Source organism: Paenibacillus sp. JT22N7 (genome assembly GCF_059383875.1).
In genome coordinates this window covers 57,672-173,014 of sequence record NZ_JBXENY010000011.1, presented here as the reverse complement: position 1 = coordinate 173,014, position 115,343 = coordinate 57,672, and the positions used below count along the sequence as shown (strand labels likewise).

The 115,343-nt window shown below is 49.1% G+C and carries 111 protein-coding genes and 1 pseudogene (2 of these 112 cut by a window edge); 14 read left to right on the top strand and 98 right to left on the bottom strand.

Annotated elements, in window-relative coordinates:
- The 11 genes from AC50Y5_RS26545 to AC50Y5_RS26495 all read right to left on the bottom strand — a co-directional run.
- A protein-coding gene (locus AC50Y5_RS26545; RefSeq protein ID WP_494864225.1) for a baseplate J/gp47 family protein crosses the window boundary here: on the bottom strand, positions 1 to 106 show its 5' end (the start). It extends 974 nt beyond the left edge of the window; only the first 106 of its 1,080 coding nucleotides appear in the window; it begins with the start codon at positions 104 to 106; the stop codon falls past the left edge of the window.
- Complete coding sequence (locus tag AC50Y5_RS26540) at positions 99 to 500, bottom strand: DUF2634 domain-containing protein (protein WP_494864224.1); 402 nt, start codon at positions 498 to 500, stop codon at positions 99 to 101. Before AC50Y5_RS26540 ends, AC50Y5_RS26545 begins: the two co-directional genes overlap by 8 nt.
- Positions 497 to 772: a DUF2577 domain-containing protein gene (locus tag AC50Y5_RS26535; RefSeq protein WP_494864223.1), complete on the bottom strand. Its 276-nt coding sequence runs from the start codon at positions 770 to 772 to the stop codon at positions 497 to 499. Before AC50Y5_RS26535 ends, AC50Y5_RS26540 begins: the two co-directional genes overlap by 4 nt.
- Positions 769 to 1,737: an XkdQ/YqbQ family protein gene (locus AC50Y5_RS26530; protein WP_494864222.1), complete on the bottom strand. Its 969-nt coding sequence runs from the start codon at positions 1,735 to 1,737 to the stop codon at positions 769 to 771. The genes AC50Y5_RS26535 and AC50Y5_RS26530 overlap by 4 nt, the downstream gene beginning before the upstream one ends.
- A 4-nt stretch (positions 1,738 to 1,741) precedes the next feature.
- Entirely contained in the window at positions 1,742 to 2,425 is a 684-nt protein-coding gene (locus AC50Y5_RS26525; protein ID WP_494864221.1) for a LysM peptidoglycan-binding domain-containing protein, read from the bottom strand.
- The gene (locus AC50Y5_RS26520; protein ID WP_494864220.1) at positions 2,425 to 4,614 is read right to left on the bottom strand and encodes a phage tail family protein; all 2,190 of its coding nucleotides are present in this window, start codon (positions 4,612 to 4,614) and stop codon (positions 2,425 to 2,427) included. Before AC50Y5_RS26520 ends, AC50Y5_RS26525 begins: the two co-directional genes overlap by 1 nt.
- Before the next feature lie 237 nt (positions 4,615 to 4,851).
- On the bottom strand, positions 4,852 to 5,274 hold the full coding sequence (locus tag AC50Y5_RS26515; protein ID WP_056043746.1) for a phage tail assembly chaperone: 423 nt from the start codon (positions 5,272 to 5,274) through the stop codon (positions 4,852 to 4,854).
- A gap of 40 nt (positions 5,275 to 5,314) precedes the next feature.
- Positions 5,315 to 5,779 (bottom strand): phage tail tube protein, encoded by a 465-nt coding sequence (locus AC50Y5_RS26510; protein ID WP_046229141.1) that lies wholly within the window; start codon positions 5,777 to 5,779, stop codon positions 5,315 to 5,317.
- Position 5,780: 1 nt separating this feature from the next.
- Positions 5,781 to 7,097: a phage tail sheath family protein gene (locus AC50Y5_RS26505; protein WP_494864219.1), complete on the bottom strand. Its 1,317-nt coding sequence runs from the start codon at positions 7,095 to 7,097 to the stop codon at positions 5,781 to 5,783.
- A 3-nt stretch (positions 7,098 to 7,100) separates the two neighbouring features.
- A complete protein-coding gene (locus AC50Y5_RS26500; protein WP_494864218.1) occupies positions 7,101 to 7,289 on the bottom strand; it encodes a hypothetical protein in 189 nt (62 codons plus the stop codon).
- Positions 7,290 to 7,559: 270 nt separating this feature from the next.
- Positions 7,560 to 8,174, bottom strand: a complete 615-nt coding sequence (locus tag AC50Y5_RS26495) for an RNA polymerase subunit sigma-24 (RefSeq protein ID WP_494864217.1) — start codon at positions 8,172 to 8,174, stop codon at positions 7,560 to 7,562.
- Positions 8,175 to 8,477: 303 nt separating this feature from the next.
- On the opposite strand from AC50Y5_RS26495, the gene AC50Y5_RS26490 reads away from it, so the two are divergent.
- Together AC50Y5_RS26490 and AC50Y5_RS26485 are read left to right on the top strand one after the other, a co-directional pair.
- Entirely contained in the window at positions 8,478 to 8,906 is a 429-nt protein-coding gene (locus AC50Y5_RS26490; RefSeq protein ID WP_056043733.1) for a helix-turn-helix domain-containing protein, read from the top strand.
- An 8-nt stretch (positions 8,907 to 8,914) separates the two neighbouring features.
- The gene (locus AC50Y5_RS26485; RefSeq protein WP_056043730.1) at positions 8,915 to 9,325 is read left to right on the top strand and encodes an ImmA/IrrE family metallo-endopeptidase; all 411 of its coding nucleotides are present in this window, start codon (positions 8,915 to 8,917) and stop codon (positions 9,323 to 9,325) included.
- Positions 9,326 to 9,408: 83 nt separating this feature from the next.
- Here AC50Y5_RS26485 and AC50Y5_RS26480 read toward each other — a convergent pair whose 3' ends face one another.
- The 4 genes from AC50Y5_RS26480 to AC50Y5_RS26465 all read right to left on the bottom strand — a co-directional run bounded on the left by AC50Y5_RS26480 (position 9,409) and on the right by AC50Y5_RS26465 (position 14,072).
- Entirely contained in the window at positions 9,409 to 9,888 is a 480-nt protein-coding gene (locus tag AC50Y5_RS26480) for a GAF domain-containing protein (RefSeq protein ID WP_494864216.1), read from the bottom strand.
- 3 nt (positions 9,889 to 9,891) lie between these two features.
- Positions 9,892 to 11,187 carry a homocysteine synthase gene (locus AC50Y5_RS26475; protein WP_494864215.1) on the bottom strand — a complete coding sequence of 432 codons (1,296 nt, stop codon included), beginning with the start codon at positions 11,185 to 11,187 and terminating at the stop codon, positions 9,892 to 9,894.
- A 214-nt stretch (positions 11,188 to 11,401) separates the two neighbouring features.
- On the bottom strand, positions 11,402 to 12,520 hold the full coding sequence (locus AC50Y5_RS26470) for a PdaC/SigV domain-containing protein (RefSeq protein ID WP_056043720.1): 1,119 nt from the start codon (positions 12,518 to 12,520) through the stop codon (positions 11,402 to 11,404).
- A gap of 124 nt (positions 12,521 to 12,644) precedes the next feature.
- Positions 12,645 to 14,072, bottom strand: coding sequence for an aldehyde dehydrogenase family protein (locus AC50Y5_RS26465; protein WP_494864214.1), 1,428 nt, complete (start codon positions 14,070 to 14,072; stop codon positions 12,645 to 12,647).
- Between the two features lie 241 nt (positions 14,073 to 14,313).
- Here AC50Y5_RS26465 and AC50Y5_RS26460 point away from each other — a divergent pair, with 241 nt between their 5' ends.
- Entirely contained in the window at positions 14,314 to 15,552 is a 1,239-nt protein-coding gene (locus AC50Y5_RS26460; RefSeq protein WP_494864213.1) for an MFS transporter, read from the top strand.
- Between the two features lie 84 nt (positions 15,553 to 15,636).
- On the opposite strand, the gene AC50Y5_RS26455 is transcribed toward AC50Y5_RS26460, so the two are convergent.
- From AC50Y5_RS26455 to AC50Y5_RS26430, 6 genes are all read right to left on the bottom strand, one after another.
- Positions 15,637 to 16,650, bottom strand: coding sequence for an endo-1,4-beta-xylanase (locus AC50Y5_RS26455; protein WP_056043712.1), 1,014 nt, complete (start codon positions 16,648 to 16,650; stop codon positions 15,637 to 15,639).
- A 16-nt stretch (positions 16,651 to 16,666) separates the two neighbouring features.
- Positions 16,667 to 17,590, bottom strand: a complete 924-nt coding sequence (locus tag AC50Y5_RS26450; RefSeq protein WP_056043709.1) for a carbohydrate ABC transporter permease — start codon at positions 17,588 to 17,590, stop codon at positions 16,667 to 16,669.
- A 20-nt stretch (positions 17,591 to 17,610) separates the two neighbouring features.
- Entirely contained in the window at positions 17,611 to 18,558 is a 948-nt protein-coding gene (locus tag AC50Y5_RS26445) for an ABC transporter permease (RefSeq protein WP_235533361.1), read from the bottom strand.
- A 50-nt stretch (positions 18,559 to 18,608) separates the two neighbouring features.
- Entirely contained in the window at positions 18,609 to 20,303 is a 1,695-nt protein-coding gene (locus AC50Y5_RS26440; protein ID WP_494864212.1) for an ABC transporter substrate-binding protein, read from the bottom strand.
- A gap of 323 nt (positions 20,304 to 20,626) precedes the next feature.
- On the bottom strand, positions 20,627 to 22,354 hold the full coding sequence (locus tag AC50Y5_RS26435) for a sensor histidine kinase (protein WP_494864211.1): 1,728 nt from the start codon (positions 22,352 to 22,354) through the stop codon (positions 20,627 to 20,629).
- Positions 22,355 to 22,375: 21 nt separating this feature from the next.
- On the bottom strand, positions 22,376 to 24,058 hold the full coding sequence (locus AC50Y5_RS26430; protein ID WP_494864210.1) for a response regulator transcription factor: 1,683 nt from the start codon (positions 24,056 to 24,058) through the stop codon (positions 22,376 to 22,378).
- A gap of 341 nt (positions 24,059 to 24,399) precedes the next feature.
- Here AC50Y5_RS26430 and AC50Y5_RS26425 point away from each other — a divergent pair, with 341 nt between their 5' ends.
- A complete protein-coding gene (locus AC50Y5_RS26425; RefSeq protein WP_056043695.1) occupies positions 24,400 to 24,717 on the top strand; it encodes a hypothetical protein in 318 nt (105 codons plus the stop codon).
- An 88-nt stretch (positions 24,718 to 24,805) separates the two neighbouring features.
- Here the strand turns inward: AC50Y5_RS26425 and AC50Y5_RS26420 are convergent, their stop codons facing one another.
- Entirely contained in the window at positions 24,806 to 25,033 is a 228-nt protein-coding gene (locus AC50Y5_RS26420) for a hypothetical protein (protein WP_200931695.1), read from the bottom strand.
- A gap of 138 nt (positions 25,034 to 25,171) precedes the next feature.
- Here AC50Y5_RS26420 and AC50Y5_RS26415 point away from each other — a divergent pair, with 138 nt between their 5' ends.
- A complete protein-coding gene (locus tag AC50Y5_RS26415) occupies positions 25,172 to 26,224 on the top strand; it encodes a Gfo/Idh/MocA family protein (RefSeq protein ID WP_056043692.1) in 1,053 nt (350 codons plus the stop codon).
- Positions 26,225 to 26,246: 22 nt separating this feature from the next.
- Here AC50Y5_RS26415 and AC50Y5_RS26410 read toward each other — a convergent pair whose 3' ends face one another.
- The 12 genes from AC50Y5_RS26410 to AC50Y5_RS26355 form a co-directional block, all read right to left on the bottom strand.
- Positions 26,247 to 27,050 (bottom strand): histidinol-phosphatase HisJ family protein, encoded by an 804-nt coding sequence (locus AC50Y5_RS26410; RefSeq protein WP_056043689.1) that lies wholly within the window; start codon positions 27,048 to 27,050, stop codon positions 26,247 to 26,249.
- 18 nt (positions 27,051 to 27,068) lie between these two features.
- The gene (locus tag AC50Y5_RS26405; protein WP_494864209.1) at positions 27,069 to 28,184 is read right to left on the bottom strand and encodes an ABC transporter ATP-binding protein; all 1,116 of its coding nucleotides are present in this window, start codon (positions 28,182 to 28,184) and stop codon (positions 27,069 to 27,071) included.
- Positions 28,181 to 29,011 (bottom strand): carbohydrate ABC transporter permease, encoded by an 831-nt coding sequence (locus AC50Y5_RS26400; RefSeq protein WP_056043681.1) that lies wholly within the window; start codon positions 29,009 to 29,011, stop codon positions 28,181 to 28,183. The genes AC50Y5_RS26405 and AC50Y5_RS26400 overlap by 4 nt, the downstream gene beginning before the upstream one ends.
- 9 nt (positions 29,012 to 29,020) lie before the next feature.
- Positions 29,021 to 29,959: a carbohydrate ABC transporter permease gene (locus AC50Y5_RS26395; RefSeq protein ID WP_494864208.1), complete on the bottom strand. Its 939-nt coding sequence runs from the start codon at positions 29,957 to 29,959 to the stop codon at positions 29,021 to 29,023.
- Between the two features lie 82 nt (positions 29,960 to 30,041).
- Complete coding sequence (locus AC50Y5_RS26390; protein ID WP_494864207.1) at positions 30,042 to 31,421, bottom strand: extracellular solute-binding protein; 1,380 nt, start codon at positions 31,419 to 31,421, stop codon at positions 30,042 to 30,044.
- 148 nt (positions 31,422 to 31,569) lie between these two features.
- Positions 31,570 to 32,928: an aspartate aminotransferase family protein gene (locus AC50Y5_RS26385; RefSeq protein ID WP_494864206.1), complete on the bottom strand. Its 1,359-nt coding sequence runs from the start codon at positions 32,926 to 32,928 to the stop codon at positions 31,570 to 31,572.
- Positions 32,909 to 33,730, bottom strand: a complete 822-nt coding sequence (gene phnX, locus AC50Y5_RS26380) for a phosphonoacetaldehyde hydrolase (protein ID WP_494864205.1) — start codon at positions 33,728 to 33,730, stop codon at positions 32,909 to 32,911. Before phnX ends, AC50Y5_RS26385 begins: the two co-directional genes overlap by 20 nt.
- A complete protein-coding gene (gene phnW / locus AC50Y5_RS26375) occupies positions 33,720 to 34,829 on the bottom strand; it encodes a 2-aminoethylphosphonate--pyruvate transaminase (protein ID WP_494864204.1) in 1,110 nt (369 codons plus the stop codon). Before phnW ends, phnX begins: the two co-directional genes overlap by 11 nt.
- Before the next feature lie 8 nt (positions 34,830 to 34,837).
- Positions 34,838 to 35,800 carry a CehA/McbA family metallohydrolase gene (locus AC50Y5_RS26370; protein ID WP_494864203.1) on the bottom strand — a complete coding sequence of 321 codons (963 nt, stop codon included), beginning with the start codon at positions 35,798 to 35,800 and terminating at the stop codon, positions 34,838 to 34,840.
- A gap of 2 nt (positions 35,801 to 35,802) precedes the next feature.
- Positions 35,803 to 36,777, bottom strand: coding sequence for a CehA/McbA family metallohydrolase (locus tag AC50Y5_RS26365; RefSeq protein WP_494864202.1), 975 nt, complete (start codon positions 36,775 to 36,777; stop codon positions 35,803 to 35,805).
- A 328-nt stretch (positions 36,778 to 37,105) separates the two neighbouring features.
- Positions 37,106 to 37,891: a DeoR/GlpR family DNA-binding transcription regulator gene (locus AC50Y5_RS26360; protein WP_494864201.1), complete on the bottom strand. Its 786-nt coding sequence runs from the start codon at positions 37,889 to 37,891 to the stop codon at positions 37,106 to 37,108.
- Positions 37,892 to 37,939: 48 nt separating this feature from the next.
- Positions 37,940 to 39,331 (bottom strand): MATE family efflux transporter, encoded by a 1,392-nt coding sequence (locus AC50Y5_RS26355; RefSeq protein WP_494864200.1) that lies wholly within the window; start codon positions 39,329 to 39,331, stop codon positions 37,940 to 37,942.
- An 831-nt stretch (positions 39,332 to 40,162) separates the two neighbouring features.
- Here AC50Y5_RS26355 and AC50Y5_RS26350 point away from each other — a divergent pair.
- Positions 40,163 to 41,140, top strand: coding sequence for a tRNA dihydrouridine synthase (locus AC50Y5_RS26350; RefSeq protein WP_494864199.1), 978 nt, complete (start codon positions 40,163 to 40,165; stop codon positions 41,138 to 41,140).
- Positions 41,141 to 41,393: 253 nt separating this feature from the next.
- Here the strand turns inward: AC50Y5_RS26350 and AC50Y5_RS26345 are convergent.
- The 9 genes and pseudogenes from AC50Y5_RS26345 to AC50Y5_RS26305 all read right to left on the bottom strand — a co-directional run.
- Positions 41,394 to 41,523: pseudogene (locus AC50Y5_RS26345) on the bottom strand (hypothetical protein); the annotation flags it as partial.
- 143 nt (positions 41,524 to 41,666) lie between these two features.
- Positions 41,667 to 42,542 (bottom strand): hypothetical protein, encoded by an 876-nt coding sequence (locus tag AC50Y5_RS26340; protein ID WP_494864198.1) that lies wholly within the window; start codon positions 42,540 to 42,542, stop codon positions 41,667 to 41,669.
- 328 nt (positions 42,543 to 42,870) lie between these two features.
- Positions 42,871 to 44,505 (bottom strand): chaperonin GroEL, encoded by a 1,635-nt coding sequence (groL, locus tag AC50Y5_RS26335; RefSeq protein WP_056043601.1) that lies wholly within the window; start codon positions 44,503 to 44,505, stop codon positions 42,871 to 42,873.
- 91 nt (positions 44,506 to 44,596) lie between these two features.
- The gene (groES, locus tag AC50Y5_RS26330) at positions 44,597 to 44,878 is read right to left on the bottom strand and encodes a co-chaperone GroES (protein ID WP_046229112.1); all 282 of its coding nucleotides are present in this window, start codon (positions 44,876 to 44,878) and stop codon (positions 44,597 to 44,599) included.
- Between the two features lie 436 nt (positions 44,879 to 45,314).
- Positions 45,315 to 46,505, bottom strand: a complete 1,191-nt coding sequence (locus AC50Y5_RS26325) for a DUF2264 domain-containing protein (protein ID WP_494864197.1) — start codon at positions 46,503 to 46,505, stop codon at positions 45,315 to 45,317.
- Between the two features lie 71 nt (positions 46,506 to 46,576).
- Complete coding sequence (locus AC50Y5_RS26320; RefSeq protein ID WP_494864196.1) at positions 46,577 to 47,731, bottom strand: glycoside hydrolase family 88 protein; 1,155 nt, start codon at positions 47,729 to 47,731, stop codon at positions 46,577 to 46,579.
- Between the two features lie 55 nt (positions 47,732 to 47,786).
- On the bottom strand, positions 47,787 to 49,850 hold the full coding sequence (locus AC50Y5_RS26315; protein ID WP_494864195.1) for a heparinase II/III family protein: 2,064 nt from the start codon (positions 49,848 to 49,850) through the stop codon (positions 47,787 to 47,789).
- A gap of 268 nt (positions 49,851 to 50,118) precedes the next feature.
- Positions 50,119 to 51,765: a response regulator transcription factor gene (locus AC50Y5_RS26310; protein WP_494864194.1), complete on the bottom strand. Its 1,647-nt coding sequence runs from the start codon at positions 51,763 to 51,765 to the stop codon at positions 50,119 to 50,121.
- Positions 51,758 to 53,611: a cache domain-containing sensor histidine kinase gene (locus AC50Y5_RS26305; protein WP_494864193.1), complete on the bottom strand. Its 1,854-nt coding sequence runs from the start codon at positions 53,609 to 53,611 to the stop codon at positions 51,758 to 51,760. The genes AC50Y5_RS26310 and AC50Y5_RS26305 overlap by 8 nt, the downstream gene beginning before the upstream one ends.
- 479 nt (positions 53,612 to 54,090) lie before the next feature.
- On the opposite strand from AC50Y5_RS26305, the gene AC50Y5_RS26300 reads away from it, so the two are divergent.
- Positions 54,091 to 54,240: a hypothetical protein gene (locus AC50Y5_RS26300; RefSeq protein ID WP_155973654.1), complete on the top strand. Its 150-nt coding sequence runs from the start codon at positions 54,091 to 54,093 to the stop codon at positions 54,238 to 54,240.
- 109 nt (positions 54,241 to 54,349) lie between these two features.
- Here AC50Y5_RS26300 and AC50Y5_RS26295 read toward each other — a convergent pair whose 3' ends face one another.
- The 4 genes from AC50Y5_RS26295 to AC50Y5_RS26280 all read right to left on the bottom strand — a co-directional run bounded on the left by AC50Y5_RS26295 (position 54,350) and on the right by AC50Y5_RS26280 (position 59,208).
- Positions 54,350 to 55,759: an ABC transporter substrate-binding protein gene (locus AC50Y5_RS26295; protein WP_494864192.1), complete on the bottom strand. Its 1,410-nt coding sequence runs from the start codon at positions 55,757 to 55,759 to the stop codon at positions 54,350 to 54,352.
- Positions 55,760 to 55,959: 200 nt separating this feature from the next.
- Positions 55,960 to 56,799: a carbohydrate ABC transporter permease gene (locus tag AC50Y5_RS26290; RefSeq protein WP_056043582.1), complete on the bottom strand. Its 840-nt coding sequence runs from the start codon at positions 56,797 to 56,799 to the stop codon at positions 55,960 to 55,962.
- Between the two features lie 30 nt (positions 56,800 to 56,829).
- Complete coding sequence (locus AC50Y5_RS26285; protein ID WP_056043578.1) at positions 56,830 to 57,786, bottom strand: carbohydrate ABC transporter permease; 957 nt, start codon at positions 57,784 to 57,786, stop codon at positions 56,830 to 56,832.
- A 183-nt stretch (positions 57,787 to 57,969) separates the two neighbouring features.
- The gene (locus AC50Y5_RS26280) at positions 57,970 to 59,208 is read right to left on the bottom strand and encodes an MFS transporter (protein ID WP_494864191.1); all 1,239 of its coding nucleotides are present in this window, start codon (positions 59,206 to 59,208) and stop codon (positions 57,970 to 57,972) included.
- A 228-nt stretch (positions 59,209 to 59,436) separates the two neighbouring features.
- On the opposite strand from AC50Y5_RS26280, the gene AC50Y5_RS26275 reads away from it, so the two are divergent.
- On the top strand, positions 59,437 to 60,081 hold the full coding sequence (locus AC50Y5_RS26275) for a GntR family transcriptional regulator (RefSeq protein ID WP_056043572.1): 645 nt from the start codon (positions 59,437 to 59,439) through the stop codon (positions 60,079 to 60,081).
- 111 nt (positions 60,082 to 60,192) lie between these two features.
- On the opposite strand, the gene AC50Y5_RS26270 is transcribed toward AC50Y5_RS26275, so the two are convergent.
- From AC50Y5_RS26270 to AC50Y5_RS26235, 8 genes are all read right to left on the bottom strand, one after another.
- Positions 60,193 to 60,780 carry a TetR family transcriptional regulator gene (locus tag AC50Y5_RS26270; RefSeq protein ID WP_056043569.1) on the bottom strand — a complete coding sequence of 196 codons (588 nt, stop codon included), beginning with the start codon at positions 60,778 to 60,780 and terminating at the stop codon, positions 60,193 to 60,195.
- A gap of 71 nt (positions 60,781 to 60,851) precedes the next feature.
- A complete protein-coding gene (locus AC50Y5_RS26265) occupies positions 60,852 to 62,009 on the bottom strand; it encodes a YhgE/Pip domain-containing protein (protein WP_056043566.1) in 1,158 nt (385 codons plus the stop codon).
- Between the two features lie 234 nt (positions 62,010 to 62,243).
- A complete protein-coding gene (tatC, locus tag AC50Y5_RS26260) occupies positions 62,244 to 63,059 on the bottom strand; it encodes a twin-arginine translocase subunit TatC (RefSeq protein WP_081419174.1) in 816 nt (271 codons plus the stop codon).
- A gap of 37 nt (positions 63,060 to 63,096) precedes the next feature.
- Positions 63,097 to 63,327: a twin-arginine translocase TatA/TatE family subunit gene (gene tatA, locus AC50Y5_RS26255; protein WP_056043563.1), complete on the bottom strand. Its 231-nt coding sequence runs from the start codon at positions 63,325 to 63,327 to the stop codon at positions 63,097 to 63,099.
- A 41-nt stretch (positions 63,328 to 63,368) separates the two neighbouring features.
- Complete coding sequence (locus tag AC50Y5_RS26250; protein WP_494864305.1) at positions 63,369 to 64,385, bottom strand: molybdopterin-binding protein; 1,017 nt, start codon at positions 64,383 to 64,385, stop codon at positions 63,369 to 63,371.
- 68 nt (positions 64,386 to 64,453) lie between these two features.
- A complete protein-coding gene (locus AC50Y5_RS26245) occupies positions 64,454 to 64,948 on the bottom strand; it encodes a MogA/MoaB family molybdenum cofactor biosynthesis protein (RefSeq protein ID WP_046229101.1) in 495 nt (164 codons plus the stop codon).
- A 65-nt stretch (positions 64,949 to 65,013) separates the two neighbouring features.
- The gene (gene moaC, locus AC50Y5_RS26240) at positions 65,014 to 65,508 is read right to left on the bottom strand and encodes a cyclic pyranopterin monophosphate synthase MoaC (protein WP_056043561.1); all 495 of its coding nucleotides are present in this window, start codon (positions 65,506 to 65,508) and stop codon (positions 65,014 to 65,016) included.
- Positions 65,509 to 65,532: 24 nt separating this feature from the next.
- Positions 65,533 to 66,144, bottom strand: coding sequence for a 5-formyltetrahydrofolate cyclo-ligase (locus tag AC50Y5_RS26235; RefSeq protein WP_494864190.1), 612 nt, complete (start codon positions 66,142 to 66,144; stop codon positions 65,533 to 65,535).
- Positions 66,145 to 66,299: 155 nt separating this feature from the next.
- On the opposite strand from AC50Y5_RS26235, the gene AC50Y5_RS26230 reads away from it, so the two are divergent.
- Positions 66,300 to 68,234: an ABC-F family ATP-binding cassette domain-containing protein gene (locus AC50Y5_RS26230; RefSeq protein WP_494864189.1), complete on the top strand. Its 1,935-nt coding sequence runs from the start codon at positions 66,300 to 66,302 to the stop codon at positions 68,232 to 68,234.
- Between the two features lie 288 nt (positions 68,235 to 68,522).
- Here the strand turns inward: AC50Y5_RS26230 and AC50Y5_RS26225 are convergent, their stop codons facing one another.
- The 33 genes from AC50Y5_RS26225 to yyaC form a co-directional block, all read right to left on the bottom strand.
- Entirely contained in the window at positions 68,523 to 69,179 is a 657-nt protein-coding gene (locus AC50Y5_RS26225; protein WP_046229099.1) for a response regulator transcription factor, read from the bottom strand.
- On the bottom strand, positions 69,157 to 71,553 hold the full coding sequence (locus AC50Y5_RS26220) for a sensor histidine kinase (RefSeq protein ID WP_056043556.1): 2,397 nt from the start codon (positions 71,551 to 71,553) through the stop codon (positions 69,157 to 69,159). Before AC50Y5_RS26220 ends, AC50Y5_RS26225 begins: the two co-directional genes overlap by 23 nt.
- A 32-nt stretch (positions 71,554 to 71,585) precedes the next feature.
- Positions 71,586 to 71,759, bottom strand: a complete 174-nt coding sequence (comX, locus tag AC50Y5_RS26215; RefSeq protein WP_155973652.1) for a competence pheromone ComX — start codon at positions 71,757 to 71,759, stop codon at positions 71,586 to 71,588.
- A gap of 123 nt (positions 71,760 to 71,882) precedes the next feature.
- Positions 71,883 to 72,806: a polyprenyl synthetase family protein gene (locus AC50Y5_RS26210; RefSeq protein ID WP_056043552.1), complete on the bottom strand. Its 924-nt coding sequence runs from the start codon at positions 72,804 to 72,806 to the stop codon at positions 71,883 to 71,885.
- A 29-nt stretch (positions 72,807 to 72,835) separates the two neighbouring features.
- Positions 72,836 to 73,039 (bottom strand): hypothetical protein, encoded by a 204-nt coding sequence (locus tag AC50Y5_RS26205; protein ID WP_046229097.1) that lies wholly within the window; start codon positions 73,037 to 73,039, stop codon positions 72,836 to 72,838.
- 31 nt (positions 73,040 to 73,070) lie between these two features.
- A complete protein-coding gene (locus tag AC50Y5_RS26200) occupies positions 73,071 to 73,787 on the bottom strand; it encodes an ABC transporter ATP-binding protein (protein ID WP_056043548.1) in 717 nt (238 codons plus the stop codon).
- Positions 73,788 to 73,943: 156 nt separating this feature from the next.
- Positions 73,944 to 74,327 carry a hypothetical protein gene (locus AC50Y5_RS26195; protein ID WP_056043546.1) on the bottom strand — a complete coding sequence of 128 codons (384 nt, stop codon included), beginning with the start codon at positions 74,325 to 74,327 and terminating at the stop codon, positions 73,944 to 73,946.
- Positions 74,324 to 74,845 (bottom strand): MerR family transcriptional regulator, encoded by a 522-nt coding sequence (locus AC50Y5_RS26190; RefSeq protein WP_056043543.1) that lies wholly within the window; start codon positions 74,843 to 74,845, stop codon positions 74,324 to 74,326. The genes AC50Y5_RS26195 and AC50Y5_RS26190 overlap by 4 nt, the downstream gene beginning before the upstream one ends.
- Before the next feature lie 21 nt (positions 74,846 to 74,866).
- Positions 74,867 to 75,280: an Imm1 family immunity protein gene (locus AC50Y5_RS26185; RefSeq protein ID WP_056043539.1), complete on the bottom strand. Its 414-nt coding sequence runs from the start codon at positions 75,278 to 75,280 to the stop codon at positions 74,867 to 74,869.
- A gap of 341 nt (positions 75,281 to 75,621) precedes the next feature.
- Positions 75,622 to 76,098, bottom strand: coding sequence for a hypothetical protein (locus AC50Y5_RS26180; RefSeq protein WP_056043537.1), 477 nt, complete (start codon positions 76,096 to 76,098; stop codon positions 75,622 to 75,624).
- 5 nt (positions 76,099 to 76,103) lie between these two features.
- Complete coding sequence (locus AC50Y5_RS26175) at positions 76,104 to 76,484, bottom strand: hypothetical protein (protein ID WP_494864188.1); 381 nt, start codon at positions 76,482 to 76,484, stop codon at positions 76,104 to 76,106.
- Entirely contained in the window at positions 76,445 to 76,936 is a 492-nt protein-coding gene (locus tag AC50Y5_RS26170; protein ID WP_494864187.1) for an RHS repeat domain-containing protein, read from the bottom strand. The genes AC50Y5_RS26175 and AC50Y5_RS26170 overlap by 40 nt, the downstream gene beginning before the upstream one ends.
- 167 nt (positions 76,937 to 77,103) lie before the next feature.
- Positions 77,104 to 77,451: a hypothetical protein gene (locus AC50Y5_RS26165; protein WP_056043527.1), complete on the bottom strand. Its 348-nt coding sequence runs from the start codon at positions 77,449 to 77,451 to the stop codon at positions 77,104 to 77,106.
- Positions 77,452 to 77,483: 32 nt separating this feature from the next.
- Complete coding sequence (locus AC50Y5_RS26160) at positions 77,484 to 83,762, bottom strand: RHS repeat-associated core domain-containing protein (RefSeq protein ID WP_494864186.1); 6,279 nt, start codon at positions 83,760 to 83,762, stop codon at positions 77,484 to 77,486.
- A gap of 33 nt (positions 83,763 to 83,795) precedes the next feature.
- Positions 83,796 to 84,203 (bottom strand): DUF4280 domain-containing protein, encoded by a 408-nt coding sequence (locus tag AC50Y5_RS26155; RefSeq protein ID WP_494864185.1) that lies wholly within the window; start codon positions 84,201 to 84,203, stop codon positions 83,796 to 83,798.
- Positions 84,200 to 84,769: a hypothetical protein gene (locus tag AC50Y5_RS26150; RefSeq protein WP_494864184.1), complete on the bottom strand. Its 570-nt coding sequence runs from the start codon at positions 84,767 to 84,769 to the stop codon at positions 84,200 to 84,202. Before AC50Y5_RS26150 ends, AC50Y5_RS26155 begins: the two co-directional genes overlap by 4 nt.
- Positions 84,766 to 85,914: a pentapeptide repeat-containing protein gene (locus tag AC50Y5_RS26145; RefSeq protein WP_494864183.1), complete on the bottom strand. Its 1,149-nt coding sequence runs from the start codon at positions 85,912 to 85,914 to the stop codon at positions 84,766 to 84,768. The genes AC50Y5_RS26150 and AC50Y5_RS26145 overlap by 4 nt, the downstream gene beginning before the upstream one ends.
- Positions 85,915 to 86,033: 119 nt before the next feature.
- Positions 86,034 to 87,461, bottom strand: coding sequence for a phage baseplate assembly protein V (locus tag AC50Y5_RS26140; RefSeq protein ID WP_056043506.1), 1,428 nt, complete (start codon positions 87,459 to 87,461; stop codon positions 86,034 to 86,036).
- Positions 87,461 to 88,090 (bottom strand): hypothetical protein, encoded by a 630-nt coding sequence (locus AC50Y5_RS26135; RefSeq protein ID WP_494864182.1) that lies wholly within the window; start codon positions 88,088 to 88,090, stop codon positions 87,461 to 87,463. The genes AC50Y5_RS26140 and AC50Y5_RS26135 overlap by 1 nt, the downstream gene beginning before the upstream one ends.
- 481 nt (positions 88,091 to 88,571) lie before the next feature.
- Positions 88,572 to 90,143 carry a 2-isopropylmalate synthase gene (locus AC50Y5_RS26130; protein WP_235533351.1) on the bottom strand — a complete coding sequence of 524 codons (1,572 nt, stop codon included), beginning with the start codon at positions 90,141 to 90,143 and terminating at the stop codon, positions 88,572 to 88,574.
- A 166-nt stretch (positions 90,144 to 90,309) separates the two neighbouring features.
- A complete protein-coding gene (locus tag AC50Y5_RS26125; protein WP_162241956.1) occupies positions 90,310 to 90,459 on the bottom strand; it encodes a hypothetical protein in 150 nt (49 codons plus the stop codon).
- Positions 90,460 to 91,152: 693 nt separating this feature from the next.
- On the bottom strand, positions 91,153 to 92,229 hold the full coding sequence (tsaD, locus tag AC50Y5_RS26120; RefSeq protein WP_494864181.1) for a tRNA (adenosine(37)-N6)-threonylcarbamoyltransferase complex transferase subunit TsaD: 1,077 nt from the start codon (positions 92,227 to 92,229) through the stop codon (positions 91,153 to 91,155).
- 2 nt (positions 92,230 to 92,231) lie between these two features.
- On the bottom strand, positions 92,232 to 92,738 hold the full coding sequence (gene rimI / locus AC50Y5_RS26115; protein WP_099518703.1) for a ribosomal protein S18-alanine N-acetyltransferase: 507 nt from the start codon (positions 92,736 to 92,738) through the stop codon (positions 92,232 to 92,234).
- Positions 92,735 to 93,730 carry a tRNA (adenosine(37)-N6)-threonylcarbamoyltransferase complex dimerization subunit type 1 TsaB gene (tsaB, locus tag AC50Y5_RS26110; protein WP_494864180.1) on the bottom strand — a complete coding sequence of 332 codons (996 nt, stop codon included), beginning with the start codon at positions 93,728 to 93,730 and terminating at the stop codon, positions 92,735 to 92,737. Before tsaB ends, rimI begins: the two co-directional genes overlap by 4 nt.
- Complete coding sequence (tsaE, locus tag AC50Y5_RS26105; protein WP_056043493.1) at positions 93,723 to 94,220, bottom strand: tRNA (adenosine(37)-N6)-threonylcarbamoyltransferase complex ATPase subunit type 1 TsaE; 498 nt, start codon at positions 94,218 to 94,220, stop codon at positions 93,723 to 93,725. The genes tsaB and tsaE overlap by 8 nt, the downstream gene beginning before the upstream one ends.
- A 15-nt stretch (positions 94,221 to 94,235) precedes the next feature.
- Positions 94,236 to 95,435 carry a thiamine-phosphate kinase gene (locus tag AC50Y5_RS26100; RefSeq protein WP_494864179.1) on the bottom strand — a complete coding sequence of 400 codons (1,200 nt, stop codon included), beginning with the start codon at positions 95,433 to 95,435 and terminating at the stop codon, positions 94,236 to 94,238.
- Positions 95,436 to 95,451: 16 nt separating this feature from the next.
- Positions 95,452 to 96,318, bottom strand: a complete 867-nt coding sequence (locus AC50Y5_RS26095) for a YitT family protein (protein ID WP_056043488.1) — start codon at positions 96,316 to 96,318, stop codon at positions 95,452 to 95,454.
- 128 nt (positions 96,319 to 96,446) lie between these two features.
- Entirely contained in the window at positions 96,447 to 96,803 is a 357-nt protein-coding gene (locus AC50Y5_RS26090) for a hypothetical protein (RefSeq protein ID WP_056043484.1), read from the bottom strand.
- Positions 96,804 to 96,969: 166 nt separating this feature from the next.
- Positions 96,970 to 98,049, bottom strand: coding sequence for an HD-GYP domain-containing protein (locus tag AC50Y5_RS26085; RefSeq protein WP_056043480.1), 1,080 nt, complete (start codon positions 98,047 to 98,049; stop codon positions 96,970 to 96,972).
- Positions 98,050 to 98,157: 108 nt separating this feature from the next.
- Positions 98,158 to 99,333, bottom strand: a complete 1,176-nt coding sequence (locus AC50Y5_RS26080) for a class I SAM-dependent methyltransferase (RefSeq protein WP_494864178.1) — start codon at positions 99,331 to 99,333, stop codon at positions 98,158 to 98,160.
- Between the two features lie 2 nt (positions 99,334 to 99,335).
- The gene (locus AC50Y5_RS26075) at positions 99,336 to 99,983 is read right to left on the bottom strand and encodes a DUF6483 family protein (RefSeq protein ID WP_056043475.1); all 648 of its coding nucleotides are present in this window, start codon (positions 99,981 to 99,983) and stop codon (positions 99,336 to 99,338) included.
- An 88-nt stretch (positions 99,984 to 100,071) separates the two neighbouring features.
- A complete protein-coding gene (locus AC50Y5_RS26070) occupies positions 100,072 to 100,938 on the bottom strand; it encodes an alpha/beta fold hydrolase (protein WP_056043472.1) in 867 nt (288 codons plus the stop codon).
- Complete coding sequence (gene yyaC / locus AC50Y5_RS26065; RefSeq protein WP_494864177.1) at positions 100,931 to 101,479, bottom strand: spore protease YyaC; 549 nt, start codon at positions 101,477 to 101,479, stop codon at positions 100,931 to 100,933. Before yyaC ends, AC50Y5_RS26070 begins: the two co-directional genes overlap by 8 nt.
- A 216-nt stretch (positions 101,480 to 101,695) precedes the next feature.
- On the opposite strand from yyaC, the gene AC50Y5_RS26060 reads away from it, so the two are divergent.
- Positions 101,696 to 101,923 carry a DUF1128 domain-containing protein gene (locus AC50Y5_RS26060; RefSeq protein ID WP_056043466.1) on the top strand — a complete coding sequence of 76 codons (228 nt, stop codon included), beginning with the start codon at positions 101,696 to 101,698 and terminating at the stop codon, positions 101,921 to 101,923.
- A 100-nt stretch (positions 101,924 to 102,023) separates the two neighbouring features.
- Here AC50Y5_RS26060 and AC50Y5_RS26055 read toward each other — a convergent pair whose 3' ends face one another.
- From AC50Y5_RS26055 to AC50Y5_RS26040, 4 genes are all read right to left on the bottom strand, one after another.
- On the bottom strand, positions 102,024 to 102,497 hold the full coding sequence (locus AC50Y5_RS26055) for a hypothetical protein (protein ID WP_046229069.1): 474 nt from the start codon (positions 102,495 to 102,497) through the stop codon (positions 102,024 to 102,026).
- A gap of 185 nt (positions 102,498 to 102,682) precedes the next feature.
- Positions 102,683 to 104,272 (bottom strand): UDP-glucose--hexose-1-phosphate uridylyltransferase, encoded by a 1,590-nt coding sequence (locus AC50Y5_RS26050; RefSeq protein WP_494864176.1) that lies wholly within the window; start codon positions 104,270 to 104,272, stop codon positions 102,683 to 102,685.
- Positions 104,273 to 104,298: 26 nt separating this feature from the next.
- Entirely contained in the window at positions 104,299 to 105,297 is a 999-nt protein-coding gene (gene galE / locus AC50Y5_RS26045; protein WP_430159024.1) for a UDP-glucose 4-epimerase GalE, read from the bottom strand.
- 96 nt (positions 105,298 to 105,393) lie between these two features.
- Positions 105,394 to 106,566, bottom strand: a complete 1,173-nt coding sequence (locus AC50Y5_RS26040; protein WP_056044055.1) for a galactokinase — start codon at positions 106,564 to 106,566, stop codon at positions 105,394 to 105,396.
- Between the two features lie 213 nt (positions 106,567 to 106,779).
- On the opposite strand from AC50Y5_RS26040, the gene AC50Y5_RS26035 reads away from it, so the two are divergent.
- Positions 106,780 to 107,646: an AraC family ligand binding domain-containing protein gene (locus AC50Y5_RS26035; protein ID WP_494864175.1), complete on the top strand. Its 867-nt coding sequence runs from the start codon at positions 106,780 to 106,782 to the stop codon at positions 107,644 to 107,646.
- A 131-nt stretch (positions 107,647 to 107,777) separates the two neighbouring features.
- Complete coding sequence (locus AC50Y5_RS26030) at positions 107,778 to 109,016, top strand: NAD(P)/FAD-dependent oxidoreductase (protein WP_494864174.1); 1,239 nt, start codon at positions 107,778 to 107,780, stop codon at positions 109,014 to 109,016.
- Between the two features lie 120 nt (positions 109,017 to 109,136).
- Here the strand turns inward: AC50Y5_RS26030 and AC50Y5_RS26025 are convergent, their stop codons facing one another.
- Positions 109,137 to 109,676 carry a general stress protein gene (locus AC50Y5_RS26025; RefSeq protein ID WP_056037122.1) on the bottom strand — a complete coding sequence of 180 codons (540 nt, stop codon included), beginning with the start codon at positions 109,674 to 109,676 and terminating at the stop codon, positions 109,137 to 109,139.
- A gap of 204 nt (positions 109,677 to 109,880) precedes the next feature.
- On the opposite strand from AC50Y5_RS26025, the gene AC50Y5_RS26020 reads away from it, so the two are divergent.
- A complete protein-coding gene (locus tag AC50Y5_RS26020) occupies positions 109,881 to 111,110 on the top strand; it encodes a magnesium transporter CorA family protein (RefSeq protein WP_056037123.1) in 1,230 nt (409 codons plus the stop codon).
- A gap of 110 nt (positions 111,111 to 111,220) precedes the next feature.
- Here AC50Y5_RS26020 and AC50Y5_RS26015 read toward each other — a convergent pair whose 3' ends face one another.
- Positions 111,221 to 112,201 carry a Gfo/Idh/MocA family protein gene (locus tag AC50Y5_RS26015; protein ID WP_056037126.1) on the bottom strand — a complete coding sequence of 327 codons (981 nt, stop codon included), beginning with the start codon at positions 112,199 to 112,201 and terminating at the stop codon, positions 111,221 to 111,223.
- Positions 112,202 to 112,419: 218 nt separating this feature from the next.
- Here AC50Y5_RS26015 and AC50Y5_RS26010 point away from each other — a divergent pair, with 218 nt between their 5' ends.
- Positions 112,420 to 113,238 carry a lipase family protein gene (locus AC50Y5_RS26010; protein WP_056037129.1) on the top strand — a complete coding sequence of 273 codons (819 nt, stop codon included), beginning with the start codon at positions 112,420 to 112,422 and terminating at the stop codon, positions 113,236 to 113,238.
- Positions 113,239 to 113,309: 71 nt separating this feature from the next.
- Here AC50Y5_RS26010 and trhA read toward each other — a convergent pair whose 3' ends face one another.
- From trhA to AC50Y5_RS25990, 4 genes are all read right to left on the bottom strand, one after another.
- Positions 113,310 to 113,954, bottom strand: coding sequence for a PAQR family membrane homeostasis protein TrhA (gene trhA / locus AC50Y5_RS26005; RefSeq protein ID WP_056037132.1), 645 nt, complete (start codon positions 113,952 to 113,954; stop codon positions 113,310 to 113,312).
- Positions 113,955 to 114,017: 63 nt separating this feature from the next.
- A complete protein-coding gene (locus AC50Y5_RS26000) occupies positions 114,018 to 114,719 on the bottom strand; it encodes a hypothetical protein (RefSeq protein ID WP_494864173.1) in 702 nt (233 codons plus the stop codon).
- A gap of 279 nt (positions 114,720 to 114,998) precedes the next feature.
- A complete protein-coding gene (locus AC50Y5_RS25995) occupies positions 114,999 to 115,199 on the bottom strand; it encodes a hypothetical protein (protein ID WP_046229059.1) in 201 nt (66 codons plus the stop codon).
- A 17-nt stretch (positions 115,200 to 115,216) separates the two neighbouring features.
- Positions 115,217 to 115,343, bottom strand: partial view of a TRM11 family SAM-dependent methyltransferase gene (locus AC50Y5_RS25990; protein ID WP_056037137.1) — the 3' portion only. Its footprint extends 800 nt past the window's final position; the window shows 127 of its 927 coding nt (coding positions 801-927); the start codon falls outside the window, past its right edge; its stop codon occupies positions 115,217 to 115,219.

Sequence of the window (115,343 nt, the reverse complement as noted above, 5' to 3'; positions counted from 1 at the left end):
GCGCCAGGGCATCATAAATAACGCTGCCCTCTCGCTTATCTACATCATCTGAAACCCGGTCCAGCATACGCTGTAAAATAAAGCTGTACGTAAATGCCTCATACACGGGCCATCACCTCCTCTTTAAAGCTTCCTTCATCGGTAACCACTGTAAAACTCACCGCTGCCTTGTCCCCCTCAACCGTCAGTTCAAAATCAGTTACATCTGCTATTCGATCATCCGCCAGCAGCGCTTCGGTTACGCGGCGCTTGAGCTCAGAGCGTACATAGAGATGGGAGGATTCATTCAATAAATCCAGCTCGGAGCCATAATCAAAGCTATAGATAAAATAGCGATATCGCTCCGTTTGCAAAATTTTGAACACAGCCTGCTTAATCGCACTGAGGCCATCCGTCATGCCGGATATACGCTTATTGGCAAAATCGATATAATACGTGCGGCTAGGCTCAAATGCCGTTTCCGTCTCCAGCTCGTCGATAATTGCACCTTGTGGAATCATGCGCTCACCCGATCCAGCACGACGAACTGTTGTCCGCCCTGAATCCGAAGCAGCAGCACAATATCATCCACTTCCAAAGCGCGGCGAATCCGCTGCACATCGCTCACGCCTTCCGGAATAATTAAAAAATCCTCCGAAAGCGTGAAACGTTGGTCAACGTTCACTTCCAGAGGATTCGTGCCGGTTACCCGGCCGATTAACACAGCGACGGGGTTGCCCGACGCATGGGCGGCAGCGCCCGCTTTTTTAATTGCATCAAGCAGTGCCATCATATCACCTTCAATTCTAATGTCATCGTATGCGCGTCCGCTTCAAGCTTGTGGGAGCATTCATCGACCAGGAAATACTGTCCAATATCCAGTTCCTCTATGACAATCGGAACATAGGAGCCTGCACGCACGCGCAAATCGCCAATGGCTTCAATGCTGAGGCTGCGCTGCTCCCGATTTTTCAGCTTCAGCAGCTGGTCCAGCAATTCATTGATTTGCGCGCTGTTCATTTGCTCGTCGGCTACCTGATAAAATTGCAGCAGGCCCCATTTGGCAATATTCGCGCTGTCCTGCCCAATGTAGACGTCGCGCTTCCCGGTTTCCTTATTGTTTTGCACCACTTTGATCTTATTGTACGATTCACTGTCTATTGAGCTTTTGTAGCCAAAATCCGTCATCAGGCTCCAATCGCCAATGATAGAATCTGTCTTCATGTCCTCAATATTGCGTAGAGACAAAGCACCCGCTTCATCGAATAATACAAAATTGCCCTTATCATTAATTAGCGTATAGTCGAGCGCCTTGCACATAATATCCAGCAGCTTTTTGTTGTCCTCCACCATCGAAGGAATGACATACTCCGTCTCCGCCAGCGTTCCTATTTTCAAGCCCGTATCCTCAGCAATTTGCTTAATCATTTGGGTAGCGGTTTTGTTGCTGAACACATACGTATCGCTCATCAGCAAATAACGCAGCTGGTCATACGCCTTGATCGTAACACTCTCGTCCCTGCCAAAATTGTATTCAAACACATAGCCGTAAAATACGACCTTCCCATCCTTCGACAGCCGCACGACATCGCCATTGTTGACCGCAAACGCCTGATGCTGATAAGGGGCACCCTTAATAAGCGTAAAATCCAAGCTCGATGCGGAGCCTATCCGCTTCGTTTTATACGTTAGGGAAGGAACGAGATTTGTCACATTCCACACTTTCCCATTCCGGTTATCGATCAAAATTTCCAGCATCTCATCACCCCGGCAGCTTCAGCACCCTACCGACTTGCAGCTTGCGCAGCTCAGAATCGGCGATGCCATTCAGCTTCTGTATTTCCTTCCAACGCGACTCGTCACCGAGCTGTTTTTTGGCTACCCCAATGAGCGTATCGCCGCTAACGAGCGTGTAGGTTTTTGGAGTTTCTTTCGTCTGGCGCCCTTTTGTATCGCGTTCTTCATGAAAAGATTTTTCATGGCCTTTTTTAATTTCGACGGGTCTTGCTTTATAAAACACATACTTTTTCAGCCCCAGGCTGTACTCAATATCGCCCGAACCCGCCGCTTCCCGCCATTCAAATTTCTCAATACTGACGGCAAGATTCAGATCGAAGGAGGCACCTGTGAAAATAAAGCGGATCGGACGTTTCTTTTTCATCCAGTCCTGAATCAAGGTCAAATATACATAAGGCTCAAGCAGCGTCTCGCTGGCGATAAACGAATAATTCGCTCCGGGCGCAGGAAAAAAGCTGTCGAAGGAAATCTCCGTCAGCTTCGGGCTTTGAATCACATTAATTTCGCCAAGACCGGACACGTCGTAAGACTTGCCGCTAGTTGCGTCGCTAATTTGCAGCTCAGCTGGGTTAACCGGCAGTCGAAAGCCGCTTTTCTGATTGTCATAGCTGAGCCAAATACCGTACTCATGATGCTTGTTCGTAATCATTAAGCATACACCCCTTCCGCCGATGAAGCGATTTGCTCATTCAAGGAGCGCTCGATTCGGCTAATAATGGTGTCAATGTCCGTGCCATTGTTGATATCGCCGGTCTGCACGCTCACGGTCGGCTGGAGCGATACGAAGTTTTGAATATTTTTCATCTCCGCAAGCTCGCGCATCGTCTTGAGATCCTCGCTGGCGATGTCGACGGTGTCGTTAACTTTACCGACTTCATCGACTTTGTTGACGTTGGCGATGTTGCCTGCATTGCCGGCTCCCATGCCTGCAGTTCCTGCTCCAAGACCTGCTGCGCCTGCTCCGGCACCAGTGTTACCAGCTGCCATCGCTGTACTAGCCGGAGTCTCTAGCGTTGTTGGGGTTTCTACTGTTTTAGGTGCTGTAAATCCTCCACCTAAATCGGTACTAAAATTGTCCACAGTATTTGTCAGTTTATTAGCCCAACCTGCACCTTGTGAATATCCTTTATCATATGCGTCACCAGGACTCGAAGTAGCCATTTTAAAACCACCGAAACTCACATTCCCACTTGGTGCAGTAGGCTTCAACGAACTTATGGTTTTTGAATTAATTACCGGTATAAGCGGTATAGATACTCCGGGTATATTATTCAGTTTACTTATGAGAGAATTTATCTTTTCCCTCATAAAATCAATTCCGCTACCAAATTTATTAACAATGAAATTTACAACATTATAAAAGATATTTTGAATAGTGAAAGCTACCTTTGAAAAAATGTTATAGATGAATTGACCTACATCGACAAATGCATTCCACAACATAGCTATAAAGTTTTCTATTACTGCCCATAACCAATAAAATGCACCTACTATAGAGCCCACAACCTCCTCCATAGTTGTACCACTTAAAATGAAAGCAGCTATTAATATTCCCATCAATGCAATAATAATAAGCATTGGTATATTTATCATCAACCATCCTATAACCTGAGCCAAAAGAGGAGTTAGCATTGCCCATAATGCCCCTAACATCGCCCATAAACCTGTTAACATAGCAGGTATTAGTGTCAAGCCTATAATTAATAATGTCGCAGCAATAACAGGCCAAAATTGCGAGAAAATTGTTGCAACCCATAATGCAGCCTCACCCATAACAGTAAGTATGCTAGCTGCAAAATTCAAGCCAACATTCAACATATCGAAGAAGCCTTGAAGCTTTCCACTATCGAAGGCTTCAATAATCTTTGCAAACAATGGAGAGAGAATCGAAATTGCATCCATACCCGCACCAGCCAATGAGGTTTTCATGCTGTTTGCAATTGTGTCCAGTTGACTTTGAGGACTACTGTATACAACATCAAGCGCAGCTTGTCCAAGATGGGCATTTTCAAAGACTTGATTCAACTCTGTTAAAAAACCATCCATATCGCTATTGTTTATAAATTGTTGAGGATCAAAACCTTGTGCAGCCTCAGGAGCAATACCATATTGCCTAGTAAGCATTGTTGTATCACCATTCATGGCTGATTTTATGGCTTCACTCGACTTAGCAGTCCCCCCACCAGTAGGATCAAGTGCGGCAAGTTGAATAGCCATGGAAGTCATCTTTGTAAATTGTTCAATATTCTCTGCCATTGGCAATAGAGTTAGAGTGCTTTTTATGACCTCGCTAGGATCAACACCTGCTTGAATGGATTGCTGCCTAACCTGATCAAAAATAGCTGTACCCTTTTCTGTACTACCAGTCCGTGCAATTAGCATGTCTTTTTGTTGTTGTTCCTTCAAGGCCCCATTGATAGATAATGCAGCAACTTCAGCGGCTACTTTTAGAAATTCTCTTCCGACAGCACTAGCAGCGCTCAACATAATATCTTCAATCGGGCGATTTTCTGTCTTTACTCCTTTTAAATTCTCTATAGCTTTTTTCCCCTGCTCACCAAAAGCAGAAAACAATTTACTTAACCCCGAAACACCCGAACTGCTGCTAGTAGCTGCCGTCGCATTAAAATTTATGAGCATCTCATTAAGCGTAGAAACCAAACGCTTCATCTCATTCATCGTCTTATTCAGCTTAGAAAACTCTGCGGCTGCAGCCGCCATTTGATTAGTAGATGCAGCGCTTGATTGTGCCATGAACATCAGGGTGCTTTTCAGCTGATCCATCATTTTAACGGCACTGGCAGCAGCACTGGTATTAAAATTTATCGTACTCGCCATCCTTCCACCTCCTTACAGAACAAAAGCGCCCTCTAATAGAGAAGCGCCGTCCCGCTAACTTTCATTATTTCTTCTTCATCTTGGCCCGCTGCTTTTTCTCGCCCTCGATGCGGACATCGATCATGGCGTAGATCGCCGCCTTCTCGCGGCGCGACATGCTCATCAGCTCATGTGGCAAAATGCGAAGCTCGTGGAGGGCGTAGTAAGCGTAATTCGCTTCACCGTCGCCCTCTTTAATTAGTTTTTTACTTCATCGGCCAGCTCATTCAGGCTTTGATTGAAGCCGTTGATTTCCTGCACGCGCTGCACGAGCGAAGCATATTCGCCCGGACGCAGCATTTTGCGGAGCAGATGTTCAGCACCCATCGTGCCGTACGATTTTTGCAGCTCGGCATCCTTCAAGCTCGGATATTGAATGCTGCTTACGACCAGCTTGGCCAAATATTCATCCGTATTCGTCTCCGGTACGAAGGTGCCGTTTTTGCCTTTCACTTTGCGGGTTGCGGATTTGCGGCATTCTTCATTTTCCGCCTCCGTCATGCTGCGCAGCTCCCAGGCTACTGGATTGCCGTCTGCATCCTTGAATCGCTCGGACACGACGAATTTCTCCGTCGCCTCCGCAGCTGTATTTTGCGCAAAAAACAAGCTTAAGTCACTCATTTGCTACCTCCATGGATTGGGTTTATTGGGATAAAGCTATTTATACGCGTGCTGGCGCTTTGAAGCTTTCAGCAATATCGACGCCGTCGAAGGTGAACTCAAGCTCTTCCTCAAGCGCTTCGCTCTCCGTGTCGAGCTTGCCGATGATGACCTTATTCAGGTTGACGTTGTACAGCACAACCTCTTGGCGGCCGATTGTCGAAGTCGGATCTTCGTTGATAATGTGGACATCGAAGTTCGTATCAATGCCCGTTTTCACGTAATCGAGCATCATTTGGCGGAATTTCGACGTCACATAATAAACTGTCATGCTGCCGGTACCCGACCAGCCCGTCGCTTTATGCTGCAATGCGCGATGACCCAGCGTCTTAATTTCCGCTTTCGTCTTCTCCACGCTTGCTTCAAGCGTTTTAATATAGAACATTTCCTCGTTTTGGCCGTTGATTTTCGCATAAGCGCGTCCCTCTTGCCCCGAAATCGTATCTCCTGCATGCAAAAATGCCATATTACTTCACCGTCACTTTCATATATACTTTTTCAATGCTGTCAACCGGCTGGATGTAAACGTTGATGACGATGCTGTCGGATGCTTCGCCCGCTTCAACCGTCAGGTCCGTTTGGGAATTAAAGTTTTGAATCGCATTGCCATCCTGGAGCAGCGTCAAATATTTCACGCATTCGCTGCGGAATAGGCTGCGACCATCCGGGTTGTTATCGATTTTGCCAATGTATTGCGTCTCGAACAATTTTTTCATGTCGGTCGCAATGCCGTCCAGCACGCGGATAACACGGTTTTTCGCAAAAGAAGGATTTTTTCCCGGCACATAGGAGACCAGAGAATTAATATCCTGCTCAACGATGACACGGCCGCCGTTAGGAGTGAACAAAAATTCACCCGCACGCAAAGCCTGCTCGATTTGCGAATTCGAATAACGAACGTCGACATCCACTGCACCTTCGTACACACTGTAAGTAAGCGATTGGCTCATACTTGCGCCGGAAGTAGCAGCTGCCACCCATACGGTTGCTTGCTCGGCATTCACTTCTGTGCCGTCTTCCAGCTTGACGCCATTTTTCACGCTAATGATACCTTCATAATCCGATAGTGGAGCATTCGCCAGCACGACCTGAATTTTCTTGCCATCATTTTCGCGCAGTCTGCGGGCAAAAGCGGCGTAAACCGACTTCAGCGAGCTGTCGCCAGACACAAGCGCCACCGCATTAAATTCCTGCAGCTCAACAGCTGCTAAATAATCCAGATGATTTTGATTCGTCACCGTGCCATTCGCACCGCCAGCAAGTACTGTGCCAGCTGTCGCTACAAGCGCGCCAGTGCCGCTGAAATCAACGAAGCGATTGGATTCAAGGCCAGCAATCGCAGCCACCGTCTGCGAATCCACCTCTTCACCCGCCAAATAAGTAACAACGTCGAATTGATCTTCATCATCCACATTGCTCTGAACCGATACGGTAATCGCATTGCCGCGTGTACCGCCAAATTTAGCTGTTGCAACCAAACCGCCAATTGTTGCAGTCGCTTTCGTCCCTGCGTTCAAGCGGTAGAGCAGCAAAGTTTGTGCCCGTTTCAAAGCCTCACGAACGAGCAGCATTTCCGGTACGGTTACATCATAACCAAGCACGCTGCGCAGATCGTCGCCTGCTTTAATGGAAATCATCGTTTGCGGCGCACCCCAGTTCAGCGTCAGTGCCGTTGATACGATGCCGCGTTCCCCTACGTTTGCTGCCGATTGCGGCTCAGCCGCGAAATTAATGTATACCCCTGGTCTTGCCTTCGTTTGCGTTGTCCAAGTTCCTCCTGCCATGATCTACATGACCTCCTTTTGTGAATATGCTTGTAATTGCTGTTTGACCTGCTCATGGGAGTAAGTGCTGTGCTCGTCCAAAATGACATTCAGCACATCCTTCTCGCCTGCGGAATACCGCGCTGCTGCCAGCAGCTTCTGCTTGCTGTGCTTTGCTTCCATCGCGCTTTGCCGATTTTCCTGATCGTTCACCGCTGCTTCCCTCCTGTTTCCTCCAAGCTAGCCTTGCGGCGCTGTCCCCGCCTCAATCGGCGATTACCGGCCTTGACTCTGCTGCTGTAAAGCTTCCTTCGTCTGGAGCTACATGTCCTCACCCCCTTTCATATTGAGATATTTAAATTACTTCGAATTATGAAAAGAGGATTTAAAATACCTCACAAGCGTCGTTTGTTGCCGTTGCTCATTTGGTGACAATATCATAATAACACGGTTTTGGAGGCCGTTTCGGACACTCAGCGGACACTATACGGACATAAACCGGACAATCTCAGAAACCGCTTTTTGACGCCATCTGCGGAAGGTACGATCGACGATTCCAAGCTCCGATGCGACGAAGTCTGCTGGTTTTCCTTCAATATAACGGAGCCTCAGCAGCGTCGCATATTCAGGGAAGCAAGCCTCCAGCGCTTCCAGCGACTCATCGATCGTTTGCAGCTGGCGCTCCAAATCCTGCAGCTCGCTCAAACGTTCAATGACACCCTCATAACCTTCCGGCGCTGCACCTGCCCTTGCTTCAATAACTTTAGCGATTTTGCGGCTGAGCTCCTGTACGAGCTGCTCTTCATCGGCATTGCCCGGCTGGATTTGCTTTACTTCCCTAAGCTGCGCTTTCGTTCCAGCGGGGTACCTCGTCAAATGCGTATGTGCCAGCTTCTCTAATTGCTGCTCCTGCTTGTCCAAATACATATAGGAAGGAAGTCCGCGCAGCTGGCGATGAAGCTCCTGAAGCTTGTCATCCTCATATACGGTGCTAACCGTTAAACCGCTGCCTACCTTTTGCTTCTCAATCAGTTTTTTCCTGGCGACGAGACGCTTGTACGACTTTAATTGCTCAATTGTCATTTTTTCTACGTCCATTAAAATACCCTCTTTCTATTTAATTAAGTATTTTTATTACCCTATATTTCAAAAAAATAATAGCAGACCTGCGATATTGACAATACCATCGTTAAAAGGTAAAATATAAATATAGTATTAAAAATACGTTTCAGCCACTTAATTGGCTTATATACTCGCTTTCAAACGGTTAACTTGCTATTTTCAGTAGCATTTGCGGAATCATTTCATAGCCGCTGTAACGACTGTGAATCTTATTATAATTGATATTTATAATACCGTCAAGTATTATAAATACCTTTTCGAGAGACGGAGGGTATTACCATGGCGATGGGAGCAAGGATCAAGCAATTGCGCACACAACGAGGGTTAACACAGCAGGAAATTGCCGAACAGCTTGGCATGGGACGCTCAAATTTTGGGCATATCGAGAATGATCGTGTCGTCCCGACCAGTGAGGATTTGCAGAAAATTGCAGACATTTTGCATACGACTGCCGACTATTTGCTCGGACGCCGCGATGCGTTTGCGGAGCATGTGCCAGACTGGGCAACCGCTAAAGACAAACGCGATTTCAAAAAAATGCTGGAGGAGGACGGAGAAGTCATGTTTGACGGCGTTCCGATGAGCCAAGGCGACCGCCAGCGTGTCATGGATGTGCTGACCGGACTATTCTGGGAAGCTAAGCAAATGAACAAACGTACCCCCAAACCAGATATCACGGACAAAACAACAGATCATGCCGAAGGGTAGGTGCTGCCATGGACAAACTAATACTGCGCCTTGTACGAAAATTCCAGACAAGAGATCCTTTTGTGATCGCAAACGGTTTGGGAATCCATATTCGTTATGCCGATCTGGGGAATGAAACGCGAGGCTTTTATTATAAGAAGCTGCGCCGTCGGTTTATCGTCATACACGAGCGTCTGCCGGATGACTGGCAGCGTTTTGTTTGCGCGCATGAGCTGGGACATGACCGCCTGCATCCCGGCTTCAGCCGTTTTTGGTTGGACGAGCAGTCCTTTATCAATGTTGGAAAATATGAGCGCCAAGCGAATAAATTCGCCGTCCGCCTGCTGACCTCCGGCGACACGATTGGCCGCTCGGAATCCATTGGCGAGCTGCTGCAGCGTAACGGCGTGCCGAAGGAAATGGATAAGTTTTATTTTTAGCTGCGGCCCTGCCCATCAGAGGTGGAACAACGAAGAGCTCCAGAACGCCAATCGGCGGCCTGGAGCTCTTTATGCTAATCATTTTATAAATACTTCTCCAAAATCTTCACGAAAGCCGTTAACGTCGCCAAATCCGTCTCATCAAACCGCGAGAACAGCGGACTGTCAATGTCGAGAACACCAATAACCGCTCCATCCCGCTTCAATGGAATGACCAGCTCAGAATTCGATGCGCTGTCGCAGGCAATATGGCCGGGAAATTGATGCACATCCGCTACCAATATCGCCTCGCCGCGGCTAACCGCCGTTCCACAGACGCCTCTGCCCACTTTGATGCGCGTACATGCCGGCTTGCCTTGGAAGGGTCCGAGCACAAGCTCCTCCCCATCCAGCAAATAAAAGCCGACCCAATTAATATTGCTCAAAAATTGCTGGAGCAGCGCCGAAGCATTGGCCAGATTAGCGAGCTGGCTGGGCTCATCTTCGATAAGCCCCTCTAATTGCTTCAGCAGCAGGCGTTCGTTCTCTTCCTTCGTTCCTGTATAAAGTTGTTCTGCAAACATCGCTTACTCCTGACTGATTTTGATCGCTTGCTCCAAATCATAAATAATATCGTCAATGCCTTCGGTGCCGACAGATAAACGAATGAGTCCTGGCGTAACGCCGGATGCAAGCTGGCTTTGCTCATCCAGCTGCTGGTGCGTTGTGCTTGCCGGATGGATAATGAGCGACTTCGAATCGCCGACGTTAGCAAGATGGGAAAATAGTTCCACGCCATGAATCAGCTTTTTGCCTGCTTCTACGCCGCCTTTAATGCCGAAGCTGATAATTGCGCCTTGGCCCTTCGGCAAATATTTTTGCGCCAGCGCATGCGATGCGTGGCTTGCGAGACCTGGATAGCTTACCCATTCCACTGATTCGTGCTGCTCCAGATAGTTCGCTACTGCAAGCGCATTGGAGCTATGGCGTTCCATACGCAAATGCAGCGTTTCAAGACCTTGCAGCAGCAGGAACGAGTTGAATGGCGACAGTGAAGCTCCCATATCGCGAAGCAGCTGCACACGCGCTTTAATAATATAAGCAATCGCACCAACAGCTTGCGTATATACAAGACCATGGTAGCTTGGGTCCGGCTCAGTCAGACCTGGGAATTTGTCATTTTGCGCCCAGTCGAATTTACCACCGTCTACAATAACGCCGCCAATGGATGTTCCATGACCGCCAATAAACTTCGTCGCCGAGTGTACAACGATGTCTGCTCCATGTTCAATTGGACGAAGCAAATACGGGCTTGGGAACGTATTGTCCACGATGAGCGGAATGCCATTCTCATGGGCAACCGCAGCAACAGCTTCAATATCGAGCACATCGCCACGTGGATTGCCGATCGTTTCCGCGAATACCGCCTTCGTATTGCTATTGATCGCTTTGCGGAAATTTTCCGGATCGGAGGAATCGACGAAATGCACTTTAATGCCGAGCTTCGGCAGGGTATGAGCGAACAGGTTGTACGTACCGCCGTACAGGCTGGACGAGGAAACAATTTCATCGCCTGCGGATGCAATGTTCAGAATGGAGTAGGTGATCGCCGCTGAACCGGATGCCACGCCAAGTGCGCCAACTCCGCCTTCAAGCTCAGTAATCCGCTTCTCGAACACATCAGTCGTTGGGTTCATAATACGTGTATAGATATTGCCAAATTCCTCAAGTCCAAACAATCTTGCCGCATGATCTGTATCTTTAAAGCCATAGGAAGTCGTCTGATAAATCGGTACCGCACGCGATTGTGTAGCGGGATCAATTTGCTGACCTGCGTGTACCGCTAAAGTTTCAGGTGAATATTGTCTTTCTTGCTTAGCCATTATAAAAAACCTCCCAGAACGTTAGTTTTTCCAAGCTTACGAATATAACACCCTGCGTCATCACTAATCCTACCATTAAAGTAGGAATTAAAAACGATTATAGCAGATCTATGCAAAATTATACAGTAGGGAGACAAGCTTTCATACAAAAAAATATTCCGCCAGTCCTTGACAGAACTGGCGGAATACAGATTAAGCAATCCAAATTCTACTCTTACTCAAACGCCTCAAATGGCGTTACAAACTCCGGCATGCCCTCGGCATAAGACGTATACTCGTACTGCTCGAAAGCGATGGCGATTCCCTCATGCTTTAAGTAGAAGGAACGATTCGATTTAATGCCATCGAACGGTGCAATTAGCGGCAGCTTGCGTTCTTTAATTTGCTTGTTGATCGAAGCATTAATAATGGATAAGTATTTCGAATTGTAATCGGCAGCTTCCTTTAGCGTCAGCAGCTCGCCGTTATTGAGATCAAATGTATAAGGCACGCGGAAGGTCATCCCATGCGCTCCGCCCAGGTAGGAGTAATAATCCACATACAGGCTGAGGCGCCCCTGTTCATTATAGGTCACGTTAAATACGCCCTCGAAGGTCACCTTGGGAAACGTTGTACCCGGATTTTTCTTGATGTACGATGCATTTGTGGCCGTTGCTTTAGTAAGATCCTTCTGACCGGCTGCCGCATAGGACTCCGCTTCCTGCTTCAAAAACGTATTAATTTTCCCCTCAACCGTTTTATCCTTAAGGTCTTCAATAACCGGATAATTGACGAGCAGCGTTTGCTTGTCGTTATTTTCCTGAATCGAGCCCAGCGCAACCGTAAGCTCATTTTCCTCAATCGTTTGAATGACTACGGTCTTGCTGCCTTTCTCATAGGAAATGCCATAGCCCATCCGCTCCAGCAAGAAGCGCAGCGGCACATAAGCCGAGCCTTTATAAATAAGGGCCGAATCGCCGTATGTCTTCTGACCATTAATCACATAGCTGCCATCCTCCGGATTCGCCGTTAGCTTGCGGCCTCTTCCATCGAGTGTAATCGTCCGGCTATTCACATTCCACGTAATATCCAGGCCCAGCTTCTCATTGAGCGAGCGAATGCCAATATAGGTGCTGCCGTTAATGTTAATTGTCGGGATGGAATATTTGTAGTCGTCAATGATAAACGGTTGCGGGACGACGCGATAAGTTTGCACAGCCGTTGCCGCTGCTGCCTTCTCAATTGCAGGAAAACCAAATGCTGCAGGCGATGCGCCTACTATAAGGCTCGCTGCCAAAATCGAAGCAAGGGTACGTTTGTAGGTCATATTTTTAAAAGGATTCATATTCATCATTCATCTTCCTCTCCGTGAATTCATTATCATTGTAGACGCATATACCACCCTATAAGTTACAAACTGGCTAATAAAAATAGGGCTTAGGCGCGGAGCGACGAATCGCTCCGCTACTTGTTCCGGGCTACTTGTTCCGATTCACAATAACGAGCTTCATCTCCAGCATTTCTTCCACCGCATATTTAATGCCCTCGCGTCCTGTGCCGCTGAGCTTCACGCCGCCATAAGGCATTTGATCGACGCGAAACGTAGGAATATCGTTGATCAGCACGCCGCCCACATGCAGCGCATCCGCCGCATCAAGCGCTTTGCCAATATTTTGCGTGAAAATGCCTGCTTGCAGGCCGTAATTGGAGGCGTTCACCTGCTGAATGCCTTCCTCGATGCTGCTGATTTTATTGATCAGCACGATTGGCGCAAACACCTCCTTGCAGGAAACCTTCGCTTCCGCTGGCACATGAAGCAGCACGGTCGGCTGCATAACGCCTTGCTCGTCGACTCGGCCGCCAATAGCTAGCTCGGCGCCTAGCTGAACCGCTTCCTCCACCCAATCTATCGCCCGCTTCGTCGCGGTTTCCGAGATAAGCGAGGATACATCCGTATGCTCGCTCAGCGGATCACCTGTCCGCAGCGCTGCAGCTAATGCGATAAACTTGCTGACAAAGGCTTCATACAGCTCGTCCACTACAAAAATCCGCTGCAAGGATATGCAAATTTGCCCCTGATACGAGTAGGCCCCGGTTACGCACCGTGCCGCGACAGCATCGACGTCACTGTCCTTGTCAATTATGACAGCGGAATTCGAGCCCAGCTCCAGCGTCACCCGCTTCAGTCCCGCCTGCTTGCGAATGCCTATACCGACCTCTGGGCTGCCGGTGAACGTAATCATCTTCACGCGGGCATCCTGCACCAGCTTCTCGCCAAGCAGCTTGCCGTCTCCACTAATAACATTGAGCGCTCCCGGCGGCAGGCCAGCCTCCTCGAACAGCTTGGCAATGAAATAAGCGGACAGCGGCGTCTGCGGAGCAGGCTTCAGCACGACGGTGTTGCCTGCCGCAAGTGCGGGTCCCACTTTATGGGCGACCAGATTCAGCGGAAAATTAAACGGCGTAATCGCGCCAATAACACCAAGTGGCTCGCGCAGCGTATAGGCAAGCCGTCCTTCGCCACCTGGAGCAGCATCAAGGGGCACCATCTCGCCATGAATACGCTTCGCTTCTTCCGCCGCAAATTGATACGTTTGCACGGTCCGATCCACCTCGGCGCGAGCTGTCCTGATCGGCTTTGCCGCCTCCATAGCTACTATGCGCGCTGCTTCTTCCTTGCGTTCCTGCAAGAGCGACGCCACCTTGGCCAAAATTTCCGCCCGGCGGTAGGCGGGCAGCTTCCGCATAACCGCTGCCGCTTCCAGCGCCGCCTCAATCGCTTGATCGGCCTGCTCGATTGTTGCGCTCGCTACCTCAGCAATTACCTCGCCTGAATAAGGCGAGCGTAATGAATCGTACTGCTGTGCAGCTGCTTCCTGACCATTTACATATAAGTTTTGCTTCATTGCAGCTCGTCCTTCCTCTCCCAAAAACATACCTGTTTAACTAGCCCTATGTAACTATTTATAACCATAATTCGGGCCATTGAAGCGAAATCCCTTCTAGCGTACCAGATTCATGCTTCCAGTACATTCATATCCTTATACTTTCATAATGGCCGATGAAAAAGCTTATATTGAAAACAAGCGGGCGAGTCTATACAATGAGCAGGTACCAAATTTACTTTCCTTAAGGTGGCTATTGCAAATGCTCAACCGACTTCGTACCGTTAACAAAAATTATGCGCTGCAGCTCGCAGCTATTTTCATCGGCTTTATTGTGTTCGGCATTTCTGAAAATGTAAAAGGACCCGCGATTCCCCGGATCCAATACGATTTCGCCCTTGATGAACAGCAGCTTGGCTCCTTGCTGTCGCTAAACGCGCTCGGTTATATGCTCGCCTGCTCATTTACCGCTTTTCTGACACGCAAGTTCGGCGTCAAGCTGGTCACGCTGGTTGCATTCGGCTCGATGGTTCTCTCAGGCGTACTTATTTTCTTTTCCAAAAGCTATTCTTTCTTCGGGGCATCCTATTTCCTCATGTATATTGGCAACGGCATGCTGGAAATTGCGCTAGCGGTCATCGGGGCGCGCATCTTCGTGCGCAATGTCGGAACGATGATGAATTTATCCCATTTTTTCTATGGGCTCAGCTCAACCGTTGCCCCGATGATTGCCTCAGGCCTTATTACAGTGAGCGTCTACGGCCATGTTTTGGATTGGCGCGGCATGTATCTTATTATGCTGTCGCTCTGTCTCATTCCGATGATACCGACGCTGCTGAGCAAATTTCCCGGCGATGATCCAGCAGATGGGCCGCGCTCTGGCTTCCGGGAGCTGATGCGTGATCCGGCATTGTGGCTGCTGGCGCTCATTCTCACCTTCGGCGTCGTCGCAGAGCTTGCGGTAGGCGGCTGGCTGGTCAATTTTCTGGAGAAGGCTTACGCTTGGAAAAATGTTTCCGCAGCCGGCATGCTGTCCGCCTTCTTCCTCTGCTTCTCTGGGGCAAGGCTGCTGCTCGGCCCGCTTACGGACAAAATCGGCTTTAACTTGTCGCTGCTGCTCTTCGCCGGCGTATCATCGATCTGTACGTTTATCGCGGTGTTAGGCGGCGAATCGCTGGCGTTTCTGTTCGCCGCCGCCGGAATCGGCATTGCTCCGATTTATCCGACCGTTATGGCCTTCATCGCCAAGCGCTATCCGCGCGGCAGCGAATCCGCCATTACTTTTACGGTCACGATCATGGGCATCGGCAGCGTTATTTTCAACTATTTGATAGGCGCAGTTACCCAGCTGGTGAAAAATAGTTACGGCGCCGAGACGAAAATCGGCCTGCTGCGCGGACTTCAAGCCGGCTACGGCTTCATCGGCCTCTGCCTGCTCTTATGCGCGATAACCGGCGTTTTCCTCTACCGTTATTTAGCGGCGCGCAAAGAGCTAATCTAGCAGCCTGTCCGCCTGCTTAAAACGGCCTGACCCATTCGCGGGGCGCAAGTCTGAGCTCCGTGAATCGTCAGGCCGTTTTTCCTGTTACCAGCTTGCTATTTTCCAGAAGGCGGGCTTTGGCTGATGCTGCTCATCGAGAACAAATGGCCAATTTTTCCTGCCTCTCACCGGAAAGTTATCCAGCCACGTATAATCATCCGCCGCTCCCCAAAATGTTACCGATGTCAGTACCTCTTTATATTGCCTGAATAAACGAAAAACCTCCTCATATCGCTCTGCCTGCCGCTCCAGCATTTCGGCAGTCGGCTCGCGCAAGTCGGTGCGCTGGTCCTCGAAAGCAAATACGGACATATCCAGCTCCGTCATTTGCAGCTTCAATCCAAGCTCCGCATAACGCTCAATCGCCGAGCGAATATCGTCCAGGCTTGGATCATGCACATTCCAATGCCCCTGAAGCCCGATGCCGTGAATCGGTACGCCCTGATCCAGCAGCGACCGTACGAGCCGAATGATTTTGTCGCGTTTTTCGGGGAAGCATTCGTTATAATCATTGTAAAAAAGCAGCGCGGATGGGTCAGCCTCATGGGCAAACTCAAATGCTTTAGCGATATAATCCTCGCCGATGATTCGCAAATAGCTCGAATCCCGCAGCCACACGCCGCTTTTATCCTCGATGGCTTCATTCACCACATCCCAGGCGTAAATTTGCCCCTTGTAGCGGCCTACAACTGCGGCAATATGCGCCTTCATCCGGGCAAGCAACGTTTCACGGTTGGCAGAAGGCTCGCCATTCGCCCCGGCAAACAGCCAATCCGGCGTCTGATTATGCCAGACGAGCGTATGCCCGCGCAGCTTCATGCCATGCTCCTTTGCGAAGCTGGCGATTTCATCCGCCGCCTCGAAGGTATAGAGATGCTCCTGCGGATGCAGCAGCTCAAATTTCATTTCATTTTCTGCCGTCACACTGTTGAAATGGGCGGCCAGCACCTGCTGCTGCGTCTTAATCGTTCTTCGATTGACGGCAGCGCCAATATCAAAATAATCGCCGTATTGTGCGGCAAGCCCCGGAATTGCATTTTCCTCTTTTCTATCGCTCATATCCCATCCTCCTCCACTAGCCCTTCACACCGCCGACCGTCATGCCCTTCACAAAATATTTTTGCAAAAACGGATATACCATAATGATCGGTACGCTCGCTATAATCGTCATCGTAGCTCTAATCGAGGTAGGCGTGACAGACGTCACCCCGCTCTGGCCGGAAGCGAACTGGTCGGCTGCGGTCGATGAGGTGGCCGCCGTATTCGACGTCTGCAATATTTTCATCAGCTCATACTGCAGCGTACTCAGCTCAATTCGCGAGGAATTGTACAAAAATACGTCAAACCAGGAATTCCACTGTCCAACCGCCACGAACAGCGATACCGTTGCAAGCGCTGGTACAGTAAGGGGCAAAACGACGCGCATAAACGTCGTAAACTCGCCCGCTCCATCGATTTTCGCCGATTCCAGTATGCCGTCCGGCAGCCCTTCAATAAACGAACGTATAACGATCATATTAAATACGCCGATGATGCCGGGAATAATATAGACCCAGAACGAATTGATCAGGTGCAGCTCCTTAATTAATAGATAGCCGGGGATGAGGCCACCGCTGAAATACATGGTGAAGATAAAGGCGACCGTGACAAATTTGCGCAGCACAAAGCTTTGGCGGCTGACCGTATACGCCAGCATGGCGGTGCAGAACACCGACACTATAGTGCCCACGATCGTCCGCAGTGCCGAAATCGTCGTCGCATAATAAATCGAGGCCTCATTAAAAATGTATTTATAGTTGTCCAGCGTCCACAGCCTCGGCCATAAATAAATATTGCCGCGAATCGAATCATTCGCATCGTTAAACGACAGCGCGAACATATTGATAAAGGGATACAGCGTAACGATCATTAAGCCGACCATAAACACAATATTGCATAAATCGAACAGCTTATCCGGCCAATTATAAAATTTGCTCCGCGCCAAACGCCCTTCCTTCATAGCGATTCCTCCCTGCTTTGTTAAAATAGTCTGCTCTCGCCAAGCCGTTTCGCAATTCCGTTAGCAGACAAGAGGAAGATGAAGCTGACGGCGGTTTTGAATATGCCCGCGGCGGTCGCCAGCGAATAGTTGCCCATATCCATCCCGTATTTCAATACGAATATATCAAGGTTATCCGAGTATTCGACCGTCATCCCATTGCCCAGCAAATATTGCGGCTCGAAGCCCGACTCCAAAATATGCCCTAAATTCATAATGAGCAAAATGACGATGACCGATTTCAGGCCCGGCAGCGTAATATATCCGATGCGCTGGAAGCGGTTTGCACCATCAATTTCAGCCGCTTCATATTGTGCAGGATCAATCGTTGTAATGGCCGCGAGATAAATAATCGTGTTCCACCCGACATTTTTCCACACTTCCGCCGATCCGATAATGCCCCAGAAATACTCGCCCTTGCCAAGCCATAGTATTGGCTGATCGATAATATGCAATTTGACGAGCAAAATATTAATAATGCCCTCCGGCGAAAGCGCCGAGGATACAATGCTGGCCGCAACGACCCACGATATAAAATGAGGCAAATAGCTGATCGTCTGCACGACCCGCTTGAACAAAATATGGCGCAGCTCATTGAGCAATATCGCCAGCGTTATCGCCGTTAGAAAGCCGAAAACCAAATTAATCGTACTCATGACGATTGTATTGCGCAGCACCTGATAAAACGTATCGTCCTGAAATAAAAACTTAAAGTTTTTCCAGCCTACCCATTCCTGGTCAAACAGCCCCTTAGCCGGGCGGAATTTCTGGAATGCGATCGTCCAGCCCCATAGCGGCACATATTTAAATAACACCAGCCATAGCAAAAAAGGGACGGACATCGCCACTAGAACCTTTTGCTGCAGCAGCTTTTTGAAAAAAAAGGGCAGGCGCGAGCGCCTAAGCGCTCGCCCCTCATCGGTTGAAATAGCTGGCTGTGTCTGCTTCTCCACCTGAAAATTCTCCTCTCTCTAACCGTCTACCAATTGCCTGCTACGCGCTCCTTGACGATATTCGTTATAAAGGACTCATAGCTTGCGGAATCCAGCTTGCCAAATTCAGCCGTATATTCGCTCCAGATGGAATCGAATTGCGCCGGATCAGCGAGCACGAGCTTAGGCAAATATTTTTTCGCGATATCGCTGCTCTTCTGTTCAAAAATCTGCTCCGGCGTGCCTTGTCCTTTATTAATGCTCCAAGCGGGGTACCAAGGCCGTTCATCCGGCTTCGCAAACATTTCAGCAAACGTCTTGACGCCATAGGCATCCAAAATCGCCTTATCCCCGTCCGTATAGCCTGCATAAGCGACCTCCGGCTGATTGCCTACCGCATAGGAGTTGCCATCCGCCAGCAGGGAGTTATTGCCGTAACGCGGCCAATTGTATTGGAAGTAGGACCAACCGAACTCGCGAGTGAACTCCGTGTCATTACGCTCGCTGATTTGCTGTTCGTTCATAATAAAACGCCCGTTTGCATCGACGCTGTAATTTTGGTCTTTGATGCCCCATTGCACGAGAATTTGATTTTCTTCCTTGAGCATATTGTCAAAGTATTGGATAATGCGGACCGGGTCCTTCGCATTTACCGAAATGCCGATACCGCGGTTGTTAACGAAGGCAGGCGGATCGACATATTGATCCTTCGTATTTTGATCGAATACGATTGGAAGCGGCGTATAGCGTTTCTCGTCAATGCCCGCTTTTTTCAAATTGTTCGTTGCATCTCCAACCTGCCAGCCGTAGTTGAAATAACCGAGCACACGGCCGGAGGTCAGCTTCGCCAAATATTGATCCTTGTTTGCAGTGAACGATTCAGGGTCAAACAGCCCCTCGGCATTTACCTCATTCAGCTTCTGAATCCAGCGTTTCTCGTATTCGCTTGCTTGATAGGTTTTCGCTTCATGCGTATTCATATCAACGAGCACGCCGCCATCGTTCGGATAACCAGCCAGGTGCATCGAAGGGTTTGTAAGGGTAAAGAAGTTGTCAGCTACGCCTGCAAAAATAACGAAGCCCACCGTATCCTTGCCATCCACTTGCGGATGCTTCTCCTGATACTGCTTGATCAGGTCAAAATATTCATCCAGCGTCTTAATTTTCGGATAGCCGAATTCCTTCAAGACCGAGCGCTGCATCCAAAATGCGCCTTGGCTAATGCCCGGGTCGCCAATGTAGCCTTGGTCCGCGGAAAAAGGAAGATGATAGATTTTGCCGTCTGCTTGCTTAAATTTATCCATGTAAGGTCCATATACGCGTTTAATATTAGGGCCGTATTTTTCGATTAAATCATCCAGCGGAATGAAGGCGCCGGCATCCATCAGCTTATCAATTTCGCCATCTGGCACGATCACATCAGGATAGTCGCCGCTGGCGATCATAACGCCGGATTTCGTTTTTACGTCACCGACGATAAACTCCATTTTGAAATCAACGCCAGTCTGCTTTTGCAATTCCTTGCCGATGACCGTATCGCTGGCGAGCGTATCCTTGTTAGCGGCAAAGCCGTAATACGTGAAGGTGACGGGCTCCTGCTCGCCCGCTGCTTCCGAGGAGGAGGCCGGACTGCTTGACGCATTGCCAGCATTGCCTGAATTGCCGCTGTTGCTGCTGCATCCGATCAATGCGACAGACAGCGTCGCTGCCAGTCCCATTGTCCAAAGCTTCTTTTTGACCATATTGGTATGACCCCTTTCAATCTATTGGTTTGTTTTTTTGTAAGCACTTTCATTGTAAAACGTGGAAAGAGGCTGCGTTACCCTAAAAACTTTAGCTTTTACTGTGAAAACTATAGGTCGGGGGAACATTGGGGCTGCGCTGCGCGAAAGGTTTGGGTTCCGATCGCCATTCCGCCTGAAATTTTTCAATTGGGACCGCTCAAGCGGTTAAATTTCAGGCGCAAAAGCGAACGCTATCGCTTCTCCACCCAAACCTTTCACATCCGCTTCACCCCTTGTTCACCCTCCCCTAGTCGGATGGACAAGAGGGCGGGGCGTCCCTGCTACGCGCCCTTATCCATTACCGGGAGGCGAAGCTCTATGGTGGTGCCGGAGCCGAATTCGCTGCGGAGGGTGAAATCGAAGGCGTCTTTATAGCAGAGCTTGAGCCGGGTGTATACATTTTTCATCCCTACGTTGTCGCCCATCGCCCCGTCCTCCTGCAAATATTGCATCAGCTCGCTCAGCTTGTCCTCCGGCATGCCCATACCATTGTCCGTTAGACGGAACAAAATCCGGCCATCCTCGTAACCAATATGCAGTCCAATGAGACCGATGCCCGGCGAGCTCTCAACGCCATGAATGCTGGCATTTTCGACAAAGGGAAGAAAGGTCATTTTAGGAATCGTATGCTCGTAGACCGCGTCCTCGACCGTCAATTGATATTGCAGCTTGTCGCCGAAACGGTATTTCTGAATATCCAGAAAACATTCAATCAGCTCCAGCTCCTCGCGAACCGATACCCAGCTGCGCTTCCATATAATCGACTTGCGGAATATTTTGGCCATCGAATGGATCGTCCGCGCCGTCTCCGTTTCCCCCTTCATTAAGCTGCGCATGCGGATCGTCTCCAGCGCGTTAAAAAGAAAATGCGGATTGATCTGGCTGTGAAGGGCATGAAGCTGCGCTTGCCGCTGGCGGATTTCCAAATCCTTTTTCTGAATATCCGCCATGTAGACGTCGTTGATTAAATTGTCAATCCGCATCGTCATTCGGTTGAATTCGCCCGTCAATTGCCCGATCTCATCGCGCGACTCTTCGAATGGAATCGTCTCGAAATGCTGGTTTTTCACCTTCTTCATATGCCTTAAAATGCGGACCAGTCTTACGTGGATAGATCGAGAAATGGCGGCAATAATCAAAGACGGAACGACAATGTTAATGCTCGCCAACAATAAAACAAAGGTGCCCGACTTGCGTACCTCCTGCAAAATAACCTTCTCGTCCATGACGCCATACAGCCGCCAGCCGTTTAAATAATTGTTGTTCGCATACGGCTTATTGAATGCAATCGACTTTTCCGGCATCGCCATCTGCTCAAGCCGCAGCGTCCCAGCCTCCCAGTCTGCCCCCGCCTCATTCGTATAATGAATGATTCCGTTTGCATTGACGAAATACATGCTCCCTTCAAAACCGATGCCGGCAAACAGCTGCCTGAAGGTCGCCATATTCAAATCGCTTTTGATCAGGCTGTTGTATCTCCCGTCTCCGCTATTATTCAAACGCTGAATAAGGCTGATCTTATCTCCGCTATGGATGAGGACGGGATACGAAGCGCTCGTTTGCTTGAACTGGTTATACCAGTCGGCATCGAGAGCTGTATCGTCGAGCGGCAAAATCTGCCCCGAGGCAAGCACCGTCGGATTGTCTGTATAAATGACTGTCGAGCTAATCGTAGAATAGGCTTGCTCCGACTTCATAAACACGCTTTTCATATCCGTAAACGCTTCTACATATTCCAGCTTTGACGTGTACGTGTGATCCAAATGCTCGTTCAGCAGCGGATCGATATAATATAAATAGGAGATGCCCGCCGCCTCATCAATGACGGATCGCACCTCCCGCTGCAATTGCTCCAAAACCATGTCCGCATCGCGCGTCTTCTGGTTTTTGATGTTGTTTGTGGTCACGTTGTAGAAGATGACGTTCGTCAGTACGATCGGAATAAACACCGAGCATATGTACATAACAAGCAGCTTATCCCGCAATTTCAATTGATTTAATAGATGCATCCACCTGCCGCCTCCATCCGTTTAGGTTTTGTCAAACAGGCCGTTGCGATAGTCGGTTGGAGTAACCTTCTCCAGCTTTTCAAACTGGGTGACAAAATAGTCCGAATTCTGGAAGCCAACCATCTCTGCCACCTCATACATGCGCATATCGGTTTGCCGCAGCAGCTTCTTCGCTTCCCTGACCCGAATGCTGAGCAAATATTCGTTAAAATAGACGCCATAGGTTTTGCGGAACAGCTGCCCCAAATAAACGGAATTCATATAAAACTTGCCTGCCAGCCCCTTTAGGCTAATATTTTCGTTGTAATGGGCCTCAATGTATTTCTTAACCTTCTCGATGCCGCCTTTGGATTGGTCGCTGCGAAGCAGAGCGATGTAGGCAGCTGCCTCGTTCGTAAAAGCGAGAAACAGCTGCTTCAAATCGCATAAGCGTGTGCCCTGCTGCTGCCAATTCATCATAGCGGGAAGCTGCTTCAGCTGCTTTTCATCCCCATTCATTTTGCGAATAATATTAATGATTCCGATGAGGAAGCGGACCATCGCATTCGATACGGCATCGGGAGCAAAACGTTTCTCGCGAAACGCCTGAAACAGCAGGTCGATGTCAGCGGCATATTGCTCCGGTTTATTTTCCTCCACCTTCTCAATCAGTCTGCTGTACAATGCTGCCTCCATATCAAAATAATACAGCGGTGTTCCCTGTACACGGCTCGCATGCACAATAACTTGGTCCGCTTCAGCAAATTTATAGGCCAACGCTTCATTCGCCCCGCGGTAGGACTCTTTAATATGCTGCAGCCGCTCAACTGGATTGCCTACGTACAAAGTGACCGGATGTCCTAACTGATTTTCCAAGGTGCTGTGCAAGAGGCGAAAAATATAATGCCCATCGGAATCGTCCGCCAGCAAGCTGTTCATATGCAGCAGGCAGCCATACAGCCCCGTCTGCTGCTCATAGGTGAATATGGCAGGCGACTCCTGCTTTTTGTCCATTGCTTGACTGGATTGATTGAATGGGTTGGATTGGCTAAGTTGGATAAGGCGAATAGCCGCCTGACAAGCGGCTGTGAAGGCTTTCGACGTCGTATCAGTGGTGCCCGCCATGTGGACTCTCGATTCTATTGCCGTTTCTGACGCTGCTTCTGTTGCCTGGGCCGCGGCACCTGTATGCAGTTCAGTCAGCACATAAACATACGTGCCAATCTCCTCTAGCTCAAGGGCTGAGCATAGCGTCTTCATATCCTCTTCTTTAAAGCTCCCCTTAATCAACGTTTCAAAAATCGAGTCGGCAGCCAGCTTATCGCCCGTCAAGCTCGCAATACGCTTGAGGGCGAGCGTTCCGGTCAGCTTCTTCAGCGTCGCCGTAAGCTCGCCCTCATCAATAGGCTTTAATATATAGTCATGAACTCCATAGCGCAGCGCCTGCTGGGCGTAATGAAAATCGTGAACGCCGCTTACAATAATGAAGGCCGGACATTCCTGTTCCTTTTCCGAAGCTGCACGAATCAATTCCAGGCCATCCAGCATCGGCATACGTATGTCTGCCATCACGACATCCGGATTAAGCCGCTTCATCTGCTCCAGCGCATCCATGCCATTTTCAGCCTCGCCGCAAATTTTATAGCCCAAGGCTTCCCAGTCCATTAAATTCATCAGCCCTCTACGGACAAACATTTCATCATCCACCAGCAGCACCTTATACATTCGGCTTCCTCCCTTGTTCCTAGTGAAACTCTATAATTCGCAGATGTTGCTGCGGATTCCTTTATTATGCAGAAAAATAACTCAAAAAATGGTAGATGCATTTCAGATACGGTCGCAAAAGAAAACGCTTGCAAATCATTATAAAAGCGGGGCTTTTACTTTTTCACCCCACAATGTTTAGGATTTACTTGGAAGATTAAAGGACTTTTTTGGAAATCACCTTTCCTGTCCCTCAAATGCTGAGCAGAAGCCTATTTTTCGTATTTTTCAAAAAAAGGTTGATTAACCAACAAAACCGAGTATAATACTTGGTATATAACTTAAGCGGGGAGATAACGGACATGACAGTAGAAGCGTACACTCAGATTTGGATCAATGACCATTTGGATTTAATCAATTATGCTATGCAAATCGGGGATCAGGAATGGCAAGCTGAGCTTGTAGCTGCTTTGCAGGAAATGAATGTACCGAGCTACCCTTCGGAAGAAGTCGTTAAGGAGCTATTATGGCGCCAGTATGATGAGGTGCTTCGGCAAATGCTGGCCATTTATGAGCAGCTGCGCAATAGCGCATTTAAAGGGGATTTAAATATAGAGAAACAGCTGTGGAGCCTGAAGCTTAGAAGAGTTAATCTAGCAAAACAAATCAAGCAAGCCTAGCGATTAGACAGTTATTTGGGCTGAAAATAAAAAAGGCAAGCAGTTGTCTGCTATGCCGCTAACTTTTATAAGGACCGACCAGCGAGGCTTAGGCCATCATTTCCTTTTTGTCGCGCATCATAGCCATCATACCAGTCATCATTTCGTCGCACTCTTGCATCTTAGACATCATCATGTCGCTGTCCATCATTTCTTTGCTGTCCATGGAATCCATCATCATTTTCATACATTTCATCTTGCACATCATTTCTTCCATACACATCATCATCATCATGTTTGTCGTCATTATTTTCACCTCCACTTTCAAATTCATCATTTATTTTCCTCCCTAATCATAAACCAACTCCCACAAAATAACAAGCTTTTATAGTTGATTTATAATTACATACTGTGTTATATTTATATGTTACTATTCTCATTAGACTTATAGGGATTGTTTTAAAGGAGAGGAATCATGCTAAAACCTGTACCTTTCGGCATCATCGGATTTGGCTGGAGAGCGGAAGCGTATTTGCGGATTGCCAAGCAGCTGCCGCATTTATTTCAAATAGTCGGTATCGTGGTCAGAGATCCGGCAAAATATGAGCATGCTGCTGAGCAATGGGGCGTGACCCTTTATTCAACGCCGCAGGAGCTGGCCAAGCATTGTGAATTTCTTGTGGCAGCCGTCTCGAAAACTTCCATGCCCCACGTCCTGAAGGAAGCGGCGTTACTGGACATTCCACTGCTGGCCGAAACGCCTCCGGCTTTCAACGACGAAGGCTATCAGCTCGTTTCCTCGCTCATCCAATCCGGCGCCCGTATCCAAATCGCCGAGCAATACCTTTTGCAGCCGCATCATCAAGCCAGAACCGCTCTGATTCAATCGGGAAGCCTGGGAGAAGTACGCCACGTACAAGTATCGACGGCACATGGCTATCACGGCATCAGTTTAATTAGACAGTGGCTTTCCGTCACGGATTCCAGCTGCCAAATCGTTTCGCGACGTTTTGAACTCCCCATTCAAGAAGTGCCCCATCGAGGACGAGCCGCGCAAGACCGGCTGGAGACCGAGATTCAGGATATTTCCATTATTACTTTCGGAGATGGGAAAAGTGCCGTTCTTGATTTCGCACGCTCTCAATATTTTTCGCCAATACGACACAATCGCATACTAATACGCGGCTCTAAAGGGGAAATCCGGGATAATGAGGTAACCCGAGGATTAGGTGCCAATAGCTATGAAGACGTAACGATTAGAAGAATGCAAGACGGCTTGGAGGGCAGCCTTGCTCCGCTTTCGCTTCGGGAATTGCGGGCAGGATCAGAGTGCGTTTTTCGCAATCCGTACTACCCTGCCCAGCTATCCGATGAGGAAATTGCGATTGCCGAAGTTTTGACTCGCATGACGGCATATATAGCAAGCGGAGAAAGCTTTTATTCACTATCCGAGGCTTTAATCGATGTTCGTCTATCCCTGGCTATTGATGAGTCGATTGCTACCGGCCATGCGGTAAATGTGCTGTAGTTAGCTTGTTCACTTTCAGAAGCTAAATAGACACCGAATAAGGCACTCTGCCCTTAAATTGCACAACCTCTCGAATGTCATGGCTTTGCAGCAGCTCGATCGCTTCTGCGAAGCCTTGCTCTAAATGCCCCACCTGATGGGCATCTGAGCCAATGGACACCGCTCTGCCTCCTAAATCCACATACATGTCCAGAATATACGGATGCGGATGAATCCAGCCTTGGCGATAAAGTCCGGTTGTGTTCAGCTCCAGCACCTTTTGCTTTTCAATGATCAGCGTTAAAATATCGTACAAAATAGGCTTGCAAGCCGCTATATCTTGTTCCTCAACCGGATAGGTCGTATATCTCGCTACATAATCCAAATGGGCAACGATATCGAAATTGTCCATCTGGTCGACAGCCTCTCTTACATGGCTAAAATAATGCTTAAGCCTTTGCTGAATCGGCAGATCATGATAGGCTTTTTCAGAAAAATCAAGGGTGCCGTCGTTATGCGCCGAAAGCAGAATGACGTCAAACTGTTGCTGAGCCAAATAGTCGTTTATGACGTCTTTATAATCGCTCCGATAGCCGACCTCAATGCCTTTGCGAATTTCCATCTTATAACGCTGCGTCAGCTCTTCCGCTTCTTGCTTGTAGCTCTTCCAATCAATGAGAACATTCTGTTTGAAATATTTGCAATCATACTCTAAATGGTCTGTCGTTACGACAGCCGGCTTTCCCAGCGCAAGCGCATATCGCACTAGCTCCTCCAGCGTTGAGCTGGAGTCTGGCGAATAGGAGGAATGCACGTGCTGATCGATTAAAAGATTAGGTATTGTCATCCTTTTCTCCTTCTCATTCTACTGAAACTGCAATAAATTGCGCCCTTCATCTGTCATATCGAACAAATGGATTTTATCCGGCCTTATATCAATCGAGAGCATTTCGCGCTCCTTTAACCGCTTCTCGTTATCGGTCAGCAGACGAATCATCATATCGGACTGTCCAGCCCGATCCGTCATTTTAACGAGCTGCCCGCTGCCTAAATGCTCAATCAGATCAATTTCGAGTTTAATCGATGTCTCACTTGGCTGCTCGGGAATGAACAGATCATGCGGACGTATGCCCAGCTTGACCGCCTTTCCTATGTGCTGCGCCTCCAGCCTGCGCGACTGAGGGATTTCCAGCTCGAACAGCTTCGTCTTAACCCACTGCCGGTCCTCTCTTTGCTCCACTATGCCCTCAATCAGATTCATAGGCGGATTGCCTAGAAAGCTTGCGACGAACAGATTATACGGATGATTGAATAGCTCGCTTGGAGGGGCATATTGCTGAATTTTCCCGCCATTTAGAATGGCTACCCGATCAGAGATGGCCAAAGCCTCCTCTTGGTCATGCGTGACAATAATAGTCGTTACTCCTAATTTGCGTTGGATTTTTCGAATTTCATCCCGTACATCCAATTTCAATCGCGCATCCAAGTTGGACATTGGCTCATCCAGCAGCAAAATTTCCGGGTCCTTGGATAGTGCGCGCGCCATGGCGACTCGCTGCTGCTGTCCGCCTGACAGCTGCGACGGCTTGCGATCAAGCAGATGATCAATTTGCAATATTTTGCTCGTCTGCAAAGCACGCTCGTAGGCGTCCTTCTTGGCCATTTTTCGCTCGCGAAGCGGAAACGCAATATTGTCTCGAACCGTCAAATGAGGATACAGCGCATAGGATTGGAACACCATACCGATATTTCGATCCTTCGGCTCCACATGATTGACCAGCTTATCCTTAAAATAAATTTCCCCGGAGGTTGGCTTGAGCAGCCCTGCCAGCATCATTAGCGTAGTCGTCTTTCCACAGCCTGAAGGGCCTAGCAGCGCGACAAATTCGCCCTTTGCTATTTCGAGATTCAATCCGTCAACCGCACGGCCTCCATTTTGCTTGCCATCATAGTTTTTCACAATATTTACAAGAGAAATCATACCTGCTTTGCTCCTCCCAAATTCACCTTCAGGAATATTTTCTGGGTAAAAATATAAAACACGATTAGCGGAATCGTATAAAACAAACCAATCGCTGTAATCAATCCATAGTTCATAATGACATTTTCCTTCGTTACGAGCCGCGACAGATAGCCGGCGAGCGTCAGCATATTGTCATCGAATATAAACAGCTTGAACAGAAACCATTCGCCGTAGGCGCCTAAAAAGGCAAAAACAGCAATTGCCCCGATGCCCGGCAATACGTAGGGAACGAGCACCTTCGTAAGCGCTCGAAATCTCGAGCATCCATCTACCATCGCCGCCCATTCCAAATCCCACGGCACCTCATCGAAGAAACCTTTCATAATATACACTCTGCCTGGCAAGGAGCCCGTTATAGCAACGAGGATAACGCCTAAGTAAGTATTTACTAGATCCATTTGAACCAATATGAAAAACGTAGCGATAATGAGCGTGATGCCCGGAAAGGAGCGCATAAGAAACAGAAACTTCATGGCGGCCAGCTTTCCTTTAAAATCGAGCCGAGAGAACGCATACGCAGCAGGCACAGCAATGCCGATTTCAATCAATACAATAAGAAACGAATAAACTAATGTATTTAGAACAATGGGCCAAATCGCTGGCAGACGGACGCCCGCATACTCGACAGGCTCCTTAACAAAATTGAAGTTTTCAAGCGAAAATTGGCCCGTCGTGCCATTAAAGGTGGCTGCAAGAAAATACCATATAATCATGCCGATAATAGGCATCGTGAAGAGCAGCAGATACGTGTGTACGAGCAGCTTTTTTACTATCGTTGTCGACATATTTGCCTCCTAATCCTCAATCCGTGATGGCTTTATCATTTCATCAAAATCAAACAGCCTCAGCAGCCATAAGGTCAAAATAAGCGAGATCAACACAACCAAAAGCGAAAGAGCGGCGCCGTAGCCATAATATTTTAAATGAAAGGCCTGCTGGTACGCATATAGAGATAACGTCGTCGTGTCGCGCATAGGTCCGCCATTAGTCAGCAGCAGGATGAAGAAATAGGAGGACACAAAGCCAATAAGATCGGATATCGTAATATACATTAACGGCCATTTTAAGGATGGAAGGATGATTTTAGTGATGACCGATTTTTCACTTGCTCCATCTACTTTCGCAGCCTTATACAAATCTTCAGGTATCGAGCTGATTGCAGCAGATAATAAAATCATGCCTCCTGAAGTTGTAGATACAATCGTAGCAATGATCACAATAGCCATAGCGATTTTCGTAAACCATGAGACAGGATCACTGTCTGGCTGGAATAAGAGCAGAAATTTATTGATCAGCCCACCCTCCGTGGGATCAAATAAATATTTCCAGAACGTTACATATACAACTGCCGGAATAATGCTCGGAATTAACCATAGGACACGATAAATGACTGCCGTCAATTTGCCCTTTAAGAAGTACTGGGTTGCGATCGATATAAACAAACCAAAAAACAAAGAGAACACGAGCGTAATCACGGCAAATATAACGGTATTCCATAAAATTTGCGGCATGCTGTAATCGGAAAATATGCGCTTGAAGTTATCGAAACCAACAAAGTTGATTTTCATGGATGCATTTAAATCAGTGAAGGACATAATAATGGTCGCAATAGCGGGAAGAATAAAAAAGACCAGCACCAGAAGAGCAAAGGGCATAATGAATAAATAGGGGTACACTTTCTTGTCAAAAGGTTTCTTGTAAGCTGTCTTGGCTGAAGTTACCGGGATCTCCATAATGAGATCTGCACCTGCTTCCTATAAGCAAAATAGATGGAAAGGTGCTCCTGTCATCAGAGCACCTTTCCTTGTATCATCGTTATTCTACAATGAGACTGTCCGCTGGCACGTTTTGCTTGACATCCTTTTGGAATAACTCAAAGGCCTGTGCGGCGGTTTGCCCTTTCGTCAGAATGGCATCAATGCCAAGCGTAAAGGATTTCATGTAGACCGCATAATCCATTTGGGCTGGGCGCGTTTTCGTAAATTCGATTAAATAAGCATGATCTTTGTAGAAGCTCATTTGCTGGAAGCGGGCATCCTCCTGCGCTGCTGCTGTTACAGGCAGCTTGCCGCTCTTAAGCGTATGATTAACCTGCAGGTCCGGATCCAGCACATGCTCAATCAATTTTTGAACATAAGGCATCTTCTCATCATCCACAGTAGGTCCCACATAGATCATCGCGGGGTTGCTGTAGGATACAGGTTTTCCTCCCTGCTCGACCGACGGAACCGGAATCCAGATTGCATTTTCCTTAAACCATGCTTCATAGCCAGCCAAGTCCTCTTCCATGCCAAGTTGTGTACGCATCACTTGATAAAATTCAGTACGGGCAAATTCAGCAAACAATTCGCCTTTAATGAACAGCTCGGCAGCCTTGTCCGTATCAATCTCAGCAATGCCCTCCGTAACTACGCCGCGCTGCTTCGCATCCTGCCAAAACTCATAAACCTTCTGCGTATTTTTCGACAGTACCATCTTGTTCTGTTCCGCACTATAATTGAAGTTGCCGAATGTATAATTCCAGCCTTCAAACCTTGTATCCTCAACGCCAAAGCCTACTTTAACCAGCTTTTGCTTAACAGCCGCATCTGCAAGATCCACAAGCTCACTGAATGTGAAGGTTCCAGCATCAACGCGAGCCTTCAGCTCATCGATTTGCGTCGTTGTCCAGCCTAAGCCTTCCAGCGCTTTGCGGCTAATGAATACGGGAGAAGCATCCATATCTTGAATGACGCCATAGTAATGGTCCTCGTATTTCATAATGTTGTTGTAGGACTCCGGCATATTTTTGAACACGTCTGAAGTTCCAACCCAGTCCACATCACGGATGAGTCCGGCGTTCAGCTGCCAGCCAATATCTACGCTGGAGTTAATAAATACATCTGCTACCTTATTCGCCTGTGCCTGCAAAATCAGCTCATCATCGCCAATACCTGGCCACCAATCTATTTTCACCTGCACGTTTTCCGACTTTAATTGTTCGTTCAAGCGCTTTTCTGCTTCTATAAAATTGTCCTTCCGTGCTCCCCATGTGTTCTCGCGTACGGAAATCACGACCTCTTTCATTTTCTCTCCATTGCTGGAAGTCTCTGCGCCTCCATTTGCAGCAGCGCCTGAGTTTGAGCCTGTGCCACATCCAGCTAACAATGCGGTACTAGCCATTACACTAACTAATCCAAGTGCAAGCCTCTTCATGCTTTTAAACCCTCCTCGTTGTCCAGTTATCACTGGCTTAACTAAACTATAAAGGAGAATTGTAAAACCTGTGTCAATTACACATTAATAAATTGTTTTTTTATTCTTTTAATTGCAATGATGTTGTTTTCAAAACAAGTGATCTGTTTTATTTTGTGAACACTTGCTCAAGTGCTTGATCCAAAATCGCGATTGCTTCTTCCATTTGTGGAAGGGTTGTAATTAATGGCGGAACAAGCGTAATGACATTTCCGCCGGACACCTTGAAGCTTAGTCCACGGGACAAGCATTCATAGAGAACCTTTTCAGCACCTGCAACTTCCTTCTCTTTCGTCTCGCGATCAGATACAAGCTCAATTGCCGCCAGCATGCCCTTCACCCGCACATCGCCGATTACGGCATATTTCCTTTGCAGCTCCTGAAGCTGCAGCGTCAGCCACTGCTCCATCTTTTGCGCGTGCTCAAGCAGGTTTTCCTGTTCGATGTATTCAATGGTAGCCAAAGCTGCCGCACAGCCTACAGCGCTTTTCTCATGCGTATAATGTCCGAGTGAAATATCGCCGGCAATATCTAGATGCTTTCTCGCAATAATGCCTGCCATTGGAAAAATGCCGCCGCCTAAGCCTTTGCCAATAACAACGATATCCGGGACAATATCATAATGCTCGTGAACGAACATTTTGCCCGTACGGCCTAATGCCGTCGGTATTTCATCCAGGATGAGCAGCACCCCATAATCATCGCAAATTTGACGCAGCCGCTGCATATATGCAATGGTAGGAATCTGTACATCCGTGCTGCGAATCGGCTCTAAAATGACCGCACACACGTCATCTTCCCGCTCCAGCATATAGCTTAAGTAATCGAGATTTTTGGCAGCTGCAGCTTCTCCTTCTCCAAAGATCGAACGATAGCTGTTATAGGGCATCATATGCTCCGTTCCAGACATTAATGGTCCGATCCCGCTTCTGAATACAGCTTCGCCGCCAATCGATATCGCATCCAAGCTTGCGCCATGAAAGGAATCCCAGGTCGATATCGTTTTGTGCTTGCCAGTTGCCCTGCGGGCTAGCTTTAGCGCTATTCCAATTGCGCTAGTGCCGCCTGGCGTAAACAACACCTTGTTCAAATCTCCCGGCGCGAGCTGGGCCAGCTTCTGTGCCAGCTGAATAGCTACCTGGCTCGTATATCGGCGCGGCAGGAAAGGCAGCTGCTGCATCTGCTTCATGATGGCATTCATCACATACTCATTTTTGTAGCCGACCTGATGAACGCTGTTTCCATGAAAATCGATCACCTTGCGTCCATCCTGATCCTCAATGTAAATGCCCTCTGCATTTACGATGACATTTAAGCATGGCGTAGACATAGACTGATGAAGAAAAAGCTTGCTGTCCTGTTCGAGTACAGCAAGCGTCTCTTCGCTTAGATGCTCATCCTGCCAAGCTTGACGGGCATCCGTTCCATTGATATCTCCTTCTATGCGGCTATTGATGCGGTTTGGCATAAGGCAGCTCCTCCTTCATCAAACGTTCATTGATTTGCTCGATCATTGCTGGCAGCTCGGACATGTCCTCAATAACGGCATGGGCTCCTGCTTCCATATAGCTCTTGCTCACAGCAGCGATAATATGGCGTTCTTCCTCTGGCGTCAGCTGCTGCGCCTCTGCCTCCGTAAAGCCAAGCATGGAGCTGCCCTTCACAATGCCAATCGCCCATACGCCAGCACTATTCGCTTCCTGGATGTCCGAAATCGTATCGCCAACCTTTACAACTTGCGCATGGTGGCGAAGGCCAAGCTGCTTCATATTTTCATAAATCATATAGGGATACGGTCTGCCTTTGTCCATAACAAGATCGGGCGTTACCCAATGATCAGGTTCGTAACCGTATTCCTTAGCTGCTTTCGCCACGATGGACAGCATGGTAGACGTATAGCCTGTCGTCGCTCCGATTTTCAGTCCTTGCTGTCTTAGCTGCTTCATAGTCTCTATTACATAAGGATTTGGCTTCCCGTATAGCGGGAGGATGGCCAGCAGTCTGGGCTCAAACCGGTCATGCAGCTCATCAATATCCGTCTCCGTATAACTGCGGCCAAATTTTGCTTGAAAAGCAGCTTCTATTCTCGGCATTTGCAGCAGCGATTGAATATGATCCCGTTTCAGCTGCCCCATAGGAACGCGAACCTCTTCCACCGTAACTGGAATGCCTAGCTCCTCAAAAACATCCATAAACACCTGCACGGGTGCAAAACAGCCATAATCAATGGTCGTCCCGGCCCAATCTAAAATAACGCCTTCAATTTTCATAGTTGACCTCTCCAACATAACGTAATATTTGCTCAATTAAATTCTCCATATCCTTTGCATGCACGTCCCCAATATTTCCGATTCGAAATACTTGGGCGTCTGTCAGTTTGCCAGGGTAGATAACAAGGCCAGCCAGCTTCAAAAAGCTATAAAAATGTTCAAATTCAAAAGGGATATGCGTCGGATACAAGAAGGTTGTAATAATGGGAGATTGCAGCTCTCTCGGCAAGTAAGCCGTAAAGCCAGCTAGCGTCAGCCCTTCCACGACGATTTGCTGGTTGGTACAATACCTTGCATGGCGTGCTTCCACACCGCCTTCTTCAGCCAGCTCTTCTAGTGCCTGTTCAAATGCATGTACGACATGCGTTGGCGAAGTAAAGCGCCATTTGCCGGAGTCGTTCTCCATCGTCTCCCACTGGTCATATAAATCGAGCGATAACGAGCGCGCTCTCCCTTTGCATTTCATAAGCTCCTCCCTTTTGCAAAGCATAAAGCTGAAGCCTGGAACACCTTGAATGCATTTATTGGCGCTGCTAATGATAAAGTCGATTTGCAGCTCCTCTACCCCAATCGGAATGCCGCCAAAGCTGCTCATGGCATCTATGATTGCGATTCGATTATTTCGCTTAATGACCTCCATTACCGCCTCCAGCGGATTCAAAATGCCGGTCGTCGTCTCGCAATGGACCATAGCGATATGCGTAATTGATGAATCCTCAATAAGCTTCCTCTCAACGACTTGAGGATCTATCTGCTCATTCGCTTCAAACTCAAGGGATGCATGTGGAATATGGAGCACCTTTGCTATATCCTCCATGCGCTTCCCGTAGGCGCCATTTTGCAAAATAAGCAGCTTGCCATCATTCGGGATGACTGAGCCAAGCGTCGCTTCAACCCCAAAGGTGCCGCTGCCCTGCATGAACAGAGCCGTATAGTGCTCCTGAGATGCGCGGCCAATCTCTAGCAGCTGCTGACGAATCTGCTGGACAATGGCTTTATAGTCATGATCCCACGTGCACCAATCCTTTAACATCGCCTCTTTGACCGTTAATGTTGTGGATAAGGGACCCGGCGTCAATAATACATATGGATTGCTCATAGCTCCTCCTATACTTGCCACTCGGATTTGGGATAGATCGGATTGCTCCACGCGACTTTGCCCGTTGCATCTACACATTCCACTCGCACATATTGCTCATCATTTTGAATGAAATATTCCGCTTCGGTGATGTATTCGCCAGTTGGGTCCATTTCAGCCAAGCCATTGTGGGGAAAGGTAATAAAGCGAATACTCTGCACAGGGGAGCATTTGACCGTAAGCCTGTCGTTCTCCATGCGAAGATCATAAATGGTCGGACCATTGGTGCTGTAATAACGCCCTGCTTTCATCGCCTCAATAATCGCCTGCTGCTCTAATCGCTCGGTCTCTACGACAATCCAGCCGCCATAAAATTCGGATACTGCCATCTCCGTCGGACCACCATGGGCATCGTCTGCTGCAATGGCATTTACCTGCTTGCCACGTTTTAGGACATAATCCCAGTAGGATACGCCATAACCGACCGCCTCTTGAATTTCCGACTGGTGATTATAGATTTCAATCGCTGCATAACCCTCCAACTGAAGCAAATCCTCTTCTCGATTTTTCGACCATTCTGGATGGTTCATAATGACGAGATTGCCTTTGCTTCTCATGTCGTCAATCAATTGCTGAATCGTATTCAGGCTCTCGTAATCGGGCTTCTCATGCACCTCATCATGCTGAAAGGGCTTCTCCGCCAGCAGCGAACGGTCCAATAGTCCATGCAGATGATACTGCTGGCCAGTCGTTTCACGATCCATCTCGCATGCCATTTCATAGCCGTCCAGCATAATAAAATCACCGGTGTCATACGCATCGCTCTGAAAATATATTTCATGGTCGCTTAAGCACATAAAATGATAGCCTTTTGAACGATAAGCCTCTCTCATTTGCTCTATCGTATATTCCCCGTCACTGCGAACGGAGTGCGCATGAATGTTACCTTTATACTTTTGCCGCTCAGCATCTAAAATAACAGCATCTCTCATCGCTATTCCCCCTCCGCCAAATCTGCCACAAAGATCGGATTAGACCACGCTATTCTGCCCTTCTCGTCCACACACTCAACCCGAATATATTGCATGCCCTGCTTAATCTTCATGCTTCCAGAGGACATCAGCTCACCCGTCCCGCGTTCCACGAGAAAGGGTCCGCGCAGCGGAAATGCTTTAAACATCATATACTGGCAGGGCGAGCACTCCACATGGACAAACCCATCCTCCACACGATAATCAAAAATTTCGGGACCCGAACTGGAATAAAACTGTCCGTTCTTCAGGGCTGTAATAATCCCTTGCTGCGTAAGCTCCTCCGCCTCGACACATACCCAGCCTCCGCCATACTCAGAAATTTTGCTGCCCTGGTCATGCTCATGCGAGTCATCAGCAGCGATACCAAACACGCGCTTGCCATTTTGAAGCGCATGATCCCAGTAGGCCGCCCCATAAGAAGAGCTTGGTGTCCATTCTGTTGCATGATTATAGATTTCGACTGCAAAAAAACCGTCGTACTGCACCATATCCTCGAAGCGTGTCAAATGCCATTCGGGGTGATTGAAAATAACGAGATTGCCATGCGCCTTCATTTCATCAATCAGCTTCTGTGGGGATTGCGGCCCCTCCCAAGGAATGGGAACCTCGAATGCTTGCAAATGATGAAATCTCTCTTTCTCCGGTCGCATCGTCGGATCATCCAGCACGCCAAAGTGGTAACCTGGGTCTTCGTCCGGCACTAAATTCAAGCCGCCTCTTTCCATGCCTGGCAGCACGATGAAGGATTCAGTGTCATAATCAGCCGTTCGAGCGTAGACATCATGATCGGTTATGCTGATGAAGTCATAGCCTTTAGCCTTGAAAGCAGCCACAACATCCGCCGCCTCCTGCGATCCATCTGACCATGTCGTATGCGTATGCAAATTCCCCTTGTACTTTCTTTTGCTTTTGTCTAAATACACGGCGTCCTTCATCGTCATCACTCCTGTTTTCCTAGTTATCCATTCGCTTAGCAAATAATTGCTTTTTATTGCTTTTATTTTTATTTATGTTGTTTTAAACATTCTACTGCGAAAAAATGACCAATACAATGCGATTCGAAAGATTTAACATAGGGATTACAATTTTGACACAACAACAAACAACATCAAAAAAAGCCAGCAGAGAAGTTGCGCTTCTCTGCTGGCTTTTACGACGGATTGGACCATCTGGTTGGACCATCTAATTCGATCATTTCATTCGATCGTTTGATGCAAACCTTATACTTTACTCATCCTTTACTCATGCTTTTCTTCTGCTTTGCTATTCAGTTGGCATCATCCATCTCGTATTCTTCTCTTCCAGCTGCGTCTTCCACTCGGCCGGGGGCTCCAGTTCCGAAATCACGATATCGACATTTTCAAAATCGCATATTTTCACCATGGACCGCTTGTTCCATTTCGATGAATCCGCCAAAATGATCGATGTTTCCGACTGCTGAATCCATTTGCGGGTCAACGTTGCCTTCTCATAGTCATAGCTCGTAAATCCGTGCTCGATCGATAAGGCATCTACGGTTACAAATGCTTTATTCACAAAAATATCCGACATATTAGCTTCCGCAATAGCGCCCGTGACACGGGAATGCTTCACATTCACCTCGCCGCCAAGCATAATAATCCGGCCATCGAATTGCTCTCTTTTTTTGAGCTCAATCAAGGCCATCATGGCAGATATCGAGCTCGTTAGTACGGTAACCTGCTGCTTTTGGGATAAAAAAGGGATAATCTGCAGCGGTGTTGTGCCTTCATCTATAAAGATCACGTCATAATCGTCGATTAGTGTAAAAGCAAGAAATCCAATTTTCTCCTTCGCCTCTTGATTAATGCAGGCTCTTTCAAACAATGTCGGCTCTATTTCTACCTTCAGCTTGATTGCGCCTCCGTACACCTTCTTAAGCTTATTTTCCTTCTCCAGCTCATCGAGATCTCTGCGAATCGTTTCTGTTGTAACCTCAAACATGCGAGCCAGGTCGCCCGCAATGACCTTCCCATGCTCATTCAGCAAGTTCATAATGCTTAGCTTTCTTTCTTCGCCTGCGAGAGACATCACAAACCCTCCATTCCATGTCATGACTATGCTCACGCCCTCAGAACTTTACAAAGATGCCGCCGCTGCTGGCGCTTCCGGGCTAGGCCCAGCTAAATTCCGCATCCATTTCTGGGAACGATAACGTTTATACCCGATCAAAGCTTTGCTAATCTCTTCACATAAAAATAAAGCATACACCCATTCAAGCGGCAGATGGAGCACGTACACGCCAACAAATACTGCCGGCAATGCAATGGCCCATGTTGTAATTAAAATCATGTTCATCGTAAACAAATTATCTCCGCCTGCTCTAAACATACCGACAATCCACACATTATTCAAGAAAAATGCTGTCATTGCCAGTGCTTGCAGCAGAAGCACATTCCCTAATGATGCATGAACCTCCGCGCTTAAGTGAGGAAAAATCAAGGCTGCAAACGGCGAAACCATAATAATGACAACACTTATGATTATACCAGCAATGACCGAAATGCGAGTAAATCTGCGCGCATAATCCATCGCCTGCTCCGGCTCATCCTGTCCCAGCTTTTGTCCAATCATGACCTTTGCTGCATAAGCAAATCCGTGAATCCCCATCATAAAATAGCCCTGCAGCGTATTCCCCAGCTGAAAGGTAGTCAATGCCGCGATGCCCAATGCTCCAAAAGCTACGGCATACAGCATATTGCCAATCGACCACATTCCTTCGTGGAACACGAGCGGCGTGATCGTTTTCAATACCTGTTTGCGCAGCAGCAGAGGCAAGCTAAATAGCTCGCGGACGCGAATGTTTACATAATAGGATTTACTATAAATGAAAACGAGCAAAACCAGCAGACTCGCACCCGAAGCGATTAACGTTCCCCATGCAGCTCCTGCAACACCAAGCTCGGGCAAGCCCAGCCTGCCGTAAATCAGCCCATAGTCCAGTGTAATATTGACGGCCATCGCACATAGACCGACATACAAAGTGATCTTAACCTTCCCTATAGATCCAAGCGCCTGGGCATAAGCATCTCTAATCGCACTGATTAGGAAAACACACGCCATAATCGTCACGTATTGAATGCCAAGCGGCATGAGTTCAGCGTCCTTAATAAATAAAGAGAGGATCGGCCCCTTCCAAATCGACACAGCAGCAAATGCCAGAAGACTGATGCCGATACCCGTCAGCAGCATAAAACCGAATGTCGCACGCAAAAGCATATACTGCTGTTTTCCATAGTACTGGGTCATATAAGCGGTCATTCCATAAACGGCGGTAAGAATCATTGATAAAATGAAGCTGATTCTGCCTGCTGCGGCAGTAATCGCGACTGCTCCATCTCCCAAGCTGGTTACCATTAGCATATTAACGAGCGAGAATGAATTAGCAACTAGCATTTGCAGCACAGATGGAACGACTAATCCTTTCATCTCGCGAGTAAATTCAGACTTTCCGATCGTACGCTTCCCCAAGCCTATCCCTCATCCACATTCAAATTGTACGATATCTTGCATGTTTTCCGCTTCGTTTCGATCAAAGCACTGTAGCTTTCATGTTGTTTTAATTGCTTTTTTGTTGCCTCGTTTATCATACCTATTGTTTGTTGATTAATCAATGCATGATGACGAGAGAAAGGAGGATTTACAAATACTTTAGTTTTTATCGTTAAAAGCTGAATTAAATAAAAAAAGCCCACCTCCTTAAAACTACTATCATAACAAAAGCATAAAAGAAGATGATTTTACTTCAATTGGATATTTCTGTGCTTGTCCGAAAAACGAAAATAGACCGCCCCCTGGTCAAGGAATGCGGTCTATTTCGATCGTAACACCTGATTAAAGCCTACTGCCCTTAAAAGCAGCTGTTGCAGGGGAGTCGTGTTCGCGCACGGCTCCTTTCTGCATTATAAGCTTCTGTTGCTTATAATATAACACTGTCGAGTGGATAAGTAAATTATCCACGTTACTTATCTATTCCTCACAAATTTAGCCTGCCCATCATAAGGATACAATTTCTATACTTCCTGGCACAAGTACAATTCTTGCTATACTCACAGAGGTATCTTTTGGTGAATAATAATAAAAAGACACTTTAGAGATAAAACTCTAAGGTGTCTTCAATTACATGAAGTGGTCATGGAATTATTCAATCATATGTTTCGTATGCGTGAACAGGTTAACAGGTTGCACACTCACACAAACGATTCTGTGCATCAAACGAAAAAAAATGATATTATGTATGATGGGTAAAGGACTTGGCTATAGCTTATATGGTTTTTATATATTGCAACAAGAGGAGATAATATGAGTAACGAACAAAATTTTTGGCTAGACTTACCAAAGCCATTTTTTATATTAGCACCAATGGAAGATGTCACAGATGTTGTATTTCGTCACGTCGTTAGTGAGGCTGCAAAGCCCGACGTATTTTTCACGGAATTCACGAATACAGAAAGTTATTGTCACCCTTTAGGAAAAGACAGTGTACGCGGCCGGTTAACGTTCACAGAAGATGAGCAGCCGATTGTCGCTCATATTTGGGGCAATAAGCCCGAATTTTTTGAACAGATGAGTATGGATATGAAAAAGCTTGGGTTTCGTGGTATCGATCTGAACATGGGATGCCCCGTACAAAATGTCGCATCCAATGGAAAAGGTGCTGGTTTAATCCAGCATCCTGAATTGGCAGCAGAAATTATTCAAGCCGCAAAAGCAGGTGGATTGCCGGTTAGCGTTAAAACAAGATTAGGCTACTATAATATTGACGAGTGGCGCGACTGGTTAGGACATATTTTGAAGCAAGATATTGCAAATCTCTCCATTCACCTTCGTACAAAAAAAGAGATGAGCAAGGTTCCTGCACACTGGGAACTAATCCCTGAAATAAAAAAATTACGCGATGAAATTGCTCCAAACACGTTGTTAACGATTAATGGAGATATTCCGGACCGCGCAACCGGATTAAAATTAGTAGAACAATACGGCGTCGATGGCGTTATGATTGGCCGCGGCATTTTCACCAATCCTTTTGCGTTTGAAAAAGAACCTAAAGAACATAGCGCGAAGGATTTTCTCCATTTACTTCTTTTACAGTTGGATCTTCACGATAAATATTCGAAAGAAATTCTGCCACGTTCATTTAAACCACTTCTTCGCTTTTTCAAAATCTATGTTCGTGGATTTAGAGGCGCAGGCGAACTAAGAAACCAATTGATGGATACCACGTCAACAGATGAAGTTCGTCGTTTAGTAAAAGCGGTTTTAGAGCAAGAATTAGATTGAATTATGCCCACTGTTCGTGATTAAAAAGACCTGCTGTTAAAATAATAAGAGACCTTTCCTAAGTTCAATGAACTCAGGAAGGTCTCTTATTTTTGTAATATGTGGCCAAACGGTGTTTCCACTTAAGGAAACTTTTGATGCTACAGACTTCTCAGCCTGATTACCGCATGGAGCTTTTTCCTGCTCCATCGGCGATGAAATCTACCGCTTAAGCGCGGTCGCTCATTATCGAATTACTTCGATAATGATTTCATCACATCATGCCGCTCATGTCAGGCATGCCGCCACCAGCTCCTTTAGGTTCTGGCTTGTCAGCAACAAGCTGCAACGGATGCTGCGTTTTGAAGCGCAGAACGTGTTACTTTAGCAGGGTCAACGATACCAGACAAGGATTTTAGAGCATATATATCACTTATCATTATAGTAAAATTCGAGCAATAACCACTCCTTGCAATCATGCAAATAAAAGAAGTATACAATTATTTATAATTTAAATGATTTTTCATATTATCATCTGTTTTCATTATTAATTATCTGTACGCGCAATAAAAACACTTAATGGTGCTCTATTAATTCTCATAAACTTATCTCCTAATAATAACATTCCAAATGAGTCATTTCTAAATACAATTTCCCCCACACAACTAATTTGAATATTTCCACCAGAATCAAAAATGCTCTTTAAGAGACTTAATGAACGTGGAATATTTACAGGAGAATTTTCAAAGAATACTTGTTCTAGATAGATATAAAAATTCCTTTGTCTTAGCTTGTCAGTAATAGATAGTATCGTGTGATTTTCATTATTTATTATTTCAACTATATCGCCAGCAATCGCTTCAGTTAAACCTATGTCTTCATTTGTCAAATCTAAAATAGAATGCCTTCTACGGACTGGAGGATTTCTTTCTCCTTCTAATAGTATTTCACCATTTGAAGATGTAGTAGGATTATTCACATAAATTTCATCTAGCTCATTATTATTTGGATTATTATTAACTCGATCATTACGTCTTTGTCTAGCAGCTTCTCGTTGACGCGCTAATCTCTGTTCACGCTCTTCATCTGTTTCGTTATAATCATCAAATATACCTCTAAGAATATTTGCAACATGGTCATCTCTTAAAATTGAACTACTAGTCCCAGCAATTCTTCTTGAATGTTCATTAAAATTAGTATTTGAAAAATGTCTACAACTTTCAATATGAATTTCACCAATTCGCTTTTTCAAATATTCGCTATACTTACCTCTAGGAACATATTGTAATGGACAATTACAACCAACAGAACTACAAAATAAATTCTCTTTTACAACTTCATAATCATCTCTAATGGAAATATCTTCCAAATTAATCAGATATTCATTATCATCGTATCTAAAAAAAGCATTCGTAATAGACACAATTAAAACCTCCTTTTCTTTCAATATTTCCAACAGTATATATAACACAATACACTTCCTAATATCATAAGTAAAGTATAAATTTCCACTTATTTCGACATTTTTCTTAATGGCTGTTAAATTATCTTATTTAGGAATTTTTATTAGCATAATTATTAATTTCAAACAAAATCAGTAACTTTTACATATAAATTAACTAAGATAATGAAAAAAAGCTTCCCACAAGTTCAGTGAACTCATGAGAAGCCTTTGGTCGTGTTACCTTATGTGGGAAAATGAGCTTCCTAACTACCCAAAACCCTTATATATCAAGGGTTTATAGGCAGTCTTACATCATGCCGCCCATTCCACCCATGCCGCCCATGTCAGGCATGCCGCCGCCAGCGCCTTTAGGTTCTGGTTTGTCAGCAACAACCGCTTCAGTTGTCAGGAACATAGCTGCAACGGAAGCTGCGTTTTGCAATGCAGAGCGTGTAACTTTGGCAGGGTCAACGATACCTGCTTCGAACATGTTAACCCATGTTCCAGTAGCAGCGTTGTAGCCTACGCCGATTTCTTCATTTTTCAAGCGCTCAACGATAACCGAACCTTCTTGACCAGCGTTCGCAGCAATTGTGCGAAGCGGCTCTTCAAGGGAACGAAGAACGATGTTAACGCCTGTTTGCTCGTCGCCTTCTGCATTAACAGCAGCAACAGCTTTATATACGTTAATTAGAGCAGTACCACCACCGGATACGATACCTTCTTCAACCGCTGCGCGAGTCGAGTTCAGGGCATCTTCGATGCGGAGCTTGCGCTCTTTCAATTCTGTTTCAGTAGCAGCGCCGACTTTGATTACTGCTACGCCGCCGGACAATTTAGCCAGACGCTCTTGCAGCTTCTCACGGTCGAAGTCGGAAGTTGTTTCTTCCAGCTGCGTACGGATTTGGCTTACACGAGCCGCGATGTCAGAAGCGTCGCCGCTGCCGTCAACCACGATTGTGTTTTCTTTTGTTACGCGTACTTGACGAGCGGAACCCAGTTGCTCAACCGTAGTCGATTTCAGCTCAAGGCCCAGTTCCTCAGTGATCACTTGACCACCAGTCAGAGCTGCGATATCTTGCAGCATCGCTTTACGACGGTCGCCGAAGCCTGGTGCTTTAACAGCTACGCAAGTGAATGTGCCGCGCAGTTTGTTCACAACCAGAGTTGCGTTCGCTTCGCCTTCAACATCTTCTGCAATGATCAGAAGCTGTTTGCCGGATTGAACGACTTTCTCAAGCACAGGAAGAATTTCCTGAATGTTTGTAATTTTTTTGTCAGTGATCAGGATATACGGGTTATCCAGAACAGCTTCCATTTTGTCCGTGTCAGTAACCATGTAGTGGGAGATGTATCCACGGTCGAATTGCATACCTTCAACCACTTCAAGCTCCGTTACAAAGCCTTTCGACTCTTCAACGGTAATAACGCCGTCGTTGCCCACTTTTTCCATAGCTTCTGCAATCAGTTGGCCAACTTCATCGTCAGCGGAAGAAATAGCCGCAACTTGGGCGATGGATTGTTTGCCTTCGATTGGTTTAGCGATGTTTTGCAGCTCTTCAACTGCAGCTTTAACCGCTTTTTCAATACCTTTGCGGATAACCATTGGGTTAGCGCCAGCTGTTACGTTTTTCAGACCTTCGCGAATCATCGCTTGAGCCAAAACAGTAGCTGTAGTTGTACCGTCACCGGCAACATCATTTGTTTTTGTTGCTACTTCTTTAACAAGCTGTGCACCCATGTTTTCGAATGCATCTTCCAGCTCGATTTCTTTCGCGATGGATACACCATCGTTCGTGATCAACGGGCTGCCGAATTTCTTCTCCAGCACGACGTTGCGGCCTTTAGGTCCAAGTGTAACTTTTACAGCATTTGCAAGTGCATCAACACCACGCAGCATTGCGCGGCGAGCATCTTCGCTAAATTTAATATCCTTTGCCATTATCATTTACCTCCCGAAAATATATTCATATAAGTATGCTTAACGGCCTGCGCCGTTTCGTTTAAGTCCAGTCAAGCTGTATGTGAGCAGCCTATTCAAAGATCGCGTGAATGTCGCTTTCTTTCATAATCAAATACTCTTTGCCGTCGTATTTAACTTCTGTTCCCGCATATTTGGAGAAAAGGACGCGATCGCCTTCTTTAACTTCAAGCGCTACGCGAACTCCGTCTTTCAGCGCGCCGCTGCCTACAGCCACCACTTTACCTTCTTGCGGTTTTTCCTTAGCCGAATCTGGCAAAACGATACCGCTTGCAGTCGTTTCTTCTTTCGCGATCGCTTCTACTAATACACGTTCACCCAAAGGTCTGATCATTGAAAATAGCCTCCTTTAAAAATTTGTCGCTTATTTTTGTTAGCACTCATGAGCATGAAGTGCTAACAATCATGTTTATCATACTTTTTTTCGTTATTAATTTCAAGTGCTTGAGGACGATTTTTGCAGGAAATTTACATACCACTGGAAAAAGACCGCTTTATGAGACCGTCTGCTTTAACTCATGCAGCGCTAGCAAAGCCCCTCATCCATTGTTACCGAGCTTATGCCAAGGTAAACGATCTTCTGTAAAAGTTTGAGGCGCGGCTGAAGCTTCGCATTTATAAAGTGCGCAGGCCACAGATAGCTGCAAAAATAAGAGAAAGCGCACCTGTACGAAAATGGCTGCGCCTCTTCACTTACTCTCGCTGCTGGTAGCTGGTAATCATACTCTTGCTCATAATCTTGTTCATAATCTCGCTGCCTATTATGACTGCTACCCCTTCAGTGCATGATCAATTGAAAAAAAGGACCCTGACCATGCTTTGCGCGCTGTCCAATCCTCAGGCTCGCCACTCCAAAAGGGATGCTCGGCGGCAAGGCCCAACGGGAGAAACACAGCCGCGCATAAATATAGGCTGCCCGTGGAAATATAATTCTCGCCAATGTCTGGCTGGCTGCCGCAAAAGCCGATGGTCAGCCAGCCGTCCTCTGTAAATGTGCCGGGAACAGACAAGCTGCGGCGGATAACTGCTGTCAATGCGCAGCGCGCCTGTGCCGGAGAAACGCTGCCGGGAAGCTCGCCGAGCAGCGCGCTTTGCGCCAAGCTTTGCATGGCCCCGCAGCGGTAAGCAAGCGAGCGGCCCAGCGGCGGAAATGTGCCCTCCGGCGAAATGAGCCGCTCCTGCACCTCCGCCCAGCGCTTCGCTCTCTCCGTGACGCTCGCCTGCATTGCATCCCAATCTTCATAGCAGCCTTGAACGGCTGCTACGATGTCAACGAGCATAGGCTGGATTACAAAGCTGTTGTAATAGTCGAAGTGGAACGACGGGCCATCTCCGTACGCTCCGTCTCCGACATACCATTGCTCATGCTGCTTAAGGGCATAATCAATGCGCATCGGGTCCCAGTCGCTTTCTCCCATGCGGTACAAGGCCGCTTCAATGATCGCGGAGAAAAGCAGCCAGTTCATGGCGAATGGCTTGCGCGAGCGGGTAAGTTTGAAAGCTTGGACAACGTGCTTCTGCACCTTGGCATCCAGCTTGTCCCAAAGCTCCGTCGGCGCACGCAAAATTGCCTGCGCCAGAAACGCCGTATCAACGATCGGCTGAAAGCCTTCTGCAAAATTCATATAATCCGGTGACTGCGGATCACAGCCAGCAGCAATCGCAGCCCGTGAAAGCTCCGCATATTGCTGGCGAAGCCGCTCTTCTGCTTCATTTGCCCCGCCGCTGCCTTCAAGCCAGGGTGCTATTCCACATAATAGGCGGCCCAGCGCCTCCAGATGGGTCACATCGGAGCGATCCTGTCCCGCAGCAGACTGGACGGGCATCGTTTTTTTCAACTCACGAGCCGCAAGCAGGCGCAGCACAGGCTCAGCAACCCGGCATAACTCGCTCACCCAATACTCGCGTTCCTCCAGTAACCGTACTCTCTCGCCTGAATCTGTACCTTTTTCCCCAATCAATGGCCGTTCGCCCCTTTCTGTTCCCTATCTATGCGAATTGGATAACGATCAGATGACACTTGATGTTCGCCTTACGACCAGAAGCTATCGTAGCCGCGCAGCTTGGACAAGCCCTCCGTAAAGAAATAATCGCCGTAGATGAGCGGGACGTCGAGATTTTTGCGTTCCGGGTAGTGGCTCGTGCCATGCAAAACCAGCCCTTCCTCCTGTGCATCGTCCGCCCATGCGCCATAGTTCTCGTACAGCGATTTCAAAATACGCTCGCCCGCTCGGCGATACAACTCACGCTCGACCTCTGGCACTACATCCGCAATTGCCAGCAAACCGCAGGCCGCGCAAGCGCCCGCCGATGAATCGCGGTATGGCTCCACGCCATCCGGTAACCGGAAATCCCAATGCGGCACGGAATCCTCCGGCAAATTCGCCAGGAAAAAATGAGCCGTGCGCTTCGCCGCATCCAAATACCGCTGCTCGCCGCTATGGGCGTAACTGAGTGCCATGCCGTAAATCGCCCAGGACGCGCCGCGCGACCATGCCGATTCGGCTGCAAATCCTTGCCCGCCATGCTTTGCAGCTACTTCGCCACTTTGCGGATCAAACTCTACGATATGATAAACCGAGCCATCCGGCCGAATAAAATGCTCCAGCACCGTATCGGCATGCGCCATTGCCAAATGCTTGTAGCGCGGGTCCTCCGTCGTGCGCGAAGCCCAATAGAGCAGCGGCAAATTCATCATGCAGTCGATAATAGCCAGCCCGTCATTGCGCTCGCCTTCCCGCCAAGGGTTCCATGCCCGAATATAGCGCCCTTGAATATGGAAGCGGCCGCATAGCAGATTTGCTGCAAGCAGCGCCCGCCGCCGGGAATCTTCCTCCCCAAGCAGCTTATAACGTGCCACACTAGTCAGCGTCCACATGAAGCCGATATCATGGTCGAGCCGGTCATAGCCCATGATGACTTCGTCGAGCTTAAGCTCACAGGCTTCGGCAAGCTCTTTGTAGCGCTCCGTGCGCGAATTCTCATCTTGATAGAGCAGCCATAGCAGCCCCGGCCAAAAACCCGCCGTCCACCAATGCGCCGCCTCCAGCACATAAACCCCGTTCACGCTTGCATGAGGAAATTGCGAGCCGATTCGGCCACTAGTCCGTCCGATCTTCTGATTCACCTTGTCCCAAGCTTCATTCACCCAATTTTGCTGCTCCTGCACCTTCTCCTGCACTGTCATGGCTTCGCTCTCCTTTTCTTTGACGCTTTAATCTCGTGCTTTTAGCTGTTCCACCCTATGGCTCAAAGCGAAAAACAAACTCGGAATCCACGGCCGCAGCTCCCGCCTCCAAATGATGAAAATCCAGCGTGTACCATTGACGTTCACGCCCAAAATGATCCATGTCGCTCCGCTGCGCCACCACTGGCTTCCACTGCTTCGCATCGAACGCAATCGTCAGCCTCTTGCGTCCCTGCAGGACCACGACACCGCCGGCCTCCCCGGCCTCCGGCATCTGCCATGCAACGAAGCGCTCGATAATCTCGCGCCCGCCGACTACTTCCTCCCGAAACCGATACCGGTTTCGGATCGTCAGCACAGGCAGCGCGCCCTTCTTGTTCCACTCGAAGCGCCGCCCCAGCACCGCAAGGCCCGCTTCCTCGCCGTACGCGGCCTGCATTTCCAGCTCCAGCACGTCAAGCTCCGCGCTGGTCGCCGCCTGCACAACCACGGCGCGCGCGTCCGCGCCCTCGCGCTGGCGCGCGCTGCCAATAATCGGCACGGAATGTCCGTGCGAGCCGTTGCACCAAATCGTATACCGCTGCGGGCCAAAATAGTCCGCCGTATACTCCCCGCTGCCCAAATCCGCCAAATAGGCTTCTCCGTCCGCATGCATTACGAACTGCCCGACATCATTATGATTATGCGGCTCAGCGTTATGTCCGCCTTTGGCGGCAAAGCTATAAGTAGCGCCATCCGTTGCGACATAACGGGACAGCAGCCACTGTACATTTTCCAAATAAAACGATTCTGTCGGCCATAGAGCTGCAGCGCTTTCCGAGTCGCTTCGCCCCTCGGCACTTTCACTATTAGTTGCCGCTGTCGTTCTCGTTGCCGTTGCCGTTGCGTTTGCCGACTCCGCCCACCAAAGCAAATTCCGCACCGCAGGCGCCCACCTTGCGCAGTGATCCCCTGTGTAGCTGTCGCGCAGGCTGGCATGCGGCAGAGCCACAGCTGGAAACTCCTGATGCAAATATGAGCTCAGCCCCATGAAGATACCGCTTTCAGAAGGGGCATCGGAAAAATTCACAATGCTGCGTCCACCCGTAAAGCATTTCTGCTGAAACATTGCGATCTCTTGTACTTTTGCGCTGCGGAATAAATCAATGGCTTCATCCGTTGCCGCCTTAAGCAGCTGAGCAAAATAAACATAAAAGCCAAAGCCATATTGCCAATACGAATACCCTTCCGCACAAGCTCCATCTTCGCCATAGCCGTCCAAAAAGCAATCCATCGCAGCTAATACGCGCGAAAGCACCGCTTCCAGCCGTTCGCGATCATCCATCAAATGCAGCGCCGCTGCGCCAATCGACCCGGCACATACCGCCGCCCAATTATGCTCCGCATTCTCCCAAAAATAAGGCCCCTCGGTCAAAAATGGCTGAAACAGCCGCTTTTCCACTTCTTCACGAATACGCAAGTGCAGCTCCTCTGGCAGCCGGGGGCCGAGCAGCACGCTTATTTCGCTGAGCGCGAAGCCCGTCTCCGCAGCGAATAAATCAATCGGCGTCTGCTGCTCCGCCCCGCCCAGATGCGCAGGCAGGCACCACGTCCGCTCCTCGCAGATCGACCAAAGCGCAGCCTGAAGGGCCTCCAAATATGGCGCTTCCTCCGGCTCAATCAGCGACATAAGTGCGAAGGAATTAAGCCGCCGCCTTTTTTGAAAATAAACCCGCTCGTACGGCAGCCGCTCCCCCGTCTCCCCGTACATCCGAAACAAGGTTTCGCTCAGCTCCGGCTCAACGCTCGCCAATTGGCGCTGTGCCTCGGCGCGAATCTCCTCGACTAACGGACGCTGCATCTCAGCTAGGCGCAGCTTGTCATGCCATGCCTCGCCTAGCTGTCCTTCAGACAGCAGCTCTCCATTCACCAACAGCGCCAGCCCACTCCGGCGCTCTGTCGGCAAATAAAGCTGCCCTGAGAAACGCTCCGCAAAGCGCCTTTCCAGCGGCAGTTGTTCTTGCTGTTGTTCTTGCTGTTGTTCTTGCTGTTGTTCTTGCTGTTGTTCTTGCTGTTGTTCTTGCTGTTGTTCTTGCTGTTGTTCTTGCTGTTGTTCTTGCTGTTGCTTCTTCTGCTCCATATATCCCGCTCCTCTCCCCAAACTTCTACAGCCTTTCGTTTGTTCTCCGTTCCCTATCCGTGACTATCTGCTTTCGTTCTGCTCTCTATCTGTTCTCGATCTGTTCTCGATCCATTTCTATCTGCTCTCGATCTCCACTCTTATCTGTTACATATCTCCACTCTATCCGTTCCCAATCCGATCCCGACACCTTCAGCAACTATCCATCTCACCTTAAAATAACAGGCTTCCAGCTGCCTTAGCCTCTCTTACAATCGCTTTGTCCTTCTTACAATCGCTTTTGCCCTCTCCGATATTCCACAGGCGTCACACCTGTACATGATTTAAACAGCTTTATAAAATAGCTCTGGTTATCGTAGCCAAGAGTCTCGCATATTTTGCCTATGGGGGAGCCGGTTTGATCTAGCAGCTCTTTGGCCCGATGCATTTTCATCCGTATTACATATTCGATAAAGGTCTCGCCCATTTCCTTCTTGAACAGGCGGCTGAAGTAGCTGGGGTTCATAAACAGCTGGTCGGCGACCTCGTCGAGACTGATCTTTTTGTCCAAATGCAGCGAAACGTATTCGCATGCGTCGATGACCTCGGCTCGCTTGCTGCCGCTGACGCCATTTTCGGAGGCGGTTATCGCTGACAGGCAGTGGGCAATCAGCCACGCTTGCAGCTCGGAGAGGCTGCCCAGCTCCCACACCTCATGGTGGCTGACGTCAATCGAGCTTGCTGAGCGGGTATGCTGCATCAATTGAAGCTTGAGCTTTACGTCCAGCAGCAGCTTAAACACCCAATCCTTCACCTGCTCGGGCGGCAGCCTCCGCTGCTCCGCGAGCAACAGCCACTGGCGCACCAGCTCCTCTGCCGCCTCGCGCTTATGGCCCAGCAGCGCCTCCCGCAGCAGCTCGGCCGCCTCGCCAAACCTTTCAAGCAGCGGATTGTCGCTGCCTGGCTTTGCAGGCTGCGCCGCCTGCACGGCGCCTGCCTTCACAATAGAGCCAGGCGCGCGGTAAAAGCGCGCCTCCGCCCCGGAAAGCAGCTCCGCCAGCGATTCCCGCAAGCGCAAAGGGTCGCTCGCGCTATCGCCGATCAGAAAAGACATCGTCAGCTTCAGCGAGCTTTTGAGCGTACGCTGCACTTCCGCGAGCAGCAGCTTTACCTCGTCAAAGCCGTTTATTTTCAATCCATGCGGGCATACCTGCATGAAGAAGGATTCCTGTGGACTGTACACAAAATGGGCAGCGGGGCTGCCCGTCTCCCTGCTCGCCATCACCTCGCGGGTAACATTGTCCACTACAAAACGCAGCACCTCCTCCGAGCGAAAACGCTGCAGCGCCCGAGGGTAATCGTCGATGATGCCGAGCACGGGAATGACCCGCTCGGAGGCTCCGAACGGCAGGCCGAATGCTCCCAGCTCCTGCTGCCATTTTTCGGGATCCAGCATCGGCTGATGAAGCGTCGCCCTAATAAACTGCTCCTTCAGCAGCGCCTTGTTGCGATCGACCATATGCTCCTTGCGGAGCTGCTCCATATGCAAATCTTTCGTCTCATTCAGCTCCGCCTGAAATTGCAGCAGCAGCTTGCGTATATCCGAAGGATCAAGCGTATCCTTGAGCAAATAATCCTGCACTTGCAGCTTGAGCGCCTGCTGGGCATAACGAAACTCATCGTGGCAGGACAGCACCGCTACGCGCAGCTCTGGTTTGTGCTCCTTCAGCCGGCGTATGAGCTCCAGTCCGTCCATGCGCGGCATCCCGATATCTGTAATCAGAATATCCGGCATTTCCTCCAGCGCCGCTGCCAGCGCGACCTCACCGTTCTCATGCATGCCTAACAGCCGAAAGCCCAGCTCCTCCCACTCAATGGCAAAAGCCAGCAGATCCAGCACAGGATAATCATCATCAACCAGCATCACCTTAACCATCAGAATCCACCACCTGCTTCGGAATGTACAGCGTAATGACTGTGCCTTGCCCGATATCGCTGTCTATCGTCATCTGGAAGCGCTCGCCGTAGGTTATGCCCATCCGCTCATACACATTAACAAGTCCAATGCCCGAAAACTTGCCCGGCAAGGCGCTTATTTCTCCCTCTTCCTCGCCCGCGGCTCCCTGGTCCAGCTTTTCTAAAGCTCCTGCGCCCAGCTTATATCGCAGCCGTTCAAGCTTTCCCTTCTCAATGCCTTGACCGCTGTCGCTTACCGTTATTTGATAGCCGCCATCCGCTTCGCTCGCACTAATCGTCATTAAGCCGGCCTGCTGGCTGAAGCCGTGAATGAGCGCATTTTCAATAATCGGCTGCAGGCAGAAGCGCGGGACGAGTGCCGTTAAGCTCAGAGGCGACAGGTCGAGCGTCAGCTCCAGCTTCTCCTTTTGCCGCATATTCATCAGCCTCACATAATCAATGGCGAGATCGACTTCCTCATGAAGCGGAATGACGCCTTTATCCTGGCTAATGGTCATTCGCAGCAGCTTCGACAGCGAGCTGATCATTTCTGCGCTTTCCGAATCTCCTTTGCGCAGCACCTTCATCCGGATCGAATTCAGCACATTAAACAGAAAATGCGGGTTGATCTGCGCCTGGAGCATCGCAAGCTCCGCCTTGCGCTTTCGCACCTGCGTCTTCGTAATTTCGCCAATCGTCTCCTTCACCTTATCGAGCATTAAATCGAAGGACTGGCCCAAATAGCCGATCTCATCCTCCCCGCGAATGCCCGAGCGCACCTCCAAATTGCCGCGCTGCACCGTCTCCGCTACCCGCCCTAGACGAACGAGCGGCCGTGTAAATTTACCCAGCAAATAAAGCAGCAGCACCATAAATAAGCAGAAAGATACGAGCTGGAACGTAAAGACGCGTTTGAAAATAACATTTAGCTTAAATACAGCGCGGTCATACGGCGTAAGCGACACCAGCTTCCAGCCCGTAAGCGAATTCGTATACCAGGCCATTAAATAATCCTCGTTTTCAATTTGCAAAATATGCGGGTCCGACTGCTCGCTTGCAAGCGTTGCATAAGGAAAAATCTCGCCCACGCGCGTGGCGTCGGGATGCGACAAAATGTGGTCCTCGCTGCCAAGCAGCATCGTCTCCTGCTCCAGCTCGATTTTCCGAAAAATATCGCTCACCTTGGTTTCCAATATCGTCACGATGACGTAGCCGTAGGGATTTACGCTGTCGCCGCGCAATGCCCGGGCAATGGACAGCTGGTAGGGACTGCGGCCTTTATCACTGTCAAACACCGTCGGCGTAGCTCCCGGCCAAAACGATTGCAGTCCGGACAACCCATTTAACTGCGCGAACCAAGGCTCCTCGCGAAATAAGCCGGGGTCGTATTCATCAAACGAATAATTGGCAAAATTCGTCCCGTCCTTCAGCAAAATCGTCACATACGCCTTATCGCCGACGACGGTCATATTTTCAATTTTATTCATAATCTTCATGCGATCGAGGTAGCGGTCATATTCCGCGCTTGCGCCCTCGTAGGTTTTGCCTGAAGCAATCGCTTTCATAATCCGGTTCATTTCCGAGTCCAGCTGTACGTTATTGGCGATATAAAACATATAATTAAACAAATTCGACACATAGCCATCCACCAGCTCCAGCTTTTGCTGCGATTGCGTGACCGCCTCCTGCTTCATCGCATCCTTCGTCAGCATATTGTAGACGGCGAGCGTAATTAAAGTGGGGAGGAGCAGACAGACGACGGCCGCTACCATCAACCGATAGCGAAACGACCTCAGCCGCAGCAGCGACAGCCATTGACTAGACATAACCCCACCCCTTTTTTTCGTCGTTCTTTCAAGTGTAACTGAAACGCACCATTTCCGCGTCGTTTTCCCTTAAGATTTTTTCTATATCGATTGGACTAGAGCATATAAGATCGGGAAGCTTCAGTCGATCAGCTTTGCCCCTAAGATGAAGCTGTTTAAATGGAAAATACCTTTTGTCGGACTGTGACGCCGTTATTTGTGAGCAAAACAAGCTTTGGCCGTGCTCGCGGACTCAGAAGCCGCTATATGTGCTGCATAACATGAAATGAGCCTAGTTTGAGGAATATAACCGCCTCACAGTCCGCAGCAACGTGAAAAAGGACGAAAATGGGGCAATAAGGACTTTACAGTCCGCGAGCAACGCAAAGAGCGCAATTGCATAAAGAACGCCACGGTACAAAGCTGTACGAGCCACGTGAATTTCAGCCAGCAGAAAAGATCCGCCCCAGTTGCAGCAACTTGGGCAAGGAAGGAGTAGGGTGGCTGGAATCTTTAGCTCAACCTATACAGCAAAATCATTGATTTTCTGCGGTTTCAGGCAAAAAGAAGTGCAGCAACAGCTCTGCACTTCTTCCTATGCTTTACCCGTGTGGCAAGGTGAAACGGCTGTCGCCATCCTCTGGCGGTAAAGCTAACGTTTCGCGGTGAAATATAAGCTGAGTATAAGGGTGAAACTTATAAATGCTTATATTTTGAAAAAGTTTGCGCAGCAGACTTTCTTCCACCACATACCCTCTTCTACTTTTTGTTCGAATCAATCACCTGCTGCACACGCTCCTGCAAGGCGGCAATCGTTTGATCAATATCCTGCTGATCAAAAATCAGCTTCTCGTACTCCTCATTGATCACTTTATAAATTTCCGCTTGATACGTAACGGGCGGAATGATTTTGGACGATTTGGCGTTTTTCAGCACCGACAGCAGCGACTGCTTGTCGACCTTCTCCGGATTTGCCGTACCACTCAAAATCGTATCAATAATCGATTCCAGCTGGGAATCGTCAATGCCATTCCAGGACGGAACATTTTTACCTTGAGCGATCTGTCCTTCAGTCGTATACCAGCGAACAAACTGGTACGCAGCATCCTTATGCTTGGAAGCAGCTGCAACCGATACATAATCCGTCGTCACCATCGTGTAGCCGCCTTCGTCTGTGGCTGCATTTTTCGGAATAGGAGCGACTGCCACTTCAAAGTTAAGCGGGAATTGCTCGGTTCCGCCAAGCTCCGTGTTCATCCAGCTGCCAATCATGATCATGCTGACTGCTTGGTTGAAAAACTGATTGCGGTAATGCAGCTTCTGCGAAATCATATCGGTGTAAGGGGATGCCGATTTGTCCTGCTTCTCCATTTGCACGCGCAGCTCCAGCGTTTTGCGCATGAGCGGATTGTCCAGATTGGACGTGCCATCCGCCTTCAAAAACTCGGTATTATCCGGCTGATTCGCCAGCGCCAGCTTCAGAAACTCCATCCAGCCGCCATTTTGCGGACCATGGAAATACGTGCCGTAATGCTTCGATGCGCCATCGCCTGTCGTGAGCGTCTTCGCATAGCTCATAAAGTCATCCCAAGTCCATTCGGTTGGCACATCAAGTCCAGCAGCGGTCAGCTGCGTCTTGTTCAGCAGAACATACCAAGGGTTGAACTTGCCTGGCAGCGCATAATATTTGCCGTCCAGCATCGTATCAACCTTGTACTCTTCATTAACCTTAAAGCCCTCTTTAGCAATAAAATCGTCAATCGGAGCAACCATGCCAAGACCAACGCGCTGCGCATAGCCAGCCGGGTCACTGAACATAATGACGTCCATCTGCTCATTGGAGGAAGCGGCAAGATCCAGCTTCTGAATCGCCTCCTGCGTATCGCCCTTCTCGCTCAATACGACGACATCAACCTTGATGTTTGGATTTTTCTCCTCAAATGCCGCAATCGTCTGCTTCCAATTATAGCTCGCTTCGTTTCCGAACGTATGCAGCTTAATCGTAACCTCTTCATCAGCCGCCCCCTGCGCCGGGCTTTCCGTGCTGCTGCTCGCTGCTGGCGAAGCCGCTGCCCCGCCGCTCTCTGCATTTCCGCCTGATGAGCAGCCCGCCGCCACCATCATAATCGACATCAGCATAAGCGATAACCATTTCATTTTTCTAAACATGCAAACCCTCCTCCTCAAAAATAAAAAATAACGATAGCTGTCTGAAATATGTTTGTATACGCTTTCTATCTATCGTTATTGTAGCAATGCGGCTGCCCGCTCCTATACTACAATATTGACTACATTTACGACTATTTTGACTTCCCCTAGAAGCCTGCTTGGGGTAGGCATCGCTGCTGCGTATCCTGCGACTGACCCTACTACCCCTTTACGCCGCCCAGTGCAATGCCTTCGATGACGCTTTTTTGTCCAATGACGAAAATGATCAGCAGCGGCACGATGGACGATACGGCGGCCGCCATAATGAGCGAATAAAACTCGCCATTAATGGTCGTAAACTTTTGCATCGCCAATTGAATCGTATACAGGCTGTCTGTGCGCAGGAAAATCAGCGGATTCTGATAGTCATTCCAAGTCCAAATGAAGCGCAAAATCGCATACGTCGCAACGGCTGGACGCACAAGCGGAAACGCAATTTGCATAAATATCCGGGCATGTCCCGCCCCGTCGATTTTCGCCGACTCAATATATTCATTATGGACGCCCATAAAAAACTGGCGCAGCATGAAGGTGCCAAGCACGCTGAAGCTGCCGAGCAAAATAAGTCCCACATGGCTGTCGAAAAAACCAATCGAGCGATACAAAATAAACTGCGGCACCAAAATCGCCTGCTGCGGGATCATATAAGTGGCGAGTACGATAAGAAACAAATATTTTCCTGCTGCAAACTGGATTTTGGAGAAGCCATAAGCAGCAAGCGCGGATACGATGCACGATAATATCGTCGTGACTACTGTAATTTTAATGGAATTCAAATAGTATTTATAGAATGGAAATTGCCCATTCCACACTTCCTTGTAATTTTCAATGACATGCCACGTTTTCGGTATCCACTGAATCGGATAGGTGAACACATCCGCCTCAATTTTGAAGGAAGTGGACAGCATCCAGACGAAGGGCAGCAGGAACAAAATGCTCATGCCCATCATTAGCACCGTGAAAATCGATTTGCGAACCGTATTTATCGTTTTTTGGTTCATTCTCTTCTTTCCTCCCTTATAGAAATGCTATTAATAATTCACCCACTTTTTCTGACCGACCCATTGCAGAAGGGTAATGAGCAGCACACAAGCGAACAGGACGACTGCCATCGAGGAGGCATAGCCGATTTTCAAATTGACGAATGCCGTATCGTATAAATACCAGACGATCATGCTGGTCGAGGAAAGCGGCCCGCCTTTGGTCAAAATCGCAATTAAATCAAATACCTTGAACGTCGAAATAATGCCTGTTACAAGCAGGAAAAAGGAGGTTGACGACAGCTGCGGGAACGTAATGCTTTTGAATTTTACCCAGGCGTTTGCTCCATCAATATCGGCCGCCTCATACAAATCCCGCGGAATCGATTGCAGTCCTGCAATGTACACGATCATATTAAAACCGATAGCCGTCCAGACGGTAATCATCATGAGCGATGGAAGCGCATATTTGGGATCAGCAATCCATTTCGGCGGATTTTCAATACCGAGCGCCATGAGCAGTTGATTAACTGGTCCCGCTGACGGGTGGAAAAGCACCTGCCAGACGATAGCTACCGCTACTATGCTGGAAATGTACGGCATGAAATACGCAACCTTGAAATAGCCTTTCAAATACACATGCTTGTCGATCATAATCGCGAGAAACATCGAAACCGCCAAATAAGCGGGAACGGTCAGTAGAAAATAAGCATTATTTTTCAGCGATTTTAGGAATGCCGCATCTTTCGCCAGCCGCTCAAAATTATCGAAGCCGACCCATTTCAGGCCATCAAAGCCAGCGATAAAATTCCAGTCCGCCAGCGACAGCCCGAAGGTTGCGAGTATCGGCAGCAGCGTCAGCACCGTCACACCTATGAGCATCGGGCCTACGAACAGAAAACCTGCGAGCGTTTCTTTTCGCTGGATCGCGCCGCTTGACCGCCTCGCCGCCAGTTGCTGTTTGCCCGAATGCTTCTGCTTGGTCGTTGTTTCTTGTAGCGGATTCATGAGCCTTCACCTCGATCTATAATGGATACCTTTATCATAGAAAAAATGGCGCTCGCGCTGTGACGGTATTTTGCCAACCTATATCATTATTTTGACTTTATCGCAGGCAAGCTTGAGCATCTGGCAAAAAAAAGCGATGACCAGCACCTTATGGCGCCAATCATCGCTCTTACCTTTTTTTGCTTATGCTTGCAGCGGCTTATTCTTTTTGTCAGAGGGGAGAAATACGGTGAATAGCCCCAGCAGCGGCAAATACGAGCAGCATTGAATTACGAACACAATGCTTGTCGCATCAGCAAGATTGCCGAGAATCGCCGATCCCGCACCGCCAAGCCCGAAGGCAAGGCCGAAGAATATGCCGGATACGAGCCCGACCTTGCCTGGCAGCAGCTCGTTCGTATACACCATAATGATCGAGAACGCCGAAGCCAAAATCAGCCCCGCAAAAAAGATCAAAATAACCGAAAGCGTCAAATTCGCATACGGCAGGGCAAGTGAAAAGGGTGCCGTGCCCAAAATCGAAAACCAAATCAGCGCCCTGCGGCTGAATTTATCCGCTAGCATGCCGCCGAACAGCAGCCCAATAACGTTTGCAACCAGAAACACGAATAAGATCAATTGTGCCTGGCTCGTCGATACCCCGAATTTTTCTATTGCGTAAAAAGAATAATAGCTCGTTATCGCTGAAATATAAACGTATTTAGAAAATACCAAAATCATAATAATCGTAACCGCAACTGCAACTCTTCCCTTAGAGAGACCGCTTCTCGCGAACGGATGATTTTGCACCGTCCCCTTGCGCTCCTTCTCAGCCTTCAAGTGCTTCGTGTACCAGCGGGCGACGTAGCTTTGCAGCATGAACCCGACAACAAGCAGCAGGGAAAACCAGACGACACCCTTTTGCCCCGTATGTACGAACAGCATCGCTGTCATAATCGGAGCAAGCGCTTGTCCAATATTTCCGCCAAATTGAAAAATCGATTGCGCCAGTCCTTTGCGCGCCCCGCCTGCCACATAAGCTACCCGCGCCGACTCCGGATGGAATATTGCTGACCCGACCCCAATTAGCATAACCGCAGCGAGTATCATCCAATAATACGCCGAGAAGGACAGCACCAGCACACCCGCCAGGGTGAAAAGAATGCCAATCGGCAGCAGCCTTGGAATCGGCCGTTTATCAGTAAAAATACCAATAAGCGGCTGTAAAATCGCTGCTGTCAAATTAATAATTAAAGAAATAAAACCAATTTGCGAGAAGGTTAACGAAAAAGAATCTTTAAGCACCGGATACAGCGCAGGCACAATCGATTGAATCGTATCATTGAGCAAATGCACGGAGCTTGCAGCAAACAAAATCGGAAAAAAAGTGGTGGCCGCGACATTGGCCGGAGCTGGCCGAATAGCAGCTTGATTGGTTGACATTAGGTTCTCCTTTTTCGAAGTAAAAATCGACGTTTGATATGCGATATATTGCATATTATATTCTGATTATGTATGATATAGCAAGATTTATTTTCACGATTGCTTTTTGTTTATATCGAGCTTACTTTAATCCATTTGCGCCCTCTTGCTGCTTCGATATATGATAGGAAGTAGCCAATAACGCCGTTTAAGAGCTGCGGCTCGAATTTTTTTGAAGAAGGTGATGCAATGCCGATACCGACTAATTATTCCTCGCCGCTGCGCATATCTGCGAAGGACCGGGCTTTAGCCCAGCTCCAGAAATGGATTATAGAAGGCACGCTTCAGCCCGGAGAGAAGCTGATCGATGCCGAGCTTGCAGATGCACTTGGCGTCAGCCGGACGCCGATTCGCGAAGCGCTGCAATTGCTTGAAGTACAAGGGCTTGTACAAATGCTGCCCAGCAAGGAAACAAGAGTGACGATGATTGAAGAAGAGGATATGCCTAAGCTTTATGCGCCGCTTGTTGCTCTGAATGCTCTCGCGGCAGAGCTTGCAGTGCCGCATATTCAGCCGGAGCATATAACCCGCCTTAACGAGCTGAACGCCCAGTTTGCGAAATGCATTCAGGAGAATAAGCCTTATGAAGCGATCGAATATGATGAGGAATTCCATAATGTCATTTTGGAGCTGGCGGATAATGCCTATATTCAATCATTCACCTCCTCGCTGCAAATGCACCTGCGCCGCTATAAGTATTTATTTATTAAACAGCCTGCTTTCATTGCCCAGGTAGGAGTTAGAGAGCATCAGGCGATCATTGACGCGCTGGAAGCCCGTGATGCGGAAGCTGCTTCCCTGATGATGAAGAAAAATGTAAGCATTCATATTTAGGCACTAAGCTGGAATTTGCTCATCTTAGGTGAAAAAAACCAACTTCACTCCCCGCTTGTTAAAACGGAGTTAAAGTTGGTTTTCTCGTATTTATGGATAATGCTATTCGGCTTATTCCGACGGTTTTAACGCTTTTAGAATAAAGGCCGTCGTATCTGCAATCCGCTCTTCCAGCGTGGTCGTATCCTCTCCCATAAGCACCAGCATACGAGTATTACCTTTAGGAAAAAGCAGGGTTGAGCTAACCGCTGTGAAAGCCGTATGAATGGAGTTAAATTCAAACACTCCCTGTTCATGCCCCTTCAACAGCCATTGATGCACCAGCTGCCATAACGGCAGGACACGCTCTTCAATCATTTCAATACGTGGAGTGTTCAGCGCAAACTCGCATTGAATAATGTAAGAGAGCTCAGCATCCTCGTAACGAAAGGTGAGCAGCTCCCGAATAACGAGCTTTATGCCTTCAAGCGGTTCCATATCCTGAGCGATAGAAGCAATGCCTCTGCTAGGAAAAAAAGCTTCAAACAGGGCGAAAAACAAATTATCTTTTCCGCCAAAATAATAAGAGATCAGCGCCACATTCGCGCCCGCTTCCTCACAAATTTGCCGGACGGATGTCCTGTCAAAGCCTTGAGCGGCAAACAGCTTTTTCGCTGCCAGCAAAATTCTCATTTTCACATCGATATCCGCAGCTTTCATCTCAGCCTCCTAACGGCAACCACTTTATTTGACGCAAGCACTCGGGGCTGACCAGAAAGCGCGGAAACGAATTAATTAGACTTCATTGCCATCTGCCCTGGCTTCATCACAGCTTGCTTCTTCAAGCCAACCGCTGCCATGCTGATCACAAATCCGACGATCGCAATAATAGCCAGTGCTGCGACCTCGCTTCCGATGCCCGTGCCACCGAACAGCACATTCATTAGCCCCTCAACTGCATAAGTTGCAGGAAGCGCTTCTCCAAGCTTTACATAGAAATCTGGGAGCAGCTCACGCGGCACAATTGCGCCGGAAGAAACGAGCTGCGCAGACAGCGCAATAATATTAAACAGCATGCCAGCCATGCCGAACACGTACAGGAACATTTGAGAAACAAACATAAAAGCAAGCACGAACATGAGCTGGAACAGCCACAGCTTCAAGAAGCCCTGCTCCATTTGTCCATTGAATGCAGCAAGCAAAGAAGAACCAATCAGAGAAACGAAAATTGCCGATCCTGCCGTAATGATGCTGCGAGCTGCAAAACGCTTCCAGCGGCCTGCCCCAGCACTAACCATCATCGACGATTGCTCCAGGTTCATCCCCATAATCATCGCGCCGACATAAGAAGCTAGTACCATCATCATCGGAACCATCTGATTGTTCATGCCTTTGACTTGGTTGGTCGATTCAATGTTCGCCGTAATACGTTCCGCTAAGCTTTGACCGGCAATTGCCGCCTGCTCCGTCGGAATACCCGCCTTGCCAAGCGTACCGGCAATACCTTGCTCTATCGCCTGTGCATTAGCTTCTTTCGTTACTTCTGCGGCAACGCCGCTCATAATAGATTTAATTAATGCAGGATTGGATTCATTAATAATATAGCCAATATCCGCTTTGCCATCTGCTGCCATCGCCTTTTGCGTAAAATCAGCAGGGAAATAAATGATCATTTGCAGCTCGCGTGCGTTAAGCTGCTGCTTCGCATCCTCAAGACTGGATGGCTGCGACATTTGGAAAGGCAAGCTGCTAACCAAGGAGCCTGCAATTTGCGTGCCGAACTGTTGATCCTCATTGACTACTGCAATATGCAATTTATCAATACGATCGGTCACTCCATTATAACCTGTCATCCATATAACTGAAAATACAATTTGAAACATAAGCGCCGTAATAATACCAACAATTGTTGTTGGACGCTTCATAAAAGCTTGAATCGTGTTTTTCATCGCCAATCCCATCCTGTCTGTGTCTATTTATCCGGTTTAAACAAATGTTTTAAACAATCGATTTAAACAACTGTTTTAATAATATATTTTGCTTCAAAAATTGTCAACATGAAAATTATGATTTCCAGCTAGCTTATTAAGTCGAGCTTCAGCCAAATAAATGATAAAAATCCCTGTGCCCGCTGCCATAAAAGCAACGGATACAGGGATTTTTATCATGCCGATCGCATGAAGCTATGACGCTTCTTCATTCATTTCCTCTTCCCGCAGTTTGTCTGCCGCAAGCTGCTTGCGGTATATTGCAGCGGACAGGAAGACGCTCATTTCATATAAGCCGATTAATGGGATAGCAACGAGCGCATCCGATACAAAATCGGGCGGCGTCACTACAACCCCAATAAAAATCATAATAAAATAAGAGATACGGCGCATTTTGCGCAAACGAATCGGATTCAAAATCCGGATTGCGGTCAAAAACATAATGACCAGCGGAAGCTCAAATAAAAGCGAAATCGGAATCAAAATATTAAACATAAAGGTGAAATATTGAATAATTCCGAACGTCTCCACCAAATTCAAACTGTCCGATACATTTCTGGTAAAATGGAACGCGAGTGGAAAAACGACAAAATAAGAAAACGACAATCCCACCAAAAACATCAATAAAGCGAATGGAATATATTTAAGCGTTGCCCGCTGTTCCTTCACATGCAAAGCCGGCTTAACGAATGCCCATAGCTGATATGCCGTAAACGGAATCGTAATAATAAGCGCAATGACGAGCGCAAATTTCATATAGACGCCGACGCCATCCCACAAGGAAAACGTATGCATCGGCAGAGAGCGCGCTGGCTCAAGGCTCATAATGAAATCGTATGCAGGCTTGGCCACAAACAATCCGGCAATAAGACCGACCAAAATAACAAGCAGCATATAAAAAATCCGTTTGCGAAGCTCTCCGATATGCTCCAGCAGCGGCATCAGGCCTTCCTCACGCAGCCGTTCGCGATTAAAGGGTTGTTCGGTAGCTTTGTCTTGCCTGATTCCCATCTGTCACAATCTCCTTCCAGAAAAAAAGCGGGCCCGATTAATCCGGCAGCCGCTTGTTATTCGACTCAGTATTTTCTGATTTGGAAACGTCGATCCGTTTCTCCTCTTTTTCCTTAGGCTCGTCATCCAATACATCTCTTGCACCTGCTTTAAATTCCTTAAGCGTCCGACCGAAAGCTCTACCCAATTCAGGAAGCTTGTTAGGACCAAACAACAGCAGGGCCACTAGCACCAGCAAAATAATTCCCGTTGCACCAATAGATGGCATAATCGTCTACCTCCTTCTCACTCTTGGATGTCTGTCCAAACTCAGCATCCGTACAAACCGCCATAACCGAGCTGTGTAATATCTTCCTTCACAATTTGATGCCCAGCAAGTATGCGTGCCAGCAGGACATCGAATGAAGTAAACGGGTCATGCATGACGCATCCCGGTAAGCCAAGTATTGGCACTTCGTTCAAATAACCCATTAACAGCATGGAGCCAGGCAGCATCGGCGTTCCATAACTAACAATGTGTGCACCCGACGCCTTAATTGCGCCTGGTGTGCGGTCGTCAGGATCGACAGACATTCCGCCTGTTACCAATATCATATCATAATCTTGCCTAAGCAAATAGTTAATTTCATTAACGATCACCTGCTTGTCGTCGGGTGCAAAACGCTGCTCGATGACCTCTGAGCCGAAGGCTTCCAGCTTGCTGCGGACAGCGGGACCGAATTTATCCTCGATCCTTCCGCCGTATACTTCTCCACCCGTCGTAAGCAGACCAACTCGCAGCTTGCGAAACGGCTTTACCCGAAGTGGAGCAGCGCCCTTATGTGCCGAGCGATATTCAGCCGCCAGCCGCTCCACTTCCTCTACCTTGGACTCCGGCACGACAAGCGGTATGGCGCGAGTAGCCGCGAGCTGCCCGTCCTTCTTCACTACGCTATTCGTCTTTACCGTCGCAAGCGCAATTTCACCCAGCGAATTAATCGCATGCACCAATGCTTCGTCAACCTCGACGAGCCCCAGCAGCTCTGATTTCATGCTTACTTTGCCTTCATGCGGCTCGCTAAGCCAAATGCCGTCTCCGCTAAGCGCCTTTGCCATCCTGCTTGCAGCATCATCCTCATGAAGCTCGCCATCGGCAAGCTCCATAATGTAAATATGCTCCTTGCCAATATCGAGCAGATTGGGAATATCGGCTTCGGTTATAATATGGCCTTTTTTAAAAATTCGGCCTTTAAACTCGCCCGGCACAATACGGGTCAGGTCATGAGCCAGCCGCAAACCAATAGCATCGTAGATGGATACTTCCTTTAGCACCGTCTTGCTTTCCAAACTCAGCTCAGCCGCTGTGACTGCTTGCTTTTGCTGCTCTTGCTGCTGCTCTTGCTGTCCGGAGCTGCTCATAGCACGTCCTCGCCCTGTGTACCGGAAATAATCTCAAGCGCCTGAGGCAGCTGATCCATAATGGCCATTAAGCTTTCATGGACGCCTTTCGGGCTGCCCGGCAAATTCACAATCAGCGACTTGCCACGGATGCCGCATACGCCTCTGGACAGCATCGCGCTTCTCGTCTTTTGAATAGCGCCAAACCTCATCGCTTCTGCCAGCCCTGGAATGACCCGATCAACCACGCGCAATGTAGCATCAGGCGTCACATCACGGATCGCAAGGCCTGTCCCTCCCGTTGTCAGCAGTAAATCCGCCTGATAATATTCGGTCATCTCAATGATGGCTGCCATAATTTCATCCTGCTCATCCGGAACGATGCGATAATCGACAATAACGCCGCCAAGCTCCTCCTCTACCAGTTCCCTGATAACTTGAGCGCTCGTATCTTCACGTTCACCGCGCGAGCCTTTATCACTAGCCGTCAAAATAGCCACTTTCCACTGCATATACCGTTCCTCCCATCCCTTGTCCGATCATGGGTGATTCCATCGCTGGAAACAGCCGCCCTGCTTTATTTTTCTCTCGAGTCTGCTTCCGCTTGAAACTGGTAATCGCCGTTTTTGCCACCGGTTTTTGAAACAAGATGTGTTGGGCCAATCACCATATCCTTCTGGATTGCTTTGCACATATCGTAAACGGTAAGCGCGGCGATCGAAACCGCCGTCAGCGCCTCCATCTCGACCCCAGTTTTACCTGTTGTTTTCACGGATGCCTGTATGTAGAGCTCATCTGCGCCATTGTCGTCAAAGCGCACATCCACGCCAGTCAATGGAAGCGGATGACACATTGGAATGACGTCCGATGTTTTTTTTGCGGCCATAATAGCTGCAACCTGAGAGACGGCCAGCACATCGCCTTTGCCTATCGTTCCCGCTTTAATCCGTTCCAGCGTCTCGCTGTGCATCGTAACGGTCGTCTGTGCTGTAGCGCTGCGAGACGTAACGTCCTTATCGCTTACATCCACCATTTTGGCTCTGCCCTGCTCGTTAAAATGCGTCAACCCCACAGCACACTCTCCCCCTCACGGCTTTTATATGAAATGAATCCCGGATTCCGTTACGATTCCGTTCATCTTCAAATCGTGCTCCTGCATCGGAACCTGCTCTGCAACCTGCGCCTCAAAAGCTGCGCCAATCCATATCGCGTGCTTCCCTGCTTCGCCTGCCCGCTCGGCGAAGCGATCATAATAGCCTCCGCCATACCCCATTCGTCCGCCCATGCGGTCAAACCGAATGCCGGGGACGATGATGCTGTCTGGCACATGCCCCTGCGGAAGCTCCTCGCATTTTGCCGGATCAGGCTCACGGATTCCGTATGCGCCCTCCATCAAATCTGCTGGCGATTGCAATCGGTACAGTGTCATCGAGCGATCAAGCGGATGGCAACGAGGCACGATTACTTCACGTCCTGTTGACCACAACCAGTCCATTAGCGGCCACATATCCAGCTCGGAGCGAAACGGAACATAACACATGATTTCGCGCTGCTGTGGGTGCGCTTCCAGCCACTGGCTTAACGCGCCGCAAGCAAGCCCGGACCATAATGCCCGATCCTGCTTCGACAGGCGATCACGGACTTTAGCAGCATCCGCTCGAATACGCTGTTTCTCCGCTTTAATTTGCGATTTTTCATTGTCCGCCATAACCGCTATTCTGCCTTTCCAATTCCTCAATTTCGATTATGTTCAGTTTACCATTGTTATGCAACTTTCGCCAATGGCGGCTTGCATTTGTGGTAATATATAATGAAACAGCAAGCAAGCAAAAGCTAAGCAATTATTCGTTGGAGGTATTTTTCATGCTGCTTCAAGTTTCTAATATAAGTAAAAGCTACGGTGTAGATCCCATATTATCAAATATTACGATGCAGGTGCTTGAACGCGAGCGCATCGGACTCGTTGGCGTCAATGGCGCCGGCAAGTCCACACTGTTAAAAATCATTGCCGGAGAGCTGTCTTTCGACTCCGGCGCCATCCACAAAGCCAAGGAAACGCGGCTCGGCTATTTGGCTCAAAACAGCGGCCTGCAATCCGACCGCACCATTGAAGCCGAAATGCGCGCTGTGTTCGCTCATTTACTGGAGGCTGAGCAGGAGCTGCGCGATCTGGAGCAGCAAATTGCTGATCCTGTGCTGCATGAACAGCCGAAGCGATATGAAGAGGTGCTCGACCGCTATTCCCGCCGCTCCGACTGGTTCCGCGAGCAAGGCGGCTTTGAAATCAATACGCGCATCAACAGCGTTCTCCACGGCATGGGCTTCGGTACTTTTCCGCCGGATACACCTATCCATACGCTGAGCGGCGGTCAGAAGACGAGGCTGGCACTCGCCCGTATTTTGCTTCAAGCGCCTGATTTACTCATGCTCGATGAGCCGACCAACTATTTGGATATTCCGACGCTCACTTGGCTCGAAGGCTACTTACGCAGCTATTCTGGCGCCATCCTTGTCGTTTCTCATGACCGCTATTTCCTTGATGCGCTTGTGCAGACGATTGTCGAAATCGAACGGCATTCCGCTAAACGGTATACTGGCAACTACAGCCGCTATATTGACCTGAAGGCCGCAGAATACGAAAGCGATTTAAAGCAGTTTGAGAAGCAGCAGGACGAAATCGCCAAGATGGAGCAGTTCATTCAGCGCAACATTGTCCGTGCCTCTACTACGAAACGCGCTCAGAGCCGCCGTAAAGCGCTCGACAAAATGGACGTGCTCGACAAACCGCTGGGCGATTTAAAGAAAGCTAATTTCACGTTCCAAATTGAGCGCCAAACCGGCAAAGATGTGCTGCAGGTGTCCGATTTATCCGTGCTGTTCGACGAGAAAAACAAGCCCTTGTTTCAGCATGTCTCCTTCCGCTTGCAGCGTGGCGAGACGGTAGCTCTTATCGGGCCTAACGGCATTGGCAAATCGACATTGCTCAAGACGATTGTCGGTCAGCGCCAGCCGTCGAGCGGCAGCATCGCCTGGGGCTCCAACGTCAAGCTCGGATATTACGATCAGGAGCATACCGGACTTAATCAGACCAATACTGTACTGGAAGAGGTTTGGGGGCTCTACCCCCATATGGAGGAATCCCGTATTCGGACTGTTCTTGGCAGCTTTCTATTTAGCGGCGAAGATGTGCTCAAACGCATTTCGGCGCTCAGTGGCGGCGAGAAGGCTCGCGTATCACTAGCAAAGCTCATGCTGGCTCAAGCCAATGTGCTCATTTTGGACGAGCCTACCAACCATTTGGATTTATACAGCAAGGAAGTGCTGGAATCCGCTTTGCTCGATTATGAAGGCACGCTGCTCTTTATTTCTCATGACCGATATTTCCTTAATAAAATGGCGGAGCGTATTGTCGAACTGACACCTAAGGGCACCGAACATTTCCTAGGAAATTATGACGAAATGATAGAGAAAAAGCATGAACTCGAAGAAGCGCGGCTGGAGGAAGCGGCTAAGCGGGCTGCATCAAGCAATAAAGCAGCTGCGTCTTCTGACAACGTTAGCGATTACGCGCTGGACAAGCAGGCAAAGCGAGAAGAACGCAGCCGTCAGCGCAAGCTGGAGCAGGTAGAAGCTGATATTGCCGACCTGGAGCAAGCCATTGCGGATTTGGAGCTGCAGCTGACAGACCCAGCTATTTTCAACGATTACATGCGGATCCAGGAAATCCAGTCGCAAATCGACCAGAAGCGCATCGCATTAAGCGAAGCCTATGAGCAATGGGAAACGCTTAGTGAATAATATCTGCTACATCACTTCCTCTTTAGAATAACTTTGCAGAGCATTAACCATTCACAAGCTAGACGAATGGGTTAATGTTCTTTTTTTATATTAAAAAGTGCTGGTGAACGTGGTCGTTAAAAAAATATAAAAAGATGCTTGCGCTATAAAAGCGCAAGCATTGAGAGGGAAACCAATGTTAGGGTATTACTGGGGGGATCAAGTGACTGCAGCTTGCAAATATTGCCGCAGCTATCCCAATATGAAAATGTCATTGCCTATCGAATATATAGGCAGCGACGGTAAAACTCAAGGGACAAATTGCTCAAGTCGGATAATACCAAGCCGTTTTGCCTCAGCGATCGCTTCCGATCGGGACCTAACGTTAAGCTTTTCAAATATCCGGGTTAGATGGTACTCTACAGTACGCTGACTCATATGCAGCTTAATGGCAATATCTTTGTTGCTATTGCCGTACGCGACCTGCTGCAAAATATCCTGATCGCGTTCTTTGATCGATACTTCTTCAATTACCTTCTCAGCACGCGTAATTTTGACTTCGTTGCGTCGCAGCTGCTTGAGTAGTGAAATCGGAATAACCGCTTCCCCTCGCATAGCGCATCGAATGGCGTTATGCAGCTGTTCTCGCGAGACCGTCTTAGAGATAAAGCCGGAAACGCCGCATTCAATCAATAAATTATAGTGCGTACTAATTTCATACCCAGTATATATAAGCACTTTGCGATCTGGATCCTGCTGAATCAAACGTTTTGCAAGCTCAAGACCGCTAATGCCTGGCATGTTCAAGTCACATAAAATAATGTCAAAGCCTTCGTTGCTAATCGCATCCAGTGCTTCCATGGCCGATAATACAACCGTCACCTTCATTTCAGGATCTTGTTCAATCATCGTTTTGGTGCCTTCTCCAACAGATGGATGATCATCAACTAATAAGATACGAATCACGCAGCAAACCCCTTTCCGATCGGCCAGTCGTCATATTTTGCGGCAATATTATAATGACCTCAAGACCTTTTCCACGTTTCGACCGGAATGTTATTTCACCTTCAAGGCTAGCGACTCTTTCTTTAATACCGGATAAACCCATATGCTCGAAAGAAGCCTCCATATAATCGACATCCATGCCGACCCCATCGTCCTTATAGTGAAAATAAACCATGTTTGTTCGCTGCTCTAATTCTAGCGTGACCAGATTGGCACGCGCATGCTTATCAGCATTGCGAAGCAACTCTTGGACAATGCGATAAATCGCTGTAATCTGCTCTTCGTTAAGCAGGTTGTCGAAAGGCTTGGCCCGAAAATCCACCGCAAAATTGTTTCTCATTTGCGTATGCTCAATAATCGACTCCAATGCTTCAACAATGCCCATTTCCTTAAGCAGCGGCGGTCTTAACTCATTGCAGGTTTCCCGAATTTGATGGATGACATCAAGCAGCCCTTCTTTGATTTCGTCAAGCTCGACTTCAAGCTTTTCCGTAATCGGATGGTCCAGCATGAGTGCTTCCAGCCTACGGTACCACAATAACTGGTCTTGAAGCGCAGAGTCATGAAGATCTGCTGCAAGCTTCCGCCGTTCATTTTCCGAGAGGCAAAACAACAATCTTAAAATCCAAGGTGTTGTCGCCTGCTCTTTCTTAACCTCAGATTCCAAATCCTCGATTAAGCTTTCAATCAGATATAAGTTTTCAAACACGATACTTGCATAATTCGCAAGCGTCTTGAGCCAACGAAGCTCATCTGAATTGAAGCGGGTATGGTTGGTTTTGGAGCCAATCCATACGATGTACTGCTTTGACTTCTGGCAGCCAATAACTAGTCCCAGACCATGAGGCAGCTCAACGACTTCCCCGACTTGAAGCGAATCAGACACTTGCAGCAGAAAAATAGCTGTACTCTGCTCGTCTTCCTTCTCTCCTACCGGGTTAACCACTGCTTCGATCTGGTCTACAATGAGAAAATCAATTCGGCTAGCCGGAAGCAATGCCCCAATTTCTTCTTTCAGCACCATCTCCAGATCATCCCGTTTCATGACTCGTGCAATTTTGCGTGAGAAACGATCGAGGCTGTCTTGGTAGCTGTACATGGCTTTAAAAAGCTTGGGACGAAATTTATGATCAATCTGCTCCTTGGAATAAAGAAACAGGGTCATAACAACGTAACTAACGATAAAGATTTGAAGCCATCTGACCCAAGAGAATACAACGTCCCCACTTACAATCGCAGCAAACGCCAATGTAACGATAAGCGCTGGCAACAAGGACAGCAATGTATAATACTTAAAGCGGGTCAATATAAAATCAACATCAAACAATTGGTTGGATGTTAATAAATAAAAGTAAACGATCGGCAGCACGAACAAAAACGGTGCTGTGAACGCCGCCGGCAAAATTTGAATGTTTCCTCCCAACAACGGCAATAAATTCATCGTCGTAAATGGAGTAAAAGCAACCAAATGCGAGGTTAGCGTTATTTTGAATAAAGAGTTGAACCTGCTACTCCGATAATAAAAGTACTTCCTAAACAACTGATAGACACAAATGAAATTCCCGACTATCAGTGTGGCATGATATACCATTCTAGCGTTTAGAAATACTTTCTCCGGAATAAAATTCGTCCAAATATAGACGAGGCAAAACAAGGAAACAATACTGAAAGCTACCGACAGATACCATATTAGCTTAGGGCTAATAAAAATCATGCCATATCTTCGCAGGTACATATTCATAAATAGCAGGAACAAAATAGCTACAAATGGAATGACTGCATACATGACGGTAACGCCTACCAAATCATTACGATAGGCTGCGGCTGAAGAAAAGTAACTCAGCCCAATCGCCAAGAAAAACAATATGAGCATAATGGCAGCATTATCATTTTTCCTTTTCCTATACAGGAAGGTGGATAGCCCCAGAAACAACAACAGGGAAGCCCATGGAATATAAAGCTGAATGAGCAGCTCCAAACCTGTATGATCACCGTTCCAACCTCGATTGAAAGTCACTAGCCTTTGTTCGCCAGCTTTTTCACTAACGACAATGCTCTCAACTCTCTCTACGGAAGAAAACTTGATGATATTAACATTTTGTCCAGCTGGCTTTCCATTAACTTCATCAATAACATCCCCAAGTTGAATACCCTTCAAAACAGCTTGTCCTGCTGGCTCAAGCGACTCTACCAAGTATTCACCTTGCGAATTTTTCACAGTCACTATACCAATAAACGGATCGCTAATGATAACGACTGTAAGGTAACCAAGTAAAGCGAATAATCCACTCAGGAAGAGAAAAAGCAATAGATTCCTTGAGCGCAACAGCTTCATCTTTCTCCCCTAAATTCATGCAGCGCATTACCTTATGTCCAGTAGACCATTTGGTAATTATCTTTCTTATCTGCTTGAATGCTCAGGGTTTCAAAAATCGCTTTTTTCTCCGCTGGAGTTACTCCAGCCATTTGCAAGTTCCCGCTTATTGCTAAATCCATCAATTGCGAGTCTTTGGCTAAAGAACGAATATATTCTTTCAACACTGGAACTCCTCCTTGGAATGTGTAAAGGTCTTTCTGTAGATAACTATAGCAGGAAATGATAGGTAAGCAAACGCAAATCTAGTTCGTATTTACCGCAACTACCATTGCGGTGTTATGGCGAAGCTATTCTTTAGCCAATATGCTTAACAGCATTTCCTTGTGCACGGCCACTTCAGGAACCGATTCCATGAGCTCCATAAAACGGTTATAATGTGTACGCATCACAACTAAGCCGTACAGCATGGCGCCGGATTTTTCATACGCTTCCTCAAACAGTCCGCGCTTATCAGCTACATCAGCCTCATTCAAGCGACCTTCAAAATAATCCCTGATCCAATTATGCTGATCTACAGCATCCTCAAGCATGTACAAAGTAAGAAGCGTCTTCTTCCGCTGCAAAAAGTCATTTTTCTCATCCCAGCGAAGCAGATCACGAATGTCATTTTTAATTTGAGCCGCCATTCCTACCTCAACGGCATACTCCGCAACAATCGGATGCCAGCCTCGACCGGTCAGCATAACGCCTGTCATGCACGCATGAACGATCAAGGCTGCCGACTTTTGCTTAATGGATTGAAAATAAGAGTGTTCATCTGATACAGCGTTCATCAAATCCATCATTTGCCCATTGGCCGCTTGCAGGAGTTGAAGGTTCATCATTTTCATTGTTGTTTGCACATGGGAGCTATCGAATTCAGAATCCATCATCGCTTGCTGCGAAAGGGTCAAAAAAGCGGCTGCAAGATGCAGCGCTATAGGCAGAGGAGCTTCAGACCAGGCCTGCTTTGGCGCATCCTGATCCTGTAAATCATCGAATATATCGGTCGCTAAAATAAGAAATTCAACGGCTGCCGCCGCACGATATACTGCCGCCCCTTCACCGCCGAACATCCGGTAGTGAAGCACGGTCAAACGTCCAAAAGGAAGCTGCTCATTCAGCCGGTCCATTAAAAATAAATAGGCGTACTGAATTAAAGAATCAACTGTAAAATGGCGTTTGACCATCTCTCGCATTTCAAATTCGATTTTAGGTACACAGTCCTCCAACTTTAGACCCCCATCGTTTCAAGATTTTTCTATTTTACACGATGGAGTAAAAACGTACCAACATTTTTCAATATATTAGAAATAATACCCGCCTTCCTCTTTGAATTCAGCCGCTCCTGTTCCATCTCCTCCTCGTTTATTCGGTTCACCAGCACAGCGATCATTTCCATTCGTTTCCTGAGCATGTCGGCACGATTGACAAATGGGCCTGTGGTGTCACGATCCCGGTTCATGAATGTTAAGCCCTCCTTCCAACTGCTGCTGTTACACGGCTCCCGCGTAAGCAAAATGGACATATACGGCTTCCATCGTTAAACCACCGGCTGGAATTTGCGAAATTAATCGCTTTGGGGTATCGCATTTCACTAAATTTCCTTGGCGCAGCACGGCAATGCGATCACAATGATGCTGCATTTCCCCCATATCATGGCAGGACAAAACAATCGTTTTCCCTTGGCGCTTGAGCTCCAATATGATGGACCAATATTCTTCTCTCGCCTGCATGTCCAGCCCGGTAGTCGGTTCGTCCAGAAAAATAATCTTTGGGTTGTTGACGACAGAAATCGCCAGTGCCACACGCTGCCGCCAGCCACCAGATAGACGCCTAACTGGACGATCCAAGTAGCTTTCCAAACCAAAGCGGTCAATAATCTCTTCCATTTCAGTTGAACATTTATAGAAGGAACGGAACATTTCCAGCGCCTCCCTCACACTCAGCTTATCCACCAGCGATATACTTTGCAAATGAAGGCCAATATGCTCCTGAAGCTCAGTTGCTTCTACAGCCGGATTAATGCCAAGCACCTCGATTTGTCCCTTGTCGGGCTGACGCAGTCCCATCAGCATTTCGAGCAGCGTCGTCTTTCCAGCGCCGTTCGTACCAATAATGCCAAATAACTCTCCTTCTTTTATCCGCAAGGAAATATTATCGACTGCCTGATTTGAGCCATAAGCTTTACATACCGAGTCTACCTTAATCATTGTCCTTCTCACCTAATTGTCGCCTCCCTGATTGATAAGACGTTATGGCATAACCCCGTTTCTCTGATCTTCTGCCGGTAACCACTGCTTGTCTTATAACCTTACCCCATATGAACGGTAATTTCACCGTAAAAAAACGCAATTACGACCGCAAGTTTATTGCGGTTCCGCAACTTTTGCTGGGATTTTGACAGATTTATTGGAGTAAAGCTCAACAATGTGACTTGGAATGTAAGGTTTGGATAATTCATTTTCAAAATAGACGATCGTTGATGCCTTTCTTCTATATAAACAGCCAGACAAAGTATAACGAAGCATGACAGAGGAAGTTACTTTTTCAGCTAACGAAAAACTACTCGCATCGGTTTCACTGAAGGGCTGCGCTGGCCACTGTTTTTTCAAAGCTTCGGAAGCCCGGACGTGGATTTGTTCCATTTTCTTGACCCAGATTTCCGCCTGCACCTGCGGATGGTGGACCATTGTGAAAAAGGGGAGCTCGCAGCGAGCCAGATCGGCTAAATACTCAGGATCACCTATCATTTTCTGAAGCTCGTTCCATGCCAGCGGTCTCTCCACTCCTGTGGAATGCCTTCCAGCAGACGGGATTCATCCATTTTGGCGGAAACGAATTGTTTCCGCCTTTCAGCATTTGCCGTAAGCGACTCAACTAGGCTTGATACGTAACCAAGAGATTGCCTAGTATCACCGGAAGCTTTGGTTTCGGTTTCGTGCTGCTTCGCCTGATGCAAAATCGAAAGCATGGCATTCAGCGTATATACCTGGGTTTCCAACGCTTCAATCTGCAAGTCGAGCGCCTGATCCATACCCAATTCCCCACTCATCAGCTTACGGATATCCGGTATTCCGAAATTCAGGAAACGAAGCGTAGAGATTAGCTCCAGCCTCCATAAGTCCTTTGCTATATAAAGGCGATGGCCTCCTTCTGTATGAAGGGATGGCTTAATCAGCCCGATTTCATCGTAATACCGAATCGTTTTAACGGTGGAGCCGACTATTTTAGCCGCTTCACCAATAGAATACGTATCTTTGGATGGCAAAGTTAGATCACCTCAAAGCTATTATACATGCTGCCAATTTAAACGATCATTAATTTCCCCTTCTAGCGCAAATAGTTTAGCAGCTTTAAGCATAGTTTCCAAATCAACGCAATTATTTGCAGAAAAATCTCCTTTCTGTCCTCCTGTTACAAGTTGAATGATTTTATCTTCGGATTTTGATGAATCTAATAGATTAAAAAAAGATACATTGTCGAAAGTCGCATATACATTGTATAAACCCGAATTGCCGCCACCTATCCCCATATGAATATCTTCATCCTTGCTTAGCACGACCTGCGTTTTGTTATCCCCATTAAGCTCCGTTAGTATTTTCTCTATCATTCCCCAATTCAAATCTTGATTTTGATCCTGTATAAATTCCCCTTTGTCTCTGCCATTAACCCAATTATCAAAATGAAGTCCCTTAATAAACATTTGTGCACCTCCATGTTTTTATTTAAATAGATTTATTTTATCAAATGGATTTTTCTTCAACGTACTAATCACATGCTTTATAGAAGACTCTATCTATTACTAAGGTACCAAATGCGTCAATTAAAATAACCGGATCGCCATTCACGTGACCAGAGCGGTTAAAAGTAAGATTTAAGAAAAAAGCCTATTCCTTCTCAAATTGCCAGTCGGAATGGACTTATAAATTATTATTTCAATTTCTCAAAACAGTTTTTAATCGGGCTCAATCTAAAAGTTAGTGCTTGACAGTCCAAGATCATTGTCATTAAATTTTTGGCTGAAAAGAATTATCCGCTTTACAACTACAACGGTAAATTCTTCTTAAGGAATAGATACCATTCTTCAGAATCAGCATTCGGTACTAACTCACCGTATTGGGGACCGAATACATAATTGGCCAGAAAATCACTTACAGATCCTAGGTCTCTCCCTTCAGTATCAGGTTCTTCTTGATTGAAGAGGTATACTTGTCCAGATTCTTTATTAATTACTACCGGTTCATATAAAACCTGTCCAATTTCAATCCATTTTTCTTCTGCTCCAGAGAAATCAGATATACGAAATTGATGCTTTGATAACTCTCCAAATGACCACAGGTCGAACATTCCACATCGTGCACCATCAGCTTCCCTTAAAAAATCATAATAATCTTTAAGATAATCGTTATCTGTAATAATTTTTGTATTACCTTCATTTATTTCAGCATAGATTATACTTTCGGGTTCATCCAGCAAATTTCCTCTCAACTTTCTAATAATAGATAGTAATTTTTCGTCCATTTTTCTTACCCTCCCATATCAATTTTAATTTTAATTTTTGTACCTGTAGGCAAGTCTCGAATCTGCGGTCTAATTTGCTTAACACCTATATGCCAGTTCGTAAATGTATCTAAAAATTTTAAATTCTTAACAGTATCAGGCCCACCTAATTGTAATTCCCAAACATGATCCGGCTGCATATCACTAGTTATTCTTTTAATTAATTTTTTAGCAAAAACAGGATTTCCCTTGCCGTATTGATTCCATATTCTCTTTATCATGTCTTGTCGATATTGTTTTGTTATATTAGGGTTTCTAGATACTGGATTTTGAGCTTTGTATAATAAACCTTGATCCCCTAGTTCTTTTAATTTTTTTGCCTTTCTTTCAAAATAGTTTTTAGGCATTTTTTATCAAACTTAAGAGTAATTACTACAGCTTTATCTTTAGCCTTCCCCTTGGAGCACTCACTCATTGCCTCTAACCCAAACGGATCAATCAAACTCACCGGATCGCCATTCACATACCCAAACCGGTTAAAGGTCTGCCCTTCTAAAATGCTTCCACGCAGCACATCCCGGTTCAAAAACCGCTTGATGCCGGTATGATAATACCGCGCCCGCATGTAGTAAAGGCCGTTCGGATTGGTCATGACGCCGTCTCGTCCATTATAGCAAAACGGCTGCCGCGTTGTCCCTTCGTGATGCTCCCGCTCTCCGTACAATCCGTACGTATAACGGTCTGTCACGCGTACGTTCTCATCAGTCAGCAGCGTCGTGCTTCCACGCAGATCATAGTGATAGCTCTGGTAGCGGCCCATGCTGTCTTCCCGCCCGATTAGCCCTTCCGCTCCATACACAAAATAAGCCTTCGTCTCGCCGCGTCATGTCACCGATATGCGCACTTATGGTGTTACCATCCGAAATTTTGTAATAGAACTTACCATTACAAAAAAGACTGCCCTATGCAAACAAGTTAATGTCATAGGGCAATCTTCTTTTCACACTATTTCATTTGCGTTAATAATTAACTCTCATCATCTTCAGGAATTAATAAATCATCTATTCGTTCTCTATCTTCTGCAATTTGTTTAGACATTCCAAAACTATTCATAAAGTGTTTTAAGGGTAGTATCTCAGTATAGCTTCCATTCTGCTCAAAAATTTCAAACTCTTTGTTATGGACGACTAACTCCTCTACTAAATTTTTCATTTTTTGCATTTCATCATTATTCACATAGTTAGCTGTCATCAAAGGCAGCTTATTATTAATACATGATTTTATTTCTGAAAATCCTAAACCTGTATGTTTCTTAATCAAAATCATTAAACTACTGCTTGCTTCAGATTGTAATATTACAGTGATTAAAGTCATATTCCCGTTCCCCCTAATTTAATTTACAAACCCTAGAACTCTTCTGGGAAGGAAGGATTATAAGGTTTTCCAGGCAAGCCTTTCCTATAAGAACCTCCATGCCAACGGTTGAAATGTTCTTTTACTGTTGCAGGATAAATGATTTCCCCTTGATTTGCTAAATGAGGATACTTTGAAACACTATATGCATGATGTCCTGTAATAGTTTTTCCATTATGTGTAGGAACTTTGTTGCTGAGTATATCATCTCTCTGCTGTTGTGACCAATTTCTAGTTGTTGGTTCCCCCTTTTTAATTCTTAGTTTCTCTTGTTGCCAAAACTCTTTAACTCCAACATCTCTCCTAGCAGCAAGACGTTTGTTCCATTCGAGCCGCTTATATTCCTCTTTTGTAATCGTTCTATTATCGACCTTAGCTTCTAGTTTCTTCTTGGTTTTATGTCCTAGTTGCTTATATGGGCTTGGCTTAGGAGATAAATCAAGTCCTGCGTCATTCGCCCTCGTATTTATAACATTATCAGTACAACTACTAATTGCACTCAAACCAAACGGATCAATCAAACTCACCGGATCGCCATTCACATACCCAAACCGGTTAAAGGTCTGCCCTTCTAAAATGCTTCCACGCAGCACATCCCGGTTCAAAAACCGCTTGATGCCGGTATGGTAATACCGTGCTCGCATGTAGTAAAGACCGTTCGGATCGGTCATGACGCCGTCTCGTCCATTATAGCAAAACGGCTGCCGCGTTGTCCCTTCGTGATGCTCCCGCTCCCCATACAATCCGTACGTGTATCGGTCTGTCACACGCCCGTTCTCATCCGTCAGAAGCGTCGTACTGCCGCGCAGATCATAATGATAGCTCTGGTAGCGGCCCATGCTGTCTTCCCGACCGATAAGCCCTTCCGCACCATATACAAAATAGGCCTTCGTCTCGCCGCGTCCATCCTGTTCTAACAGCACCCGGCTCAGCTCTTCCACCTGATCCGTCACATAATGTGTCGTCTGTCCGCGCCATGTCACCGACATGCGCACTTGCTCGGCATCGTAGGTGTAGCTGGTTCGTCCAGCCTGCGTCAGACGATTCCGCGCATCGTACCGATATGTCGCTGTCTCTGCCTGAACATCCTTCTCCAGCACCATGGGCAAAACGAGCAAATTCCCGTCTTGATCATATACGACTACCTTGCCGTTCACTGTGGCAAGACGATTGTCTTGCGCATAGCTCATCGCTGTCGCAGCCAGCGGCGCTTCGCCCGCTTCTGTCAGGTTGCCGCCGAGGTCATAGCTGTACCACAGCTTGCGTCCCGGCATCGCTCCGCTCACAAGGCGGCGCAAATTATCGTAGGTGTACTGCTTTTCTTCCTCTTCCACCAGTTGGCCCAGCTCATTGTATGTCATGCGATACTGCTGTAACATGACGCCCTGACGGTTAATATCCCACAGCCGCACCAACTGGCCCTGTACATCATAGCTCCGCTGCTCTATACTTCCATTCGGACGTTCGGTGCGAACCAGCCTGCCGTTCACATCATAGCTGTAACGGGTCACACGTCCACGCCAGTCCTTCACCTGCGTCATCTGGCCTGCAAGATCATACGAATACGTTACTTGCTTGCCGTCTGGATAAGTCATGACTCGCAAATTTCCGGCTTCATCATAGGCGTAGCGAATCGTCTGGCCATTGCTGTCCTGACAGGAGGTGAGGCGCCCCAAAATGTCGAATGTGCGTCGCTTGACGCGCCCTTCTTCTTCTACCCGAATAACATTCCCGTCGATATTATAGCTGAGGCCAATTTGCCCCGCCTCATCCTTTATGGATTTTAATTGGCCTGCGGCATCATAGCCATACGCTGCCTGCTGGCCTCGCGCATTCGCCCTTCCCTTCAGCCAGCCGCGATTGTCATACGAGAAGCGCAGGACCTCGCCTGTTCCATTCTCCTCCTGCTCCAGCAGGCCGCTGCGGTCATACGACAGCTTCGTTTCATTGCCATGCGCATCGGTATAGCTCGTAATTTGCCCTTCGCCGTCATAGCTCTGGCGATACGTCGCTTCGTCATGCTCCACGACCTCCGTGATTCGGGCCGCCGCATCGTAAGCAAACGTCGTCTGTTGCCCTTTCGCGTTTTCCTTCGCCGCAATCTGTCCCGCTTTGTTAAAACGGTAACGCGTCGCTTGACCAAGCGCATTGATTTCCGACACCCGATTGCCTGCCGCGTCATAATCGAGCTGCGCGATTTGCACTCCACTGGCATCCCACATAGCGTTTACTCGGCCCAGCCCATCATAGCCATAACGCTCCGTCCTTCCGAGCGCATCCGTAACAGCGACCAAATTGTCCGCTGCATCCCACTCATACTGCGTCTGCCCACCGCGCGCATCCATCCGCGCCACCAGCCGTTCCTCGGCATCATAACGATAGGCGGTCACCTGTCCGAGCGCATCCTTTTCACGCTCCAGCAAGCCATTCGCATTGTATACATAGGCGGTTGCCGCACCCGAAGGCAGCGTCTCCAGCGTCTTTCGATCAAACGCATCATAGCCAAAAGCATATACCCGTTTCAACGGATCGATAACTTTGACTAAATTATCATTCGCATCATACTCGCGTAAAATGGTTCCGCCTGTTGGATAGCCTAAGCTCGCAACCCTTCCCGACAGGTCATATTCCACGACCATCATACGCTCTTCGCCGTCTTTTATTTGCAGGACGCGTCCATCCGGGCCGTAAGCATACGAGGTCGTTACACCGTTAAAATCGACGTAGCTTTCCCGCTGTCCGTTCGCATTGTACGTCATTTTGGCTACTGCGCCATCCGCGCGGAGGATTTCAGCTAATCTTCCCCCGCTATCATAGGCATAAGCGGTCGTCCGCCCTTCCTCATCCGTTTCACTCACGAGCAGTCCCTGCTCGTCGTAAACGTAGCTCGTCTCATGGCCTAGCGCATCCGTCATGCTGACCAGCTGCCCATAGTCATCATAAGCCATCGCAACTGCGCTGCCATCCGCCTGCGTTTCCGATATCAGCTTGCCCTGCTCGTTGTACGCCAGCTGCACGAGGCTGCCGTCCTTCTGAATGATCTCCACCAATTGAAGCTGATCATCATGCACCAGCACTTCAACCGCGCCCAGCCGATCTGTTGCCGTCGTAATCGTGTAGCCAAAGCGGCTTTCCACATCATAGTCCAAATACGCGATGGCGCCGGATGCATCCGACTGGCTCGTAATGCGGCCAAATTCATCGAACGTATTCTCGTATTGAACCGCTCCGCCTACACTCATCCGCGCAAGCTTGCCATTCCAGTGGTAGCCGATGTCCGTCTCATTGCCATTCGCATCGATATAACGCGTCATTTGATGCGAGGCATTATATTGCATTCGAATGATTCGCTTGCCCTCGCTCACGCGGCTGAGCAGCCCCTGCGTATCGTAAGTCAGCTTCAGCGCTTGCCGTGTAATCGCATCCGTTAAGCTGGCAAGCCGTCCCTGCGCATCATAACGCATTTCCAGTGCCTGTCCATGAGCATTCACCCATTTCAATGCCTGGCCTGCCAGGTTAAAATAAATCTGCTCCTGCGTTTCACGCTGCCACAGCACATAGCCTTCCGGCTCCTGCCGCAGCTCCTCGCCCAGCACATCGCTATCCGCACTGCGATAAACCCCGTCTGCCTGTCTTACAAAACGGTTGCGGCGGCTTTTCGTCCGCCAGACCGTAACACCTGGCGGATTAGCATCGGCAATAGGCTGCTTCGCAAGCAGCACCTTATCAAACGCTGCTTCCCCCTCATTGCTTGCCACATAATCTGTTACTACACAATCAGCTTCCACACGATCGGCTGCCACTGCCACATCCGCTTCATCTTCCTCAAACGTAAGAGCCAGCTCAAAGTTATGCGTCCATACCGCGCCCATCGCTCCGCCCGTTTCCAGCAGCGAATGGTAATGCATCTCGAACGTCCAAGTGTCCGCGCCATAGAGCTTGAGAGCGGGATGAATAATAAATTGCCCGCCTGAGCCCGCATGGATCGGGTCATTTTTACAGCTGCGCTTATCCGCCTTGCTCGGATCTTTCTTGGCTGATTCCTTTTTCGCCTTCTTCTGCTTCTCCTGATTCATTTTCTTAGACGGCTGGTTCTGGCTCTTACTACTGCCATTTCCCTTGCTCTTGCCATGGCTCTTCGCCTTCCCTGAGTTTTTCCCCTTGCCTTTCCCGCGTTTTCCTTTCCTTTTCTTGCCTCCGCCGAGATAGGACAAATACGCCAGATTTTCAAGGCCCGTCTTCTCCAAAACATAATCCATCGCCATATCTCCGGCAAAATCCAGCGCTTGCTCGACGCCCGGCAGCTTCATTACCTTTTTGAGCTTCTGCACCTGCTCCAGCTTGTCCAAATTGCTGCCGACCTTGCGCGCTGCCGTCAGCACCTTGCCGTCTACCGCCTTAATGCCGCTCACCATCTGCTTCGTGAAAGCCGAGGTTGACTTAAACGCCTTTTGCGCCGCACTCAGCGTCTTGCCGGTAGCTTTGGCCGCATTAGCAGCCTTCATCATCGCCTTGCCGGCTTTGGCGGCATTTTTCGCCATTCTCGCTCCCTTGAGCGCTGGCCCTGCTCCTGGCACAATACAGGACGCCATGGACATTGCCGCTCCCAGATAGTCGCCGCGTCCAACTGAAATCGCCGCATTCGCCACGTTCGCGACTACGCCAAGCCCCGGCACACAGCCGGCAATATCCAGCCCGACCTGCACGACATCGAGCAGCGTGCCGAGCCAGCCGCCTTTTTTCTTCGGCTCCTCCGGCTCTGGAGGCGGCGGCTCGGGCAGCGGCACCGGCAGCACTTCCTCCTCATCGAGATCCTCTACGACAACGGGAGCAAAATACGTGCCGACCAGCAGCAGCTCATCGGCAAGCACATCCGTGTCGCCGTCCATCACAATGCTGCTGTTGCCGCAGACGAGATACAGCCCTTCCTGTGCCGTAATCGCCAGCTTCGTCTCCGAGGAAAGCTCAATCGGCTGCTCCGATTTAATCGCAATTGCCGTATCGCTGCGAATTTCAATGCCGTTCTCCTCATGCAGCTGAATGAACAGCACGCCTTCCTGCGCAATAAGCGACAGCTCCTGCCCGGCAAGCTGCATTTCCTTGCCATACGGGGTTGTCCATGACTTGACGCTGGAATCCGCCATTTTCGGGGAATCCTGCCCGCTCTTGCGCACCGAGCTGAGCGCCATCGCCTCCCCTTCCTGGCGGCTTGGAAAATACACCTGCACCGCATCGCCCTGCTCCGGCATGCAGTGCATGCCGGTCCCATCCTCCGATGCGTATACCGATGCGTACGGAAGCCAGCTGGCTTCCTCCTGCTTTTGCTCCGCATCCACATCCAGCTGCACGCGCACGGCCGCGTTTTTCACCTCAAGAATTCGCCCTTCGAGCGCTGCGCCTACGACCTGCTCATTAAACAGCTCGCTTTGGCGAATGCCGGATGGGGGCAACAGCTTATAGGTAAAGACGAGCAGCGCCTGCCGCAGCTCCGCCTCCACCTCGGCAACAGCCAGCTCGCGCCCTTTTACCTCTACGCGATCACCGATTTGCAGCACCTGCTCGCTGACGACTTCATAGCCGAGAAAGTCCTGCTCGCTTAACGACTCTCCCTCGCCCAGAGCAGCCGCCTCCCGATAGGGCGACAATGTTTTGGCAATCGTATAACTATGCAGCGGAAGCTCCACGAGCCGCCCTTCGCCTAAACCGAACCAGAACTTAGGCGATGCCGCGGCAGCCTCCGGCACGAGAACGGCGCCAAAGCGCGAGGCCATACGCTTGAGGAAAGTCCAGTCCGTCTCCTCATACTGCAGCGTCAGCTCGCCCAGCTTTTCCTTGTGCGCCGCCTCATTTATCGTATCGGCCCTCGGATATGCCGCCAGCACCGTCTTCAGCAGCTCATCATACATCATTTCCCCATTCTGGAAGGAGCGCGTATTGCGCTCCAAATCCATGCTGCTCGTATGCGACAGCACCGTGAGCTCGAACGTATATACGCTGCGGATCGCCCGCACCAGAAAGCTCGCGACGGTGCCACTGAACAATATCCGCACCATGCCGCCTTGCTCATCCACCTGATGCAGCTCGACCTGGTCCTGCTCGCTGACGAGCTGCAAATCCTGATCCTCCCGCTCCTCCGGCAGGATGCCGCTTACCCATAAAAGGGCATGCTCATTGACGCGTTTCTCGATGCGCAGCCCTTGAATTTGCTGCACGGCATACGGCCATTGCAGGCGCAGCTGCTCGTAGCCGATGGCCTTTTTTTCCGTGGACATTCCATAGCCCCCCTTCCTCTGACAACCGCATGCCTATACGCCCTGCCCGTCATCTTCAATTGAGATCGTGCCGCAGTACAAGCATGAATTTTTGGAGCAGCTGAGCAGCGCAGGGAGCCCGCCAACCTTTGTTTCTGTTTTGCCATTCGTCCATGGCAGCGCGATGATCGGCGTGCACGGCGCAATGCCGCCAGCCGCGACGACAGCCGGATTCGACTGGCTCATGCACCGTTCAAAAGGCATAATGTTCGTCCCCAGCATATAATCGCCAATATTGAGCTGCGCTTGCTTTTGGATATAAACCCCATGGCTGAGAGGCGTTTTAAGACGCATCCGCTTCGTCCCCCAATTGCAGGAGATGATTGCGCCCGCTACGACGTAGCTTTCTGACGCCCCTTGGCCCGCTATAATCGTTGCCGACTCGTTTCCACCACCGCTCATCCCCATCGCTCCTCTTCGGATAATTGAAGCTGCACCTTCGTAAATCGAATGCCCGCCACTTCCCTGCGCAGCAGACTTTCTGCCACCCCAAGCTGCACGAGCGTTACATCCTCACGCAAGCCGCCAATTTTCAGAAACGGATGCTTGCCTGCTTTAGCGGAATCAACTACCAGCCGTTTGCAGGTCCCATCGGGAAAAAATTCAGTTTGCGCAGCTAGGCAATGGACGAGCGGACGCTCCAGCAGCCAATACGAGGCTTGTATGCCGCTCCCCGGATCGACAAGCACGACCGAACGAAACAACGCGCGCGGCACATACTTTGCCAACACCTCCTTCACGAGGTCCGAGACGAGCGGGGCAGGCTTTTGGATAAAATCGACCGCAACAACCCGCTTCTGCTGCATCAGCCGCAGCGGTGCTATACTTTGGGAGCCATCCGGTTTGAAAAACAACGCTCCTCCCTTAGGGCCGGCCAGCGCCTCCGCCAGCACCCCTTCGCTGTCCATCGGACGAATGGCATCAGCCACTCGCTGATCCTGCGTCATAATGAATAAGCCCTTCCTCATGCTCCGCCGTCCTCCTCTATCCATATGGCCTGTGCCAGCTGCTCCTCGCTGAATGCAGCCTGGCTGCGGGCACTAGCACTAAACAGCGCCTGCTCTATATTCGCTTGCTCGAATACGGCGCCAGCCAAATTCGCCCCGATGAAGCTTGCTCCTTTCACATTAGCGAGCGTAAAATCCGCTCCGCTCAAATCCGCGCCATTAAATCGCAGCGGCACAAAACCCGGATGCTCCCATACGAAAGGATCTCGCATTCCGCTAGGCCCGCTGCAATAGCTGAAATCCGCTCCCTGCAGCTCGCTGCCGCGAAAATCCGCTTCGCACAGCAGCGTGTAGCGAAAGCTGGCCTGCGTGAGCTTGCTTAAGCTAAGCTTAGCTCCGACCAGCGCTGCCCCTTCAAACGAGCTGTGAGAAAGGTCGCTGCCACGAAAATCGCTATAGAGCGCTTGAATGCCCGCATAATCGCCCTGGGCCAAATCCAGCTCTGCAAACACCTCATAGGTGTAGGTCAGCTCCTGCTTTTGCTCCAAATAAGCGCGAACCTCGGCAGCCTCTTTTTGGCAAAAATCCTCCTTGTACACCGTCTCGCTCTGGTCCATGTACTCGCCCACGCGAACCTCGCATTCCACTTCCTTCTCCAGCTCCCTGTAGGCTTTCAGCTTCGCCGCCTCCGGCATCGCATAGCGGATTAAGCTGATGACGTAGCGATGCGCCTGCACCGCAGTCCTCAGCCGAACTGCCTCTGCCTGCAGCGCAGCCTCTGAATCGGAGAAGTAGCCCCTGGCCTCGGCCAGAAGCTGCTGCTCCAGCCCAGCCAGATCACGAAAAGCCCAGCTTGCATCATAGCTGCCATAGCAGCTGTTTTCATCCATATACCATGTTCGATCCGTTGCCTCGGCCATATAAAGCGGGCTGCCCGCAAGCAGCTCCGTCCGCAGCAGTGAATAGGTGATATGCCCCAGCTTTCCCTGCAGCCCCTGCTGCTGCCTTCCTCCGATATAAAGGCATAGCTGCTCAAACGATTGCACGAACAGCTCCGCAAGCCGTTCCTTGTGTGCTGCAAAATACCGCTCCAACGCCAGCAGCGCCCGCTGGCTTAGCTCATCAGCCACCTGCTCCTCAAATAGCTCGAGCCGATTTTCCTGCATGAACCGCTCCCCTTTCGTCTATTGAATGCCCTGTTTCTTATGACTTTTCTCGTAAGCTCTCCCCTTGCTTGTGTAGGTTGGTTTTCTGCTTGGTTTGCATTTTCCGCTCTAATTGGCCTTTAATTCGTCTTGAGCTCCTTGCCCTTAATCGTCGTATTGCCGTCCATCTTGATCAGGCTTTCCTTGCAGGTCAGGCTGATTTCATCCTTGGCGGAAATGAGCACCTTCTGCTGAGAATCAATGGCGATGTCTTCCTCGGCTTTGATTGTAATTTTCTTCTTGCTTATAATTTCAATGCCGCCTTCGTCGCTGAGCCGGATGAACACCTCGCCGTCCTTGCCGGTAATAATAATTTCCTCAGGTGTCATTTTCAGTTCTTTGCCCGCTGGCGTGCGAAAAAACTTATGATCGGGATTGCCCAGCTTGTTATGCTCGCCCTCCTCGACATTTTGCCGGACGGAGCTTGATGCAATGCCGTTCTCCTCCTTGCCGCTCGGAAAATACACCCTGACCTGGTCGCCCTTCTCCGGCATGCAGTACCAGCCCGTCCCCCCTTCCGCCGTATACACGGAGGAATAAGGGAACCAATAAGCTTTGCCGGCGTCCTGCTTCTCGTCAATGTCGAGATGAATTTGCACCGTGTCCTTGGCTATCGCCAGCACCTTGCCTTGCAGCGACGCTCCGGTGAGGGCCGCGGCATAGAGCGGAGGCTGGCTTAGCCCCTTGCCCGAACAGAGCAAATAACGATGCGACAGCATGCCTTCCTTCCACTGGCTGTGCATTTCGCCTACATAAAGCTGCTGCTTTTTGAAGGTGATGCATTGCCCTAAGTCCAGCAGCCACTGCGTCGTTTCAATTTCATAAAAAATAAAGTCCTGCTCCGTCACGCCCTGCATGCCGATTTTGCACATCCGCCGGTAATGCAGCACATCCTTGCGCACGCTGTAGGGCATATCCTCCAGCTTTCCGGCAGCATCGCCATCCGGCGTTCCAAGAAATACTTTAGGGGAATTAAACATCGCCGACGGCATCAAGCCCGCCTGAAACCGGGAGGCCATTCGTTTGAGAAATGCCCAATCCGTCTCCTGATATTGCAAGGTGAACTTTCCAAGACTCGCCCCTTGCGTTGCCGTATCCAGCACATCCATGCCGGGATAGCTCGCAGCCATTTGATCAATGAGCGCCTTGTACGTCATGCCCGTATCCTGATAGGAACGGGTATGCTTCTCCAGATCAAGCTGGCAAGTATGGGACAGCGCCTCCACCTTCAGCACATAAACGTCGCGTACCGCCTTAACCTCAATGCGCTGCACCAAGCCATAAAATAACGGGGACAATCCGCCCTCTTCATCCTTCTGGCTCACCTCAACCTCCGTCTCGGAGTCGGTCATTTCCACGTAGCTGTCCTTCAGCTCCTCCGACACAATGCCGGTAAACACCAGCTTCGCATGCTCATTGATTTTTTTCTCGACGGATAAAGACAGCATGTGGACAAGCTCAAATGGGGCAATCTGCACATTATGCGGGGCAATGATATTCGTGCTCATTATCGGTCACCTTCCTTCTCGGGCAGATGCCATTTTATCGAGGTCAGCATCGCTTCCCCAAGCTTTTTCCAATCATCCATTTCCTCTTCCATGCAGTTGAAGGTGCAGGCGATGGCTCGTCCGTTCAACTCGGCAATCAGCATCAAATTGTACAGATTGCAATCCAGCGCAGGTGTCAAATAAGCGAAAAAAGCAACCTGCTTCCCGCCAACCTCTCGCATGCCTTCTTGGAACCAGCGCGCTGCAGGCTGCGACCGCTTGAGTACAGCTAGCATCGTTCCGCTGAATTCCTCCACATCATCTGCTTCAATCTCAAAGCCCGTCTGCTGAAAAGCGACGTTAATCGAAGTTTGCTCATTTGTGAAAATCAGCTTAGGCCGCCGCTCCGCCGGATATTTCAGCCTTGCCGTCCCCTCATCCATCACTGTAAACGCCTGCGACAGCACAATCGATGCTTCCCCTCCGGGGATGAAGCGGCGTGCAAACTGGTGACGCTCTCCCTGAACGTGCAGCGTCATCCCTTCAAGCGACAGCGATGGCGAGTCCTCCTCCTTGCGGTCCTTCTCATGCTCCTCCTTGACTCCTCCGAAAATCATGGCAATGATCTTCTCATCCGCATACTTCATCACATGTCACACTCCCGTTCATTTTCTGAGCTCCCGTACACAGAAATTGCGACCGTGCGCGCCCTTGTATGGATAAAAATCCAACCATTTCTTATCCTATTTTTCTAATATCGGATGGAAAACTGCATAAATTTAGGTTATTAAGCAAATTAAAAGGAAACCTATAGGAAATTTTCATTTTTTACATCAAAAACGGTTATCCACAAAGTTGTCCACAATCCGACGCAAATTGTTAGTAAATTCTGTCGACATTTTCCGACGGAAATAAAGGATTTGTAAACGTTAACGTAATAAATTTTTAATGCCGTCGAATTTCTCAAAAAATTATTCACATTATCCACAATTCCAGTGTCGATAAAGTGAAAAAACTATCCACTTTCCACGAACAGCCCATCCCCAGTCAAACCCTTGATTTTACGCATAAAAAAGGACTTATCCACAAAGCTTAATACCCTGTGAATAAGTCCCTTTCTTGAGCTTGCTATTAAATTACATTTTGTTCATTCGCTCGTTTATTAATGGTCAGCATCGCTTGATTGCAGGCTCCCACATACGCCTGCGCGGCTGCATATACAATGTCGCTATGAATCGAAGTTCCACGATAGCGCTCGCCAGCGTGGACAATCGTCACGACTGCCTCGCCATGTGCATCCTCGCCTGTGGACAACGAATGGATTTCCAGATCCTCAAACTCTGCTGCAACGGGGATCGCTTGCTGAATACAGTGAATGACCGCTTCTAGAGGACCTTCGCCGGAACCTGTATAGGAACGCTCGGTGCCCGCATCATTTTCACGAATCGTCACGGTCGCAATACGGGATTGATGACTGCCCGACAGCACCTGCAGATCGGTCAGCATGTAAGGGTCAGGCTGAGTAGCTGTCATTTCGCCAGCGATGCGAATCAGCTCATTATCCGTCACCAGCTTTTTCTCATCGGCTACTTGCTTGAAGCGATTGTATACATTAACCAGCTCCTCGCCTTCTACGGCAATTCCGTATTCGGACAGGCGATGCTTGATCGCGTGGCGGCCGGAGTGTCTGCCCAGCACGATCATGCTGCGCGGAATGCCCATCGCTTCCGGGTCCATAATTTCATACGTATTGCGGTTTTTCAGCAGGCCGTCCTGATGAATGCCAGACTCATGCTGGAACGCATTGCGGCCCACAATCGGCTTATTATACGCAATCGGATAATGCATCGCCCGGCTGACCATCCGCGACGTTTCATAAATTTCGCTTTGATCAATCCGCGTCTCCATTTGCAGAACCGACTTGCGAGTCTCAATAATCATCGCAATTTCCTCAAGCGAACAGTTGCCGGCGCGCTCTCCAACGCCATTGACGGTAACCTCTACCTGCGTCGCACCTGCACGAATGGCCGCCAGACTGTTCGCAGCTGCCATCCCCAGATCATTATGGCAATGAGTGCTGTAGCGAACCGTTTCTCCGCCTCTAGCCAGGCGACGGACAGAGCGGAACATATCATCGATTTCGTCTGGCATCGCATAGCCCAGCGTATCCGGCAGATTGATGATTGTCGCACCTTCCGCTATGGCCGCTTCGACCAATTCTATGACAAAATTTCGATCCGAGCGCGTTGCATCCATCGCTGAAAATTCAATTTCATCTACGAACTGTTTGCCGTAAGCAATCATCTCACGGGCGATTTGCACCACTTCCTGGCGCGTTTTGTTCAGCTGGTGCTGCAGATGAATGTCGGACGAGGAAATAAACAGATGCAGCCTTCTTTTTGCCGCATCCTGCGTCGCCTTGACCGCCGCATCAATATCGACCTTCATCATGCGGGCAAAGCCGGCAATTTCAACATGCTGCAGCTCGCGGGAAATTTGCTGAATCGCTGCAAATTCGCCGGGACTGGAAATCGCAAAGCCCGGCTCGATAACGTCAATGCCCAGCTTGCCCAGCTGGCGGGCGATAATAATTTTACGCTCAGGATCAATGGAAGCGCCCGGAGACTGCTCGCCATCACGCAGCGTCGTATCAAAAATTTGAATTTTTCTCATTCCGTTATTCGTCTCATTTGCCGTTGTCATCGTTATGACCTCCTGAAATTTTAGTTAAATATAGCTATAGCAGCAACAAAAAAGCCTGCCGTCTCTAATTGAAAGAGACGACAGGCTTTTTCACCCACCGTGGTACCACTCTAATTGGCCGGACCCTGTATGCGCTTGAGCAGAAAAACCGGATTGGCTTCTCTTTTCACGCTGCTGCTGGATGGATAATCCCATGCCTGCAGCATTCGCGCGGGTCCACACCCGCTTGATGCCCGATGACGGGGGCTGATTCCGTAACGATGTACGCATTAGGCTTGCAGCTAACCGCAGCTGCCTGCACCGATGGTTCCATCATTCCGCTCCCAGGCGAGTTCGAACGTAAGCTTCGACTGCGTCGCACCATCCCGCAGCTCTCTGCAGCGCTCCTTGTCGATCATGCAGCAGCTTTGTTATCCGCCTGCCGCGCCTCGCTCAAGGTTCCCGCTGTTGTCCCGCTTTACCGCTCTACTACTCCTGTTCAATGCGTTTTCTGTATGTGATTTCAGCTTATTGTGCTGGTTCATGTATAACTTGCCTGCTTGCTCATTTCATAGCTCGCTTCCAACTTTGAACTTCCAAACAACAAGAAAAGCCTGTCGTCTCTTGAATAAATCAAGAGACGACAGGCTTATTATAATCCTGCGCGGTACCACCCTTGTTGACCTTCCGCTTTGCTATTGCAGCAAATTAGAATGCCCACCTTAGGCACATCATCAACTCCGGATGTTGATTGATGCGCACCCGATTACGGGGGTTAGCCGTGACAGTGTAGTAAATCCGGCTATCCATGGTTAGCCAGCTGTTCCACTGTTCCGCTCCCAGGCGAGCTTCAGGCTTCCGTCGACTGCGTTGCACTAGCCCGCAGCTCTCTGTTCATTCCGGGAATGGCCCTACTATTCCTGTTCCTTGCGTTTGCAGAATATGAAGTTCAAAGTATTGTTGCCTATTATAGGCCTTCAAAAATTAGATGTCAATCACAGCACCAAAAAAATTTCCAGCAGCGGTTAGTCTAGCTCTGCACCTGCGGTGCCATCCAGCCTTCCAGACTGAAGCTTGGCTCGGCTTTAAGATCGAGCGACGAATATTCGCCGCGCTGCCATTTCAGGAATGCGGCAGCTCCGATCATCGCCGCGTTATCCGTGCACAGCGTCAGCGGCGGAATGAGCAGCGGCACGCCTTCCGCTTCGCAGCGGGAAGTCAGAGCTGCCCGCAGGCCGCGATTTGCCGCGACGCCTCCGCACAGCAGCAGCTGCTTGGCGCCATAGGCGCGAACGGCGCGAAGCGCTTTTTCAACAAGCACCTCAATGACCGACTCCTGAAAGCCCCGTGCCAGCGCCGCTTCATTGAGCGTGTCCCCGCGCATCTGCGTCTGATTAATAACCGCCAGCACCGCCGACTTCAAGCCGCTGAAGCTGAAATCGTAGGAGTCCGCCTCCAGCCATGCCCTTGGCAGCGCCAGCGCTTCCGTTGCTTCTGAAGCCAGCCGGTCGATATGCGGCCCACCCGGATAAGGAAGCTTGAGCGAACGGGCTACTTTGTCATAAGCTTCCCCAACCGCATCGTCACGCGTACGTCCAATCATGCGGAAAGAGCCTTCATTTTCGAGCAGCACCAGCTCCGTGTGCCCGCCAGAAACGACGAGCGCCATACACGGATACTCCAGCTCATGCACGAGCTGGTTGGCGTAAATATGCCCCGCAATATGATGGGTGCCGATCAAGGGCAAATCTAGCGCCATTGCCAGTGTTTTGGCCGCTACGATGCCGACAAGCAGTGCGCCTACTAGTCCCGGCCCCTGCGTCACCGCAATTGCAGACAAATCCTTTAGCTTCATGCCCGATTCAGCAATAGCCTGTTCAATCATCAGCGTAATGACCTCAACATGCTTGCGTGAGGCAATTTCCGGCACAACGCCGCCAAAGCGCTGATGCACCTCGATTTGGCTCGAAATGACATTCGATAATATATGTTTACCGTCCTGAATGACGGCAACGGATGTTTCATCACAGCTCGTCTCAATGGCAAGAATAAGGCCTGACTTGCTTTCATTTTCCGCTGCCGCTTTCACCGTTTCCTGTTGTTGCATGCTCAATACTCCTGCCCCTCTTCCCGGACGCCTAAGCTGCTCGTATCAAGCTCCGCCCACATAATGAGCGCATCCTCCTGATTATCCGAATAATAACCGGGACGAATGCCCGACGATTCAAAACCAAGGCTGCGGTAAAGCCGCTGCGCCACCTCGTTGGATACCCGGACCTCCAGCGTCATTTTGTTCGCGCCGAAAAACACTGCCGTCCGCTGAAGCTCGCCCAGCAGCAGCTTGCCAAGCCCTTGTCCGCGATGATCGGAACGTACCGCTACATTCGTTACATGCGCCTCGTCCACGATTACCCACATGCCCGCATAGCCGATAACTTCCTTCTCGTATTCCATCACCATATATTTGGCAAACATATTATTCGTCAATTCATTGGTAAAAGCCTCTGCTGTCCACGGACCTGTGAAGGCCTCCTGCTCGATCGCCACAATAAACGGTATGTCTTGCAACGTCATGGACCGATAAATCATTTCATCCCGATTGATTTCTCTCATCATGGCTCCGCATCCTTTACTCGAGCCGCATCCACATCGGCATTAATTGCAGCCTTTAGTGAAGCCGATTGGGCGGCTGCCCTTTCAGCTTCCTGTTCAGCCTTTAGAGCAGCTTCCTTTTCCTGCAGCTTAACTTCCGCCTCATGCAGCTGTGTATAGTTTGGCGCAAGCGTATGGAGGTCATCTATATCCCCCGCAAGCAGGCGCTTCCGCCCCAGCTCAGCTATCGCCCTGCCTTCGAGCTCATAAGGAAACAGACTAACCTCTACACCCGCTTCTGCACAGCCTTCTACGAGCCGCTGCGCCTCCGCCTCGTGGAGCTTAAGATCGCCAGTGATGTAAATTTTAGTAACATATCCAGCTGGAACCTGAGTTGGCTTAAGCTCAGCCTGCTCTTGCTCCTGCTTTTGTTCCTGTTCTTGAACCTGCTCTTGAACTTGCTCCAATAACTGGTCGACCCAATCCCGCATCAGCCTGATTCCATCAGCCGCACGGCGTTCCCATTGATCGCCATATGCATAGGAGAAGCTTGCCGTATATACCTGGCCCCGCCTTGCATCCATGATAGGAATGAACCATACAGCCATTTTGTTCATATTAGGGTGATCCGCCTGAATTTGTTGCTGCATAGTTGAAATCATCGCATCGGTTTGTTTTAATCGCTCACACGCCCCGTAAGCAATCGCTTCAAGGCTGGACAGCGCTACTAACGGCTTATCCCAAGTCCAAGCAAGCGTCTTAGCCGCTGTTACCGCAATTCGCATGCCCGTGTAAGAGCCCGGGCCGCCGCCTACAGCGATGCCGCCAAGCTCCTTCTTGCTTACACCGCAATCCTCAAGCAGCTGCTTTAAATGCGTAATAATATAAACGGAGTGATTGCGCTCCGCAAAAGATTGAATTTCACCTAAAATCCGATCACCTTGAATAACAGCCGCCGCGAGGGCAGCCGTCGAGGTATCAAATGCTAATATGGGCTGCTCCGCCTGCTCAACCATGTTGCTTCCCTACTTCCCTGTCATTCAAAGACTGGCACCAGCCCGCGTAGGCTTCCCCGATGCCTTTCAGCCGAATTACCCGCTCTTCGCCGCCCGTATGCTCCAAATACAGCTCTAAGCGCTCCTCGGGCAAAAGCTCTTCGATCAAGCTTGCCCATTCCACAATCGTCACGCCGCTTCCGTAAAAATATTCGTCAAGTCCCAGCTCGTCCGCTTCCTCAAGGGATACGCGATAAACATCCATATGATAAAAGGGCATCTCAGCGCCTTCATATTCTTTGATAATCGTAAAGGTCGGACTGTTTACTATGCCCTGCACGCCAATGGCTTTCGCAAAAAACTGCGAAAACGTCGTTTTCCCCGCACCAAGATCGCCGTCAAGCGCCAGCAGCGTGCCCGGTTTTGCCCATGAAGCAATAAGCGTCGCAAGTGCTTCCGTATCCTTCGTGCTGCTCGCCTTCCACTGTGCTTCTCCAATCGCTGTTTGCATCTTATTCACCCAATTTCATTTCTTAAAATGATTATAGCCTCGCTTGGCAAGGGGCATACACTTGCCCTTGGCAGCAGCTCCGTCAACTTTGGCTGGCAATGATGGCTCTAGCACTACTGAAGGCGCCCCCTGCCTCACCTCGCCAATGATATAAAATGGCAAGCCTTCGGCATGGAAAGCTTCGCGTGCTGCCTGTACATCAGCGGCTTCCATTGTGCCTAGCAGCACATAATCCTCACCGCCATAAAGCATCCACTCCAGCGGATCGATTCCTGCATCCGCCGCAAAAGCAGCCATACTGCCGCTGCGTGGAAGCATATCTTCCTTGAGTACAAGGCAGCACTGTGAGGCTTCAGCAATCTCCCATGCTTCGCTGGCAAGCCCATCGCTCACATCATTAAGGGAATGGCAGCTGCCACGCTCAAGCAGCAAACGTCCCGCACGCACGGAAGGTGCAGGACGGCAATGCGCCCCTATGAGCGCTGCTGCTCCGCGAACCTCTTCGTGCTGTGCTTGATTTGAAACGCCCGCAGAGCTTGCCGCTTGCAAATAACCAGCAGGCTGTGTCCCACTGGCATCACGGGCGTCACTAGCTCCGCCCGTTTCGCCCGATTCTGCTGCTCCGCGCACTGTCTGCTCTTGCCGCTCCTGCTTGCGCGCGAGCAGCAAATGCAGACCTGCCGCCGACAGTCCGACGGCTCCGGTCAGCACAACCGCGTCTCCGGGCTTCGCCCCGGAGCGGCGCAAAGCCCGCCCAGCTTCGACGGCTCCCGTCACCGTCACCGCAACAACCAAGTGCTGCGGCGAAGACGTCGTATCGCCGCCAACAATCGCGACGCCGTAATCCGCGGCGCACGCATAAAGCCCATCATAGAGCCGAGCTATCCGCTCCGGCCCATATGCCGCCGGCACGCTCACGGACACGAGCGCATGTCGCGGCACACCGCCCATTGCCGCGATATCGCTCACGTTCGCGGCAAGCGCCTTATATCCGACATCCTCATCGGTCATCGTATACGCATTAAAGTGCACCGTCTCCACCATCGTGTCGACGGCCATCAGCAGCTCCAGCGGTCCATCCAGCTCATCCGCCATCCCCGCAGGAGCAATGATGGCTGTATCATCGCCAATGCCGAGCGTCACGCCTCTTTGCTGCTGCCATTCAGCGGACTGTCTGCCCGCCGTCCAATGGCTGATGCTTGCAAACTCATCCAAAGCTTAAACCCCTTTGCTAATGAATATCACGCTTCTTGAAGCGGCCGCCCTTCACATCATGGATGTTGCCGACGGCCAGAAAAGCAGCCGGATCAAGCTCCTGTACAATCGATTTCATCTTGGCTTCTTCCAGCCGGGTAATGACGCAAAAAATAATCCGTTTCTGCCCGCCGGTAAAGCCGCCCTCGCCGTGCAAATAAGTGACGCCGCGGCCGAGACGGCTCATAATAGCTGCGCCAATCTCCTGCCAGCTTTCGCTGATAATCCAGACGGCCTTCGATTCCTGAAAGCCTTCAATCGTAATGTCAATCATCTTGAATGCTATGAAATAAGAAAATAGCGAGTACATCGCCCGATCCCAACCGAATACAAATCCGGCGCTGCACAATATAAAAAGATTAAAAAACATCACGACCTCGCCTACTGAAAACGGCAGGCGCTTATTGCTCAAGATCGCAACAATTTCCGTCCCGTCCAGCGATCCGCCAAAACGGATAACGAGTCCAACCCCAGCGCCCAATATGACACCGCCGAAAATAGCGGCCAGCACGTATTCGCTCGTAATCGCCTTCACCGGATGCAGCAAAAATGTGCCCAGCGACATGACGCTAACGCCGTATAACGTCGATAAAGCAAAGGTTTTGCCGATTTGCTTATACCCTAGCAGCAGGAAAGGAAGATTTAATAAGAACAAAAACAAGCCGAGCGGCAGCCCCGTAAAATGGGATACGATAATAGAAATGCCTACAATTCCGCCGTCGATAATATGGTTCGGCACCAGAAAAATCTCTAAAGCTACAGATACCAGCGCAGCCCCAATTGTAATAAATAGAATTCTGCGAATAATATCCAGCTTGGATAAAGTATGATGCTGCACACCCATATGTATCAAAGCTCCCCCTTTATACATCTATCCCCATATTACATGAAGATAGAGAAGATTCAAAGAGAAAGCAAAATCCTCCTGCCCTCTCCGCCTGTTATGAGCGGAAAATGCAAGAGGATTTGAAGTTAGCCAATAACCGCGAATGTTTGTACTCCTGCCGGAATGAACGCCGTACGGAACAGTACGCCATTCGAATTGAATAAACGAATCGTGTAAGATACGTTTGTCAGCGTCTCAATCTGGTTAAACCTGACGACACCGAAACGGTCAAACGCCGCAATCGCAACCACAGTATTGCCTCTAAACAGACGGGCAAAAAAACCGGTCGTATTAAACGGCACGCCACTGGTCGTAACCCATACAACCGTCAGACGGTTAAAGGTCGGGCCTCCGCTTTGAAGCCTCTTTGTCCCGGTTACCTTGCTGATCACTTTTCCTGTACCCTTAGGGCCTAAATACGGGGGTTTCATTTTTTTAGACATTATACCACCACTCCTTTTTGCACTTTCGCCTTAACAGCTTATGCAGCATAAGGAATGCTTGTATAGTCAAGCCCCTAACCTAGCGAACCCATTTATATTCTTTCTTTTCTTAACAGCTCTGCGGGAAAAAGCTGCCTTAATGTGTAAGAAAGCCTCGTGCTTGACCCTATAGCTCTTTGACAATCGTCAAATACATGTCGTCCTTGAGCTCAATTTCAAAAGGAGCTGCCGTATGCGAGCCATCGGCTTCACGAATAATGCGTACGCGTGGACGATGCAGGGCCAGCTCATTGTTCGCTGTCACGACGGCGGTCTGTCCAGAGCTGAGCAGCAGCGTCGTCGCCACCGGATAAATGGAAATATGGCGGCAAAAGAGCTTGATCAGCTCAAAATCAAAGTATGTATTGCCGGCCGCAAACAGAAATTCGATGGCTTCCGTTGGCGTATATCTTTTGCGATAAGGCCGCGGGGAAGTCAGTGCGTCATAAACATCGGCAAGCCCGACAATTTGGGCGAACATATGAATATCATCATGCTTAAGCCCGCGCGGATAACCCGAGCCGTCATAACGCTCATGATGCTGCAATGCGCAGTGGGCCGATAAGAGGGAAATATCATGATACTTCCGTAAAATATCGAAGCCCTCCATCGTGTGGCTCTGCATGATTTTGCGGTCTGCATCGGATAGCGGCCCTTTTGTCGCCAGCAGCGGCTGAGGCAGCTTCGTCATGCCGATATCAAACAGCAGCGCGCCAATGCCCAAATCCTCCAGCTGGTTGCGATTGAAGCCCTTGGCGATTCCAATAACGCCGGCAAGCATCGCAACATTGACCGAATGCTGAAACAAATAGGCATCCGCCGAATGAATGCTGGTCAAATTGACCGCCATGTTTGGCCTGCTCGCGAGGTCCTGCATGATGGACCCAAATACCGAACGGAATGTCCGTCCAATGTCCGGGGCAATCGTCCGCCCCTTTAGGGCGGGCTCTTTGAACGCATTCATCGTCGCAGAAACAGCTTCCGCCGCTTTTTTGCGCGTCTCGTCGCGAATGCTGTCCTCGGGCATAATATCTTCTGTGGCCTTATCTTCAATAAACACAAAATCGTAGCCCATATTTTCAAGCCTGTTAATAAAACGGTCATTCATCTCCACGCCTGCGCCGAGCAGCACGCTGCCGTTATCCTGAAAAATAGTTTTGGCAAGCCTGTCCCCCGGCTGCACCATGCCAATCTGAACTTTTCTCATTTCCTTGTTTCCCGCCTTTAACCATGATAACGCTAGTAATCGGCATCTTTCATTTGGTCGCTATCATCCATGCATTCCTAAAGCAATTTCCAATAAGTTATATACTTGCTAGTTTGCGGGCAAACGTTCGGCAAGCAGTTTCTCAAGACTAGGTGCTATCTGCAGAAAATTACGGAACTGCTCATATTGCTCCCATTTTTTCGCCTGTATGCCCGACTCGCCGCGAACCGCTCGAATGAGCAGATTTTTGGGCGTATGCTCCGGATCAACAAACTCCAGCATTTGAACTTTATAACCCAGCACCTCAAGCAGCGTGCCACGGGCCGCATCGGTTGCAATAGCCGCAAAACGTTCTTTCAATAGGCCTTGCGATAAAATAGGGGCCAAAACGTCGCTGCTCACCTGCTTGAACAACTCGTGCTGGCAGCAAGGCACGGACATAATGACCGAGGCTCCCCAGCCGACTGCCTTAGCAAGCGCAGCATCGGTAGCCGTGTCGCATGCATGAAGCGTTACAACCATATCCGCTTCGCTTACACCTTCATAATCGGCAATATCACCCACCATAAATGTCAGTTTATCATAACCAAGCGTATGTGCAAGCTCCGAACAAAAAGTGATGACATCCGCCTTCAAATCAAGACCAACGATGCGAATATCCCGTTTCTGCTCTAACGCCAGCAGATGATACAGGGCAAACGTCAAATACGACTTGCCGCAGCCAAAATCGATAATGGTCAGCGGCTTGCCCTGCGGAAGCTGAGGCAATACATCAGTAACCATTTCCAGGAAGCGATTGATCTGCCGGAACTTATCCTGCTTTTTCGCATGGACTTTGCCTTCCGGCGTCATTATGCCCAGTTCCACCATAAACGGTGCCGCCTGTCCTTCCGCAATGACGCGCTGCTTCTGGCGGTTGTGCTGCTGCTCGGTGCTTGCTGCACTAGCGGTTGGCGGCTTTTTGAGCAAAGTCGGCTTGCCTTTCTTGCTCAGAAGCAGCTGTATATCTGCTTCCTGCGTTTTAAGAAGTGCTTGGCGATATTGCTCACCGAGCAGCTCGACCAGCTTCGGCCCCGCATCTTTCGGAAGCCAATTGTTATGTATAACCTTATTCGCATAATGAGCTTCAAATTGATAATGAAGGCCATTTTTCAACTGTACGGGACGAATGATGATTTTGGGCGCTGCGTCTCCGTCCTTGCGGCGAAGCTGGCTCAGCGTTCCCTGCAAAAGCCCGCCCGTTTCTGTCAGGCGGCATATGTCCTGCTGCCACTGTTCTGTCATTGCTATTGCTCCATCTCCAGGCTGTTCAGCCCTGTTCTGATTTCCTCTATCGGCAAGCCGCCAGCCGCAAGCTTGTCCTCCTCAAAAGGAAGCAGCCGCATATAAAACGCGGCGACCTCGCCTTTGCCGGCTGCGCCGTCATCAAGCAGCTCGTACCAAATATTTTCAGCGAGCGCAAAAGCGCCCTCTGCTTCATGCCACTCAGCAACCAGATGCTTTGTTCGATTGGGCAGCTCGTATGGCGACAGCTTGCCGAGCAAGTTCACTGCTTCTTCGCTCGAGTCTGTAAGCGTCGGCGGCGCATCGATGAGTGAAAGCCGCATAAACAAGTGCAAAGCCTTTAAGCTGTGCGCAAAGCTTTCCGCTTCTTTGCCCAAATCTTCATACAGCTCTGCCTCCTGCTTGAACAAAATCGCGATTGCCTGGATATTGTCCGTTTCTACGACGCCGTTTTTCGTCATAACCGCGAGCAGATCCTCGTCTGACAACGTGCGAATCAGCTTCCCGCTTAGCCCAAACCTGCGGTCCAGCAGCTCGTCAATGACGACAAGCGCCTCCTCTTGCTTCAGCTCTCTTCTCAGCTGCATCACTTGTCCGACCGCTTCCGTCATCTGCTCAATCATGCGCATAAAATAATCCCGTTGAAACATCGCTCCGTGCCCCTTTCACTAGCCTCTATCTGCCTTGCCATGATTTAGCTTGAACGATGATCACCACTGCGAGAAAGGTGCGTCCAGCCTATATCCGAGCAATAAAGCTGCTGATCGCCTCTGCGCATGCTTCCGGCTGCTCCAGCATGCTCATGTGGCCGGCATCTGGAAGCAGCACCTGCGTGATGGAGGGGCCAACAAATAACAGCGTCCGCTCCGGTGGAACGATTTGATCGCCTTCCCCGGCAAGCAGCAGCACAGGCAGCTTGGCTTCACGCAATAGGCTCGTCCGATCAGGCCTTGCCTTCATTCCGGATGCCGCAGCGATCGCTCCTGTTCCGCCCGTCTGATAGCCAATCGCCTTCACACGCGCCACCTTGCTAGGCAGCTTATCCAAATTATCTGGAGCAAATAGCTTTTGCGACATGCCGTCAATCACCTGCTCCAGCTGGCCCTGCTTGATTAAATTTATCGTATTGTCCCGATTGTCCTTCGCGGCCTCGCTGTCAGCTAGAGCTGTAGAATGCACAAGCCCGAATGCCGCCAACCGGTCCGCATGCCGCTCTGCAAAAGCCAATGCAATGTAGCCGCCAAGCGAATGGCCGATGAGGCATACTTTATCTATGCGAAGATGCTCAAGAATAGCGTAAAGATCATCTGCATACAATTCCATAGTAGCTTCAAGATCGGCGGAGGCCGAAGATAAGCCATGACCGCGCAGATCAGGAATGATCAGGCGCGACTGCCGTGCAAGCATTGGCGCAACCTCTTCCCAATAGGCTGAGCTGCCGCAGTAGCCATGCAGCAGCACAACCACAGGAGAGGGGTGGCCTGCCTCTGGATCTGAGTCCGTTGCTCCAGCCTGCCATTTTAACGCTTCTGAGTCGTAAAAGCTAAGCTCTGTGCCTTCCTCAAGCATCAGCTTTTGATTCGCCAAGGTTATCCAATTAGCCAAAATAAACACGCTCCTCTTCTGTCCATTTTAATAAGCGCTTACTGCCCGGCCATGCTCTTGCAATCGCTGCTGCCAACTGCTCTGCCATTTGCATGACATGATACAGCGATGTCGTCTGAATCGTTATATATGGCTTGTGGCTTAACGCATTCACAACGCCTGCAATGCTGTAATGTCCGACGGGCGGCAATCTCCGGCCCGTTGCTGCTCCTGGCTGGAGCGGACCCGCTTTCGCCAGAAAGGCTCCAACCGACTGCGGCTTGCCGAGACAAGCATCAATCGCAATGACGACTGCATGATTTTCAGCCTTGAGAACCGCCTGTTCCACTGCATAGGCGTCACACGGCTGCTCCATTGTGCCGATGACATGCTCCCAGCCCTGCTCCCGCAGCAGCGTGCCGACGAGAGGCCCAAAGCAATCTCCTGTCGAACGGTCTGTACCAATACATACGAAGGAAATATCGTTTCTATTCGGGTACTGCCTGGCAATCGGAGCCAGAAATTCAGCAATTTCGAGATTGAAACGATCTGACTGCTCCATCTTCCTGCTCCTTTAAGCTAACCTGCTTCATTCAATTTATCTGCGTTCCTTCATGCTCTACTTTATAATTACCCATCCTGCTATTAATTGTATCGGATTTATCGGTTCTATTCAATTTGTCTGATGCCCGTCCTAAAATTATGTTACAATGACGGCATTAGTATGAAACAGCAGGCGCATGCATCCATGCCCTGAATGATGAAGGAGGATTTACCCATGCTTGATCTTGAACAGCAAACGCCGCAAAATATTGAATTTATGATTGATACCATCAAAACAAAATTAAAGATGGCTTCGGCTGCCGCTATGCAGGCTTCCCATTTCAATATTACGCAATACGAAGACATTAAGGAACTGTATGAGGTCGTTGCAAGCAAAGAAAAATTCAGTATCAGTGAAGTTGAAGCCCTTGTATCAGAGCTAGGCAAGCTAAGGAACAAGTAATACAGCTCTTCAAGTAATACCATTAAAATACATTATATTACACCCTTCGACAACACAAGAAAACCGGCGCACTCGCAAGAGCTGCCCCGGTTTCTTTGTGTTATTCTTCTGTCGTTTCGGATTCCTTCACTGCTACAGCTGCTGCTGCTTCAAGGGACAGCGAAATGGCTACTTGTTTCTGCTCGCCCTTCAGGAAGAAAGCAAGGCGCTCGAGTTTCTCAGCAAGTTCAGCACCGCTGAGCGTTGTGTTCAAGTTGTAGTTGAACTGATCTGCTGGAAGCTTAAGCTCCTGCTGAGCGTAAGAAGGCTGTCCTCTCCATCCACGTTCAAATCCACCACCCGATTGTGAAGACAAATGATCTGGAACCGGATAGAACTTGTCCGACTTATTTACAACCCGCTCGTAGATGCGGAGTTTCTTAAGGAGCATGTAATACTGAGCGGAATGTTTGAAATCCCAAGCTTCACGAATATCTTTAAGCGTATAATCCATTTTCCATCTTTTCAGCTTTTCCACTTGCTCATCCGAATTCAACTGCAAAAAATCATCTAACGGCATAATAGTTTCCGGCATATTAACTCCTCCATCTAACTTGTAGTGTTGGCGATCACAATAAAACATTAGTAACGTAAATACTATTTTTAATCATATAAAAAATACCATAATTTTTTACACTTTTCAAATTAATTATTTCACAGATTAAAAGCTGGCTCTCAATCCCCTCAGGATTAAAAGCCAGCTTCACGTTTCAGCCTATATTATTCACTTTGCAACCCTAGGGAAAACAGGAACTTTTGAAAACTTGCTTTTCCAGCATCGTTGCGTTTGTATACCCCTGCGTCCTTCAGCACATCAAGGAACTTTGCACCCGTCTGAGTCTCCACATGCGCCTGAGCTTCGCTCTCTGAGCAGGACGTTCCATAAGACGCTACAAGCTCTCTAATCCACTCTGCATGCTTGTGAAGCGGATGAGCGCTTTCCTGAAGGGCAGCATCGATAGTCGCCTCTCCCGTCAAGTAAGCGGCAATTTGACCAAGCTCCGTTGCCAGTCTGCCTGGCAGAACAGCAAGACCCATCACTTCGATCAGGCCGATATTTTCTTTTTTGACATGATGCAGGTGCTGATGGGGATGAAAAATTCCGTCCGGATGCTCGTCGCTCGTCCGATTGTTGCGAAGCACAAGATCGACCTCGTACTCGCCGTTGTCGCGCAGCCTGGCAATCGGCGTAATCGTATTATGCGGCGTCTGTGCCGCATCCAAATCACCTGCGGTAAAGGCGAGAACGTCGGCATCCGCGTCGCTGTAGCCACGCCAAGCATCAAGCAGGCTGCAGGCCGCCTTCAGCACATCGGCTTTCGAAGCGCCATTTATCCGCACAACGGACATTGGCCAGCTTACGATACCGTATTTGACGCCTGGCAGCTCCGGATTAACGAAGCTTGCTTCCACCCCGGCCGCTTCCATCGGGAACGTATGACGTCCTGCCTGGAAGTGGTCGTGGCTCAGAATCGAGCCGCCAACAATCGGCAAATCGGCATTGGAGCCGATAAAATAATGCGGATACAGCTCGACGAAGTCGAGCAGCCTCGCAAACGAGGAGTGCGAAATCGCCATCGGCTCATGCGCGCCCTTGAATACAATGCTGTGCTCGTTGTAATAAACATAAGGCGAATATTGAAAATACCATTGCTCTGCCTGCAAGGTCAGCGGCAGGACGCGCAGATTTTGCCGCGCAGGATGATCGGCGCGTCCGGCGTAGCCTACATTTTCAGCACATAACAGGCACAATGGATATTTAGCTTGCGGCAGCGTCTTAAGCAGCGCAATTTCCTTTGGATCCTTTTCCGGCTTGGACAGATTGATTGTAATCTCCAAATTGCCGTAATCCGTATCATATAGCCAATATTTATTTTTGCGAATGCGGTCCATGCGAATGTAGTTGGAATCAATATTCAGCTTATAGAAGGCATCCGTCGCCTTGGAAATGCCCTCTGCTTCTGCTGTCCGATCGAAAGCAGCTACCGTTTCCGAGGGGCGCGGCATGAGCAAGCCCATAATGCGCGCATCCAGCAAATCGCGATAAGTCGTAATATTTTCCTCAATCAGGCCGATGCTGTAGCCATAATCGAGCAGTTCCTCCAAGATCGAAACCGCGCTATCCAGCTGCTCCTCAGCTACTTCCCCCTCATGCGGCTCCGTAAAGCCGAATAAATCAAGCAGCGCATTGCGGGCAGCATGAATGTCCAGCTTGTGAAGCAAGCCTTGGCGGTAAGCAAAACCAATCAGTCTTTCAATATTTACAAGCGCCTTCGCCGCATTTGCTGCGGCTGTCTGGCTGTCTGTCATGCGAAAAACGCTCCTTCCTCTTGCTCCTACTCCTGTGCTTTACCTTTGTAGCCTTGTGGATTCGCCACATGCCAGTTCCAGGCGCTGCGAATAATGTCCTCCAGCTTGTCGCGCTTCGGATTCCAGCCCAGTTCATTGCGGGCACGATCCGATGCCGCTACCAGTACGGCTGGGTCGCCAGTCCGGCGAGGCTCAATGACAGCCTTGATCTCGCGTTCGGTTACGGAGCGCGCAATATCAATCACTTGCTTAACGGAGAAGCCTTGTCCGTTGCCTAGGTTGTAAATCGAGCTGTCCGCACCCGTACGCAAACGTTCTACAGCAAGCACGTGCGCATCGGCCAAATCGCTGACATGGATATAATCGCGGATGCAAGTGCCATCCTCTGTCTCATAATCTTCGCCAAACACCGAAATATGCGGGCGTTGTCCAAGCGCTGCCTGCAGCACGATAGGAATAAGATGCGATTCCGGATTATGGTCTTCGCCGATCAGGCCGCTCTCATGCGCGCCAGCTGCGTTGAAATAGCGCAAGGATACGAATTTCAAGCCATGCGCGACATCGAACCATTTCATCATTTTTTCCATAGCCAGCTTCGTTTCGCCATAGGCATTAGTCGGCAGCGTGCGGTCATATTCGTCGATTGGCACGTTTTCCGGCTCGCCATAGGTAGCTGCTGTGGATGAGAACACAATTTTAAGCACATTGTGCTCGATCATTTTTTCAAGCAGGCATAATGTGCCATAAACGTTGTTATGATAGTATTTCCCTGGGTTTTGCATGCTTTCCCCTACGAGCGAATTAGCTGCAAAATGAATAACGGCATCAATGCTGTTTTCCTTAAATACCGTTTCCAGAAAATCCTTATCGCGCAAATCGCCAACGTACAGCTTTCCGCCTGTTACTGCCTCGCGATGCCCCTGCTCCAAATTGTCAACGACGACGATTTCTTCGCCGCGCTCTTTAAGTGACGCTACAGCATGCGAACCAATATATCCTGCTCCACCTGTTACCAATACTGCCATTGTATTATCCCTCCCATATTTGCTTGCATGTAAGTGTAAACGGCTAAATCCGTTCAACACGCTTCATTCGATAGGCCTGCTTAAGCCGTCTGTTGCTTAAACCAGCTGCTCAACGCCATTGCCGATGCTGCATACGTAGAAATCCGCTACAAGTCCGGTTGCCGCCGTGTATTCCTCGCCCACTTGCTGCTTGAAGCTCTCAATGCTGTCTTCATGAACGAGCGATACGGTGCAGCCGCCGAAGCCTGCGCCTGTCATGCGCGAGCCAAGCACGCCATCTACTTTGCGAGCCGCAGCTACCATCGCGTCCAGCTCCGCACCTGTTACTTCATACAAATCGCGCAGCGAGTCATGCGAGCCGTTCATCAGCTGGCCGAACAATGCGAGATCGTCTTTTTTAAGAGCCTCCATCGATTGCAACACCCGGTCGATTTCCTCGACTACATGCTGCGCGCGATTGCGGACGATATCTTCTTTGATCAGATGCTTGTTTGCATTGAACTGCTCCAAGTTAATTTGGCCAAGCAGCGTCAGCTCAGGGAATGCCTGCGTCAAGTCCTGAACCGCTTGCTCGCATTGGCTGCGGCGCTCATTATAAGCGGAATCCACCAATCCGCGGCGCTTGTTCGTGTTGCCGATAACGAGCTTGTAGCTGCCCGATTGGAACGGAACGAGATCATATTCCAGCGTGTCGCACATGAGCAAAATCGCGTGGTCCTTCTTGCCGTTCGCCACAGCAAATTGGTCCATAATGCCGCATTGCACGCCATTGAATTCATTTTCCGATTTTTGCGAGAGCAGAGCAATTTGAACCTTGTCGATCGGCTGTTTTTCAAGCGTCAGCAAGGCATATGCCGTAACCACTTCGATGGAAGCCGAGGAGGACAGGCCCGCTCCGTTCGGGATTTCGCCATGGTACAGCAGATCATAGCCGGATGTGTAGCTCACGCCGCGCTGCTTCAATTCATGGAAAATCCCTTTCGGATAGTTCATCCAGTCATCCGCTTCGTCATAAACGATATTTTCAAGATCAAATTCCCGGCTCATTGGAAAATTCGTCGTTGCCAGCCCAAGCTTGCGGTCTCCGCGCGCACGAATGAGCAGCGTAGTGCCGAACGTTAAAGCAGCCGGAAAAACGTAACCGCCGTTATAATCGGTATGCTCGCCGATCAGATTCACCCGGCCTGGAGCATGAAATACTTGAATGGAAGAGGCTTCTCCACCATATTGTTGGATAAATTTCTGTGTAAGCTCTTGAACATTTGCCACTTGCAATCACGTCCCTTTTTATCGTCTTTAGTAATTTGATGTAAGGCGATGTCTTCCCCTTCAGTATAGCGCAAGGCAAGCGGCAATTAAAATGGCGCAAAGTGCTATTTACATGGATATATGTGACTTTCATATCGATCTTAAGACATGCTATGATTATTAAAATCCGCAAATAAAGCAGTCTTTATTCCCAATTGCAGGCAGGTGTAATGAATGAACAGACCAGAGAACTATAAAGTCGCCTCAAGCCCTATGATCATCGAAAACGATCTGCTGCACGTATTGTTCGCAGGGGAAAGCCAGACGAAGCCAGCCCATCGCCTCGGACCGAAAGTATATGATTTTTATTTGATGCATGTCGTCCTTGAAGGCAGCGGCATCTTCATTTGCGGCGACAACCGCTACGAGATGCGGGCAGGGCATACCTTTCTCATTGAACCGGAGCAACTGGTCAGCTATGAATCCGATGTTCAAAATCCTTGGCGCTACCGCTGGGTCGCTTTTAGGGGCACACTGGCAGGCGGGCTGCTGGAGACAGCAGGCTTATCCGCTGCACAGCCGGTCGTCGATACGGGCAGCAGCAAGCGGCCCGCCGTGCTTTTCCATCATATCTTCCATATTTTCCGCTCGAATGAGGCGGCTGCGCATTTGAAGGCAAGCGGCTATTTGCAGCTGCTGCTCGCTGAATACAGCGCCGTTATGAGCGATGCCGCTCGCGGCAAAGCACTGATGGCCGATGAAGAGGGAGAGCAATTGCTCCAAAAAATGATCCATTATTTATCGACGCAATATGCCCATCCCGTTTCTATTGAGCAGATGGCGGAGGCGCTTGGCTACAATCGCGCTTATTTATCGCGATTTTTCAAACGCAAGACGGGAACGACGCCCGTCACCTTCCTGCTCAAGCTGAGAATAGACAAGGCTAGACAGATGCTTCGAGAGCGTGGAGAGCTGACGATTGAGCAAATTTCCGCTTCTGTCGGACTGCAGGATGCGCTTTATTTTTCCAAGCAATTTCGGCGTTTTTATAATCAATCCCCAACCGCGTACCGCGAAGCGATGCGCAGCCAGAAGGAGTAGCGAGCAAGCCGCATGGCTTGTAATACGGATAGGCCGATATGGGACATATTAGTGGTACAACAATTGATTAGATGTGTAATGGTTACTAAGAAACACCTTTTAAATCAACATGAACAGGAGCTGTGCCTCAGATGAAGGAGCTGCATACAGGCAGTCTGTTTTGGCCTACTACCTTAAATTCCCCGGCAGAATATCCGAGTATTACCTCGAACAAAAAAGTGAAGGTTGCCATTGTCGGCGGCGGTATGTCGGGTACCATTTGTGGCTATATTTTGGCGAAAAGCGGCATTGAAGCAGCGATGCTCGAACGGGAAAGCGTAGCTGGCGGCAGTACGTCGGCCAACACGGGCTTGCTCCAGTTTTCCAATGATATTATGCTGTGGGAGCTCGCTGACCAAATCGGCGAATACGATGCCGTTCGGTTCTATCGCGGCTGTCTGGATGCCGTGCGGCAGCTGGGAGAAGTTGCGGCGCAGCTCCCCGTAGATGTCGGCTTCATTCCAAGAAGAAGCCTATACTATGCGACCTCTGAGCAGGAGTTGCCAATGCTGCGGAAGGAGTATGAGATGCTGCTCAAGCATGGCTTCGATGTCAGCTTCTTGGAAGCGGACGATATTTCCCGGCAGTTTCCTTTCCGCAAACCGGGCGCCATTGTGGCGCAGGGGGATGCCGAGGTTAATCCTTTCCAGTTCGTGCAGGGTGTCTCTGCCGCTGCAGTGGAAGCCGGGCTGCAAATTTATGAGCATACCGACATCGTAAAGCATGAGCAGTCCGCTGAAGGCAGACAGCTGCTGCGTACTGCAGGCGGCTGGGAAATCGAGGCGGAGCATGTGATTTTCGCTATTGGCTATGAGCCTGAGGAGCTGCGCGGCCAGCTCGTTAAAGCCAACATTAACCGTTCCTTTGCCGCCGTTACCGTCGTTCAGGACGACGCGAAGCTGCGGGCCAATTGGCCGGGCCAATGCCTCATTTGGGAAACGGCGCGCCCCTTTTTATACTTGCGCACGACGGTGGATGGCCGTATCGTCGTTGGCGGACTGGACGAAATGACAGAAGCGCCGATTGAGAGCGAGAAGCTAAGGCGCAAGCGAACCGATAAGCTGCTGGAAAAAATAACGGCATTGTTTCCGATGCTGGATCAGCCGCTGGAATTTGAATGGAGCGCCACATTCGGCGAATCCCGTGATAATTTGCCCTTTATCGGAGCAGACCCAAAAATGCCCGGCGTCTATTATTGCCTAGGCTATGGCGGCAATGGCACCGTCTACAGCATGATGGCTGCCTATATGCTGCGGGACATGATTAATGGCGAGGCGCATCCGCTCGCCAGCATCGTGCGCCTTGACCGTCCTTCCTTATTAAAGGTTTAAGCAGGCTTGCATCACGGCCATATAGTGTGCTTATATACACCACTATATAGAAAAGAAGGGCTCCGCCGATCGGCGGAGCCCTTCTTTTCTATATGACATAAACTTTATTTGATATATCCACTAAATATCAGCTATATGCACAGCGCCTTGGCTGCGAAATACAGATTCCGCTATTGAAAGCCGCGCCAGCTTCGGTCCGCCCTCTTTGTCCATCATCGTATGGCTCTCATCCGTCTCCACGACGACGATGATGCTCCCGGCACGAATCGCTTCCCGGCTTTCATCCTCGGCTTTATCCAGTCCGAGCGCTCTGAGCGCGTGATTAATGCCATCGTCATCTGAAATAAAATTAGTCGCCAGCAAACCATCCGTTGTCATTGGCACCGCACTCCAACCGCCAGCTCCGGTCATGCCAGTCGTAGGCATCACAGCGGCAGCAGCAATCGTCGTCCCCTCATTCATCCCTCGGCTTCCATTCGTGCGCGCCAGTTCCATGACCTCATCGGCATGAATATCGGTTTCCGCTTCAATTCGGCGGGAATGCTCGCTATCCTTAGCAATAATTTGAAGCTCTCCCGGCACGAATCCGGCTTGCTCCAATGCGGCAACCGTATCAATCACTTCTTGCTCCGTCTTGAAAATCCCCAGCTTCTTAGCCATTAGAATCTCCTCCTAAACCTGATTGTGATTACAAAAGCCTGCTGATTTCGGCAAATGATGTGTACGCCATTTTTCAGCTGGCTTCATCCGAGCGCTCTTAGAATAGTTATACCCTCAGCGGCAATGAATCAATCGCAATGTTGCAGATTCGCCGCCCGGTTGTTGTACAACAAACACTTTCAAGGTATGATGGAGGGAAGTGAAATGGAAATCGGACAAGCAGGGGGCAAGGCGATGATTCATCGAGTGCTTCGCTATCCCGCGCAGTGGGATTGGCAAATGCTGCAGCTCGAAAGGCAGCATGCGGAGATCGGGCAGAAACTGCCCAAACGCAAGGACAACAGAAAAAATAATGAAAGCTTCCTTGCTGCGCGGCCATACCCTGTTCAGGCGGGCAGCGGTGCCGATTCGCAAAAGCTGGAGGCGAAGCTGCTGCTTCCTGAATGCGCCTCCTGGCTTGAGGAATGCGACGGACGGACGACGAATCAAATTACGGTTGCCCCAGCAACAGAGCGCGGCCCGCTTGTGCATGGCACACTGATGATCCAGATTTCGGATGTGCATACGGATATACAGCCGTTCCACTTCTGGGTATCAGGCAAGCGGCTTGTGACGATGCATGAGGATATGCGTCTAGCTATACGCTTTCAGGCAGATGATGTAACGAGCAGGCTTGAAACATGTGACACCGCTCCGGAAGCCTTGTTGGTTATGCTCGGCGTTATATTAGGCCCCTTCCACGAAGGACTGGACGGCTTTGAGAACCGGCTTGGCGATCTTGAAAATAATATGCGCAGCGCCAATCGTACCGGCCTGATGGACACCATCATTGAAAGGCGATATGACTTGCTGCATTGGAGCCATCTCTTTACGCCTGTTCGCGAGCTTCACGGCTCGGTGAAGGAAGCTTTTCTCGACGGAATTATGGAAAGCGAAGCCTACAAGCGCATTACTCATAAGCTGGAACGAATTGATACGCTGCTCAAGCATTATTCGCTTGAGATTGATACACTCATTTCAATGGACGATGCGATCTCCAACTTCCGTGGCAATGATATTATGAAGACGCTGACGATTTTCACCGTGATTTTCACTCCAGCAACGGTCATTTCTGCCCTTTGGGGTGTGAATTTGGAGCCGCTGCCTTGGGACAAAACCTGGTGGGGCTTTACGATTCTTTGCGCCTTCATAATCGGCATTACCGTACTCATTTACGTCTGGCTGTGGAAGAAAGGCTGGACAGGCGATATGCTGATTGGCCGCGGCGGCTCTGGCAAGCTGGCTGCCACTCGTTCTGACCGCCACAGCCGCAAGAAGTACAAGGAAACGCTTGCGGATGAAGACAGCGGGCAGCGCCCATCGTCTGCCAAGACGGCCTCACAGGAGCAGGCTCCGTCAGCAGCGAAGCCATTGACACGTTCACGCCGACTATAGCTGAACATGATTTATTATGAAACAAGCCCCTCCATTGCTCGCTATTTCAGCGAATATGGAGGGGCTTTATTATATTTTAGAGCATAACTTCATTCCTTCAGCTAAGCGGCTTATAAGTACGAAGGCAAACGAACCGGAAGGCCCGATTTCGCCGATTGGTTAGCCGCAACTGTAATTTCCTGCGTCCGCAACGCATCCGCATAGGTCGAACGAATGAGCGAAGTGTCGCCGGTGCGAACGGCATGCAGAAAAGCCTCATTTTCAAGCTGATAAGGATCGCGCTTGTTAACGTACTCCGTTTTGCGGCTGGCTTCGATGTCAATGAGCCCATGATGCCCAAGCTCCAATACCCCTTTATCCGTATAAATGTGCAGTCCGGCACGATCCCCTGCGCTAAGGGCACAGGTATTGCTGATGGAAGCTACTGCGCCGCTCGCCAGCTTGAAGGTAGCCGTTCCAATATCGGGAACCTCAACGCCTTCTTCCTTGCCTGCCATAATCCGGTCGCCATATGCGGCATAAACCTCCGTCACATCCCCGAGCAAATAACGCAGCAAATCGACAATATGCGTCGTCTGCTCGACAAACTGTCCGCCAGAGCCTTCCATTTTTCTCCACCAGCCGACACCCGGCATACCGCCCATCCAGTTCCCAATCGCCATAGCAGCCAGCCTGTCCGCCAGCAGCTCTTTCGCTTTATCCGTGCCATCCATATAGCGGAAATGATAGCCGACTGATGTAATCAGGCCGCTAGCCTGAACAGCTTGTCCGATAGCTGCCGGAGTCTCGATATCAACACCAAGCGGTTTTTCGACAAGAAACGGAATTTCGCGCTTTACCAGTTCGTTTTCAATCTCGCCATGGGCAAACGGCGGAACACAAATATAGACCGCATCCAGCTTCCGGTCATCGAGCATATCGGAAACGTTTTCATAACCGCGTGCATCTGTAAACGGCTTAGCCGCATCGTCTGCCTTCTGCTTGCTTGTAGCCACTAATGCTGCTACGTTGACCCCTTCCATACGCGCCAGTTTTTCAGCATGCATCTTTCCAAACCAACCTGTACCGATAACACCAATCTGCAAAGTCATGTGCAAGCTCCCCTCGTAAAACTTTTTCCTGTTATTATAACGGTGCAAGCTCGCCTACGTCCATTGTTACTTTGCCAAATTTATTTGCCAGTGCTTGGACCAAGCGGTTGCGGAGTCGCCCAGCCTATCATATGCTACAACATCAGCTGCCCACTTGCAGGCGGCATTTAGGCAGAAACTTCTTGCGCTGAGACGCAATATGGAGCGGAGGTCGGTCAATGGCAACTTTGAAAAAAAACAACAACCGGGAGTCGCAGCAGCTGGACACTCGGACGGCTTTATTTTTGGCTGCGGTATGCGGTCAAACGTATTTGCAATTTACGAATCCAAGCGGGCTGTTTCTCGTGCCGCGCAATTATACGCTGGTCGGGACGTTCAATGCCCGAGCCTACGACCAGACGGAGGAAGCGTTCGGCTTCCTGCTGATGTCGGAGCAGTCCTCCGTGCTCGCATTCCGCGGCTCAGGCTCCGCCGTCGATTGGGTATCGGATTTTATCGCCCAGCAAACGCCCTATCGTCCAGTGAAAAATGGCGGTTATACGCATAAAGGCTTCACCGATATTTATATGTCTGCGCGCGATCAAATATTGGCGCTTATCGAGCAGCTGCCCGCAGATAAGCCTCTGTTTATAACGGGGCATAGTTTAGGCGGCGCTTTGGCAACGCTTGCAGCTGCCGATATAGCCGCGAATACTGAAATAAAATCGCCGATCGTTTATACGTTTGGGGCACCGCGGGTCGGCGATCCTAAATTTGTGCGCAATTATAACAATCTTGTCGGCACTCATTGGCGTTTTCAAAACGAATATGATATCGTTCCCCATCTCCCAACCCTTGTGTATCAATCGCCACAAACGAAAAAAACGTATTATTACTTGCATGTAAAGGGCGAGGTCAAGCGCTCGTTCAGGCTCGGCTCGGTTGCCGCCAACCATGTGCTTCCGAGCTATTTTAACGATCTGTATGTAGAGGAACCTATTTTCGCACTGGCCATTTGTTCAGAGCCACCCGGCTGGTGCCCGCTGCTTACGCAGTAGAATAAGCACAAAGAAGCTTGGCAGCAGGCAGATGCAAACGCATCCGTCTATTGCCAAGCTTCTTTGAACGTTTAGGACGGCAGCATATAAAGCAGAATGGCAAAGAAATGCAGCACGGACCCGCCAAGCACGAACATATGCCATACCGCATGATGATAAGGAAATGCCCGCCACATATAAAATACGGTTCCCACCGTATAGAGCAGCCCGCCTGTAATGAGCAGCTGCAGGCCGCCAGGCGCCAAATGGCTCGTAAGCGGCTTCCAGGCGAAAACGATCAGCCAGCCCATGGCCAAATACACAATCGTCGAGGTAAATAAAAACTTTGAGGCAAAAAAAGCTTTAAATACGACACCAACAAGGGCGAAGCCCCAAACGATGCCGAATAGAACCCATCCTAACGTCCCTTGGACAATATGCAGCAAAATGGGCGTATACGTCCCGGCAATAAATACATAAATAAAGGAATGGTCCAGCGATTCAAAAACACGCTTCGCCTTGCCCTCTGGAAAACTGTGCACCAAGGTCGATGCGGCATAAAGCAGCAGCATCGCTGTTCCATAAATCGTAAAGCTGACTACATGAGAAGCTGTCCCCTTCTCCACTGCAAATACGATTAAAATAACGAGTGCAGCAACGCTAAGTGCAGCTCCAATGCCATGTGTGATGGCATTGGCTATTTCCTCGCGTCTGGAATACGTATGCGTGTTTGCCATTGCTATGGCACCTCCGTTTCAACCACTGAAAATCGCAAGCCCTACTACTTACAGTGTAGAACATCAGTGCCAGTCTTTCAACCATAGCCGCAAGCGGTCGATCGTTTTATCGAGGTTGCAGATCGCATCTTGATCCCGGAACGCCTCCTGATGGCGGAAATAATGAGCATGCCCGCCGATGACGTGTATCGGCTCAACCTTGCCAGGCGCATGCTTCATTCGCTGCCATTGCGGCACTCCTGAAGCGCTTCGCTCCCAGCCGCCCCAACTGCCGATGCGGCTTACGGGATCATTAAGCTTGCCTGCCTCGTTTACGGCATACAAATAACACACTTTATCTTTAAGCTGCGGCGCAATATGATTGCGCGGCGAGCCGACCTGTACGACGCGGAAATTGCTCATGAGATTGCGCTCCATGAGCATTTTCGCCGCCTGATAAGCTGCCGCTCCACCGCCGCTATGCCCGATGAACAAGGACGGCTCATCAGCGCTCAGCAGCTTCTCCTTCACTTGACGGTAGGCAATTTGCCCACCGATGCGTCCAGCTGCAATAAAGCTGGTCAAATCGCTGCCCACCTCAAGCACCTGACGAAATAGACTGCGGCTATTGTCGCCATAAGGATGCAAAATATGAATGCGCGGCTCAACGCCCGATTCGCGAAATAATTGATCAAGCTTGTCCCGGCAAGCGTTAAAGGCACTTTTCGTCGTAGCCACACCCGCCAGCAAAAATATGTTAACGGCTCCTCCACCTGCTGCCAGCATGCTTCTCCCTCCATCGCAAAGAAATATGGTATAGGTACATTATGCGGGAAGAAGCTGCGATTCATTCCTGCACGGGCCACTTAAAAATGGATGTATTTCAAGCGTAAACGGCTGAAGCCGCCCTCTGGCGGCAAAGCTACTGTTTCGCGTAGAAATATAGAGAAAGGATGGGAAAATCATATACTTTCCTATATTTAAAAATAAGCCTCCCGCTACGCTGCATTCCCAGCATAGCAAAAGGCTATTCAGACGATGAGGCATCACCCAGCTGAAAGCTGACTACACGCCCATCTTTTTGCGTTGATTGTTGACCTTCTTCGTGTTCTGGCTCTTCATTTGCTGCGTGTTTGTTGAAAAGCCGCCTTGTGCGAAGCCATCCGCTTTGCCTTGCTTCTTCTGAGCCAGCAATTGCTTGGCTTTCTCCGCTTGAGTCAGCTTCTTAGGCTGCTCCTGTACTTCCTTGTTCTCCACGTCCGACATATTATCACCTCGCTTTATTATTTAACCAGCGTAATAAATCTTGTAAAAGCGCCCTTATGCAGTTCGCAGCGATCTACCGAGCTAAAGCCGGAGGCTGAAAGCTGCGTTTCAATCGGCTCCGTCGTCACAATGACTGCAAGGTCA

Excerpts from the sequence above, each read along its gene's own strand:
- AC50Y5_RS26425 (WP_056043695.1), top strand. The coding sequence starts at position 24,400 with ATGACAGTAGAAGCGTACACTCAGATTTGGATCAATGACCATTTGGAT.
- AC50Y5_RS26405 (WP_494864209.1), bottom strand. The coding sequence starts at position 28,184 with ATGATTTCTCTTGTAAATATTGTGAAAAACTATGATGGCAAGCAAAAT.
- tsaE (WP_056043493.1), bottom strand. The coding sequence starts at position 94,220 with ATGCAAACAGCGATTGGAGAAGCACAGTGGAAGGCGAGCAGCACGAAG.
- AC50Y5_RS26285 (WP_056043578.1), bottom strand. The coding sequence starts at position 57,786 with ATGAATCCGCTACAAGAAACAACGACCAAGCAGAAGCATTCGGGCAAA.
- AC50Y5_RS26310 (WP_494864194.1), bottom strand. The coding sequence starts at position 51,765 with ATGGTTAAGGTGATGCTGGTTGATGATGATTATCCTGTGCTGGATCTG.
- trhA (WP_056037132.1), bottom strand. The coding sequence starts at position 113,954 with ATGGCAAACACGCATACGTATTCCAGACGCGAGGAAATAGCCAATGCC.
- AC50Y5_RS26515 (WP_056043746.1), bottom strand. The coding sequence starts at position 5,274 with ATGAGTGACTTAAGCTTGTTTTTTGCGCAAAATACAGCTGCGGAGGCG.
- groL (WP_056043601.1), bottom strand. The coding sequence starts at position 44,505 with ATGGCAAAGGATATTAAATTTAGCGAAGATGCTCGCCGCGCAATGCTG.
- AC50Y5_RS26230 (WP_494864189.1), top strand. The coding sequence starts at position 66,300 with ATGCTGCTTCAAGTTTCTAATATAAGTAAAAGCTACGGTGTAGATCCC.
- AC50Y5_RS26185 (WP_056043539.1), bottom strand. The coding sequence starts at position 75,280 with ATGTTTATTAAGGGACTTCATTTTGATAATTGGGTTAATGGCAGAGAC.
- AC50Y5_RS26175 (WP_494864188.1), bottom strand. The coding sequence starts at position 76,484 with ATGCCTAAAAACTATTTTGAAAGAAAGGCAAAAAAATTAAAAGAACTA.
- AC50Y5_RS25995 (WP_046229059.1), bottom strand. The coding sequence starts at position 115,199 with ATGTCGGACGTGGAGAACAAGGAAGTACAGGAGCAGCCTAAGAAGCTG.
- AC50Y5_RS26370 (WP_494864203.1), bottom strand. The coding sequence starts at position 35,800 with ATGAGAGATGCTGTTATTTTAGATGCTGAGCGGCAAAAGTATAAAGGT.
- galE (WP_430159024.1), bottom strand. The coding sequence starts at position 105,297 with ATGGCAGTATTGGTAACAGGTGGAGCAGGATATATTGGTTCGCATGCT.
- AC50Y5_RS26290 (WP_056043582.1), bottom strand. The coding sequence starts at position 56,799 with ATGAACCAAAAAACGATAAATACGGTTCGCAAATCGATTTTCACGGTG.
- phnW (WP_494864204.1), bottom strand. The coding sequence starts at position 34,829 with ATGAGCAATCCATATGTATTATTGACGCCGGGTCCCTTATCCACAACA.
- AC50Y5_RS26415 (WP_056043692.1), top strand. The coding sequence starts at position 25,172 with ATGCTAAAACCTGTACCTTTCGGCATCATCGGATTTGGCTGGAGAGCG.
- AC50Y5_RS26195 (WP_056043546.1), bottom strand. The coding sequence starts at position 74,327 with ATGATAGGTGATCCTGAGTATTTAGCCGATCTGGCTCGCTGCGAGCTC.
- AC50Y5_RS26085 (WP_056043480.1), bottom strand. The coding sequence starts at position 98,049 with ATGAGAAAAGTTCAGATTGGCATGGTGCAGCCGGGGGACAGGCTTGCC.
- AC50Y5_RS26180 (WP_056043537.1), bottom strand. The coding sequence starts at position 76,098 with ATGGACGAAAAATTACTATCTATTATTAGAAAGTTGAGAGGAAATTTG.
- AC50Y5_RS26205 (WP_046229097.1), bottom strand. The coding sequence starts at position 73,039 with ATGAACCGGGATCGTGACACCACAGGCCCATTTGTCAATCGTGCCGAC.
- AC50Y5_RS26160 (WP_494864186.1), bottom strand. The coding sequence starts at position 83,762 with ATGTCCACGGAAAAAAAGGCCATCGGCTACGAGCAGCTGCGCCTGCAA.
- AC50Y5_RS26305 (WP_494864193.1), bottom strand. The coding sequence starts at position 53,611 with ATGTCTAGTCAATGGCTGTCGCTGCTGCGGCTGAGGTCGTTTCGCTAT.
- AC50Y5_RS26015 (WP_056037126.1), bottom strand. The coding sequence starts at position 112,201 with ATGACTTTGCAGATTGGTGTTATCGGTACAGGTTGGTTTGGAAAGATG.
- AC50Y5_RS26270 (WP_056043569.1), bottom strand. The coding sequence starts at position 60,780 with ATGAAAGCTGCGGATATCGATGTGAAAATGAGAATTTTGCTGGCAGCG.
- AC50Y5_RS26360 (WP_494864201.1), bottom strand. The coding sequence starts at position 37,891 with ATGTCTCTCGCAGGCGAAGAAAGAAAGCTAAGCATTATGAACTTGCTG.
- AC50Y5_RS26450 (WP_056043709.1), bottom strand. The coding sequence starts at position 17,590 with ATGAAGGAAGGGCGTTTGGCGCGGAGCAAATTTTATAATTGGCCGGAT.
- AC50Y5_RS26020 (WP_056037123.1), top strand. The coding sequence starts at position 109,881 with ATGGAAATCGGACAAGCAGGGGGCAAGGCGATGATTCATCGAGTGCTT.
- AC50Y5_RS26035 (WP_494864175.1), top strand. The coding sequence starts at position 106,780 with ATGAACAGACCAGAGAACTATAAAGTCGCCTCAAGCCCTATGATCATC.
- tatA (WP_056043563.1), bottom strand. The coding sequence starts at position 63,327 with ATGCCATCTATTGGTGCAACGGGAATTATTTTGCTGGTGCTAGTGGCC.
- AC50Y5_RS26010 (WP_056037129.1), top strand. The coding sequence starts at position 112,420 with ATGGCAACTTTGAAAAAAAACAACAACCGGGAGTCGCAGCAGCTGGAC.
- AC50Y5_RS26130 (WP_235533351.1), bottom strand. The coding sequence starts at position 90,143 with ATGACAACGGCAAATGAGACGAATAACGGAATGAGAAAAATTCAAATT.
- tsaD (WP_494864181.1), bottom strand. The coding sequence starts at position 92,229 with ATGCAACAACAGGAAACGGTGAAAGCGGCAGCGGAAAATGAAAGCAAG.
- AC50Y5_RS26520 (WP_494864220.1), bottom strand. The coding sequence starts at position 4,614 with ATGGCGAGTACGATAAATTTTAATACCAGTGCTGCTGCCAGTGCCGTT.
- AC50Y5_RS26125 (WP_162241956.1), bottom strand. The coding sequence starts at position 90,459 with ATGATGGAACCATCGGTGCAGGCAGCTGCGGTTAGCTGCAAGCCTAAT.
- AC50Y5_RS26410 (WP_056043689.1), bottom strand. The coding sequence starts at position 27,050 with ATGACAATACCTAATCTTTTAATCGATCAGCACGTGCATTCCTCCTAT.
- AC50Y5_RS26075 (WP_056043475.1), bottom strand. The coding sequence starts at position 99,983 with ATGTTTCAACGGGATTATTTTATGCGCATGATTGAGCAGATGACGGAA.
- AC50Y5_RS26350 (WP_494864199.1), top strand. The coding sequence starts at position 40,163 with ATGAGTAACGAACAAAATTTTTGGCTAGACTTACCAAAGCCATTTTTT.
- AC50Y5_RS26420 (WP_200931695.1), bottom strand. The coding sequence starts at position 25,033 with ATGATGAATTTGAAAGTGGAGGTGAAAATAATGACGACAAACATGATG.
- AC50Y5_RS26050 (WP_494864176.1), bottom strand. The coding sequence starts at position 104,272 with ATGACAGACAGCCAGACAGCCGCAGCAAATGCGGCGAAGGCGCTTGTA.
- AC50Y5_RS26540 (WP_494864224.1), bottom strand. The coding sequence starts at position 500 with ATGATTCCACAAGGTGCAATTATCGACGAGCTGGAGACGGAAACGGCA.
- AC50Y5_RS26235 (WP_494864190.1), bottom strand. The coding sequence starts at position 66,144 with ATGGCGGACAATGAAAAATCGCAAATTAAAGCGGAGAAACAGCGTATT.
- AC50Y5_RS26470 (WP_056043720.1), bottom strand. The coding sequence starts at position 12,520 with ATGATGAATATGAATCCTTTTAAAAATATGACCTACAAACGTACCCTT.
- AC50Y5_RS26530 (WP_494864222.1), bottom strand. The coding sequence starts at position 1,737 with ATGCTGGAAATTTTGATCGATAACCGGAATGGGAAAGTGTGGAATGTG.
- AC50Y5_RS26465 (WP_494864214.1), bottom strand. The coding sequence starts at position 14,072 with ATGAAGCAAAACTTATATGTAAATGGTCAGGAAGCAGCTGCACAGCAG.
- AC50Y5_RS26055 (WP_046229069.1), bottom strand. The coding sequence starts at position 102,497 with ATGCCGGAAACTATTATGCCGTTAGATGATTTTTTGCAGTTGAATTCG.
- AC50Y5_RS26315 (WP_494864195.1), bottom strand. The coding sequence starts at position 49,850 with ATGGAGCAGAAGAAGCAACAGCAAGAACAACAGCAAGAACAACAGCAA.
- tatC (WP_081419174.1), bottom strand. The coding sequence starts at position 63,059 with ATGGGAATCAGGCAAGACAAAGCTACCGAACAACCCTTTAATCGCGAA.
- AC50Y5_RS26275 (WP_056043572.1), top strand. The coding sequence starts at position 59,437 with ATGCCGATACCGACTAATTATTCCTCGCCGCTGCGCATATCTGCGAAG.
- AC50Y5_RS26510 (WP_046229141.1), bottom strand. The coding sequence starts at position 5,779 with ATGGCATTTTTGCATGCAGGAGATACGATTTCGGGGCAAGAGGGACGC.
- AC50Y5_RS26455 (WP_056043712.1), bottom strand. The coding sequence starts at position 16,650 with ATGAGCGATAGAAAAGAGGAAAATGCAATTCCGGGGCTTGCCGCACAA.
- yyaC (WP_494864177.1), bottom strand. The coding sequence starts at position 101,479 with ATGGAGCAGTCAGATCGTTTCAATCTCGAAATTGCTGAATTTCTGGCT.
- AC50Y5_RS26430 (WP_494864210.1), bottom strand. The coding sequence starts at position 24,058 with ATGTATAAGGTGCTGCTGGTGGATGATGAAATGTTTGTCCGTAGAGGG.
- AC50Y5_RS26490 (WP_056043733.1), top strand. The coding sequence starts at position 8,478 with ATGGCGATGGGAGCAAGGATCAAGCAATTGCGCACACAACGAGGGTTA.
- AC50Y5_RS26400 (WP_056043681.1), bottom strand. The coding sequence starts at position 29,011 with ATGTCGACAACGATAGTAAAAAAGCTGCTCGTACACACGTATCTGCTG.
- AC50Y5_RS26140 (WP_056043506.1), bottom strand. The coding sequence starts at position 87,461 with ATGAGCACGAATATCATTGCCCCGCATAATGTGCAGATTGCCCCATTT.
- AC50Y5_RS26395 (WP_494864208.1), bottom strand. The coding sequence starts at position 29,959 with ATGGAGATCCCGGTAACTTCAGCCAAGACAGCTTACAAGAAACCTTTT.
- AC50Y5_RS26000 (WP_494864173.1), bottom strand. The coding sequence starts at position 114,719 with ATGCTGGCAGCAGGTGGAGGAGCCGTTAACATATTTTTGCTGGCGGGT.
- AC50Y5_RS26265 (WP_056043566.1), bottom strand. The coding sequence starts at position 62,009 with ATGAAAAACACGATTCAAGCTTTTATGAAGCGTCCAACAACAATTGTT.
- AC50Y5_RS26480 (WP_494864216.1), bottom strand. The coding sequence starts at position 9,888 with ATGTTTGCAGAACAACTTTATACAGGAACGAAGGAAGAGAACGAACGC.
- AC50Y5_RS26030 (WP_494864174.1), top strand. The coding sequence starts at position 107,778 with ATGAAGGAGCTGCATACAGGCAGTCTGTTTTGGCCTACTACCTTAAAT.
- rimI (WP_099518703.1), bottom strand. The coding sequence starts at position 92,738 with ATGATGAGAGAAATCAATCGGGATGAAATGATTTATCGGTCCATGACG.
- AC50Y5_RS26320 (WP_494864196.1), bottom strand. The coding sequence starts at position 47,731 with ATGACAGTGCAGGAGAAGGTGCAGGAGCAGCAAAATTGGGTGAATGAA.
- AC50Y5_RS26475 (WP_494864215.1), bottom strand. The coding sequence starts at position 11,187 with ATGGCTAAGCAAGAAAGACAATATTCACCTGAAACTTTAGCGGTACAC.
- phnX (WP_494864205.1), bottom strand. The coding sequence starts at position 33,730 with ATGAAAATTGAAGGCGTTATTTTAGATTGGGCCGGGACGACCATTGAT.
- AC50Y5_RS26060 (WP_056043466.1), top strand. The coding sequence starts at position 101,696 with ATGCTTGATCTTGAACAGCAAACGCCGCAAAATATTGAATTTATGATT.
- AC50Y5_RS26435 (WP_494864211.1), bottom strand. The coding sequence starts at position 22,354 with ATGCATCTATTAAATCAATTGAAATTGCGGGATAAGCTGCTTGTTATG.
- AC50Y5_RS26390 (WP_494864207.1), bottom strand. The coding sequence starts at position 31,421 with ATGAAGAGGCTTGCACTTGGATTAGTTAGTGTAATGGCTAGTACCGCA.
- groES (WP_046229112.1), bottom strand. The coding sequence starts at position 44,878 with ATGATCAGACCTTTGGGTGAACGTGTATTAGTAGAAGCGATCGCGAAA.
- AC50Y5_RS26220 (WP_056043556.1), bottom strand. The coding sequence starts at position 71,553 with ATGAAGCTGTTGCGCTCAAGGAATCTATTGCTTTTTCTCTTCCTGAGT.
- AC50Y5_RS26295 (WP_494864192.1), bottom strand. The coding sequence starts at position 55,759 with ATGTTTAGAAAAATGAAATGGTTATCGCTTATGCTGATGTCGATTATG.
- AC50Y5_RS26535 (WP_494864223.1), bottom strand. The coding sequence starts at position 772 with ATGATGGCACTGCTTGATGCAATTAAAAAAGCGGGCGCTGCCGCCCAT.
- tsaB (WP_494864180.1), bottom strand. The coding sequence starts at position 93,730 with ATGGTTGAGCAGGCGGAGCAGCCCATATTAGCATTTGATACCTCGACG.
- AC50Y5_RS26505 (WP_494864219.1), bottom strand. The coding sequence starts at position 7,097 with ATGGCAGGAGGAACTTGGACAACGCAAACGAAGGCAAGACCAGGGGTA.
- AC50Y5_RS26460 (WP_494864213.1), top strand. The coding sequence starts at position 14,314 with ATGCTCAACCGACTTCGTACCGTTAACAAAAATTATGCGCTGCAGCTC.
- AC50Y5_RS26080 (WP_494864178.1), bottom strand. The coding sequence starts at position 99,333 with ATGACAGAACAGTGGCAGCAGGACATATGCCGCCTGACAGAAACGGGC.
- AC50Y5_RS26155 (WP_494864185.1), bottom strand. The coding sequence starts at position 84,203 with ATGAGCGGTGGTGGAAACGAGTCGGCAACGATTATAGCGGGCCAAGGG.
- AC50Y5_RS26150 (WP_494864184.1), bottom strand. The coding sequence starts at position 84,769 with ATGAGGAAGGGCTTATTCATTATGACGCAGGATCAGCGAGTGGCTGAT.
- AC50Y5_RS26025 (WP_056037122.1), bottom strand. The coding sequence starts at position 109,676 with ATGGCTAAGAAGCTGGGGATTTTCAAGACGGAGCAAGAAGTGATTGAT.
- AC50Y5_RS26200 (WP_056043548.1), bottom strand. The coding sequence starts at position 73,787 with ATGATTAAGGTAGACTCGGTATGTAAAGCTTATGGCTCAAATCAGGCA.
- AC50Y5_RS26385 (WP_494864206.1), bottom strand. The coding sequence starts at position 32,928 with ATGCCAAACCGCATCAATAGCCGCATAGAAGGAGATATCAATGGAACG.
- AC50Y5_RS26365 (WP_494864202.1), bottom strand. The coding sequence starts at position 36,777 with ATGAAGGACGCCGTGTATTTAGACAAAAGCAAAAGAAAGTACAAGGGG.
- AC50Y5_RS26485 (WP_056043730.1), top strand. The coding sequence starts at position 8,915 with ATGGACAAACTAATACTGCGCCTTGTACGAAAATTCCAGACAAGAGAT.
- AC50Y5_RS26440 (WP_494864212.1), bottom strand. The coding sequence starts at position 20,303 with ATGGTCAAAAAGAAGCTTTGGACAATGGGACTGGCAGCGACGCTGTCT.
- AC50Y5_RS26090 (WP_056043484.1), bottom strand. The coding sequence starts at position 96,803 with ATGTCTAAAAAAATGAAACCCCCGTATTTAGGCCCTAAGGGTACAGGA.
- AC50Y5_RS26245 (WP_046229101.1), bottom strand. The coding sequence starts at position 64,948 with ATGCAGTGGAAAGTGGCTATTTTGACGGCTAGTGATAAAGGCTCGCGC.
- AC50Y5_RS26145 (WP_494864183.1), bottom strand. The coding sequence starts at position 85,914 with ATGCAGGAAAATCGGCTCGAGCTATTTGAGGAGCAGGTGGCTGATGAG.
- AC50Y5_RS26165 (WP_056043527.1), bottom strand. The coding sequence starts at position 77,451 with ATGACTTTAATCACTGTAATATTACAATCTGAAGCAAGCAGTAGTTTA.
- AC50Y5_RS26495 (WP_494864217.1), bottom strand. The coding sequence starts at position 8,174 with ATGGACGTAGAAAAAATGACAATTGAGCAATTAAAGTCGTACAAGCGT.
- AC50Y5_RS26525 (WP_494864221.1), bottom strand. The coding sequence starts at position 2,425 with ATGATTACGAACAAGCATCATGAGTACGGTATTTGGCTCAGCTATGAC.
- AC50Y5_RS26095 (WP_056043488.1), bottom strand. The coding sequence starts at position 96,318 with ATGGGTGTGCAGCATCATACTTTATCCAAGCTGGATATTATTCGCAGA.
- AC50Y5_RS26280 (WP_494864191.1), bottom strand. The coding sequence starts at position 59,208 with ATGTCAACCAATCAAGCTGCTATTCGGCCAGCTCCGGCCAATGTCGCG.